We start from the raw sequence: 115343 nt of genomic DNA, 5'->3' as shown, positions 1-115343 counted from the left end.
GCTTTCAGACAATCTGGAACAACTTTCGGAAGTAGTTGTCATTGGATACGGTACTCAGAAACGTGGGGATGTGACCAGTGCAGTAGCCACGGTTAAAGCTAAAGACTTTCAGCCGGGTAAAATACAGGATGCAGCTGAACTGGTTAAGGGTAAAGTTGCCGGTCTTGTCGTTACTAAGAGTTCCGGAGACCCGAATGCTTCCTCGACAATGATGCTTCGTGGTGTGACAACATTAAACGGTAGCATACGTCCATTAATACTTATCGATGGGGTACCGGGAGATCTAACCATGGTTGCACCGGAAAATATCGAATCCATCGATGTCTTAAAAGATGCCTCTGCTGCTGCGATCTATGGTACTAGAGGCGCCAATGGAGTTGTGATCATCACCACCAAATCAGGAAGAAGAGAACAATCAACAACGGTAAGCTATAGCGGATATGTAGCCGCTTCTGATTTTTACAAAGAGGCAGATTTCATGGATTCCTCTGATATTCGTCGCGGACTCACTTCTTTTGGTGACGATGGATGGGATACAGACTGGTTAAAAGCTGTTACAAGAACAGGGTTTACCCAGAATCATGCTTTGACCATCAGTGGTGGTAATAAGAAAACCACGTATTCAGGCGCACTTTCCTACCGATATGAAGAAGGAACCATTAAAAAATCGGACAACGATCAGTTACGTGCTCAGATTAATCTCGAGCATTATTTCCTAAACGATCTTTTTAAAGTAAATCTGAATATACTGAAGGAGCAACGTCAAAGTACTGCTAACAATGCCAGTGATGGCGGACTTACTAATATTTACCGTCAGGCTGTGATACATAACCCAACTTCTCCTATCTATGAAGAAGAAACCGGTGAATATTATGAAGAATTCAGCCGATATCAGTATTATAATCCGGTTGCAATGCTTAATGAACTCATCGGTAAGAATGAAACCGACCGTACGTATATGATCGGAAACCTTACTTTTGAACCGATCAAAAACTGGAAGACTAACCTGCTGATCTCAAGAAATACGATCAACAGTACATACTCCGGGTATACAACTTCTAAACATTATTCGGCAACCACTACAGGATTCTCCGGTGCTGCTTCCAAAAGTTATGGGAAATCGGAGAATGACCTTCTGGAACTCACGTCAAGCTATAATTTCTCCATAGCAGAAAAACATAATTTCAGCGTACTCACAGGATACAGTTATGCTTATTTTCTGGATGAAGGCTTCAGTGCCGGAAACCGCGACTTCCCAACCGATGCCTATACCTATAACAATCTCAATGTGGGTACCTTATTAAAAGAAGGACAAGCATCTATGGGTAGTTATAAATACGATTCCACACTGATCGGGTTTTTTGAAAGAATGAGCTATAGTTTCGATAATCGTTTCAACCTGTTAGCAAGTATCAGACGAGAAGGTTCTTCTCAATTTGGAGATAATTACAAATGGGGACTTTTCCCGGCGATCTCTGCAGGATGGACTATCAGCAATGAAAACTTCATGAGTAGTGCAACATGGATCGATAATCTTAAACTGAGAGTTGGTTATGGTGAAACCGGACAACGTCCGAATGCCAATTATTTGTCACTCACCACCTATAATTACGACAGTAGCTACGGAAACTTTCTCAATGAAGATGGAGAATGGGTAGCAGGATTAATGGTTACACAAAATCCGAATCCAGATCTGAAATGGGAAAGAACTTCAGAATACAATATCGGGGTTGATTTTTCCTTCTTCAAAAACCGTATAAGCGGATCAGTCGATCTATATGACAAGCAAACCGACGATCTACTTTATAGCTATAACGTACCCGTACCACCGAACCTCTATGGATCTACACTTGCAAACGTAGGTTCGATCTCCAACAGAGGTATTGAGATCATGGTGAATGCGACGCCTATTAGTTCGGAGGCTTTTCAATGGAATACCACTGTTACGGCTTCCCGTAACAAGAACAAATTGTTAAGTCTGTCAAACGACCTCTATGAAACTGAGAATTATCTGAATGTTGCCTATGCCGGAGATCCGATCTCAGTTCCTACACACCGCGTTGAAGTGGGAAGATCAATCGGAAATTACTGGGGATTGAAAGCGATAGGCATAACGGAAAATGGAATCTGGTTGATCGAAGACCCGACGACCGGAGAAGCCGTTGAATATTCTACCAGTCTCAACACCGATGCATACAGACAGTATCTGGGTAACGGATTCCCTAAATGGTATCTTGGCTGGAACAACACCTTCACCTATAAGAATTTCGATCTTACGACGCAGATCAGTGGCCAGTTCGGATTTAAGATACTGAACGAGCAACGTATGTATTACGAGAATAACTCGATCCAGTATAACCGACTTAAATCTGCTGCGGAGCCAATTTGGGGTATTTCCACACTATCAAATTCTCAGGCTCAGTCGTTCAACAGTTACTATCTTGAAGATGGAGATTTCGTAAAACTGGACAACGTAACCCTGGGTTATAACTTCCTTCCGGAAGCATGGTCTAATAACGTCTCGAACATCAGACTTTACTGCTCTGCACAAAACTTCCTAACCATCACTGGTTATAAAGGACTTGACCCAGAACTTTCCAATAGCGATTTCTTTGCAGCGGGTAATGATTTCAGAGATAAATATCCAACGATACGTTCACTGACATTGGGTCTAAACATAACTTTCAAATAAAAGCATCATGAAATTAGGTAAAAGAATCTCAATTATATGGATCGCGGCATCTCTCTTTACCCTGAGTGCCTGTACCGATCTTTCAGAAAATCTATATAGTACGCTGAGTGAAGATAATATCGATTTCACCAGTGAACAGGACATCTCCCGTTTAACCGGGTACGTTTACAACGAACTCCGGTATGTATACTGGGGTTGGAATGGTTATTTCGATATTATGGAGGAATCATCAGACCTTTTAATGACTCCGCTTCGTGTGGGAGTTGGATGGGGTGATCTTTATATCTCGATGCACAAACATGATTTCAACCCGTACATCGATCATTTCTGGACCATCTGGAACTACTCCTATGCTGGTATCGGTTACGCAAACAAATTGCTGGATATCGAACAAATTCAGGAAAACCCTTTCCAGAGTGCAAAGATAAGAACAATGAGAGCCCTTTATTACTATATTTTGTTCGATTGTTTCCGTAATATTCCTTTGGAAAAAACTCAGGAAGTCGAAGCGGGATATCTCCCATCTCAGGCTGATCCTCAGGAAGTATTTGACTTCATCGTAAGTGAATTACAAGCCGTTAAAGAAGATCTTGGAGAAGACAAGGTTTATGGGCATCCTAATAAGTTTGTAGCCGAAATGATTCTTGCTAAAATGTATCTCAATCATAATGCATGGTTTCCGGATAGTAGCAGTAATGAATATTATGAACTAGCCCTGACCGAGGTTAGTGATATTATAGACAATGGTGGTTATTCCCTAGCTGCCAATTATAAGGACAACTTTTTGGCAGACCTGAGTACAAATCCGGAGATCATTTATGGTATACCACTGGATTATACGTATGCTTCCCACAACTATCTGGTTAATAAAGCCCTTATCGGTGAAGGAGCGAAAGCTTTTGGCTATTCAGGTACACCCTGGAACGGAAGCGCTGCCATTCCTCAATTCATAGACACTTATCATCAAAACGACCTTCGTCTCGATGATACCTGGGCCAATGGTCAACAATACCATTACAGCACCGGAGAAAAACTCACTACCAATGCGGATGATCAGGGTAATGTTGACCTTGTTTATACGAAACGAGTTCACTCTATCGACAATCCCGGTGCCTATATGCTGGAGGGATATCGATTCATCAAAAATGAGATCGTGGAAGGCGTTGACGGAACCTATGGAGATGATGTACCTTTCTTTCGTCTGGCAGATGCTATGTTTATCAAAGCAGAATGTCTGCTACGTCTCGGCAGAAATCAGGCGGAAGCAGCCGACCTAATCTCTCAGGTAAGAATGCGTTCATTTGAAAGCAGTTCAGATGCTACCCGTAGTGTTGCAGACCTTACAGGAGGAAGTGTTTATGACTATGGTCATCGTGAATACACGAATGAAGGTGCTACCAATTATGACCCTGCAGCTCTTGTGGCTACCTATGAGGGAGGAAATGATATTGCATTCGGAGGTTTACTCGATGATCTTGCATGGGAATTCGTTGGAGAACATCATCGCAGACAAGATCTCATCCGTTTTAAAACCGGATCCGGATTGAATGTTTACAACGGTAAATCATGGTTCTGTAAAGATGCTATTTCAGATCCTCAACTGGCAGAAGAGCACAATATCTTCCCGATCTACCAGGATTTCATCGATTCTAATATCAATATGGAACAAAATCCAGGATATTAATACATAACACAATAAGAAAAGCGATATGAGACCCCCGGTAACTGATATTTATGAGGGAACTAAATTGATGTTGGGGGTTCCATATAACTGTTCATTAACAATAAATATATATCTATGAAAAATATATTTCAATCACTTGTGATTACTGCTGTTATCCTGATCGGTTTCGCCTCTTGTGACGGAGATGATATCGCCAGCACCAAACACGAATATACACAGGAAGAACTTGATTTTATCGATTCACTTCAACGGGCCAGAAGCGGAGTTGATGCAGACGAGATATTCGAATTTAATATTACCATTCCGGTAGACACGGTAAATTATCGTGGTGTGACAGTGGAAACCGATATCGATGCCTTCATGGAAGAATTCGGATACAGTAGCCTTGAAGAACTTACCACTGCCCTTGGAACTGTTGAAAGTGGCAGTCAGACCGGTAATGAGATCACCTTTTTCGCAATCAATGTCTCAACGGGATATGACTATACCAGCAGCTTTACGGCAAATGGTTTAGGTCATTGGTTCGATGCCAATGGTGATGTGACCTCCTGGGGAGATACAGATGCTGTATTTTCGGAGTTCGATCCGGAAACTTTCACTTTCTTTATCGGACAACATCCAAAGAGATTGAATACCGGAGATCAATTCAGGATCATACAGGTATTTGAAAAAGATGATTACAGAGTTGCCTGTGTTTTCAATCTAACCGGTGGAGAATACTATGTTGAAGAACAAGCAGATTTAGAAATCGTTAACACCTATTCCCTTTCGGTTGAAGCTACTCCTGATTCCGAGTACATTACGACTCCTCTGGAATATGATTTTGAAGCTGTGGCTGCAGACCTGGGAGTCTCTGTGGAAGACCTTAGTAGTGCCAAAATATTCTACGGAATCAACTCAGATGGCACCACCAGCAGTGAATATACCGCTGATGCAGGATATTGGTTCAATACCTCTGGTGATATATGTGGCTGGGGTGATGACGGAGTAATCCTCTTTGTAAACTATGAAGATGGAGTTTTTCAGATCGGACAGTTTCCGGAAGCCGCAGTCGTTGGTGAATCCTATACCGTATCGGTAGGGATTGCCATCGATGATAAGATGGTAACCTACGATATATCCCTCACCATTACTGAATAACATCTATTATGATTTTTTCGAAATTAAATTTTAATAATAAATACAGTTTGAAATATCAGGCTCTGCCCTTCCTCCTCCTATTAATGGTCTTCCTCACCTTCGGATGTAAAAGTGACAATTTTGTGCCGGTTACAGAAGCTACAAATAATGGAAACGACGAGGAACAATCGGAAGAAGTAGCAGACACCGTTACTATATTGGATCCGGAAACGATTGATGCCAGTAAGATCTATGTACCGGAGGAATTCGGCACCATGGATCTTTATAAGAGTTCAAGTCAATGGTACTATGGCCGTAGTAAACAATCAGAACATTTCATAGTTTTCTGGGATACGGAATACGGAGAAATGGAACCGGGTGAAGCAGATGTTCCCGAAGCATACCGCGTGGATATCGATGATCTTCTGGAAAAAGCAGAAGCGTTCTATACCATGAATATAGAAGTGCTGAAATTCGCCGAAACGGGAGTAGGTAAATCGAAGCTTGATGATTATAAGATGATGATCTTTATATACTATCAGGATGAATGGCTTGCCACAGGCAGCGGGTACGACAATATGATCGGTGCCCTTTGGGTAAGTCCGAATACTTGCCAACCGGTAGGTTCAACAATAGCGCATGAAATCGGACATAGTTTCCAATACCAGGTCTATGCGGACCTTGGAGGAACTACAGGATATCGCTATGGTTTTGGTGGAAATGGAGGGAATGCATTTTGGGAGCAAACAGCCCAATGGCAGTCTTTTCAAAGTTATCCTGAGCAGATTTTCACCAGTTATGATTTTCCCGTTTACATTGAAAACTATCAACGTCATATCCATCATGAGATGTATCGATATGCCAGCTATTTCATTCATTACTACTGGGCAGACAAACATGGAATAGATATCATTGGAAAACTATGGAGAAATGCTGAAGAACCGGAAGATCCGATACAGACCTATATGCGTCTTACCGGTATCTCAATAGCCGAATTCAACGACGAGATCTATGATGCAGCAAGTAAGTTCGTAACGTGGGACCTTGATGCATTACGAACCTATGGAGCAGATTATGTGGGAGATCAGATCTTTAAAAATACAACACTTGAAGACGGGAGTTATATGGTTAGTTATGAAAGTTGCCCGGGGACTACCGGATATAATGTAATTCCGTTGAATGTGCCTGAAGCAGAAACTGTTATAAGTACTGAGTTTACAGGAGTGCCCAATGCCGAAGGATTTAACACTGTTGCGAATCCGGGTAGAGCCGGATGGAGATATGGTTATGTAGCGCTTAAAACAGACGGTACCCGTGTGTACGGGGATATGCATGAAGGACTCAACGAAACGGTTGAATTTAAGGTACCGGAAGGTTGTGATAAACTCTGGTTTGTAGTCACCGGTGCTCCAAATACGTATAAGTCGCATCCATGGGATGATGATGAATCAAATGATGATCAATGGCCGTATAAGGTGAAATTTGAAAACACCGATCTATTGGGAAATCTGAATTTTGATGAAAATGCCACTCCTGAGGATACTTCCATTACCTTCGATATTAGCTTTCCTTTCAGCGAGGAAAGTTATAACGGTACTACCGTAACTCTGTCAGGTAATACCTTAAGCCAACTCGCGCAGGCATTCGTAATACAACCCAGTGAGATCACTGCCGCAATGGATGACACCATTACATTCTATGCCGTTGAAAGTGACGGAAATCTTAATGAAGAGACCACAGCAAATGGTTATGGTCATTGGTTCGATGCCAATGGAGATGTAACTTCCTGGGGATCGGATGCAGTCTTGTTTTCGGAATTCTCAGCGTCATCATTTTCATTTACCATCGGACAATATCCGGGGCAGACTGAAAAAGATACTACCTACACGTTTAAACAAGCTTTGGTCTACGAGTATGAAAGCGGAAATACTGTAACCGCAACCTTTGTATTCAATGTAACCATAGAATGACCAAGCATATCTGGTATTTCGTACTATCAGATAACAAAAAATAGAATTGATTTCATTTATACTTACATGTTCTATTTTTGAGTTAGCCAAAAAGCGGAAAATATAATTTTCCGCTTTTTTTATTTGTCATTTCCTTCATTTCCTTAAACACTACCGAAATAAACAACATATGTACAAAACAATTGGACGTATTCGGTTTAATTTTATACCAGGAATATATAAATACAAAGATTATGGATCTGAAATTAAAACATAAGACAGCATTTATAAGTGGTTCAACAGCCGGAATCGGACTGGCAACTGCCAAGATCCTGGCTTCCGAAGGAGCTGATGTTATAGTAAATGGTCGCACAAAAAAAGCGGTAGACGAGGTGATCGCCGATCTCTCAGCGGAATTCCCCGATACCGGTATTTCAGGCTTCGCCTGTGACTTTTCGAAACCCGATGAGATAACAAATCTTCTGAAGGAATTACCCGAAATAGATATCCTTATCAATAATGTCGGGATTTTTGAGCCCAAAGCCTTTGAAGATATAGCCGATGAGGATTGGCATCGATTCTTCGATATAAATGTAATGAGCGGTGTTCGTCTTTCCAGGCATTTCTTACCCAAAATGCTTAAAAAGAATTGGGGTCGTATTATATTTATTTCCAGTGAATCTGCCATTTTTATCCCAGACGAAATGATTCATTATGGAATGACGAAAACAGCCCAGCTTGCTATCAGCCGCGGTCTGGCTGAATTAACAAAAGGAACAGATGTTACTGTTAATTCTGTGTTACCCGGCCCTACCCGATCCAGAGGCGTTGGGGATTTTGTAAAGGATATTGCAAACCAGGAAAACATCAGTTTTGAGCAAATGGAAGAACAATTTTTTCAACATATGAGACCCACTTCGTTGATTCAGCGCTTTGCAGAGCCTGAAGAAGTGGCTACTACCATCGCCTATTTGGTTAGTCCGCTCGCTTCAGCCACCAATGGTGCGGCGATACATGCAGAAGGAGGTTTGCTGAGAACCATTTTTTAATCGCCCGGATTCCTCTGGATCTTCATCTCACAAGATGAATGTAATTAAAGAAAAAGGTCATGTTTTCAGCTGGATTGTTTTCCTTAATTTTTCTATATAAATTAGATCAGTAAAAATATTAATCGTAATATTGCAATATACTTATATGCATATGGGAGTTACAAAATCAGATCTTTTTACAGATATCCAGAACGAAATTGCAGCCGCTGCCAAAGCTTTGGCTCACCCTGCACGAGTAGCGATCATTCAATACCTGTTAAAAACCAATGCCTGTATCAATGGAGACCTTGTACAGGAACTCGGATTAGCACAGGCAACGATCAGTCAGCATTTGCGTGAACTGAAAGAGATCGGTATAATTCAAGGTACCATTGATGGTGCCCGGGTCAACTACTGCATAAATCCTGGCCGATGGAAAGAAATACAGCAACAAATCGGAGGTCTGTTCGATCAATATCAAAAGAATGACCCGAATAGCTGTTGTTCATAGTTAAACAAATTACACTAAAATAAAATGAAAAGCGAAGCAGAAATAAAAAAAGAGGTTCAGGAGCGATACAGTAGTATTGCTACCCAGGATAAAGCCGTCAATGCAGCTTCTTGCTGTGGAGCAACTACCCCATCCAATAAGATCTATAATATCATGATGGATGATTATACTCAGACCGAAGGTTATGTGGAAGATGCGGATCTCGGACTCGGTTGTGGATTACCTGTGCAATTCGCACATATCAAGGAAGGAGATACCGTGATCGATCTTGGATCAGGAGCAGGAAATGATTGCTTTGTTGCCAGACATGAAACCGGGATCACCGGTAAAGTTATCGGAATTGACTTCACCCCTGCAATGATACAAAAGGCGCGTGCCAATGCAGAACAACTGGGATATAATAACGTGGAATTTCGAGAAGGAGATATCGATGATATGCCAGTGAATGACAATACTGCAGATGTTATCGTTAGTAACTGTGTATTGAATCTGGTACCCGATAAGCAAAAGGTAATCGGCGAGATATTCCGGGTACTTAAGCCCGGAGGGCACTTCAGTATCTCAGATATCGTACTGGTGGGCGAATTACCGGAATCATTGAAAGCGGATGCAGAAATGTACGCCGGGTGCGTAGCCGGTGCCATTCAAAAAGAGGATTATCTGGGTTATATTCGTGAAGCAGGATTTAAAGAAGTCACCCTCCAAAAGGAAAAACCGATTACGATACCTGAAGATATCCTCTCAAAATATTTAGTTCAGGATGAGATCGAAGCATTTAACAACGGAGGAACAGGAATATTCAGTGTTACCGTATTTGCCGCTAAACCGGGAGCCAAAACGGTGAAACCAAAGATCAAATTATCAGATCTGCAATCTGACTGCTGTTCTCCGGAATCCGGTTGTTGCTGATCGAAACCATATGACAACTTTTAAGATCCTTTTCACTACTTCTGAAGTATTGAAAAGGATTTTTTCTTTACTATACTATTGTCCAAATTCCTGAATCCCATGCTGCCTTCATAAAAAGTGAATCTCATGGAACTCCTTTATAACAAATATCGTTTAACTCTGTTTTTCAATGTTTTACATTCTATTTTTTAATATCTTTAATTCAGATTTTTCCTTTAAACAAATCGCCGCAAAGCTTTATATACACTCTTGAATATACCGATACCTAACTCATTGTGTTTTGGCCAGCTATTATTAAATCATATATAAATTGAAAAATATGTTTTTAAAACAATTCATCTTAGCACTTTTTCTTGTTTTCACATTAGGTTGTAAAGAGTCGGTGAAAACTGATACCATAGCACAGGAAACCCAGGGTCAGGAAATGGTTGATCCGCTACCCTCCTGGAATGAGGGAGCTGCAAAATCTGCCATTATTGATTTTGTGACAAAAACCACAACTAATGGAAGTTCCGATTTCGTACCTGAAAAGGATAGAATTGCCTGCTTTGACAATGACGGAACACTTTGGACGGAGCAACCCTTGTATTTTCAATTCATCTTTGCAATCGATCGTATAAAGGCAATGGCTCCTGATCACCCGGAATGGAAATCAGAACAACCTTTTAAAGCCATTATGGAAGGAGATATGGAAACGGTTTTAGCAGGAGGAATGAAAAGTGTCTTAAGTATACTGGGTACCACACATGCCGGAATGACCACTGACGAATTCAATAAAACAGTTGCCGACTGGATAGCTACGGCTACCCATCCCAAGACAGGAAAACATTATGATGAAATGATCTTTAAACCGATGCTGGAACTTCTGGATTATCTTCGGGATCACGGATATAAGACCTTTATAGTTTCCGGAGGAGGAATTGATTTTATTCGTGTTTGGGCAGAGGAAGCCTATGGTATTCCACCGGACCAGGTAGTAGGTAGTTCAGGGAAAGTAACTTATGAAGTAAAAGAGGATGGTACCCCGGTATTGATAAAACAACCCGAATTAAACTTTATTGACGACAAAGAAGGTAAACCGGTTGGCATCCATCAGTATATCGGGAAAAGACCCATATTTACTGCCGGAAATTCGGATGGTGACTACCAAATGTTACAATATACCTCAACGGCTACCGGTTATCCCAGATTCGGACTCATCGTTCATCATACCGACGGAGAACGGGAATATGCATATGACCGGGAATCACATATTGGCGAATTGGACCAAGCCCTGGATGACGCAGAAAAATACGGTTGGATAATCATCGATATGAAAAGTGATTGGAATACTATTTATCCATAATATTCCCTACTATAAAAACCGGGTGGATTTCACCCGGTTTTCCCATTAACCAATTACTAAGCAACTTTCAAAATGAAATGTGAAGTTGAAACAAATTTGTGTTTCGAAGCTTAACCTTTGAAGATCTCGTCTATGACATCAAAGACCTTTTTGCCGTCAGCAGATTTAGAATTGTATAGGATCTTACCTTCCGGGTCGATCAGAAATTTTGTCGGGAAGGCGTTAACATTGTAGGGAATCAACAGGTCATGCTCCGGTGTACTCCTGATATGTGTCCAGTTCAGCTGCCTGGACTCGATCATACTTCTCCAGTTTTCTTCCGTATCTCCTGAGTCTACACCGAGTACGACAAAATTCTTATCGGCATATTTTTCTACATATTCTTTTATTTTAGGCATCTCTCCCATACAAGGACCACACCATGTCCCCCAATAATCGATCAATACATAATTTCCTTTTAAACTTTCCAGATCGAACCCCTCTCCTTCCAATACATTTTTAGTCATCAAAGAAGGCGCTTTACTCCCCACTGCAGTAGATTCAATAGCATCAAGTCTGCCTCCCAATTCCTTATAGAAACTCAGATCCTTCAATTCTTCTTCGTTCATAGAAGTATAGTAATCCTTTGTGGTCTCCAGATCAAACTCCTTTCTGTTAAAGGCAGTCAGAAGCGTGTAAACCGCTGCCGGGGTATTCAGATTATCAGAGATAAACGCCTTCTTTATTTCAAAAACTTTAGAATTCAGTGCTTCCGATCTTCTATCCACTGAGTCATACGAAATTTCAATATCAGGATTTGCTCTGCTGTACTTAAAATGTTCCATGCGCATTGTTACATCTTCATTCAACAACGGGTAGATCTTTCGATTCAGATCAGCGTAGGTATCATTTATTCCTCCATCCGAGGGATAAGCATTGACAAAATCAGATATTTCACCCCTGACTGTGATCTCTGCACCGGGATATCCGAGGAATCTGATCTGGTTGACGATAGTAGGCAGACTTGCTCTTTCATCTATATATTTTGTAGCTTGCTTAACAAAGATCCGGTAATCCTTTACGCCATCAAGTGAATCCCTAAACTCAAATTTTCCATCAATAACTTTCAGGGTATCCATTCTGTACCCACCCGGATATAAATCATTCTTTTCGTAATAGACCAAATATGGCTCATTTAGGTTTTTGATTTCAGCACGCAAAACAAAAGTGTTTTCCGGTGTCTTTTCCCTGGGTCCGGCACATCCGGTCATCATTCCGCAAACAGCGGCAATAAATAAGTTCTTAAATCCGTTTTTCATGAGGTTGATTGTTTCAAATTACCCGGACCATAAGTTCAGTCCGGGTAATATTCCTATTTGAATAATTTATAACTGTAATAAAGGTTTGAGATGGCCTGGGTAACAGGAGATCTTTTTGCCTTCCTTAGGTAAACGAATAAAAATCACTTTACCCTTAAAACGATCCGGTAACTTCGTTCGAATTTTTTAAAAGATGATCCTGAAAATAAAGTTTGTTACGGAATAATTAACGCTAGATACGGTAATCAACAGTGGGGAAAATAATTATTCCATGAAAAAAGATTTCAAGCCGGAAAGAATACTCTGCACAGCATAGGCTGCCAGGATTAAACCCATAATCTTACTGATCACGGTGATCCCATAATTTCCGATGCGCTTTTGTACATGAGACGCTGCTTTAAGAAGTAACATCGTTAAAAATATTACCAGCATTACCAATATTGTAGTAATGATCTGTTGTTGGATCGTATACACATTATTATCAGTCAGAAGTACAACCGCCATGATCGCCCCCGGAGAGGCTATGGATGGTGTTGCAATAGGAAAGATTGTTACATGTTTATAATCATCGATGAGGTGCTTTTCAGATTCGGGTTTACCATCTCCGAAGATCATGGTCAGTGCAAACAAGAAAAGAATAACACCTCCGGAGATCTGAAACGCATTTAGGGAAACGGACATCCATTCAAGAATGATCTGACCGATTCCTATGAAAAACAGCAATATCAGGAAGGCTACAATAGATGCCTGAAAAGCGATCTTCTTCCGCACCTTATCATTGAACCGTTTAGTGGCTTCCAAAAAAACAGGAACTGATCCCAATGGATCGATTACCGCTATAAGAAAAAAGATTTTTGTGATCAATTCAGTCATTAGCGAACTCTTTTTCCTTGTGTCGTAAATGATAAACCTTGTTGTCCGTACGTAGAGAGCATTACGCATTCAAATAAAGGTTCAGAAGCTGTTTTGTCAGTTTTCCAGTCGAAAAGGAAATTTCCACCGGTTCCTCCCGCTCCTTCTTCTTCCGCAATTACGATCTCCAGTGTTTCCATAGGCCGGATAAATACAGGTTCATCAAAATAATTATGAATAAGTTTTCCTTCGGTATTGAAATATACGGCTTTGGTAAGGTAAATGGAATCCTTTGGATCTGTATTACGTAAACTGATCGTTGCAGTTAATTTATGTAGTCGATGTTCGGTTTCACTATAAATTTCTGCATATACCGAAAGATATGAGGTTCCGGAAACTAATGAATCACTCAATTTATACGGCAATGTACGTCCCTCCCAGTTTACTTTCCCATAAACATGCATGGGTTCTTCCTTTTTACATCCGGCTATTAAAAGAAACAGTATGGAAAGTGTCAGAAATCGCTTCATATGCAGCTAATTATTCTACACAAATCTAAGGAATTTCTTTGAAGGGGATAGTGATTACAGCACTTATAAAATGAATTATCTATTCTTTCTACCCCACCAGATAAGAAATCCGGATACCGGTAAACCCGCTATAAATAAACTGATAAAAAAAGCAACTATCTTTCCCGGAAGTCCGAAATATTGCCCGGTATGCAAACCATAATTCATTTCCTGGAGTTGTAAACCATTACTCTTGGAGTCATAGAGCTGTGTATGTAAGAGCGCACCGGTTCTCTGATCGAAATAAAAATTAGATTGATGATGAAATTCCAGAGGAAACGGATAGGCTCCTGTAAGCAACGGCAATGTTTCCCCTTGACGGAAAATGAAACTCATCCCACTCTCAGGCAACATTTCCAGAGTTCTTTTCCATGCGATATCAAGAGCAATATCTTCAGGCTTTGCTTTAGATACAACCGGAGAAAAGAAATCATTGGCTTCCCGCTGCCCTAAATTGCCAGCCGAATAAAATGCTTCATGCATCCATTCATAACTAAAGCTCAACCCCGTCAACGCCACAATCAGTGCCAGTAAACAGACATATATACCCGTGATGCGATGCCAGTCAAAGTTTATCCGTCTCCATCTCGCATTCCAGCGAATACGGAAGTAATCCCTTAAATGCTTCTTATTTCTGGGAAACCAAAGAAAAATTCCGGAGATCAGCATGAATAAAAATACGATGGTAGCGATCCCCACTACCTGCTTTCCTACAGCTTCCGGCAAATACAAAAATCGATGAATCTTTTCGATGATCAGAAAAAAATCGGTGTCCAAATTTCGTATAAATAATTCTTGGCCCGTATACGGATTATAATATATTTCGTGAGGTACCCCTTTTAGGGTCCCGTAAACATTGGCAGGTCTGTCTTCCGATTGATAAACCACCATGTCAAAGATCGCATCCTCATGATCCTGAACTGCTGCTCTAAGAAGTATTGACGGAGAAACAAAAGATTGTTCCCGGGGTGGAACTTTTCTATAAGAATAGATAAGATCGGCAATTTCATCATGAAAAGCGAAAATGCTTCCCGTGATCGCAACGATAAATACGATGCACCCGGAAGTTAAACCCAACCAACGGTGTACGATCCGAAACCACTTCCTGCTATCCCCTTTATTTTTTCCTTTTCTCACCTTCTTTCATAAACTCACAACACATCTTAACCACACCGGTTGTGATTCCGCCATTTTTCGCGCGCAAATATACATATATCTTTTGGGTGGCTTACCTGTATTCAGGATTTCATGTTTTTACCCCAGAAAACCCAGGAAATAATGAAAAAGCCAATACCGGTAAGTATAGGTGGTAACATAGCGTTTTGCACCCCAAGGTATAACATTGCAATACCTATTAAGATCAACAAAATGGAAGCTACTCTCTTCATGTCAGCAAGTTACGTTTTAATTGTAATATTTCCCCTTGATTTCCTTTGGTAAATTAAGAGGAATGCTTCCCTTTGTAATAAATAATGCTATACTCCTATGTTTTCCGGTAAAAATAAGGATACACTACTCTGGATCGGACTGATAATTACAGTTATCGGTATCGTAACCGGTAAATACCTCTTCTTTTTTCTGATCCTGCCTTTAGGATGGTTCGGTAAAAAAAAGAATAATAAAGGATTATGAATTATGGATTAAGAATTGAGAATGGAGAATTGAGAATGGAGAATGGAGAATTGAGGATTCTACAGAATACAGTTTACTGTGTTACTGCTTCACTACTTCACAAGGTAACATGTAACAGCGTAACTTAAACTAATTGAGAATTCTTAATCCCTATCCCTCTTCTTCCGCCACCAGAAGTAAAAGATCATAAACAGGATCGGAAGTAAGATATATAAAATTACTTCCGACCATGATGTAAGGTCTAATGGCGTATTATCTTCCGGAGATGGAAGATTTCCGGGTTGCTGAACCAGCAGTACAAAGACTTCATAAATCACGATCATCAATTTCATATGATGTAAGATACGAAATCTTACCTAGCTCCGGAAATCAATAAAGATCTACCTGGAACTTCTCATTTATTTTTTCGGAACCATCGCCTGCTTTTACTATCGGCTGCATAAGCATACACATACTTATTGTCATAATGGAAGTTTTCAGATTTCACATCATTAACCATCAGACAGAGGCCATTTAACTTATTCTCCTCATAGATCTCTTCCACATTCTGAAGCAGTTCCTTATCGGTATATTCAGCACGGGTAACATAAAGCGTACGATCACTGAACTTACCGATGAGCAATGTATCTGTGACCAGCATCGTTGGAGCTGTATCCACAATAATCACATCGTACATAGCTCTAACAGCTTCAAAGAGTTCATCCATACGTTTACTCATGAGCAATTCTGATGGATTTGGAGGAATGTTTCCTGACTGGATCACATCAAAGGTATCGAATGACAATACCGGTTTTATGACCTCATGCAGCGTTGTATGACCCGACAGAAAATCGGATAGCCCGCGCTTTTCTTTGCTTTTGATATACCCGTTTAAATTAGGTTTTCGGATATCAGCACCGATCAGCAATACTTTTTTATTGGCATAGGCATAAGTAGCTGCCAGGTTATAAGCGATAAATGATTTCCCTTCCCCATTGATGGTCGAGGTAATATAGACCACTTTACCGACATGAGAAGGAACGCCATTTAGAAAATCGATATTGGTGCGCAGGCTCCTGAACGATTCGGCCATTACAGTACGATCATTAAGATTGAGTTTACCCGATTCCTTTTTACCCATATCCGGTAATTGCCCGATGATAGGGATTCCTCTGATCAGCGCTTTGAGATCTTTCTTAGAATGAATCTTGGTATCGAAAAGATCTTTTATATAGATGTACAGGAACGGAATGGCCAGACCAAATATAAATGCCGACAACAAAATCGCCATCGTCTTTGGTGAGTCCGGGCGCTTAACATCGGTATAGGCATAATTAATAACCTCAGCATTCGGCGAAGTCGTTGCCATTGCTATAGCCGCTTCTTCCCGCTTTTGTAATAGATAAAGATAGATGGCCTCCTTAATATTTTGTTGCCGTTGAATATCTCTGTTTTGTCTTTCCTGACCGGGGACATTGGAGATTCTTGCATCCAGAATTTCTTCTTGAGATTTTAAATTATTATACTGAATATTCAGGGTGTTCTTTAAATTTCTCAAACTGCTTAACAAGGATTCCTTCAATCCATTCAACCGCGAATCCAATTGAACTACGATCGGGTTTTTCTCTCCTGAACTCCTCAATAAACGGCTTCGTTCCAAAATTAATTCATTGTACTTCGTTGAAATATTGGAAATATTAGGGTCTGATAGTCCGATATTAGCCGGTATTGAAGAAAATTCCTGTTGAGATTCCAGGTAATTGATCATATAGTTCACCGTATTTAACTGAGCACCCAAGGATAATAATTGTTCTTCATTTTTGGCATCAGCTTCGACAAAGAGCCCTGCTTCTGAGGTAACATTAGTCAATTTGTTACCAACCTTGAAGCGCTCGATGGTTTTATCAACCTCATCAAGTTCTGAAGATATCAGTTCAAGACGATCATTGATAAATTTATAGGTGACCTGAGATATATCACTTTTCCGTTGTACGGAATTCTGATTATATACCTCAATGAGACGATTCAGGTAACGCTCTGCCTTTTGTGGAACCTCATCGGTGATTTTGATCTTGATAAGATTCGAACGATTCACGCGGTCGTTTTCATTAGATACGAGTAATTTTCGCTTATAGCTTTCTGCGACTTGCCAGACAGGTTTCAATTTAAACAGGATGGTTCCTGAATTGATATACTTATCCAGGTAATCCGGAACCGGAGTAATTATGATATCTCCGATATAGGTTTTTATGGCCGTACCAAAACGTTGGCGGCTTTCAAGACCATATTCATCCACGTATACAAATGTTTCATCCGTGATCTGTTTAAGCGTAAATTCCAATGAAGAGTTATCCAATATTGAATCGTTCACTAAAAAATTCACCTTTATCGGATAATAAGGGTATAAAGGAATATTTTTAATTTTTCCCTGTGAATAAATAGAGATATTATAGTCGAGCTCCTTTACGACTTCTTTTTGTAATTCTCGGGATTTTATAATTTCTATTTCGTCTACGATCAGTTTATCCATCCCGGAAACCATACCTGAGGTACCCAGAAGCGCAGCTTCTGGTGTAGAACTTTTTTCCTGTAATAATCTGATACTCGCTTCCGATGAAAATACAGGAGTTGCATATCGTGTATATAATTTGGCCAGTACAACAAAAATTATGACACTGGCCAAAAATAATTTCCAATATTTAAGATATTTGAAAATGGTTCTTTTCAGATCCGATTTTTCAGAAAATCCAAATTTTGCCTTTGATTGTGAATTATCGTTTGAGTTTTCCATATCATCTGGTTAAAATAAGAACAGTTGAGGTTACAATGAGGGACAATAATGAAACATATACAGTAGTACGGGTATCGATAGTTGAAGTCTTTATTGCTGAATTATTCGGTTCAACATAAACAACATCATTTTGGGTGAGGTAATAAACAGGTGAATTGATGAATTCCTTAGACGTGAGATCAACACGGGTAAAGGTTTTCACTCCATTAAAATCCCTGATCACAAGAACATTATTTCGTTTTGCCTTGATATCTAAATCGCCGGCAAGACCTAATGCCTCTAGTAGTGTTACCCTTTCTGTAGGTACACTATATACGCCGGGGCGTTGTACCTGACCCAGTACAGTAACCCGGAAATTCTTAATTCTTATATTAACCACAGGATCTTTAAGGTATCCTACCAGTTCATTTTTGATCAACTCACGGGCTTCATCAGTGGTGAGCCCGCTCATTTTCAATTCTCCGATAACCGGGAATTCAATAGTTCCATTTTTACCAACTACATAATCTACTTCCTGATAATTCACCCCCTGCCCTTTGGTTAGGTTAAAAGGTGTACTTGCTTCTAAATCTGAAGTTGAAATATAGATACTTAACAAGTCATCTACTTTCAAACGTGGTTCAAAGGAATGCGTTTCAACAATGGTCTCGAATTCACGAGCATTTTGAAAATAAACTACCTCTTCCCTGGAAGCGCATGAAGTAATAAAAAGTCCTAATATTACTAAGAGGCAAAGATTTGTGACAGACGAAATTTTAATGAACATTATATTAGTTTAGGTTTAGCATATGTTATAATTCTACAGCAGGTTTCTACTGTTGAGGTTATCGAAATTAAGTGATTGTAAGATGTTGTAATTTGGCGTTTTAATGGTAACCCTTGAATCCAGTTTTTCAAAGGTTGAATTTTTAGATATGTATTCCGGAACGATCTCTTTTAATTTACTTACCAGAATATCCTTATCGTTAAAAAGATTGATAATACACAAGGCTTCAATTTTGGCTTTCAGGCTTTCATATTGCAATTCTTTAACCTTACTAATCATGATTTTTTCATGATATGTAGGCAATGTATTCTCGCCATTAGCCAATAGTTCTTCATATAATTTTTCTCCGGGTCTCAGACCGGTGATCTCAATATTGATATCTTCAGGATATCTCAAACCGGACAATTTTATCATATTCTTAGCCAGGTCGAAGATCTTCACAGATTCTCCCATGTCGAATATAAAGATCTCTCCACCCTGCCCCATGGTTCCGGCTTCCAATACGAGTTCGGAAGCTTCAGGAATAGTCATAAAGTATCGGGTAACATCCTGATGAGTAACAGTTAACGGTCCGCCTTTTTCAAGTTGTTTGCGGAATAATGGTATTACTGAACCATTAGAGCCAAGTACATTACCAAATCGTGTTGTGATGAACTTGGTGGTTCTGTTTTCTTTTTGAAGACTTCCGATATAGATCTCTGCAGCTCTTTTGGTAGCCCCCATCACATTTGTAGGATTAACCGCCTTATCCGTTGAGATGAATACGAACTTGCCAACCTTATTTCGAATTGCCGCATTAGCAAGATTTCTTGTCCCCATTATATTGATCTTAACGGCTTCATAAGGGTTATCTTCCATAAGCGGAACATGCTTATAGGCCGCAGCGTGAAATATGATATCCGGTTTATGTTGTTCGATAATATTATTGATGCTGAATTGATCACGGATATCAGATACTATAGCTTCAAAATTATTAATCCCAATTTGTTTCAACTCTTGCTGAAGATCATACAATGGAGATTCGGCAAGATCTATAAGTATCAGTCGCTTAAGTTTGAACTTGGATAATTGCCTGGTGATCTCACTACCGATAGATCCGGCAGCACCTGTAACCATGATCGTCTTCATATCGAATTCTCTCATCAGTTCCTTGTTGTTGATATTGATAGGTGTACGCTCCAGTAGATCTTCAAGCTGAACCTGTTTAATCTGATTGAGTTTGATCTCACCATTAATCCATTGATCAACCGGAGGAACGATATTCACTTTAGAGACGATATCCATCAATCGATCGATATTGGTTCTCAATTTTCCTGTACTGATATTCTGAATTGCGATGATGACCTCATTCACTTTATATTTTTCAACGAAACTCTCGTTGATGGACGATTGAGAAATAATAGGTGTTCCATTGATACTATTGCCAATTTTGACCTTATCATCATCGATAAAAGCGATCACTTTCACATTCTGCTTCATGGAATTGATAAGTGCGTTATGGGTCATGATCCCGGAATCACCGGCACCGTATATCAAAACCCTGCGACATTCACGAATGTCACTCGTAATATACTTATACATGGTTTTAAACAGAAGTCTTGTTCCCGCAAGGAAGACAAAGTTCATGAACGCATGCATAATCACGATAAATTTTGGAATGGTCAGACCCGGAAAGAATTCAAAATTCTTATTGAAGATCACTAAGGTTGACGTAATCACACTGATCAGTGCAACCGCAAGTGAAATGTTGACAAGATCCTTAAATCCGGTATAACGGATGATACCCTTGTGACTCCCCACTAGCAAAAAGCTAATGAGTCCGATACCACCGATAACAGGCAGTTCCAAAAGGAAAATATTGAAATTGAAATTTAGTGTAAAATCAAATCTTATGAAATAGACAAGGAAGAAGGTGAACATTACCGTCAGCACGTCTATTAGTAAAATCAGCCATTTAGAGGCGTATTTTAATTGAATTCCGGGGAGGTAATTATTTATCATCTAATGATTGATTTTCTGATTAAACCTGAAGTGATTATTAAGTCTTCATCAGTGAGATTCGAGCCACTTGGCAAACATAGTCCCCTGTTAAAAAGATCTTCCGATACCCCGTTCACATAACTGGGATAGCATTGAAATACCGGTTGTAAATGCATCGGTTTCCATATGGGTCTTGATTCGATATTATGAGCTTCAAGTTCAAGTCTTATCTTCTCTCTGGTCTCATAAGAATCTAGAAGTATACAGGTAAGCCACCTGTTTGATTTCACACCTTTCGGCTCATCCAGGAAAGAGATTCCTGGCAATCCGGAAAGTCGGGATTTGTAATATTCATAATTTCTGCGGCGGGCTTCTACCCTGTCATCAAGCACTTCCATTTGTCCGCGCCCGATACCGGCGACCACATTACTCATCCGATAATTATACCCGATTTGCGAATGTTGGTAGTGCGGAGCTTCATCCCTTGCCTGAGTTGCCAGAAAAACAGCCTTCTTTTTGGCTTCCTGGTCACGACAAACCAAAGCGCCACCTCCTGAAGTGGTTATGATCTTGTTTCCGTTAAATGAAAGAATGGAGAAGTCACCTAGGCTTCCACAACGCATTCCAAGGTATTCACTCCCAAGTGCTTCGGCACTGTCTTCTATGATCGGAATTTTATATTTACTGGAGATCCTGTTCAATGCGAGTACATCGCAGGGCATACCATAAAGATGAACCGCTATGATCGCCTTAGGCTTTTTACCCTGACTCAGACGATCTATAATAGCGTTTTCCAGAAGTTCCGGACTTATATTCCAGCTGGATTCTTCACTATCTACAAATATAGGCTGTGCGCCGAGATAGGAAATCGGATTAGCGGAGGCTGAAAAAGTCAGGCTTTGACATAAAACCTCATCTCCTCTTCCTACACCTAATAATATCAGCGCCAAATGTATTGCCGAAGTTCCGGAAGCCAAAGCCGCTACGTGACTTTCATTGGCCAGGTAATTCTCGAGATCACTTTCAAAACCCTGAACATTCGGCCCCAGTGGAGCGATCCAGTTAGTTTGAAAAGCGCTGTTAATATAATGCTGCTCACGACCTCCCATGTGAGGTGAAGACAGCCAAATACGTTCTTTAGTCATTATCATTGCGTACCTTATTTAAATAAGGGTAAAGCACAACCAAGATTGGGGATCTTATATAATGATTTTATAAAACCAAAGAACCGGATACTTTATAAAGAAATTGGGCATTAAGTATTCCTTTTAACTTCAGTATGAACAAATCAATTTTCTGCTATTAATCGACTTATCTCTGTGAGGTATCCGATGTAAAATTATTAAAGTAAAACCTATGAATTAATCTAATTCGGTGAAATTGGGTTTAAATTCGGTTAATGACTAAACCAAAAAATCAACGGTTAAAAAAAATCGACGAACTCCTTCTGCATCCTTGTAAATCAAAGGTTTAGAGGTTGTGGCGCATTTTGTTAGTTTACAGAGATTTTTGATACGCTCATCTATTTTAGTCATTTTAGGACCATAAAATTACCAGAAGGTTCTATATTTACGACACCAAAAAAATAGTATGAAAAAAATCACAAATATCTGTTGTATAGGTGCCGGATATGTAGGAGGCCCTACGATGTCAGTAATAGCAAATAAATGCCCCGAAATCAAGGTTACCGTTGTCGACATTAACCAAAAAAGAATCGATGCTTGGAATGATCAGGATCTCGATAAACTTCCGGTTTACGAACCCGGTTTAAAGGAGATCGTTGGTGAATCCCGAGGTAAGAATCTATTCTTTTCTACGGATGTTGATAATGCTATCGTCGAGGCGGATATGATTTTTATCTCAGTAAATACACCTACCAAAACCTATGGTAAGGGTAAAGGACAAGCTGCAGACCTTAAATATATAGAACTGTGTGCCCGAAATATCGCCAAGGTTGCCACTACCGATAAGATCGTTGTAGAAAAATCAACCTTACCGGTACGAACTGCTCAGGCTATTAAAAATATTCTTGACAATACCGGAAACGGGGTCAAATTCGAAATACTTTCTAATCCTGAGTTCCTGGCCGAAGGTACCGCTATCGAAGATCTGTTACAGGCAGATCGGGTACTTATCGGTGGTGAGAACACGCCAAGCGGACAAGAAGCTAAGGATGCCTTAAGTGCGGTTTACGAACATTGGTTGCCTAAGGCGAATGTCATCCAAACGAATCTCTGGTCTTCAGAACTTTCAAAATTGGTTGCGAACGCCTTCCTCGCTCAGCGAATCTCTTCGATAAACTCCATTTCTGCATTATGTGAAAAGACGGATGCCAACGTTGCCGAAGTAGCGAATGCCATCGGTCGTGATTCACGTATCGGACCAAAATTCCTGAACGCTTCCGTTGGTTTCGGAGGAAGTTGTTTCCAGAAAGACATCCTTAACCTGGTATATATCTGTAAGACATACGGACTCGACGAGGTTTCCAACTACTGGGAACAGGTGGTTTTGATGAACGATTACCAGAAAAGACGTTTTGCCGATAATATCATTTCAACACTTTATAATACCGTTTCCGGGAAAAAGATCGTATTCTACGGTTGGGCTTTCAAAAAGGACACCAATGATACCCGTGAATCCTCTGCGATCTATGTTGCCGATGCATTGTTGGATGAACAGGCTGAACTGGTTATCTACGATCCAAAAGTGACCGCTGAACAGGTTTATGCAGATCTGGATTATCTCAACACTCGTACAGAAGCTGAGAACAGAAAACTGGTAACGGTTGTCAATGACCCGATCGCTGCCACTGAAAATGCACATGCCATCGCCATTCTGACTGAATGGGATGAATTTAAAACCTATGACTGGGAAAAGATCTTCGATCTGATGCTCAAGCCTGCATGCGTTTTCGATGGTAGAAGAATTATGGAAAGTTCAAAACTGAAAAATATCGGTTTCCATTGCTATCGCATCGGAGAATCTTGTTAATCACAATGTGAGTTTTCTTAACGATTTAAATAGAAAGAGCCAGGCACTTAGTCTGGCTCTTTCTATTTAAACAGGTTTGAATTCAGCGTTGCTTTAAAATATATGAAGTCTGCTAGTCACTGAAAACTAGTTGACATCTCACCCATCACTTGGGTTACAATGTTACCCAAGTGATAGGTGATTGGTATGTTGATTCTGAACTTCTATATTTGCCCGATGGACTCTCCATATTCTAAAAACCTGGGTGAAGTTTTCTGCATTTTATAAAATGAATTTAGCAAGCGAGTAAAAATGAAGTCTGTTTCCTACAATATATAGCCGATACCGAAAGGTATTTAATCGGTTTTATGAGACTAATTACTATAGGTTAAAAACTATTTTCTACAGACTTCCTGAAAGTTGTTAATTTCTGTTAAAAAACGTTCGTTAATCGTCTAAAGCGTGCATTTCACCGTATATCCAATAGCGCCAAATCGAAGTATCAGAAGCTTATCTATGTCTTCACTACACAAAAAATGTGCAATTCATCGATTTTCCGAAGGTATTTAGTACAAGCGCATTGAAAATAAGTATTTTAGAGTACCCAAATTCTTAAAAACCCAAATTACCATGAACAGACTGATTAATGTCCGTACTATGTCTTTTTTTGTGCTTTTTTTACAACTTTTTATTTCCTGTGCACATGAGGAGGCAGACATTGTTGCCGCTATTGAGGGTGATCAAGTTGAAGTATTTATCCCAGCCACAATCTATTACGAGATCGGTGATACCAAAACTGCCATTGTTTACACCGAGGAAGGATACAAGAAAACATTTAAGAATGGAGCAAAAATAGACCAGGTTAAAGGAACCGCTCCTGACCCGCTGGTTCTTCCTGATGGAATTGATCCTGATTATCACGAATTACATGAGAATAATGCCTGGACAGACGCTGTTGCTATCGAATTGACTACTGTCGATGCAGAAGGTAACGAGCACCCTATTGCCGGAGCTTACTATGTTACCACAAGTGGAAATAGCAGTAATGATGGAAAGTCTGAGACTAAATCCTGGCCACTTGATTATGCATTGAAAACTGCAAAAGCCGGCGATGTAGTATACATCAAGTCCGGAAACTACGGTGCGGTTCAGGTAAAGGCAACCCAAAGTGGAACCATTAATGACCCGATCCGTTTTATCGGCTATAAATCGACCCCCGGTGATGTAGCTAGTTCCGAAGGCTCTACTTTCCAATACAATGAAACTGTATCTGCCAGTAAAATGCCTTTGATCAGTATGGGTTCAGATGATGGAATTCCTATGGAAATTGTCGGTGACTATGTAACCGTTGAAAACATTCAAATATACCGAGGAAAGATCGGATTCCTGGTAAATGGAACCAATGCTACCCTTAAGAATGTTATTTGTATAGACCAGGGAAGCCAAACCAATTCAAGTGCATACAGTGGATTCGGTATCAGAGTAGTTGGTGATAATGCCACATTGCTGAACTGTTTCGTAGAAGATGCTAACGCTGAAGCTGTAAATATTAAAGGCTCTGATAATACCCTGATCAGCTATTGTAAGGTTCATGCCAAAAATTCTGTAAACCCGATCGACTACTTCTTCCTTTTAGGTACCGGAACGTATAATACGATTATCGAGCACAGTGAAGCCAAAAGAGAATTGGGACTATCGCATGGCGGACATGGATTTATGATCAAAGATCTGGCTGAGAATAATATCATCAGAAATTGTGTCGCTTTTGATACCAGTTTTGAGATTGGTTTCTCCGGTGTGAAGAATAACCTGTTTACCGATTGTAAGATTATCGGGAGTGGTACAGATGGTGAATTCTGGCCTGCAGTTATCAAAATTAAAAACGGAGCAAACAACAATACCTTTAAGAATTTCTATATAGAAAACGTTTGGACCGCTATTGCCTTTTCAGATGATGATGATGGATTTGTAGGGCCTGGTGGAGATCGTGACCTTGAAAACTGTGGATTCGACAATACCTTCGTAAATATAGTGATCAATACAGCCTATCGTTTGGTAACTTTCGGAAGTGGTGCAAAAACCAGTCCTGTTCACGGAAACAAATTTTATAACTGTACTTTCTATAACTACCAGAATGCTGCAACATTCTATAATGAGAACTACGGAAACGGATTCTACAATAGTACATTCGAAAAAGGAACTTCAATCTATAATTTTAATGCGGCAAACAGCATGTCAATTAATATGACGGTAGATCATTGTAATTTCTATGATATGAAGGGTTCTGTTCCATCCGGAACCAGTGTTACTCAGGTAAGTAGTGGCTTCAAAAATGCAAGTGGTGGTGATTTCTCCTTGAATTCTTCAAGCAACCTAATTGATAAAGGTACTTCCAATGAATTCAAAACAGATTTCAATAATAAATCCCGCCCAAAAGGGGGAGCCTTTGACATCGGAGCTTACGAATATTAAAAGCTAAATACACCTAATAATATAATTATTCACAGGCTGCCGGGCTTAATCGGCAGCCTGTATTTTTTTGTCTTGATTACCTTTTGAAACCGAAGCCTTTTTTAGCAAAACTTCTTCTAAAATAAAATTTAATCACTTCTGTCAAACGTCCTTAAAAGTCTATCAAATCCTTATTAACCAGCCTTTTCTTATAAAATCATTCATCCAATACCTCTTATAACACACTTATAATCAGCAAAAAACACTTATTATCATAAACTTTTGTTAATGAAAGTTTAAAGGCATCTAAAAAAACGCTCTCACCGTATATCTATGTAATAGAATCACATAGGAGAGCTTCCCAGATCATCTCTTTGTGAACATCCTACCTAGTGCGCCAAATATTTTTACCCCGGGTAAAGACAACTGATGACGCAATATTCACATTTATATATCACCAATCACTTAAAACTTCATTATTATGAACAGATTCTTATTTATAGGGGTATGCATGATATTCCTTTTCCTGAATTCATGTCAGGATGAAATCCTGGATGATCTACAAGCTGACGCAGTCAATGCAGAATCCATCTATTACGAAGTCGGACGCGATAAATACGCTGAAGTCTTAACACAGGATGGCTATAGGCGTTCGTTTAAAAATGGTACCTTGATGGAGGTTCATTTCGACGAAAACATCAAAACCCTTAACCTGCCGGAAGATACTGAAGTAGATTATTACGAAAAGTTTTCAAATACAATACTGGAAGACTCTACAGCTATTGAGCTCACAACGCTTTCCAAAAATGAGATCAGTAACAGAGTAACAACCATTTATTATGTAAGCACCGATGGTAAAGCTTCGAACAGCGGTACTTCACTGAGCAGTCCATGGAATTTGGAGCAGGCCTTAAAGATGGCAAAAGCAGGAGCTTTGGTAAATGTAAAAGCCGGAGACTATGGCAATCCAAGTTTAATACAATGGCCAGATGGTGTTGCCGGAAGTCCTATCCACTTCCGCGGGTATAAATCAGTACCGGGAGATATTCAGACGTCTCAAAGTTCTACTTTTGATTATGATGATACCGTTAGTGCAAGTAACATGCCTTTAATACGAGGACGAAGTGATCGAAGTTACTCCATTCGCATTATGGGAGACTATGTGACTTTTGAAAACATTCAATTCTATGGCGGCAGAACTGCTATCGTTGCTTTAGGAAGAGGCGCACATCTAAAAAATATTATCTGTGTAGATCAGGGAGACCAGTCATCTTCTAAAAGCTATCCCGGACGTGCCCTTAAAATTTTCGCCCGCGACTGTCTTGTTGAAAATAGTTTCGTGGAAGATGCAACCGCAGAAGGGATCAACTTACAAAACGCTCATAATACAATCGTACGATACACCAAGATCTATGGTAAAAATAATAACAACCCTATAAATTACTACCTGGTAATGACCAGTACCAATAACGCCATAGTTGAACACTGTGAGGCCTACAGAAGTCCATATCTCGATCATGGAGGACATGGATTCACGATGAAAGACCTTGCTGAGAACAACGTTGTGCGTTATTGTAAATCCTACAATACCAATTTCGAAGTTGGCTTTTCCGGTGTGAAAAACAATCTTTTTACAGATAACGAAATCATCGGAAACGGAACCAGTGGTACGAACTGGCCTTCGAATATCAGAATAAAGAATGGAGCCAATAATAATACTTTCAGGAACTTCTATATCCGCGATGTCTGGTGTGCTATTTCGTTTTCTGATGACAACGATGGTTATGTTGGTCCGGGCGGTGACAGAGATCTGGAAAACTGTGGGTTCTCCAATAATTTTGTAAACATAATCGTCGAAAATGCCTATCGAATAGTGACCTTTGGTAGCGGTAAGAATACAAGTCCGGTAAATAATAATAAATTTTACAATTGTACTTTCTATAACTACCAGAATGCAGCGACGATCTACAATGACAATACGGGTAATGCATTTTATAATTGTGCATTTGAAAAATTAACGACACGTCATAATTTTAATACCTCGAACCGCAAACCGATGAATATCACTTTTGATCATTGTAATTTTTACGATCAACAAGGCTCCATTCCCAGCGGTAATTCAATCACGCGATATAATAGTGGATTTGTCAATGCAAGCGGTGGAGACTTTTATCTGACCCGCAGTAGCCGACTGATCAATTTAGGTGCCCCCACCTCCTATCGCATGGACTATAAAAACAAGAACAGACCCAGAGGTGTTGGATTTGATGTCGGTGCTTATGAATATCAATTCGATAATTAAAAATAAAAACATAATCAATATGTATAAACCATTCCCTACAAGGAATGGTTTATATTTTCAGTAATATGCGGAAAGTACCGGAAACAGTTTAATCGATAGAACATCGCATATCAACTTAATATTTATTCAATTAATTATTATTAGCTGATCTTTGATAGGAACAAATGAACTTATTTGCACTTCAATGCGAAAGTGCTGTTTATAAAGTACCTTAATCCATGAACCTAGGCAATAAGATTTTTTCCGGAGTTATTTGGAATGGCCTCGATAAAATCTCAATTCAAATTGTCCAATTTGTTGTAGGAGTGGTTCTTGCAAGACTACTCACTCCAAATGATTATGGTATTGTAAGCATACTACTGGTCTTTATTGCATTTTCCCAGATTTTTATAGAGAGTGGATTCCCAAAGGCGTTGATCCATAAACAGGAACGCACCAATCTTGATCTTTCCTCGGTATTTTACTTTAATATGCTGATCAGTCTCGTTTGCTATGTCACCATTTGGATTCTGGCACCTTTCATTGCTTCCTACTATGAGAATCAGGAGATTCAACCCTTGATGCGGGTATTAGGCCTTACCATAGTAATAAATGCCGTAAACGCCGTGCCCCTTACCCTCATTTATATTCAACTTGATTTTAGAAAACTTTTCAAGGTAAATCTTGCGCTTGCGCTTTTGAGTGGTGCAGTCGGTATTTATTTTGCCTATAAAGGATATGGAGCCTGGGCGTTGATTTATCAAAGTCTTTCCCGATCAGTACTATCCCTGTTTATTCTTCGATTAATCATAAAGTGGTTACCCGAATGGTCATTTTCAATGGCATCAATAAGAAAACTCTATAAATATGGAATGCATATTATGTTTTCTTCACTGTTGAATAATATGGTCAATAAATTTTATCACCTGTTTATTCCGAAAATACTAAACGCTGCTCAATTAGGTATTTATACCCGGGGAGGACAATTTGCAGATGTGCTTTATAACAGTATTAGTTCAGTAAGTGATAGTGTCCTCTTCCCTACTTTATCAACTATTCAGGACGATAAGGAAAAACTGATCGTATACACCAGGAAGATCATCAGAATGATGTCTATTCTCGTTTTCCCTATATTCATGGGTCTTGCCCTTTTAGCGGAACCATTGATTCGTATTTTGCTTACGGATAAATGGATAGAGGCAGTTCCCATCCTTCAAATCATATGTGCAGGTCGTATTATTACTATCATTGCCGGTGTAAGTGTAAATCTACTATATGTAATAGGCAGACCGGATCTGGCGCTCAGACAACAATACTGGAAACTGGGAATCAGAATTATACTGATTTATGCAGCTCTTAAATATGGTATTATATGGATTGCGATCGCTGAATTGATCTCAACGATAATTCATTTTTTCATCAATACCTACTATCCTGGAAAATATATGAAATATGGGGCATTCAAGCAGCTTAAAGACATCTTTCCCATTTTAATTCTGTCATCGGTCATGATTGCCTTGCTATGGGTAATCAAACAGTTCATTCCGGGAGATCTCCTTCAGTTGATCATTATTCCGGTTATCGGAGCCGCCATGTATCTGGGAGCCATATATCTGTTAAAATTCCCGGAAATACAGTTTTTTAAAGAGAAAATCGAACATTTAAAAAATAAAAAAGCTTCCGCATCCAATGGGCGTAAATGAAATCCATAAGATCTCTCTTTTCGAATGTATTGGCAGAGACGTAACATTATCAGAAATCAAAGTCGTTCAACAAATATTTAATTTAAAAGTCGGGAAATTATTTTATATTCAGATTTACAGTGGTTTACTCGACAAACCTAACCTTAAACCAGAAACCGATGCCTGAAAAACTATGCTGTATCTTTAATGTTGCTCCACATTATCGGGAAGCTGTTTATTTGAAAATGGATAACGATCCGGATATTCAATGTGATTTTTATCTGGGTGACAGAACAGACCAGCCTCTGGAATTAATGGATTACCAAAAATTAAAGGGATACCGGAAAACGCTTTCCAATCATTTTTTCCAAAACCGGGGAATGATGTGGCAAAAAGGAGCTGTTTCACTGATCTTCAGGAACTATAAGTATTATCTCATCACAGGTTCTCCGGCTTGCCTTTCCAATTGGGCACTACTCTTCCTGGCGAAAATATCAGGTAAGAAAGTATTCGCCTGGACACACGGCTTAAAATCTTACAGTAGTCAAAAAGATAAATGGTTTCAGCAAAGTTTTTACAGACTATGTGACAAAATTCTTCTATACGGTGAGTTTTCAAGAGATAAAATGATCACCATGGGTTTTAAACCGGAAAAATTGATTCCGATTTATAATTCACTCGACTATGATAAACAAAAAGCGATTCGAGAATCAATAACCAAAACAGATGTGGTCAGTTCGCATTTTAAAAATGACTATCCTACGATCATCTATGTCGGGAGAATTCAACAAGCAAAAAAAATAGATCTTTTGATCAAAGTATATAATAACCTCCGTGAAAAAGGTGTATTATGCAATTTACTCATCGTTGGTAAAAGTATTCCCGGTGATCAATCTTTGACGGAAATCAGAAATTCCCCCTTTGTACAGGACATATGGGAATACGGTGAATGTTACGATGAGACGAAACTGGCTGCGCTTATCTATCATAGTACCCTGATGGTTTGTCCGGGCTTTATAGGACTTAGCGCTATACATGCATTGACCTATGGTCTTCCCGTGTTGACCAATGATCGGTTTGAATATCAAAATCCCGAATTTGAGGCCATTATTCCTGGTCTTACCGGTGATTTTTTCCAGTATGATAATATGGATGATCTTAGCGACAAAACAGCTGCATGGCTCGTCAAATCGGGAGAAAACCGCAATGAAATCCGAAGAAATGCATACAGGGTTATCGAAGACCGGTACAATGCAACCTCCCAATGGAAGATCATCAAAAAATTATTACAAAATAAAAATGACCTCGAATTTAAGCAGGTATGAATATGAAAGTACTATGGATTACTAATACTATATTTCCGGATTTCGCGGAAGCACTGCATATCCATAAACCTGTAGTTGGCGGGTGGATGTACGGACTAGCCGATGCTCTTGCTTCCTGTAAAAATCTTAAATTACATGTTGCCACTATTGATACACAATTACCACCATGCAGTAAGTCGATACGTAACATTGATTTTCACTTACTAAAAACCTCCTCAAGATTTCATTATGATCAGCAACTTGAGTCTCAATGGAAAAAACTGGTCGATGATATTCAGCCTGACCTCATTCATATACATGGTACAGAATATCCTCACGGACTTGCATGTATGCAGGCAAATAATAATCAAAAATATGTGATCTCCATTCAGGGTCTGATCAGTGTCTATTCCAGATATTATCTGGGAGGATTATCTTCAGGAGAGATTTTAAGAAGCATGACACTTCGCGATGTCCTAAAACAGGATGGAATTTTCAGATCCGCTGCCAAATTCAAAGACAGAGGTAAACATGAAATTGAATATATACGTAAAACCAGGCATGTGATCGGGCGTACAACCTGGGATAAATCGCATTCCTATGCAATAAATCCAGAAGTGAATTATCATTTTTGTAATGAAGCTTTACGTAATAAATTTTATGAAGCTCCGTCATGGAAACTGGAAAGTGCCGAACCGCATACGATTTTTGTGAGCCAGTCTGCGAGTCCCTTGAAAGGTTTGCAACAGGTTATTAAAGCACTTCCGATCATAAAACACGCTTTTCCGAACGTCAAAATAAAAATTGCCGGGCCTGACAAATTCAGACAACCCGGATTTAAAGAACAGTTGAAAAAAGATGGATATGGCAATTACCTTCAAAAATTAGCGCGCGACCTTTCTGTTATGGACAGCATCGAATTTTTAGGAATGCTGTCGGAAGAGGAAATGATCTCTCAATTCCAAAGATCCCATGTATTTGTATGTCCGTCCAGTATTGAGAACAGCCCAAATTCACTAGGAGAAGCCCAATTGATAGGTACACCGGTAATAGCCAGCTATACCGGAGGAATACCGGATATGGTGGAGCATGAGCAGTCGGGTCTCCTGTATCGATTCGAGGAGTATGAAATGCTGGCCTATTTTATAAAAATGGTTTTTTCCAATGATGAGCTGGCCCATAAACTCTCTGATTGTGGTATATCAGCTGCGCATAAGAGACACGATAGAACGGTAATCCGTGAATCTACCATTCAGATCTATAAGGAAATTGTTACTTCAAATTAACGGTATGATTAAAAAAATAGTTACCTCTTTATATTTAGGATTTAACCGCATTATTAACCGGACCTATAATGGTATTATCCTGGGAATGAAAAATGTTCAATTCGATGAATTTCCAATCATCAATGGTCGAATAATCATATTTGGAACCGGTAAGCTGCAATTGAGCGGGCTGGTTAAAATCAATTCTAGTCTAAATGCAAATCCAATCGGAGGTGATCAAAGAACGATCTTTAGAATATTACCGGGTGCTGAACTTTCCATCGGAGATCAGACTGGCATATCAAATTCAACGTTTGTTTGTCAGGATAAAATCACCATCGGTAAAAATGTAAGAATCGGTGGCGGAACTAAAATCTATGATACGGATTTCCACTCCCTGGATGCATCTCTAAGAAGCAATCCTAAAACGGATATTCCAAAAACCAGACCGGTTCTCATTCAGGATGGCGCTTTTATAGGTGGTCACAGCATTATACTCAAAGGAAGTAATATTGGAAAAAACGCCATTATCGGTGCAGGTTCCGTGGTGACCGGAACGATTCCTGATAATGAAATTTGGGGGGGGAATCCGGTAAAATTTATTCGTAAAGCTGATCCCGAAAAATCATGAGTACTATCGAAAAAATATATTTCTGGGGACTGGCTCTTCTATTTTTACTATGCCTTCTGGATCCTTTAGGTAAAGGATTTGCTTTCGGATATCTTTTGGCTATTGGTATACTCGTCAATCCCAGTACTTATTTCCGCTACATCGACAAATCTGCTTTGTTACTCGGAGCTGCCACCATTGCATACGCCTTGTTCTATTCACTCACACCTCAAAAAGGAACTCAATTCATTCTGATTTACGCTTTATTTCCGGTATCCTTTTATTTATATGCTCGATATCTGGCTACCAAAAAATATAAAGAATGGTTACTGTATGCATTCTTTTTTACGTTTTTCATCTTTTCACTGATACCCTTGGTAACCGTATTAGAAAATATCAGAACCGGAGGGTACTTGCAATTAGAAAGAAACCTTCCACTTTTAGGAACCGGAATAATCGTTTCCGCTACAAAAATGGGATCGTTCTTCACCATGCATATGTGTATTCCTGCGGTAATTCTTATCTATAGGTTTCATATTAAAAAATGGATGCTTTTTTTGCTCATCGGTCTTTATGTTCTTTCTCTATTGTGCATACTACGAATAGGCAGCAGAACACAGTTACTGATTACAGCCATCACGATTTTCATTGCATTGGGCTATATATTTCCTAAGATCAAAAGCTCACAACGAATTGGAATAATCGGCTTTCTGGGAGTCATCATTGCAGTAATTATAACCCAGATTAACTTCAGTATGGATGCCACATGGATGACAGCATTCAGCGACCGAATGGAAGGAAGCACAAATGATATGTATACGGCAGGAAGCCGAACCGAACGGTGGTCAAGATCATTTGAATACCTCTTCTCCCACCCTTTTGGATGGAGTGTTGATGAATTTGGGTTCTCCCATAATCTATGGCTTGATGTACTGCGAGAAGGAGGTGTGATCTGTTTTTTCCTTTTGGTTATTTATTCACTGGCATCCCTAAAGAACATCTATAATTTTTTGATCAAAAAAAATATAGACTTCCGGTTCAGAGCACTGTTAGCCATTTATTTAAGTGGATTCTACCTTGTCTTTATGGTGGAACCAATTTTTGAGGGGATGTTCACATTTTTTTCTTTATCCTGCTTTGTTCAGGGTATTGTGAACACATATCAGAAAAACGAAGAGTTTAATCGAAATTAGTAATGTTGGAATTAATATATACGTAGTTTTATAATGAAATTATAATTACCTCCTGTAATGCAAAATATTGCAGTATTATTAACTTGCTTCAATAGAAAGGATAAAACCTTAAAATGTCTTAATTCACTTTATAAGGCCTTAGAAGAATCACAAAACTATTCTCCTGAAATTTCCATATATCTCACAGACGATGGAAGTTCTGATGGCACAGGTGATGCTGTAAGAAAAAACTATCCGGATGTACAGGTTCTTGAAGGCACAGGTTCGCTGTTTTGGGCTGGTGGGATGAGATTTGCATGGAAGGAAGCGATCAAGCATAACTATGATGGATATTTACTGATTAATGATGACACCATATTAGAGGAATTTCTATTCGACCGACTTTATGATACGCATTGTTACAGTATTCAAAATTTTAAAAAGCCGGGTATTTATATCGGATCTACCTACAATTCAGAAACAGGTGTGTTAACCTATGGCGGTTGGGAAATAAAAAATGGCTTTATGGGGTTAAGCGAGCGTATTCAACCCGCTGATGCTCCTCAACTCTGTGATCTGGGTAATGCGAACATCATGATGGTACCCTCTGAAGTGGTCGATTCAATCGGAATTATTTCTGAAGGATACCGTCACGGAATAGCTGATTTCGATCTTACTCTAAAAGCCAAAAAGAAAGGCTTTCCCAACTTGTTGGTTCCCGGGTTCGTGGGTAAATGCGTATTTGACCATAGTTCCCCTTATCCCAAATTCAAAGAAATGAAATTCAAAGAGCGCATCAAGACATTGTATAGTCCGATCGGACTCGATTTTAGTTCACATCTGACCTTTATGAGAAGACATTTTCCACTCCGATTGCCCTTCGTATATTTTTCTGGATGGCTTAAAGTATTGTTTCCGGGAATCTATATTTCTATTTCAAAATTAAGAGGTTAACAGAAATCAAATTAAAAAAAAGTAAATAACCCTTACCTATCCTGATTCATATATACCGGTATAAAAATTCTCAATAGAGAATTGAACGCTAAAATGAATTGTTAATCGAGAAAAATTCCAATCGTTCTTTTTTGATATTAATTTAACGTCATTATTAAGGATTTACCTTTCAGAAATATGCGCTACGCACAGTCTGACCTAAAAAAATGAATGCTCAAAAATTCATAAAAACCTTACCCTTGCGAATTGACAAACAGATCAACCTGGCGATTATTTATCACTATTTTGCACATTACAGACTCCCTGTTCTTGAGGAGTTATCACATGCTGAAATGCTAAATATCACGTTATTAGGAGATCAGAAATCGGATACCGATATACCCACGATCGACCCGGATGGCGAACTATCACATTTACATTGGTATTCATTAAAAAACCACTGGCTTCTCGGAGGTAAGTTACTTTGGCAGGGTAATTTGCTTCGCTATTGTATTTCGAGTAAGGATGACATATTCATATTTTTAGGAAGTGCCTATTACATCACCACATGGTTAGCTATGTTCATCCTCAAAATAAGGAGAAAACCGGTTTTATTGTGGACACATGGAGTAACCAATGATCAAGACGGCTTTAACTGGAAACTTCGATCCTTCTTTTATGGTATTTCCAACGGTGTTCTTTTATATGGTAATAAGGCAAAGGAGGTCATGGCCGGCAAAGGTTATCCTACCTCTGAACTGCATGTTATTTATAATTCCGTAGACCATAAAAAACAAGTTGAATACAGAAATCGATATAATCCTTCTGTCACTAAAGCAATAAGAGCAGAATTTTTCGAAAACCCTGGAGATCCATTGTTGATTTTCATCGGAAGACTTACACCTCAAAAAAAGTTACAGATGCTCCCTGAAGTTATCAGGAAACTTAAAGATCAGGGAGAATCCTTCAATCTTCTGTTGGTAGGTGACGGACCTGAACGATCGAATCTGACTGAACAAGTCGATGCTTTAGATCTTAGTGCTCAAATCAAATTTTATGGTGCTTGCTATGATGAAATTCGTGTAAGCGAATTGGTACAAGCAGCAGATATGTGTATATCACCGGGTGAAGTGGGACTTACCGCTATTACCGCTCTTGGATATGGTACACCGGTAATTACACATGATGATTTTAATCATCAGATGCCGGAATATGAAGCGATTGTATCCGGTTATAATGGTATGTTTTTCGAAAGAGATAATATGACAGCATTGGCTGATCAACTTATAACCTGGAAGGATATAACCAAAGATATGTCAAAGGATGAGATCAGAACGCGATGCTTCAACCGTATCGACAAATATTATAATCCGTCTTATCAGGCAACGACAATTACCGAAATAATACAGAGCCAACTTAAAAACAACGCATGAATACATTGAGTCCCCGTTTTATTTACAGAAAATTAAAAATGCGGTATTACCGGTTCAAATACGGACTGAAAAATGTAGACAAAACCTTTTTCATGGCCGGCCCCGGCACCATAAGTGAAGATCTGATTGCCGACAAATACGCATATCTGGGAGCTGGTTGTACGGTGCCTCCAAAGGTTAAAATCGGGAAATATACAATGCTCGCGCCTTATGTAAGTATCCATGGTGGGGATCACATATATGATAATCCGGAAAGGCCAATAATTTTTTCAGGCCGCCCGGAGACCCCAGCAACCACCATTGGAGCCGATGTCTGGATCGGAGCTGGTTCGGTGATCATTGCAGGAATTACGATCGGTGACGGAGCAATCGTAGCCGCCGGAGCCGTGGTGACCAAAGATGTAGAACCCTATGCGATTGTCGGCGGAAATCCTGCACGCTTTATAAAAATGCGTTTTAACGAAAAAGAACGTAAGGTGCACCAACAAATGCTTAATTTAAAGACTGTTACCATAAATTACACCCACAAAAAAAAATAATCATGTTTGAAGGTAAAACACTTTTGATTACCGGTGGAACCGGCTCTTTCGGAAATGCCGTACTCAACCGTTTTCTTGATACTGATATTAAAGAGATCCGAATCTTTAGCCGTGACGAGAAAAAACAGGATGATATGAGAAATCGTCTTAAGAATCCTAAAGTCAAATTCTATATCGGTGATGTTCGCGACTTTAACAGTATCGACCGGGCTATGAACGGTGTTGATTATATATTTCACGCTGCGGCGCTTAAGCAGGTACCTTCGTGTGAATTTTTCCCGATCGAGGCCGCTAAGACCAATGTTTTCGGAACACAGAACACCATAGACGCAGCTATAAAAAATAAAGTAGAAAAGATCATCTGTTTAAGTACTGATAAGGCCGCATATCCCATCAATGCGATGGGGATCAGTAAGGCACTTATGGAAAAAGTAGCTATTGCAGCATCGAGAAACATCCCGGATAATACCACTACCGTATGTCTTACCCGATATGGAAATGTAATGGCATCAAGGGGTTCGGTGATCCCTCTATTTGTTGATCAAATCAAATCTGGGAAACCGATTACGGTGACCGACCCTCATATGACACGTTTCCTCATGTCACTTGAAGACGCAGTGGATCTGGTAATATTTGCATTTAAGAACGGTCACCAGGGAGATCTCTTTGTTAATAAAGCTCCGGCAAGTACGATCGGTAATCTGGCTGAAGCTATAAAGACCATATTCAATTCCGATAGTGAGGTGAAAATCATCGGGACACGTCATGGCGAAAAACTCTATGAAACGCTTTGCACCAGGGAAGAGATGTTGAAAGCAGAAGATCTCGGTGAATTCTACCGAATTCCAGCAGATAACCGTGATCTGAATTACAGCCGATATTTTACAGAGGGAATGGAAGATATCAGTATGATCGAAGATTACCATTCTCATAATACAAAACGACTAAGCAATTCTCATCTTGTGGAACTTTTAATGTCACTCAAATTTATTAAAGAACAACTTGGGGTTACTGCAGTAAATGAATAGTATAAAAGGTAAAATACATACGGATGATCGAGGCACACTTCGATTCTTCAATGATTTTCCGTTAGACCATATCGTACGAATGTATGAGATCGAACCGGCTAATACAGAAGATTTCAGAGGATGGCAAGGACATTTGAAAGAACAAAAATGGATGTATTGTACTTCCGGAAAATTCACCATAAAAGTAGTGGGCATAACCGGAAATGATCTTAAAGATTATACGATACCAGAAACGTTCGAACTACAGGCGACAACTCCGGTAGTATTACATATCCCTGGTGGAAATGCAACAGCGATCAGGGCTGAAAGCCCGGGTTCCCGATTATTAATATTTTCCGATTTTTCATTAGAAGAATCCAAAGAAGATGATTATCGGTACGACATTAACAACTGGAAAACAACATAAAATATGAGTAAGATCGGTATTACCGGACAAAACGGGTTTATCGGATACCATTTGTATCATTTTTTAAAATATGGGTCTGACCATGAATTGGTGGAATTCGAGCGATCGACCTTCGAAGATCCCGCAGCACTTCAGGAATTTGTAAATTCCTGTGACATTATTGTCCACCTTGCTGCGATGAACCGTCATCCCGACCCTCAAATTATCTATGATACAAATGTTGCATTGGTGGATCAGCTTTGTCAGGCTCTCGAAAATGCACCATCCTCCAAAAAGGTGATCTTCTCTTCTTCCGCACAGGAAGAACAGGACAATCTGTACGGTAAATCAAAAAGGGATGCACGTGAACGATTTAAAAACCTTGCAGACTCCTCCGCGCATCAATGTATTTCTCTAACCATACCAAATGTTTTCGGACCTTTTTGTAAGCCGAATTATAACTCATTCATCGCCACATTTTGTCATAAACTTACACATGATGAAAAACCCGTGGTCATGAAAGATAACGAGGTAGAACTAATCTATGTTCAGGAATTAGTTGAGGATATTATCAATAGTATTGAAGATGATACTACTGCTGCTTTTATTCATAAAAAAGTAGCGGCTACGGCAAAACGATACGTAACGGAGGTCTTACAACTTCTGGAATATTATACAGACACCTATTTCGTAGCAGGTAAAATGCCGGATCTGGAAAAAGATTTTGAAAAGAATCTGTTCAATACTTTCAGAACCTATATACCATCAGACCATTATCCGGTTTCCTATACATGCCATAGTGATCCAAGGGGAACCTTTGTAGAAATAATGAGAGCTGATGGAAGCGGACAATTCTCTTTTTCAACCACCGTCCCCGGAATCACGAGAGGGAATCATTTCCATACCAGAAAAGCTGAACGATTCGCAGTGATCAAAGGCAAAGCCAGAATTCAATTACGCAAGATCGGTACTGATGAAGTGATCGATTATGATCTGGATGGAGAAACTCCCGCCTTTGTCGATATGCCGGTCTGGTATACGCATAATATCACAAATACCGGTTCGGAAGAATTACTGACATTATTCTGGATCAACGAACCCTATAACCCTGAAAATGCAGACACCTATTTCGAAGAAGTAGCTCCTGCCACTACCCTAAACCATTAAACTTTACTATGAAGAAATTGAAAGTCGTAACCGTAGTGGGAACCCGTCCTGAGATCATCAGACTCAGTTGTGTACTGAATGCTCTTGATGCCCACGAGGCAATCGAACATACTTTGATCCATACCGGACAGAATTATGATTATGAGTTAAACGAAATCTTCTTTGAGGATCTCGGGATACGAAAACCCGATCATTTTCTGAATGCTGCCGGTAAAAATGCAACGGAAACTGTAGGACATATTCTGATAAAAATCGATCCTTTACTGGAGCGTATCGCACCGGATGCCTTTATGGTTTTGGGTGATACCAATTCCTGTCTATGTGCCATTCCTGCAAAAAAGAGGAAGATTCCGATCTTTCATATGGAAGCAGGAAATCGATGTTTTGATCAACGCGTACCTGAAGAAACCAACAGAAAGATCGTGGATCATATTTCGGATATAAACCTGACTTATAGCGCTATCGCCAGAGAATATTTGTTACGGGAAGGCCTGTCACCCGATAGAGTGATCAAAACGGGAAGTCCGATGTATGAAGTACTTCACACCTTTATGGACAAGATCGATGCTTCAGAAGTATTGAGTGATCTGGAGTTGACCCAGGGAGCCTATTTCGTCGTTTCCTCTCATCGCGAAGAGAATATCAATAACCCAAATAATTTTAAAGGCCTTATCGACAGTCTCAATCTCATCGCTGAGACTTATAAGTTTCCTATAATTGTATCCACACATCCAAGAACAAGGATAAAACTCGAAAAGGAGAAAGTGGAAACTCATGAACTGATTCGGTTTATGAAACCATTAGGGTTCTCAGATTATAATGCGCTCCAAAAAAATGCATTTGCAGTATTATCCGATAGCGGCACGATCTCGGAAGAATCAAGTATTCTGAATTTCAGGGCACTTAATATTCGTGAGGCGCATGAAAGGCCTGAAGCCATGGAAGAGGCCTCGGTGATGATGACCGGTCTGAAGCCGGAACGCATCCTTCAGGGACTAAAAATATTAGAATCACAAAAGACCGGTAACGATCGTAATTTCAGGGAGGTCTATGATTATTCCATGCCTAATGTAAGTGAAAAAGTGGTGAGAATCATACTTTCCTACACCGATTATATCAACAGAGTGGTTTGGTCTAAATCATCTGAAACCAATACACAATAAAGGAGCGCTTATGAAAAAGGTATTATTCATAGTACTCGGATTTGAACACACGGAAGATGGAGGACTCTATTCAGACCTTATTAAAGAATTCAGAGATCATGGGCATCAGGTAACTGTTCTTGCACCGTCAATAGATGATGAACAAAATGTTGTTGAGCAGAACAATATCAAAGTAATTCGTACCAAAACACCCAAATTGTTCAACATTGGGAAATTCGCAAAAGGTATTTCCAATATACTACTGCCACACTTATACAAAAGAGCTTTAAAATTATCCGGTGTTCCGTTGGATTTCGATCTTATTCTCATGCCAACACCCACCATTACTCAGGAACCATTGGTAAGATGGATTAAAAACAAGTCCGGCGCTAAATTCTGTTTGATACTGCGTGATATCTTTCCTCAAAACGCCATCGACCTCGGGATGATGAAGGAAGGTAGTTTAACACATCGGTATTTCAGAAATCTCGAACATAAACTTTATGCTATTTCAGATCATATTGGGTGTATGTCTCAAGCGAACATTGATTATGTAATAAAACATAATCCAGAGGTAGCGACCGAAAAATTATTCCTACTCCCCAACTGGATGCGTAAGGTTAAAAATGAAGCACCGGTTGATCTAAAAGAAATCCGAAAAAAATACGCACTCGAGGATAAATTTGTTTTGATATTCGGAGGTAATCTTGGAGAACCACAAAAAGTGGATTACCTCGTCGAGGCTGCCGCTTCTATGCAGGAATTCAGGGATATCGTATTTCTGGTTATCGGTACCGGTACAGAAAAAGAAAGGATCAGTAAAATGTCGGAGGAAATGAAATTGGAGAATTTCATAATGATGGATAAATTACCAAGACCCGACTATCTGGCCTTACTCGAAACTGCAGATATCGGACTCATTTCATTAAATAAGTGTTTCACGATACCTAATTTTCCATCCAGACTCTGTGCCTATTTCGCAACCGGAATACCGGTGATCGCAACTACCGACATAAACACCGATATTGGAGTATTTGTTGAGGACGTTGAAGCAGGAGCCTGGTCAGAAGGGGGTGATACGGAAGCTTTAAAAACCAACATTCTAAAATATTACAATCATCCGGACCTATTACGAAAGCACGGTGCTAACGGATATGACTACTATATGAACAATCTGTTACCCGGCCACACCTATGAACGAATAATGAATCGTGTAAACGATAAACCTCTACAAAAGAATCATGTATCGAAAGTTCATTAAACGAATTATAGACCTTACTGCATCAGGATTTGGATTATTGATCCTTTCGCCATTGATCGTCACTATAGCGGTTCTATTATATTTCTTTAATGATGGTAAACCATTTTTCACTCAGATTCGTCCTGGTAAGGATGGAAAATTGTTCAGGATCATAAAGTTTCGTTCTATGAATGAAAAGAAAGATAAACATGGAGAACTACTTCCGGATGCTGACAGACTGACCGCTGTTGGTAAGTTTATACGGAAGACCTCTCTTGATGAAATACCACAGCTGATCAATGTTTTTATCGGAGATATGAGCCTGATCGGCCCAAGACCCTTGCTTACCTCCTACCTCGATCTGTACAGTGAATATCAAATGCGAAGGCATGAAGTACGTCCGGGAATTACAGGATGGGCACAGGTAAATGGAAGAAATGCAATAAGCTGGAAAGAAAAGTTCGATTTAGATATATACTATGTTGATCATTGTTCCGCCAGCCTTGATCTGAAGATCATATGGTTAACATTCAAAAAAGTACTAAAACAAGAAGATATCTCTTCGGCAACACATGCAACGATGGAATTCTTTAACGGAAATAATTAAAGTATTATATGTCAAGCGTGTATTGAAGGCTTTTTTAGAAATACGTTGCTATAACCGGTAACCTAAAAAGAAGTAACAGTGTAACATTAAAATGAAGCGTTATGTTAGTAAGTATCGTTATTCCGCTTTACAATATGGAGAAGTATGTTGGGGAATGTTTGCAGAGTTTACTGGATCAGCCTTCTCTAAAAGGAGATTACGAGATTATCGTTGTCAATGATGGTTCTCAGGATAACAGTTTGAAAATAGTTGAAGAATACCAAAGTATAAATCCTGTTATCAAAATTATTAATAAAGAGAATGCCGGAGTCGGTGCTGCGAGAAATGACGGAATGATGGCTGCAAAAGGAACGTTTATTCAGTTCGTTGATCCCGATGATCGTATGAGAACTGATTCACTGTTTGAAGTATATAAAATAGCAAGTGCCAATAAATTGGAGATTCTCACTTACGTTTCTCATGATTTTAAAAACGGAGAACCTTTACAGACACCTTCTGTGCCTGCAAATGAATTTTTAAATCCTGAGGTCCTTCCAGGAAATCGATACATTTCAAAATATCGCTACAAAAATGAAATATGGTGGTATCTGATCGAACGAAAATTCCTGATCGAATCCAATGTTAAATTCATAGAAGGCAAATGGATGGAAGATGCCATCTTCACCCCACAGTTATTTTTAAAATCCGAGCGGATGGCACATATCGACTATGATATTTATGAACACAGAGTGATTCCTACATCGGCCATGCAAAACCGTTCTACTGAGCACTACAACAAAGTGATCTATGATAATCAAAATGCCACTTATGTTTTTAAAGAGATCATCGCTTCTCTGGAGGGTACTGATAAATTCGATCAGGAGTGTTGTGAACGACTTAAAATCAGACAAGAATCATTCATATTCTTTCTAACCATGCGACTCATTCAATCGAATCTCCCCCTGGAAGAACTCCGAAAAATGTTTGACGGATTCCGGGAGATCAAAGTATATCCTTTGCGTCATTTTCCCGGAAAAGATTACAAAGGTTTCTCATACAAAGTATTAACACCCCTGGTAAACAACCCAAAACTATTGATCCCCGTTGCCAAAATGTTTAGAAAAGTAACCGTTTCCTAAACACTCCCAGTATGTAAATTGCTATATATTATAATTTTACGTACATTTCACTGTTTCTTTTTCCCTAAGCAAAGAAATATTTTTAAATACATTACCGTCATAACTTTCCTGCAATCTGTGAAAAAATGTATTTATGAGACTAAGTATTATCATACCGGTCAAAAATGTCGCTTCCTATATCGACAATTGCATTCGAAGTATTTACGCTCAGAAAATAGCACCAGAAAACTTTGAAGTGATACTTATTGATGATGGATCTGTGGATCAAACCTTAAACCTGTGCAAAAGCTACGCTAAAATCCATTCCAATATCATGGTTATAACCCAGTCGGAATCGGGTGTCGGATTAGCTAGAAATAAAGGACTAGACCATGCCAGTGGAAGGTATATATATTTTATGGACGGCGATGACTACCTTGCGAGAAACACCTTAGGAGCGGTGTTAAAAGCGGCAGAGGAGAGTCATGCGGATATCGCTGGTTTTAGAACAATTCAGACCTCCAAAGCTAATCTATTCGAAGAAAACAGCACAAAGATAAAAGGAGAGAAATTTTCGGGTAATGGTATTTACCATTTAGCTGAAAACCCCAATTACAGAGTAGAAATCTGGTGGTATATTATTCGGAAGGAATTTCTTATAAATACAGGGTTACGGTTTGAAGAGCGAAGGTTTGTTAATGATTCCTATTTTACACCCAAACTATTCCTCCAGGCAGAAAATATGATCTTTTTAAACAAAGATGTACATCGTTATCTGATACGAGGAGGTTCTACGACTAAATCTAACCGGGAAAGCCATTTAAAGCGACACATCAACGATTCGCTTTATGCAATTGAGCAGATGAACAGACTTATGGCAGAATTGGAAAAAGAAGAAGATGCTGAAGTACGTCTCGTAGCACTGGAACGTATCAATTCCAAGCGAATGAGTTATGCATTCTTCACATTGATAAGATTTTGTAAATCCAATGGTTCAATCCTGCATCTGAACCGATTACTCGTACAATTAAAGCAGTTAGAGGCATACCCTATTACTGGTATGGATTCATCCGAACATCAAGGAATTAAATACAAAGTGCTCACCAATATAATGAATAACAAATTCCTGTTAAATGGATTCATCAAGGGCCTTCGACCCGCGCTTAGAATCATCAACAGGAATTGATAGATTAAAAAAAACCGGAGATTACAATCATCACCACGTTTCTTTTATTTTAGATTACTTTCGAAAAATACTCGATTGTTTTTGTAAGTCCTTCTTTCAATTGAATATTAGGTTCCCATCCTCCCAATTTCTCTTTAGCCAGAGAAATATCCGGACGACGCTGCTTCGGATCATCCTTGGGCAATGGCAGATGAATTATTTTCGATTTTGTCCCGGTCAATTCGATAATGTTCTCTGCTAGTTCAAGCATCGTAAACTCATTTGGATTTCCAAGATTCACCGGTCCGATGAAATTGTCAGTATTCATCATACGTATCGTTCCTTCCACCAAATCATCCACATATTGAAAAGAACGGGTTTGCGTACCATCACCATAGATAGTAATATCTTCACCTTTTAGCGCTTGTACTATGAAATTTGAGACTACTCTTCCATCATCCGGGTTCATATTAGGTCCGTAGGTATTGAATATTCTGATAATACGAATATCGACTTTATTGGAAGTATGATAATCCATAAATAAGGTTTCTGCACAACGCTTGCCTTCATCATAACAGGAACGTAGTCCGATCGGATTCACATTTCCCCAATAACTTTCCGGCTGCGGATGTACATGTGGATCTCCATAAACTTCGGAGGTACTTGCCTGCAATACACGGGCTTTTACACGCTTTGCTAACCCCAGCATATTGATAGCCCCCATCACTGAAGTTTTTACCGTTTTGATAGGGTTATACTGATAATGTACCGGAGATGCAGGGCAAGCCATATTATAGATCTGATCTACTTCTGCAAAATACGGGTGTGTAACATCATGACGTACCAATTCAAAATACGGATTATCAAGGAGATCCACGATATTGGATTTACTTCCAGTGAAGTAATTATCCATACATATCACTTCATTCCCTTCATTTAATAAGCGTTTACAAAGATGACTTCCGATGAATCCGGCTCCACCGGTAACGAGAATACGTTTTTTCATTATAAGTTGGATTGGTATTTATGATGAAACTTTTGAATGCTATTCAGTGATAAAGATAGTAGTATAATTGATTTTAGAAAGTGTAAATATTTAAAAAAGAAGAAAAATAAGTTATTAGAATTTAACAATTGGTTAAATAAAATATGTTCGATTCTGTAATAACTCAATTAAAACTTCCTCTTCAATTGTTTCCCATAATTCAAAATTTGAGTCAAAAAACTTATTTTTAATTCTTCAGCTTCATCAGAGGAATTCTTTTTAAAAGAAATAGCCGTATTTAAAAATGGAAATTCAACTTCTGGAATATCTTTATCCAAAAATTCACATAGCTTCTGCCAATTATTACCTTCATTTAAGGAAATAACTAATAATTTATTTGGATCAACGGAGTTAAAAAATTCAATAACATTCTTATTATGTTGGTTATAAAAATCTAAATGCTGTTTCATATATTCCTGTGGCATTTCATGACCATAAATTAATTTTCTGAATTTTGTCGGTCCTGTACGAATAGCATGCTTACATAAACTATTATACCATTCTTCCGGCGAAGATCTTATTGTCAAAATAAACTTTGCATCATCAAATTCTTTATAAAGCTCTTTATAAATTAATGGCCATGGCCAATCTTCAAAATTGTTATGTTTATGAGCTACCTCTAATATTGGAAGCAAATTACCCTCTGACCAATTTTCTGTTAATTCTAAATTACAGCTGATATGTTTCGAATACCCTAAGATTTCCAAAGCTTTTCCCAAAGATGTTGTGCCGGTTTTGTTTAACCCTATTCCAAATACTTTCATTTATTTTAATTTACTAATTAGTATTTATAATCAAAATTCCAGTTAATTTTGAATTAGAAAAATTAGTTCAACTCATTTAAATTTACCATTATTCAATTTATTAACCTTAAATAAACTTCAATAATGCCATTTAAAATATGAAAAAATTTTTAATAAAAAACTTAACTTTCGTTTCCATATTTATTATAATTTTTTACTTGAAACCATGTTACTTATTATTTTCAAATAATTTTAAAAATACGGTTGCTGGTAATGAAGTTTATATTTCTTTGGACAAAAGCAAAGATTCATCAAATTGTAAGATCCTAATTCTAGGAGATAGTGTAGGTAATCAAATATTTAGTAATACTTGTGAAAATGACACCATAAATTCACTCGCTTGCAATCAGGCAATTGGTATCGTAGGACATTACTTATTATTAAATAATTATATAAACACTGGTAATACTCCGGAATCTGTATTCTTAGTATATACTCCTTTTAGTTTTTTAAATAATCTTAATCAAAAATATACATTTCACTATTTTCTAAAACCATTCAATACCAACGAATATAGTGATCTTTTTACGCAAACAGTTCACGATCAAATTACAAAGATTCCTTATTTTTGGTTAAGTCAAGAACCATATATTTTAACATCGAATTGGTCTCCGAATTATGAGTCCGATAAGGAAATAAACTATACATTTCTATCTCCTATTTCTAAAGAATACATAACTAAAATGAAGCAACTTTGCTTAGAAAATAAAATTGATTTTCATATTATCCCTACTCCTACAAGGATTTCTAATAAAAAAAGGGTGTTGAATTTAGACAAGGATGAATTTCAAGGCCTAAATATTGAATATGAATTAAATCAATATTTAAATAGTATAGTGTATAAAGATGATAGCCTTTATATCGATGATGTTCATTTAAAGTATCCACAGAAATTTAAATCTCCTCTACTCAATTTAATGAATCAATTTTCCTCATTCGATAATTCCATTCAATAATTTCTTAGACGTTAGCTAATTTAGATAATTTACTTTTCACAAAACTCTTATAATAATTTTTTCTATTCAAAAATTTAAGTTTCATCAAATCAAAATTAAACGAATCTGTTGCTTTAATCTTATTGGATAATTCAGCCTTCATTAAATTGTATAATTCAATATCACCCTTATTCATATCTCTTATAACCTCTAAAGTCTGAGTGTCTAACATTTCTATTTTCGGACGATGCTTGGTTTCATTCAAAATTTTATAAGTGGGTGTATTCCAACCATACATATTTTGTAGCAATATTAAAGATTCATCGAATTTCTCCACTATTCCAACAAATGAAAAGTTACTATAAATATTCTCGAGTGCCCTTTCAAGCATTATATTCGGACTATCAACAATTCCACTTATAAATCGAATTTGACCATTATGTATATCCCCTTCGGTGCTGTTAATAACAAAATCATATAAGGAGGTTTCTTTTGAGAAAAGTTTATTTTGATATAATCTGTGTTCAGGTGTTCTCTTTACATAATAATAAAAAGATACTATTCTTTCTACAGGATCCCTCAGAAAGGTAATATAATCATAGCTATTTGTAAAATACTTATGAATACCGAAATGAATATGCCCCGTTAAGAGATTTAACTCATCCCTTTGACTTTGATTTAGCCCAGTAAAATCATCTATATTAAGTCTAACATTCTCAATTACCTTCACATTAAAGGTATTTTCCTTTTGATAAAACCTATTTAGAATAGTGCTCATAGTTGAACCACCACATTTCGGTAAATGCATAAAAATTATCCTATTATTCATCATATAGGTTTTATGACTTTGAGAAAAAAATTTTTATGTAAAAATAATCTAAGAAATTAACTATTATGAAGCATTACGATTGAACAAACTTGGAGTAAAAATCTGCCACTCTTCTAATTTGTAGATACTCTTCAGGCGCTTACGCATCGCCATACGCTTCTTCAGCCCTCCAAACCCATAGATCATTTGATAGTTGATCAAAGCAATAGTTAGTATACAACACAAAAACACTACGAATAATACGGAAAGTGATTCAATTACGGTACTTAAATAATAGATAGTTCCTGTAAAAATAATAGTGATCATACTCAGTACTGCGCTTGCTCTTCGATGTGAAAAATGCAACATATCCACCAGAATATGATGTACATGAGAACGATCTGCCTTGAACGGAGAAACTCCCTTTTTAAGTCGAATAAAGAATACACGTGCGGTATCGTATAGGGGTATGAACAGAACACTCATGGCAATGATCGAGGTATATTCAGGATCAAAAGGAAGTAAGGTAATATTCGTACTCTCAATCGCCAGTAAACGTATTGTGAAGATTCCAATGATAAAACCAAGAATCATAGATCCGGTATCTCCCATAAAAATCTTTTGTGTCTTGGACAGATTAAAACAAAGAAATGCTGCGAGACAACCTATCATGGCTAATCCCAGATAAAAATAGAACATCTGATCTGCCATAAAGAAAAGACCGGAAAAAATTCCCAGAATTACAATTCCCTGCATACCCGCAAGTCCGTCGATACCATCGATGAGATTCACAGCATTGATAATTACGATCATCGTGGATACAGAAAGGGCTAACTGTAAAAAATACGGAATTTCATAGATTCCCATAAACCCATACAGGGAATGAATTGTAAAAGCCGGATTCAGCAGCAAAAATGCCATTGCTCCCAACTGGCCCAGTAACTTGACCCGAGGTCCCAATACCACAAGATCATCTTTAAGTCCCATGATAAATAACAGGGTAAGCGCAGGAATAAAATTAAATGCCTCATTGTAATGATCTTCCGAACGTAAAAAGAACAACGCTCCGATCAATGTGATAAAGAAAGTAATTCCACCTAAAGTCGGGGTAACAAAACTGTGTGAACTACGGACTCCCGGTACATCGGTGAAATTTTTAAATTTCACCACCTGGAGTATTTTTGGCATGAGGTAATATGTAATCAGGAATCCTCCCGCCAACATTCCGAAAGTGTAAATTAATACCATATAATGCTAATTAATACGTTGTTACTAAACAATTCATACAAATCACACAGGTAATAGTCAGGTCGTAAGTTTATTATAATCAATTACTTAACGGGTCAAATGTAGATATAAAAAAATTACATCACAAGAATTTATAAGCATGTTAATACACAATTATGAATTCTAAATTATTCTTTAATATTTTCTATGGTTTTGACAAAATCTTTTGGAGTTCCTTAACAAAATCACCAATTCATCATTCCAAAATATCTTACAAAGATATCATTTATCATGTTAAACGAAAATAAGGCAATTCTTATTATCTAATGGTTTTCTTAATATCAAGTAATTGAAAAATCTCATTTTTTCTCATGGTACAGCGTTACCTGTGACTTATTAAATTGTAACTCAGCAACATTTAAAAATTCTCAATTCTCAATTCTGAATCTAGTCCAATTCTTTACCCCAACACTAAAGGGTGGAATTGGAAGTAAACTCCTTTGAAAATAATGCTTGCTGATCCCTCAATTCTCAATTCTCAATTCTCAATTCTCAATTCTTAATTCTAAACTCTTATCTCCTTAATGGTTTCACTTAAAAAACTGTGTTATTTTTGAAAAGTTCTTATGAAAAAGAACACGCCATGGATTTTTTATACCATTGGTTCGCATCGCTTTCAGGTCTTCCTTAGATTTCTGAAGTATATTCTTCAAAGATCTGTTCGATGCGCCTCCGACTCTCATTTTCGTAATAACTTCGGGTATATACCTGAACTGCAGCTTAGGATCAGTAAAAATCCTTAAAACAAATTCATAATCGGCAGCAATGGAATAATCGGTATTAAACATACCATGTTTCTCATAGACACCCTTTCTCAGGAAAAGTGTAGGATGGGGTGGCATCCAGCCTTTTTTAATCAGATCAACGGTAAAAGGACTACTCTTCCAATTGCGGATGATCTTTTCAGGGTTTGTTTTATCCACATAATGCAGATCTCCGTAAACACCGTCTATATTCGGGTCTTCCAGTTCCTTTTCGATTCGATTGAATATAGCGTTCGAGGCAGGCAGATCATCAGAATGCATAAATCCGATCACTTCTCCGGTAGCAATTGCTAAACCTTTGTTCAACGCATCATAGATACCATCATCTTTTTCCGATATCGTCGAGGTAATGATATCCCGGTTATGTGCGATGATTTCCAGCGTACCATCCGTAGATCCTCCATCGATCACGATATATTCCAGATCTTCAAACTGCAATTTTCTAATTGCCTCAATGCAAATTTGCAAGGTAGCCTCGCTATTAAAAGTAGCGGTAATTAGTGATATCTTCATATTTAAGACTCGAACTTCCGTTCTTTAATGAATGTAGCAGGATTACCGCGGTAGATGCCAAATGGAAACAGGTCATGGCTCGCAACAGAACCTACCGTTAATACTGAATTCGTACCGGTCTTTACTCCTGGGCAAACAATAGATCTCGCTCCTATCCAGCTTCCGTCTTCCAATACAATAGGTTTAGTGATAAGATCAAAAGCTTCCTTTTTAAAGTCATGATTTCCGCAAAGCAGGTAGGCATCCTGGGAGACACAAACATTAGCACCTATGGTAACATCGTCAAGATTATCAATCCAGACCCCTTCCCCTATCCAGGAATGATCTCCGATAAACAATCGCCATGGATATTTAATATTTATGCGAGGTTTGAGGACCACTTCCTTACCGATCTCTCCTCCAAACCAACGTAAAATCATACATTTAAGAGCGGATGGAAATGGAATTGGAGTTCTGAAAACACAATGATTTACGAAATACCATATTCCTCTTTTTATAAATCCACCTCCTGGAATATACCAGGAATTATCAAATTTGGATAATTCTACTTTCATAATTTATCCTTGAACAAATTTTTATACTTGGATTTAATAGTATTCTTATCAGAAAGGGAAATACTATAATTATAGCTGGAATGGGACCATTCATTAAATTCTTGTTGCTTCATTCCAGCAAAGTTTATGATCGCTTTTATAAACTTTCTGCCCTTGATTAACGGTAATTCATAACCAAGTTTATGCTCGTGTAAATTCTTCCAGGGAGTCTGATCAGAAATTATTACCGGACAACCATTTTGCCAGGACTCTACTATTACATGACCGTAATTTTCACTCCTTGTTGGTAATAATAATACATGCTGTTCATGAAGTAAACTAGCTATACGATCATTGGCTACTGGGCCAATAAAATTACATCTAATATGTGCAGGCAATTGTTCTATTTGAGTTTTACAGGATTTCCAATATTCGGATTCCTCGATCGGACCTATAATTGTAAATTTTACCGAATATGATTCCGGTATGTACTTAAGATATCCTATGGCATCCAGTAAATTCTTTTTAAAACTGATTCTGGAAAGAAAAAACAAATTCAGATCATTCTTAACTTTTATTTTGGATAAATAATCTTGTGAAGCAGCAGAAACATTAGAGATTATATGTGTATGAACTTTTCCAAAAATCTTTTGAATTTCATGGTATTCCGTATCTGCAGTCGCATGCCAGACCAATTTTTTATGCCAGCCTAAAGCTTTAAAAGCGGAAAGATATACCATTTTTTTGAACGATTTAATTTCCAGAGCTCCCGCTCCTAACATACCTCTGGGTGCCAGAATTACCGATTTATTCGTACTTATAGCAGCGTATAGAGGTTTGATCGAAAATCCTGGAGAGAACATAGAGTTTATATAAATATTTTCAAAATCATGCTCTGATATCAGCTTTTTAAAATAAGATACATGCTGCATCGAATCGTCGAGATATTGTATCCAATATCCTTCCTTTTCATACCAAATACCGGGAATTATTCCCTCATAGGCCAAAGTTTCTCCTTCATCCTTATTTGAGGTCACCAAATAAAAATTATAGTCCTTCTTTAAAAGATCAATAAGATTTTTAACGGATTGAATTGGCCCCCCTGCTTTATACCCGGGTAAGAACCAATCGATAAAAACTAATATTTCAGCCTTGTTCTCCACCTAATGAATAATATATTTTTAGATATTCGTCCGCTATATTTTCGATTTGAAATCTCTTTACATTGTTCATTCCTTCCCGAACCAATTCATTTCTGTAAACGCTGTCATTGATCAATCTAAGGTATCCGCTTCTCATATCAGCCACATTATGTGGATCTACGAAACAAGCACCGCTACCAGCGACTTCGGGTATAGAAGCCATAGGAGAAGTAATCACGGGCCTTCCGACCTGTTGTGCTTCAATAACTGGCATCCCAAATCCTTCATAAAAAGAAATAAAAGAGACCAAATCACATTGCTCATAGAGCCCTTTAACCTTATCAAAAGGTAAATTTTGATAATTTTGATAATCTATTTGGTGCTGTTGCAACAGCACACGCTGTTCATCACTTAATTTACCAATAATTAAAAGTTTACACGCAATTCCATCCAGTGCTCTTATCGTATTTTCTAGATTCTTATTCGATTTTGTACCTACATGAAGAATACTTGGCCTTTCGGCATTAAACTCTGAAATTTTAAATTTTAGATCAGGATTCACCGGATTATAAATAACCTGTAATTTTGATGAGACCCAAGGGTATTTGAGAAGTAATTCTTTCTTAGAAAAATCTGAAATTACAGTGACCACTTTTGCTTTTCGAAGTGGAACTATTAAAAATAAAAATTCAAGAACAGATTGTTTAACTATGTTACCTTTAAAAAGAGATCCTATATCATGTATGGTAAGAATGGAGTTCTTACCACAAAAAGGAATTAGATAATTTACATGTCCGGTTATATGATTGATCGCTTTTTTATTCCTATTGATAAACTTTATATTCCTAATAAAAGTTACTAAACCAACCCCTTCCTCTGGCACCTCAAGCTTTTCCACTTCCATCTTATTCCTGATGTAAGGCAAAAGACTTTCAAATAATACTTCAATGCTATGAAAGGTCGGGCTCTTTTTCCTAAAAATTAATGCCAGCATTTAACTCAATTTAGATTTCCCATTTCAGCGCCTTGGTTGCAAACCAATAGAACATCAAAAGAACTATACAAGATTTTATAAGGTGATTTAACACTGTTGCAAACTCAGTTTCTGCCTTAACTACCTGTAAAAATAACATAGGTAAAAAGAATAAGATCAGTGGATGTTTAATAAACATTTTTATTAAAAACTTCCAGATTACCAATAAGAATAGGCCCCAGAATCCCATAAAGATGATACCTCCAATTACACCATAATTAGCATAGGCTTCACCGATGATACTAATGCCCATCGAGGTCCCTTTATCAATTGGCAAACCAGTAAATCTTTCAAAATTCTCCTGCCCCCCTGCTTCTTTCTTATTTGGAAACAAAAATCTCGGAAGTAAACTTGCACTTATAGCAGTGGTTATCGTTTCACCATTTGCATAGGGTTCATATTCTGGAGTATAATCCATTATTGCCGATATGATCCAGCCCTGATTAAGTCTAACATTCACCATTTGTTCCTCTTCTTCCTTTTCAATATCATCATAGGAACTTTTACTCCATTCATCTGATAATAAACTAAACATCAAGGCAATTTTATTGCTATTCTCATTATCTTTAATAGCATCCCTATATGCAGATTTAACGGATTGCAGACCAATTAACCCAATAATTCCAATTCCAATAGTTAAAAAAATGGTCCGATTACTTGGTTTATTTCTTAATGCCCAAATAAGATACATAAATGCCGACCATAAAATGAGTTCATGAAATAATGCCTGATTTAATGATCTAAACACAAGATATCCTATACCACCAATAAAATAATACCGGTCGATCTTATTCGTTGAAAATAATAGAATACCAGCGCCAACAAACTTAAACTGACTTACGATGAAGAAAAAGAAAAGTAGAGATGGAGGCGCAAAAATCGATGCAATATCCGATAAAATACCTACAAGAAGTATATATTTACCCTTATCCGAAAATAATGTGAAAACTTTATCATTAACCGTTATATTAGGCTTCTTATATAATAAAGCTAAACAAAAAATAGATAGGCCAGGTACCACAAAGCTCATATATTCCTCTTCTGGCACATACATATAATATCTATAGTGCTGATAATCAGAACTATAGCTTATAACAGGACCAATAATCCATTGTAAACTGGCTATAAGGGCCATCATTTCCAATAAAGGTAATTCCTTTCCTAATCTGGAAAAAAATTGAATAAACAGTATAATTACCAATATTACACCAATTATCGACCAGACATTCATTTATCCCTATACTTTAACAGCGTTTATCAATTCTTTCAATGCAGTTTCAGCACTATATTTACTATTTAATATCATATTCTTCCTATCCTGAACGAAGATAAGTTCTTTTAGGTGAGGTAAATTATTAAAATTTAAATATTCCAGGTTTAATTCCTCTTCCGAAATTATATTTTTTAACCCTATCATATCTTCCGAACACCATACTTTTAATCCACAACGATAATATTCAAATAATTTATTAGGGGCATTAAACTTAAAGTTTAGATCGTCAGCTTTATATAAAATCAAGCCGACAGAATATTTCGGTAGAATTTTCGGTAGATCGTCATAAGCTATTCCTTTATAATAAAATTTTATATAATCCTTCTTTAAATTAGTTAAGTAACTGTAAGTTTCCTTATCGTAATTATTGGAATATATATCTAATGTCATCAGAGATTCACTTTTATCAACCCACTCACAAACTTCCTTAATATATGTATTCCTTAAAGATATAGCACCTACATAAACCAGCTTTAATATATTATCATTATTAGATACTTTAACAACCATATCCTTCCAGATAAGTGGTGGATAATTAGGAACAACATGTAACTTACTTTTATCAACTAAGGGATTTTGCTCTAAAAAAAGCCTTACTCTTTCTTCATTTGTTTGTGATATCCAATCAACTTTTCTATAGATATAAGATTTCTCCCAATTATGAAAAAGTCTGACCATTAACATCGCCTTTTTATACCATTCCGATGTAAATAACTCATGGTAATGCCCCAATACTATTGAATTTGGGTTAAAGTATTTACTATAAAGATAAATCGGCCCGATGGAGAATGGATCATAATAAAGTATCAGGTCAGGTCGGTAAGCGATCAAACCGCGCAATGTTTTCCATATAAAATTAATATAATAAAGAGATCTTACTATCCTATTTGACTTCAGAGTAGGTAATTTTGATCTTTGAATTTCCACATTTTTAAGAGTTGGACTCTCAACTTTTTTAAATTTTTGAGTAGAATAAGCCTTTGTGATAATTTCCGGATCATCATCCAGTATAGCTAATAAATTTAAAATTGGAGGATAGTCTTCCAGAGGTAGAAAGTGAATGACCGCTAATTTTTTCAATATCCAATTTTTTTCAAAATCTCCTTCATAACCGATTCATAATCCCGCTGATCCTTCACTACCCTTTCCGCACCTTTTTTAGTCAATTCGATTAATCGAGGAGGGGCACTTAGATAATAACTTAATTGCTCCAATAAATCCTTGGCTTCTGAATAGAACAAAACTTCATCACTTTCAAAATATTTTTCAGTTTGTTCTGTACTTTCAGTTATTAAAGCAGTGCCACAGGCAGGAATTTCAAAGGTTCTTGTCGTATGTAATTCAGGAAATTTTTTAGAAAGCAAGCCAAGTCCGAATTTACACTCTGATATTAATTTAGCGTAATTTTCTCCAAAAAGTCCTTTCCCTTTATAATGAACTCTCGGGTTATTTGCATTACGACTCATAAATTCAGTCCAACCATTCCCCGCGAATGCAATAGAATAACCATTATCGATCAATACCTGAAGAATTTCCGCTCTATGCTTTTCATAAAGCCCAACAAAACCTATATCATATTTTTTCTCCTCAAAACTATTATAAGGATGATGTATTGATCTGCTATAACCTTGAGTACTCAAAACAATTTTTTCATCAGAAATATATTCTTTATAAAAATTCACTTCTGGTTCTTTTGTGGTAATCACATAATCATATAAATGTAACGATCTATAGAACTTTTTTGATCGGTTATCGAAAAAAGCCATGTCTGGAGTAAAGTGAATAATTTTATCACTTTTCCCCTTTAAAAGTTTAATTATTTCCGGTTTGATAAAAATTCCCTTATCGACCCAAACAAGATCTAAACGCCCATCAATTCTACTAACCTCATCGACTATAAAATTATTGATCTTGGAAATTAAAGGTCCTTTTTTAAATCGAAACCCGATACTCCTTAAAAAAGGATGTAACATGAAATAAGGAACTCTAGTATCTGTAACGATAAAGTCTTTCGGATTTAGAATATCCTTGAGAACCTCCCCTCGCATTCTGCTGGTGGTACCATACCCGTATTGTCCTATATATAATATCTTCATTTATTCGGAGATCGCATCGGTAATGGCGGTCACGATTGCTCCGAAATTCCAATTCTCTATTCTATTTCTTGCAATTTGCCCCATTTCGAATAATTGTTGTTTGCTTAAATTCGTAACAATAGTCTCCAATGCTTTAATATTACCTGCTGGAAAAATCCAACCTGTTTCGCCGGATACAACAAGGTCAGGAGCGCATCCAACTTTATCAGTAACAATAACAGGACGACTACTTGCCATTGACTCATTTACCGCCAGGCCCCAAGTCTCTCCGGGACCTTTAGATGGTAAGATAGTTATATTACCTAAACGGTAGACCAATGGCATTTTCGACTGATTTTGAAAAGATACAAAAATGATCCTGTTATCCGCGATTGATCGTTGCTTTAACTTATCTTCCATAGGACCGTTTCCTACCAATACCAAACGTATTTTTGGATTTTGCAATCGTTCCATCAATTCCACTAGTATTTCCGGGTCTTTTTTTGACTCCAATTTTCCAGCAAAGAGTAAAACCAATTCATCATCCTCAATACCCAATTCATGTCTCCAAATTAACGACTGCTCTTCAAAATCTAAAACTTCATTCCCTGAAAACCTAAAATTATCGATAGCGTGTGGGGCAACACGTAATTTACTTAAGGGAACGCCATGTTTAATATAATAATCTTTATTATTCTGACCTACATAAAAAGCAATATCAAAATGCTTATACAACCAGGTTAGCCAAATTCTTCTAAGTATTTGTTTCAAACCTGCCTTTTCATCCAACAAAGTGGAATCACCTCTGGTAACAAGTTTTACTTTGCCTTTAAAATGACGTATCACTTTTAAATGGCTTTTGAAATTCCAACCCATAACCAGAATCACATCTGGATTCCAACATTCCAGATCATGGATCAATGTCGGATTATATATTCCTTTAAAATGATGTGAACCTGGTTCAGATGATTGATTTTTAACGAACTCGTAATCATAACCCTCTAATAAAGGTATATCCCAGGTGATAACCTTTCCGAATTTATGATCTACCACTTGTTTTTTAGACTGCGACCAAGTATAAAAAACCTTTAATGCTACATTTTCCTGATCAGATAACTTCGAGAACCAGGGCGCGTAATATTGAATGGGATGTGTTGTGACAATTGCAAGTTTCGTCATAATTTAATCATAGGTTCTAATTCTTGTGAGTAAACATTGAAATCCATTGCCTTAAAGATCTTCAATCCACTTTCTTGTTCATTTATAGGAACGTCTTTTTGCCATTTTGCTAATTGTGTATAGACATTTTTACTGGTGTGACCAGCTTTGGAACTAAAACTGGCTTTTCTCATCTGATTTTGAAACTCCGTATTCAATTTCAAGTTTAAGCACGACTGTATTTTATTTGCTACAGCTAGGGGATTAATCAGACATTCTTCATAGAAAACAACAACAGAATTTTCAGGTAACCTATTTTCTAATACAAATTTATATTGCAAAACTATCTGATATACCAATAAGGTAAAAGGGGAATTGATAAGTTCAATATGGTCATTATAACTCTCTAGAGATTTGTCATCAAAAGGAGAATTAACTTTAAATTTCCAAGTAGAAAAATTTGATTTATGCCAATCAAAGTTTTTTCCAAAATTCAAGGATGACGCAGCAATTGCAAACGGATGCCTCAATAATATAATTGATTTTTGTTGAAATTTTTTTTGAAGATATGCATAAGCAAAATTGGCAAAGCAAAATTTAATCACTGTAAATTTTGCTTTTGAAAAATCATTGCCCTTTGAATAACGGAAGAACCTAATATTTCTAACCTTAAGATTGAATAAATCTTTAAAAAAAGAATAGACTTCTCTATTCTTCAAATTTTCCGGCAGATATGGTGTCCAACCTAGATTTAAATCAGAATATTTCTGAACCGAATATGGATTGATCCAATTGAAAGATACCTTCTTATACCTAAAAAGTGGCTCCCAAATCAATCGGGCATTTAAACCCTTTTCAATAGCTTGAGCCAACATCGTTGTTCCTCCTCTGGAAATCCCATAAATTAAAATATTTTCATTCTGCTTAATTTTTGCAAAACGAACATATCTATAAAAAATTATACATTCCTTAATCTTATCAATGGTTAATTTAATCTCCATTTTAAATTAATTATAATATAGAATGAATTGCAATTGAAAGTTTTTTAGCTGATTCATAGGAGGTAAATTCTTCCAATGGCAATAAATTATAAGCCACCTCATCGATATGTTGAAGATCAGATAATTTATCTTCAATCATCATATTCAAGCCTTCTGTATTTAAATTTTCAGTATAGTTCACTAAATAATTATTGGCTTGACATTTCTTCAAGATACCGGTAGCTGAACTTAATTCATGAAGTATCGCTAAAATTGGTCTTTTACTTAAAATACATTGAAATGTCTTAGAGGCCGTATAGTGTTTCTCCGTACTACCAATCAACATGACTTTGTCAGCTTTACTCAGATAATTCAGTATATGTAGAAAAGGATGACGCTCTCTATCTTCTATAACAATATCCTCAATTCCATGATCGGCCGCATATGCCGTGATTCTTTTTGCAGGATAAGGTCCTGTTCCTATAAAAAACAGTCGTATAGCCGGATCCCATAGGTCTCTCTTTTTTAATGATGCTATCGATTGAAAAAGACTATCCACAAATAGATGAGAATTAGGCAAAAAAGCACCGGCATATATCCAGGGTTTACATTCCGGAATTTCACTCCACGGCAACTTTAAACCTTCTATTTCAACAGCATGATCATTCGGGTCAAACCCATATGGCATAGCAACCTGTACCAGGTTTTCATTTGTATTTGGATTCCGAAATAACGTTTTTAACCTTCCATTCTTTTCATAAATATCAGGGAAATTTCTTTCCAATGCGGGAGTATAGTAAGGGGCAGATACACCACTGATCAAGGACGCTTTTTTAATTGAAATAGGTTCAAGAAATCGTGCAAACCACTGACTAACCTTAGCTCGTAAATTATTTTGATTGCTAATATCTCTAACCCAAGGATCTATATAATCTACTCCATAAGGTACCCTAGTCTTTTCATAGAGTAACCTACCGAGTAAGGCATTATAAAATGAAGGGATCGGTAACCACATAAAATCGATGGATTCTGATTTTAAAACCTTGAGTCCTTCCTTATATAACTGATAAAATGCCCTTAATCCAATATCACCGATAACTCTGGGGTTAGTCACAGGAAATGCATCTACTCGGGTGGTGTCAAAATGAGAAGCAAATAATTTTTCAAAATCCGGATCTGGTTTCTCTTCAAAATATGTTTCTTTTACCGTTAAAACCCTGACATTCCATCCCAGTTCTGGTAAATAATTACCGATCAGCCGTGGTCTTTGGACACCGGCAAGATTAGCTGGAAACCAATGTGGGTAAATAATCAATAAGGTTTTATTTTGTTCCATCTAAAATTTCTTTCCATAATGCAATGATCTTAACAGACTCGTTATCCCAACTAAACTGACTTCCAATACGAAATCTTTCCGATCTATTTGCTCTAATACTTTCTATTTCTTCTATGATCTTTAAAATCGTATTCTTCAGATCACTGATATTCTGGCCTGTTAAACAACCTAAATCATTAAATTCTTTAATAAATGATTTTTGAGCAGGTGTATCCGTTGCGAGAATATAAATCCCGGATTGTGCATATGCCAAAATTTTATTGGTAATACATAGTTGTCTGTTAAGATCGGTCGTGTTAAATTCCAGTGCCAAACCAATATCAAATTCTCTAAGCATACGATGCAAAACAGCCTGAGCCATCGGCTCAAGACATTTTATATCTATAGAACTATTCGCAATAGTTTCGACAAAAGGCTGTAAGACTTCCTGATTAAATCCTGTTTCTAATTCTCCTATCAGATAAATTTCACAAGCAGCTTCCGAAAAGTCCGCGACCTGTTTGAAGGCTTCAAATAATTCCTCAAGCCCGCGTCCCCGTCCTATTTTTTGAGAAAACCAGATAAACCTTGGAAGGTTCTGTCTATTTTCGAATGGTGACTCAAATTCATATTCATTGAAACCATTTAATACAACCGTTGATTTTGATATTTTCCCTGTCAATTCAAGAGTAGTGCTTTCAATGAGTGGACTTGCATGGGTTACTGCGGTAGCTTCTGGTATCAAATCACGCATTAATCTCTCTCGCCGTAAACGTTCATTACTACGGTCAAAGGAAATGTCTTCACCTGGATGGTAATCTTCAACATCAAAGGTGAAAGGAATTTGATGCTTTTTTGAAAATTGAAATGCAGGATATAAGGCGGCCAGGTTATGCGCGATGATTAAATTTGGTATATGCTTTAATTCTCGCATTTTCCGATACAACTGAACAGACCTTCTCGAAGATGCAAGTGCAGTAATCAAAGTGCTTTTTTTAAATAACCTGTAAGTCTTCCTGCATAACTTTTCAAGACTTCCCCATAATAAATAATCCAGTTTATTTTCTGCTGTTGCTTTTAAAGTAATAAAATCAATGCTTTGTGGAAAATCTACTAATAATTTTCCCTTTATAATTTCCGTATTTTCATCGCTCCAATTTCCAAGTTTAAATTGTATTAAAGTGACATTATAACCAGCAATCAATGCGGATGTAATTTCTTTGTATAGCCTTGGATTCGAGGCAAGATTCGCCGAAGTAATAAATAAGAAGGACTCCAAGTGAACTTAATTTATCTATTTAAAATATTATGAAGGTGATAACGCGCTGATCGTGCAACTTTCCATCCAAAAAGACTATTTAAAGTCTCGATGAATCTTCCTCCCAATAAAGGTATATATGAACTACCTCCCAAAGCCTTAGCCTTTTGGATAGATCGATTACTTAGTTCCTTAAATTGTGGATACGTATTGACGGCTAAGCGTTTATATTGAAGCGCCATTGCTTTTCGGTATTTCTCCTGATGCGAGGTATGCTGCAAAATGTTTTCCTTTGACTGTATTGCATCAAATTCACTTTGATAAAATGACATTAATTTTGCTGATGTAATATTTGACCCCAATCTGTATTTTCGATAGTAATTTACGGGACCTTCAACATATTGTACCCCCTTAGCCTTTGACAATACCCTGCAAAAGAATTCCCCATCCTGATCTCTCAATAGATTTTCATCCCAAGGACCTGCTTTCTCTATCAATGCTCGAGGAGTTAACCAGGCCGAAGTTTGAATCATATGTGGATTTCCTTCCGCTCCATAAAGATTCAATAAAAATTCATCAACATCATTCGTTGTATATAAATATGATGTATCGGTGATCTTACCAGATTCGGGATCATCGAAAAAGACAGCTGTATTACAAACGGCAATATGTTCCGGATTTTCTCGTAAGATAGCTACCTGTTTTTGTAACTTGTCATTACTAAGGAGATCATCGGCGTCCAAATATTGAATATAATCCCCCGTTGAGAGACTAAAACCATAATTTCTGGCAGCGCACGCACCACTTTTTAAATTTTTAAATATCCTAACCTGCTCTGATCTGAATTCTTGAATAATCTCAAATGAATTATCTGTTGAATTATCATCGATCATAATAATTTCAAAATTCTGTAATTCCTGGCTGAATACGGAATTTAGAGTTTGAATTATATAATTCTCAGAATTAAAAATTGGTATTATGATTGAAACTTTAGACACAATGATAAAAAAACTGTTTGAAATTTACCCGATTTTCTTTAATACCCTACTAACAAACAACTTAAGCGCATTGCTTTTGAAAAAGGTATAGTTAAAGTTTTTGATATCTTCCCTATAGATTTTACTGATCAGAAAAATATTTCTAATGTCCAAAAAATAAAAAACATAAGGTATAGCTTTTCCTTGATTACTATTGGTTAAGCTAACTTCTTCCATTTTATGTTGTGTCATAATAAAGTTTATATCCTTTTCTAAACTTTCATATTTCCCTATGAAGTCAACTCCTTTAACTCCTTCAGAATCATAAATATACCAGGATTGGGGTACGTAATGACAATTTGTATAATTTATGGTTCGATTCTTTTCATATTGCTGGGTTATATTCAAAGCTTCCTTTAGATATGCTCTGAATTTAAAATTTTTATTTCTTACAGATCTATGCCATTTAAAATCTGAAACAGCTCTATCCCAAGGATTTCTTACAAAACAAAAAGAATAAAATTTCTTTAACTTATCACCCTGAAGTATACCCAATTTTTCTAATTGAAAAATGCTTATATGCTGTAAAGCATAAGTTTCATTTTCATGGCTATATTGACCAAATGCATTCTCGAAACTACTATTAAAGTGATCTCCATACATATTGAATGCTTTTTCTATACTGGTACCGGCAACTTTAGGTATATGAACAAATATTAACTGCTTTTCTCTATCTATTGGCATAAGTAGATTTAATCTTATGTTTAATTTTTCTAATTACTTTGGTATATAGGGATACATTCAATCCTTTGTTATGTAAAATCTTTATATTTTGGAATTCACCGGCTTCTTTCATCGGTTTCCAGCACCATGGCCTAGCATTGTATATTTTGTTTGGAAGAATTACATATTTTATACCTAAACTTTCCAATAAATTCTCTTTGAATATAAGGTTATTGAGTGGAATTTGGTCGCCGGTTGGAGATCCTGGTCGAATCTCATCATCCTTATTTCTATTCATGATTTTCGACCATTGAGAAAGAAATTCTGTGGTCTCTTTGGTTTTATTAAATAATAAAAAACCCCCGTTATAACACTCTTTATCTATATAATCGATGAAAATTATTTTTTTTGGATTATCAAAATTACAATAAACCCTATTCGTTAACCCCATATCATAGATCAAAAGAAAATCGAATAATTCTGCGATACTTGCAGTGATTTCTGTATCGGAATCTATATATAAAGTATGATCATATGGTGAATTAACCATATTTTCAATTTTATATTTTTGTGGATGCTTGTTATTAGGCTGAACAATAACATTGTCAAAGTATTTACTCTTCACATCCTGATCACAAGTAAATAATGTAACCTTTAAATCCTTATTATATTTCTTTATGGATTTAGCGGAATGAATAGCTTCTTTAACATATTTTTTACCGCTGGCTGTATAAATTACGCCTTTATTCTGCATATTTTATATGGTCTTTATTGGCTTCGCCGGAACACCTCCGACAATCGTTTCTTTTATAACATCTTTTGTTACTACACTTCCGGCAGCTACTACACATCTCTCTCCAATACATACTCCGGGTAAAATAGTTACATTACTGCCTATCCATGCACCATCCGCTATTTTCACGGGCTTTGTAATAACGCCTCCCTGCCAGGCCGGCAGCTTCTTATTCGTATAATCATGGTCATGAGAATAAATGGTACAATTAGGCCCGATTGCAACATTGTCTCCAATGGTAATATTATCACAAACATCAATAATTGTATAGTCACCAATATGGGTACCCTGACCGATGGTTAATTTACCAAAATAACCACTTTCCCTTGAAAAGATATCACAATGGGTTTCAATATGTACATTATTCTGAATTTCCCAGTCCTGCTGTACAAATAACCTCGTACTTTTTCCTAATTTAAAAGCATCACCTGCCAAAAGATTACAATCCTTGGAAATACGAATTATAGACTCTTTTTGAATTTCTCCATTGGACACAATATGAAGTTTTGCACCCTCACCCACTCCTAATTCAACATTACGACCAATTTTAGTGTTGGCACCTAACCTAATTCTTCCCTTTCCTTCAACGATAATTGGAAATGCAATCGATACTGTGCTAGCGATATCTGCATTTAAAAGACGAAAGATCCAATAAATATTTCTTAAAACACGATCCATAAAGAAACGTATTAAATTTATTAGTACTCTCATAAAGATCAGTTTAAAAATTTATTGACAATTAATTGAGTATAATTTAATTTAGCGAGTTTACGGATTTCATTTCCTGTTTTAATTCCCCATTTTCTGTAACCAAAAATAACTGCTGATGCAATAAGTTTTTCATACTGCTTCTTTACCTGTATTCTTTCCTCCCCTTTCAGAGGAAAATCCTCTTTCAATACGTAATTCTCAGCAGCCTGAAAAGTCATTACCGGAAGTAAAGGTTTCGCCCTTCTTTTGGCTGCTTCCTGATTTGCACTAACACGATACCAAACAATACCATGTGGCATTAAGACAAGTGGATACCTCATGGATAATTTATGCCACATCTCAAAATCACCAAAATGTCTTACCTCTGAAAATCCTCCAACCTGATCAAACGCATCCTTTCTAATAATACTCGACAATGGCGCTTTATGGAAAATAGATTTACCTTCAATATAATTTCTTCTGAAAGTCTCTTCCGAATTTAAACAAAAAGGATAAATCCGGTTTGAATCCTGCTCTAGCGAGCACAACCCATAGCCAGCTTCCGGAAATTGATCCATGTAAAATACCAGTTGCTCAAGACCATATGGGTATATTAAATCATCGGCATCCACATATTTCAAATATTTACCCTTGGCATAGGAAGCTGCTTTATTCCTGTTGGGATAATCCCCTAAATTTACTTCGTTCATGTAAACATGAATCCGGGAATCCGTTTTTGCATATTTATTAGCAATTTCCAAAGAGCTATCGGTACTACCATCATCAACTATAATCAATTCCCAACTATTAAAGGTTGAATTTAAAACACTTTCAATAGCCTGAGCAATATACTCCTCACGGTTATATACCGTCATTAAAACAGAAACTAAAGGGCTCATTACTTTAATCTTTTATAAATCGACAAAATGTATTTAAACTTTATTGTAAGCTTAAAGTTTTCAATTTTTCTTCTTAACTCGCCAAAACTAAACCTGGAATAGTATTCTTTTTGATAAAACTCTATAACATCCCTGCGATTCAATTGTTCCATAAATCTAAAGCCACCCGCCCAATGAATTAATTTCGGATATCCCTCTTTCCTTTGAATAATCTTTAGATCGATAGTATTAACTTCAGGACTATTCCCCCAAATCTTAAATGAAGACTTTGCAATTTTCAAATTACCCTGCTGTTCAAGGTAAGGAAGATAATAATTAAGAATTCCCTGATCTGCACAAGCAAAAATTTCAGGCTGTTTCACTTTTGGAGGTGTCGACCATTCAATTGCAAAATCAAAATCGGAACGACTTAATAGATTTGTATCAACTACCAATTGACCAGTGTTAAAGGTAAAACCAGGATATTTAAAATCCGGATCTATTTTGCTATTAATTTGATGTAGATCATAATAAGTTCGCTTAAACCAAGCCGAGGTTTCATCCTTAATTCCATCCGATGACACGACGATTGTTTCCTCGTATATGTTTAAATAATCGATCACTTTTCCAAGAAAAACAATATCGGAGTCCAATATTAAGCATCTCACCTTTTCTTCGATAAAATAGGGTTCTAATTTTGAAACACCCCAGCCAAATTTATCTATTGGGAACTTTGCTATATCAACATTAAACTTATACTCCAAGAATGAGGTATCGAATTGCCCACTGCTCAGATCCTTTATCAAAAAAATTGGAATTTGCGGATACCAATACCGAATAGAGGCCACACAAATCTTAGTTTGCCAAAAATCACCTTTGTGACAAGATATATAAATTCTTTCAATACTTTTATCCACAGAAAAATACAGTTTTATTCTTCAAAATGAAGAATTAAGATCTTTTATAATTTACTATTCAATTTTAGACGCCTGATTACTTTTACAAAAAAATTAGGCATGAAAGGTTTATTCAAAAATCCTCCTTCATTGATCTTATTATAGACCTTTATTTTTTTACCACTTGTACCTAAAATAGTTTTCTCATATTTTTTAGCATTTTCGAAAGGCTCAAACATATCGTTCATTTTTGAACTGGTACGAACAGAAATGTCTTCTCTGATATTCTGATTTAAAAGTAAACTCTCTGCATAAGCAGAAAATTCATCTATTGCTCCAATATTAACAATGTATCCGGTAACACCATGGTCTATAAGATCATGTACCCCACTGGGTAAGTCATGACTAATCGGTACACATCCTGCCTTCATAGCTTCAACGAGTACATTTGGCAGTCCTTCCGATAAGGACGGAAACAAAAGTACTTTTGACATTTTCATTATTTCAATGACTTTATCATTCGATAACAATCCATGGAATACAACGCTCTTTTCATTTCTGAAAGCATCAAAAAGTTCCTTTTCAAGTTCTCCACCTCCAACAAGATGTAGATTAAAATGAACATTTTCAGACCGTAACTTTTGATATATCTGAAGGAGATACTGAACGCCTTTCCTTTTAACAAAGGTACCCACAAACAGTAAATCAATTGATCTTTCAAAATCTTTTTTAATTTCGATTTCTGGTACTGGATAATAATTCAATTCAACCTCAATGGAGAAGTTCAGATCTGCAACCAGTTTATTTACCTTTACCTCTATCTCACTGCTGTAGGCAATAATTTTGTCAATGATTCCTCCATACTTCCTGATTAAACCATAATAATATTCAAAGTCTCCATGAATAATATAAACAACTCGATTTTTTATCCCCAACGCATTGATCATGCGTAATTCAAGACCATCATTTGCCACAATAATATCCTCTGGTGATTGGATTTCCCTTTTTAATCGATTAAAAACTGCATATAAGTTCTCATATTTACTATAGGTTAACACGTGCTGTTCATCAGCATCTAATTTATAGTCTACATGATTTGAGTTTCTCTCTATTTCTCTGGTTAATATCACTTTGTAGTTTATTCCTGCAGTTTTATCTCGAAACTTTAATAGGTTTCTTACAATAGAGGTAACACCTGCATCTACATCCGGTAATATATATATTACTTTTGTCATGCCCACTTAGAGGGATATTTTATTATTTTAGTGAGATTTATATTGAACTTAGTATTTTTTATTATACCTGTTCTCAAGAATAGAGAAAGATCTAGTAAAGAATACGTTGTATAAAGTAAAATAAGATCTTCCGGGTTGGTCAATTTAATATTTTCAGAATAATGCAACTTGCTCTTAGAGAAGGAAAGTTTTTTCTTAAACGGTAACTTATGAAATTCTATCATTAAAGATTCATCAGCAAAGTCACGATCATCCATCTTAAATATAAATTTTTTAGAATCGGCAGGCATTCTGGATATTCGCCTCTTCCATTTTTGTATCGCTTCATTCTCATTATTATAATGCAAAAAATGTATCTCTATCTCTTCATTCAATAATCCAACGGGATAGGTTATATTCTTTATATCGTATTTCGAATATTTGATAAACCTCAATTCACAATTCAAATAAAAATCCAGATTTTTAATTAATTTCAAATAGCAAGGGGCATTTATAAATAATCCTATAAACGGAGTATTATATTCCCTTTTAAAAGCCTCATATACATCTCCTCCCCAACAATTATTCGATATAATACAGAATTCAGGGTTCTTGCTTCTTTTAACCAGAATATTATTTAGCAAAGTCCTTTTTAGATTGGCTGAAGAACTCTTTAAATTCAGATACATCCTTTTTGCAAGACCCTTAGAAATTCTTTTCATGAAAGTTATATCAAAACTTCTATGGGTAAAAAACAACATTTCAAATTCTTTGATCATGCCAAAATCCAGGAAGTTATGCTTAGTTCTTACCAAAATCCATTTCTTTAAAGCATCAACCTTTAATATTTTCTTTTCTTCATCACTTATATTCTCAACCGCAATCGGTAATTTATTTTGGTTTTTATCATGCCAAGCTTTTGATTGAAGAAGCCAATTTTTATCAAATTTTCCTTCTGACAAATGTTGTACAATAATCTTATTGGCAACTATTGTTTTTAACCCTATTTCAGCTACTTTCAAAGATAGCTCCATATCATATAAATGAAATCCGGATAAGTCCTTATCAATGTTTAAATCACTCCAAGTCTCCTTCCGAATTCCCATAAACATTCCATCAATACAAGCAACCACGGAATATTCGTCTTTGTAATTTTCTTTATTTAATGTGCTTGCATCCTTAAAAAAGGCACTACTCCTGTAATAGATTGGATCAACAGATACCCATGAAGTTGAAAATTCAGATTTATAAGTTGCTCCGGAAACCCCAACAAGCCCGATCTCAGCTTTGCTCAATAAATTAACAACTTCCTTCCCCCAATCCTCGCAATGAAATATGATATCGTCGTGACAAAATACTATATTATCATATATCGCTGATTTTATGGTAGCATCAAAAATCTGTATGATACCCAATCCATCAGAAATATTATTATAATGAATTAACTGGAATGGAACACCAATAGTCTTTTCAATACTTTCCTTAGTCCTATGCAAATTATCTGGAATTCTGGATGGAATTATAATCGATATCATAAGGAAATAATTTCTTTTGCAATTTTACCTACCTGTTCGTCTACTAAAAATTCCTTAATCACGCCCTGCTTACCTTTCCTCCCATATTCTTTAAGTAAATCTCCATCTCCATACAAATTGAGAATAAATTTTTCGAATGCTTCAAAATCATTCATTTCAATCACAGACCCACATTTAAATTTATTAATAAATAGAGGAAGATCTCCATCTATATTAAAACTTATCAAGGGGACACCTGCATATGCATTTTCCAGAGCAACCAAACCAAATGCTTCTTCTCTTGAGGAAAGAAAGAATGTACTTAGTAAAGTGAAATGTTCTTCAGGATTAGTAACTTTTCCCGTGAAAAAAATTCGATCTGTCAGTCCTTCAGCTTTCAACTTATTTTTTAAAATTTCATATAAAGAGGAACTGTTATTGCCGATCCAAATAAAATCGATAGGTAAATTAGTATGCAACTTTAAAAATCGAATTGCAAAATCTATAAAAATATCGGTTCCTTTACGTTTTTCAACCGGTCCTGAACCACCAATGACAAATCTGGCCTTTTCCTTTCCCTTTTCAAAACCATCAATTTTTAGTTGCATTATAGGATTTAGGAAAACATTATTCTCTATGAGCTTTTTAGGATCAATCTCATAAGTGGTTAAAAGCATCTTTGAAATACATCGCTGACTGGATATAATTCTATCACTTTCCCTCAGCATAGTCTCTATTGAAGCCTGATCGAAACCTTTTATCACCATTTCCAATTCATGCACATGAACTATTTTCTTAGATTCTAATTTCTTTAAAAGATTGAAAGTGCGAAAAGAAGCAAGAGAGTTGAAATATATGATATCAAAATTTTGATTATCAATGTTTTTAACCAAATTCTTCTGATACAGTTTTAATGTTCTATTTCTGCCCAAAATCTTTAGAAGGGTTCTAATAACAATACTTTTTGATCTTAAGAAATCTGGAATATACTTATATATAGAAGCGTACTTTGAAAAATCCTCTTCAAGCTCCCCATTACTTTGAATCAATACTGATATTTCAAATTTATCAAATTTCACGAACTCAGAAATAAGTCCATACAGGTACAAGGGAGCACCAGATCGTTTGGCTTCGTGTGTAACAAATAGAATCTTTTTCATAGAAAATCCTACCAATAACAGTTATCTAAAATGGGTCTTTGTTCTGTACAATACATGCCCTATAAAAAATCTTATAAATTCCTTATAAGTACGAGGAGATATCTTTCCCAGATGATGAAAAATTGATAACTTCTCAGGATAAGTAAACTTTTTATTATAAAAAATATCATGTTTATAAACCGTATAATAAAAAGCTACGATCTCTTGCCGCTCCTTCCATGAGACATTAAAAGTATTAAATACCGAAGTATATAATCTACTCAACTCCTCAAAGGAAACCCTCGTGTTAGTCGCTGAAAGTTTATCATCATGATATCTCGTATAGTTGAGGCTTTTGTGAAGAAATGCAACATCAAAATTATTGAACATCCTAAAATATAGTTCAAAATCTCCTATTCTTGAGTAATCAATATTCAAACCTCCTGAATCCAGGTAACATTGCTTCCGAAAAAGTACGCCACTAATATTGGGTATCAAACATCGCTTAATCAGCAAATGCCTGATAAAATATTCCCCCTTAAATATTTTCACTTCATCCTTAACAGGATAAATATCATTTGCATAGGGTTTTACTACAGGATGAATTTCACTGATAATTCGATCATCCTGATCAATGGCCTGAGAAATACAGGAAACCAATCCAATATCACTGTCATTCTCGAGCACAGAAGTCATTTCTTCCAGGAAATTATTATCTGCAAGATCATCACTTTCGGCTATCCATATAAACTCTCCCACTGCCAGTTCAATTCCTTTATTCCATTGATGAAAAGGGGAACCTGAATTATTGGAATTAGGAAAATATTTAATCAACTCAGGATTCTTATTTACATATTTTTCAATGATTTGCGAACTATTGTCAGTTGACTGATCATCTAATATTATCAATTCATAATCTTTGTAAGTCTGGCCTAAAACGGAGTCAATTCTCCTTTCTAAAAACTTTTCATGATTATAATTTGGAATAACAACAGATACCTTAGGCATAACGATTATTTAAAAAAAATCTAGAAATCAATCTTACGAACTTCGTATGTCTGTATTTGAAAAAGACTCTGATCCAATAAGGCATTCTTTTTCTCAACTGCTGTCTCCTATGAACGATATCATCTTCCGTATTTGAACTTGTTCCTGTTTCATTGAACTCTGAGATCACAATTGGAATATATTTTTTTCGTATAGTAGGATCTAAAAAGCATTTCAAATTAAATTCCCAATCTGCGTTAACACGCAAATCAATATCAAAAGTATTTCCTTTAGCAAATAATCTATTATGATAAAAAATCGCCTGGTGACAAATGTTCTTAAAATTCAATTTAAATAAATTGAATCGTCCATCATATATTTTAGTAGAACCTTGTAACACTACATCCCCATAGACAAAGTCAAAATTGTTAGACTTTATCATTCTATAAACCGTTTCCAAAGTATGCTTTGAATAAAGTTTATCATCAGCTCCAAGAAACAAAATCCAATCTCCTTCTGCCATTGAAACCCCTTTATTCATCGCATCATATATCCCTGAATCCGGTTCTGACAAAACCCTCACGAAAGAATATTTATTTGCATATTCATTTAAAACTTCAACCGTTCCATCAACAGATGCACCATCAACACAAACTATTTCATAATTTGAAAAAGTTTGAAGTACAACAGAATTTATTGCATCAGAAATTACTTTTTTGCAATTATAAGTTGGTATAATTATGGTAAAGGAGAGGCTATTTTCATTCATATAATAGGCTCAAATTCAGTGGTACAAAAGAACTTTTTTCTATAATTAGTACGTGTTTTTCCCCAAACTAGTTTATGTGTTAATCTGTAACTCAATTTCTTTAGAATGCTATAATTAGAATAGATCTGAATGATTGTGTTTAATTTAAGCCAAAGACAAAAAGGTTTCGTTAACAATTGATTTTCTCCCATAAAATCAACAATTTTAAAGGTTTCTTTGTTCTCCTTTAAAAGAATCATGTTATCAAAGTAGGGTCTGCAAAATTTTATTAATGAGATCTTCTCCCGGCGACCAAATCTTTTTAATTCTTTTAAATATGTAATTAAATTAACGATGAACTTATTATTACTTTCAAAAAAATTGAGTTTTGTAAGACTCAACCCCATCTTATCTTCATTTTCTACACGCCAAAAGCAATCTGGTAAGGACTTATCAAAAATTTTAAATTTTAAATTCTTAGAAATACAATTCATATGAAAATCAATATCCTGATAGCCTTTCAGGTCTTCATCCCATTTTATATGATTTATCCGTAGCGATTCTATTCTGTAAATTGGATTCAGCGTTATCCAGGGAATATCTAAATTAATAAATGATAAAATCGGGTCGATGTCTTTACTTTCAAATGAAGATATCAATACATTTTTATCTCCCATATGCTGAGCAAACAACATTCCCCTAAAAACTCCAAAATCCATTTCTTTAGAACAATCCATTAATTTGATTCGAGTGGGTAAACAATCGCTTGCCAGTAAATCATCACTATCTAAAAATATCACATATTTACCATTAGCCATATCCAACCCTATATTCCTGCATGTTGGAGCTCCTTTAGGCAATTGCTTTCGATGAACTAATTGAAAACGCGAATCCTCCTTACAGAACGATTCAATAATCTTAATTGAATTATCTGTCGATCCATCATCAACCACAATACATTCCCAATAATCATAATTCTGATCAAGAACTGAGCGTAGTGTATATTCAATATATTTTTCTCGATTAAATACCGGAATTATAATGGAAATCATGTAGCAATATTATGCAAATGCATCTAAAATTAATTTTTATCTATAATAAATCCTGGATAACTTTAATGTGTCTTTCAATGGTATAATTCTCCAAAATATTAGTTCGGGCATTACTACCCATCTTTTTTGACATCTCAATATCATCAAGAAGTTGATTCATATATTTTGCCATACTTTCAATATCATGCTCACTGACTAAAAAGCCATGTTTTCCATGCTCTATGACATCAGGAATTCCTGCATGGTAGGTAGCTATTACCGGTAACCCTGCAGCAGATGCTTCTAAAATAGCAACCGGCGTACCTTCCATATCTCCATCCTCAGCAATTATTGAATGTTGGACAAATGCTATTGAGTCGGTTAACAGATCGATAAAATTCTCTCTAAGTAAGACCCCCGGAAGAAGTACAGAGGATTCCATATCTAAAAATCTAACTAAGTTTCTGCATGAATTAAGCAATGGCCCATCTCCTCCAATAGTCAATTTGGCTTCGGGATGCTCTTTAAGAACTTCTCTAAATGCCAATATCGTATAATAAGGAGCTTTTTTGTCAACAAATCTTCCTAATCCTATAAAATGTTTTTGTACGTTCGTCCTTTCTATTGAAAAGAATTCATTTCTGGGTCCATAGGTATTTTTAATAATTTTTTTGGGTGGACAACCTAATCCCTTTATTTGCTCAAACATTTTATCAGAAACCACTATTATTGTTTTAGCGGTGTTAAACATTATTCTGTACGCATTTTCATTTGCTTCTAATACCTCATATTTCGATGCATCATATCCATGAAAATGCACAATTAAATCAATGTTTAGTTCTTCACACACAGCTGCTATCTTGGCACCGGTTGTCCCATATTCAGCTAATACCGATTTGATCCTTTCGTTCTTTAGATAGAAACGCAAATAATCTATCTCTTTTTTTGGCTTGATTATACGATTATAAATAAAAACAGGCAGTAATTTAGCGATCTTTTCTTTAGAGTTGTTTCTGAAGTAATATTGCTTTAATGAGCCTTTCAAATCAGAAAAACCGGGAATCAAATCACCATATAAATAATGCTTCTCACCGATTAAAAAATTCTTATGAGCCTCTATAAATGATTCTGAATAAATATTCTTGTTGGGAGAAACAATCGCAATCTTTTTTTTCATCATTTCAATTTTCTTTGAGAAGAATACTGGTACAAAGTATCCAATAGAACATAATTATATTTTGAAAAGAACATATTCCAAAATAGAGGTTTCGTAAGAAATACTTTGTAACCACACAATTCGAAATAGCTTAGAAGATTTCTTTTGACCTCAGCAATAAATGCATCATTTTTGGGATTATATAATTTTACAATCAATAGGCTTACTAGTAATCCTTCTTCGAGCCTACGAATTCTTTTCTTGATCGTATTATGAACTCTGGTTGAAGTTTGCGTTTCTCTGAAAAAATTAAGAGGTTCAGCTATAAATGCAAGATTTGTATTCCCAAGGATTGAAACCCAAAAATACCAATCACCTGTCATTTTCATTTCGACCGGTAATGGACTATTGATAATAGCTTTTTTTCTAAAAATAACCGCGCTGGCATTTGGGATTGTATTCTTAAAGCACAGATAATTCAGACATTCATCCTTTCCGGAGTTTTTAAAATCTTCCTTCCAATGTATCTCAGATAAATCGTTTGTCCATTCGATCTTATTGTAAAGAATCTCAGAATTCTCATCAATAACTAGACTTTGAGAATAAACTAAGCCTAAACTATTATCACGGTCCAAAACCGGAACCAGTTTTTCAAGAAAATGAGGGGAAGCTTCATCGTCACTTTCAGCTATCCATATAAATTTACCCTGAGCTAAATCAATTCCTTTTTTCCATTGGATAAAAGTACTACCACTATTTTTCTCATTTAAAACAATATGGGTGACTTTTGGGTGGTTTGAATATTTCTTTAAAATTTGTACGCTATCATCTTTGCTACAATCATCCAGAACAATTAATTCAAAGTCCTGATATGTCTGATTTAAAATAGTATGAATGCGACGCTCAAGAAATTTTTCATGGTTATAATTGGGAAGAATAACGGAGACGTTAACCATTTAATATTTTCTTTATTCTGGAAAAGGGATTAAGAATTGCATTTCCGAGTTTATACGAATTCGAACTTTTCACTTTCTCCGCTCTTTCCAATGCATTTAAATATTGATTATATAGTTGTACTGACTCTTTATTAGAGGTAAGTCTTTTAATAATATCAAGTGTTTTAAACCCATTTTTTTCATCTGGTTCCAGGTGACATCCTTCAGCCCATTCATTCCATGCATTGACAAATAAAAATTGTTCATTTTTATTTAATTTCAAGGTATTTTGGATAGTACATTTAAGAAAATATTCAAAGATATCATTATTTGCACCAAGAAAAATAGTTGCATTCTCCCCTCTTCGTGCAGTGTTATCCCATCCGGGAAAGACGGATCGATAGACCTTATAATCATATTTTTTCAATAGCATATTGAATACTGTAAGAGCATAATCTCTCGATTTTAAATTTTGATGCTCAGTGCTTGGTTGCACACTATTCCAGTCAGGTGCAAATTCCATTGCAGCATCAAATTCTATAGAAGAAGGATCGGTCCTTGAAATACTTTCTACTCTGACCAAATACAGATCTTTGAACCCATGCTCTTTTGCAGTCTTTCTCCAAACATCAACCGTTTTTTTTATGTCTGGAAACAATTCAGTCTTGTAAATTATAAATACCGGTTTATCATCCACACAAATATATCTCTCATCGTTGAACACATTATTACATAAAAATTCCATATGTTCTTTATCATCCTCCAGTGAGTAATCCTGCTTCATAATCACTTCTTCATCCTTACCATCCCATCGTTTGGTCCAATTTTCATTTGCCCATATCAAACAAAATGGAAAATCAGGCTTTTTTTGTGATAACATATTATCTATAGGAAGATTCAACAATCTTTTACCATTGAACCAATAATGATAATAAGCAAAACCATATATGCCATATTCTCTAGCTAATTTAGCTTGTTCAACAAGGGTATTTGGATCCTCTAAATCATAATAGCCAATAGAACTATGAGGTACATGAGGTTGATAATGACCATCAAATAATGGTTTAGATTTCTTTACATTCGTCCATTCTGTAAAACCTTCACCCCATGCTTTATCATTTTCTGGTATTGGATGAAATTGAGGAAGATATATTGATAATAACTTAAGGTTATCCATTGAATCTATTTATTACTTTATGAATTTCAGTTGCAATAATGCTAATATCGTGGTCATTTTTTATAACCTCTATAGCATTTTCTTTATATCGATTATAAGTCATGTCATCAATTAAAAGTGACCTGATGCCATCGGCAAATTTCTTTAAGTTCCCATAAGGAACTGTGATTCCAATTCCCTTATCCACTAACTCCCGAGTGCCTCCATTCTTATCAAACGTGATAATAGGTACTCCTTGAGCTGCAGCTTCTAAATTTACCAGTGGAAATGGATCTTCCCTCGATAACATTGCAAAAATTTTAAAATCACCAAAATAGGTACTGGCTTCAGGCAAATGTTTTATAAAATGTACTCTATCTTTCAATCCGCTCATCCTTAAATCAAAATTTAAACTCTCATTTAAGGATCCACCGATCCATACAAAATGGACCCTGTGGTCGTTCACATCACTCAACAAATCTATTGCAACCGGAATAAACCAATCTTTACCTTTTCTCCATATCTCCGCTCCACAAGCTCCAATAATAATGGTATCATTCGGTAGTTTAAGCAAGGATTTAAGGGAATTAATTCCTTTATTTTTTTGAATTTGTTCAAAGTTTACAAAACCGTAAATGACTTCAACAGATTCAGGATTTACATCATATTCATTTACTAAGCAATTTTTAACTGCATTGGAAACCGCTATAAATAAATTTGTATTTTCTTTGATGAAGGTTAAATTTTTTTTACCACTTTTCTCAATCCAATGCTGCATCTCATGAACATGTGTAAGCACTGGTTTTTTTAAAAAGCTCAATTCATTTATCAATGCACCATTAGTTATGGTATTATTATATATAAGAGAAAAGTCTGCACCCGCGAGATAAGCCTTCAATTCCTCCCTCGCTCTCGCTCTTTTTCTGCTGTCAATTTTTGACCTAAGAAATGATGATCTGTTAGATACATGTTTTATATTCCAATAATGACAATCAGCTAGAGATCTATATTCATCAAGAAGATCTCCATCTGCATTTCTTAATAGTATTTCAAATTTCAAATTAAACTGAAACTTTAAATATTGCATTAATTGCAGAATAAAAATTTGAGCTCCAGAACGGTTTGCATCATGTAATACAAATAATACCTTACTCATTCTTATAAATTAGTTTTCAGGATTATAATTGGCCAATTCATTCAAACTTTTATAGATATGAGCAATTTTCCTGGAAATTGTCCTTGTTGAGGATTTAGTTCTACTTATATGTTTTTCCGCAAAATCGGCATTTACATTTACCAGAATTAATTCTTCAATATTTTGAATAGTCTCCCTTTCAAATGTTTGATTATAATGAATAAACATCCATCTACTTTTATCATTAGATTGATTGTATGTTTTAAGCAGAAATTCATACATACATTTCCATGTATTTAAAGCAGAGTCATAGGTCATTTTAAGTTTTTCCTGTATCGCTGGATTCTCATTACATTCCCTAACAATACTTTCTGCTGTTTTCCAAGGTTCTCTGTATATCACTAAATAAACGGTATCCTCATTCAGAAACTTATCCCAAACTGGCAATGTATAAGAAAATCTAGGGTCCTTATAACAGAAAGGTTTATTATTTACAACATCCTTTATTCTGGCATCCAGTGCATTGTTAGATTTAAATTTTATAAATGACGGAATTTGAGCTAACCAGCGTGCCCGATAAAATGTAAAGGATCTAAAAAATCTCATCCTAATATTTTCAGGAATATTAATGATGTTTAAAGCAATGAGATCTTCATTTATAGTATTGACTTCATAATCTTCAAAAAAACCTTTAGGGTTAGCTTTATTGATTCCTAAATAATCACTTCTATCCCCTAAATGATATCCTGAGTCTGCCAAAATACCCGTCAACATACTTGTTCCACTCCTTCCGGAACCTAAAATTAAAACATTCTTCATTTTACTCTAAAACTTGACTGGAGCCCAAGTAGCATTAATTCCACGAATATTTAAATTGATATAATTTTTTTCAAATCGATATACCTTACCTCGAACGTTCTCTAATTGTTCAAAAATTTCAAAATTCAAAGAATAATTATTATTTGCCAGTAGCAAATTTCCGATTTCAAGCCTGAGTCTATTTTCCTTCCCAGGATAAACAGTGATATCTTCAACGGATGATTCTGCACAAGCCTTTTGTTCGATGTCAAAAAATACTACTCTAAGGGACACAAGTACCTCTTTGTTTAATTTAGAATATAGATTAGCTTCAAAAACAAAGTTATCCCTATAATTCATTTGAATATTATCCCCTACCTCAACGATATTACCATTAATACTAATAGAATTATAATCAAAATCCTCATCAATGGAAGATTCATTTACCCCACTTTCAAACTTCTGGTAATATTTATTCACAAGTTCCGGAACATTATCACCTATATAATCGATCTTTCCCGAACTTAATAAAATGCCATGTGTAGAAATTCGAGCAATTTGTGGCATCGAATGACTCACAAATATAATTGCAGTCTTCTTTATCAATTGGGAAATTCTATTCAAACATTTAATTCTGAAACCCAAATCACCAACAGCCAAGACTTCATCTATTATTAGAATGTCCGTTTCTAATTGGGCTGCTACAGCAAAACCTAATCTGACTTTCATACCGGAACTATAATTTTGAACCGGTGAATCTATGAATTCACCTATTTCTGAGAAATTTACTATATCATCATATTTTTCATCGATTTCCTTTCTGCTGAAACCAAGCACCATCCCATTGTTGTAAATATTTTCCCTCCCTGTCAATATTGGGTTAAATCCAGCACCCAACTCAATTAGGGCTCCAATTTTACCCACCATTGTAATAGTACCTTCATCTGGGCGTATTAACCCGTTTATCATTTTTAATAAGGTCGATTTACCAGCTCCATTATGACCAATCAATCCCAAACATTCCCCTCGTTTCAATTCAAAAGAAACATTTCTAACCGCCCAAAACTCTCCATCTCGTAATTTCAATTCATTATTCCTATTAGACAGTAAGGCTGAAGACATATCTTTTACTCCATACCATAAAGATTTTTTTAAATCCCTACAGAACTTTTTAGAAACATTGTCAACTTTAATTAAAACTTCAGACATAATTATTTTTTAAAATATTGAAAACACCAAGTATATAAATCTAAACCTAAGAACCAACTCTTTCAATAATCACAGGCATAATAAATCTAAAAATTATTACACCTATTATTAAAATTATAAATGAAATAATCAAAACAATTCCGGTCTGTAATAAGTAATCTACGGTTTGTCCGGTTAAGATATTCCTACTTGTTTCTATAAGAAATCTAAATGGATTTATTTTATTAAAAATTGCAAAGACTCCCTCATCAGGAATTGGATAAATTACTGGTGATATATACATAAAGAATTGCATCATAAAAGGAATAAACCTTGCAATATCACCATACATCATTCCAATTGGAAGAGATATAAGACCTATTGAAAACCCAGTTACCATCAATCCAAAAAACAATGGAATAAATCCAAGAACCTGCCAACCCGGATTAATTTGAAAAACAATTAATACAGCTATTATTATTAATACTCTTAAACTAGAGTTGAACAATAATGAATATAAACCATGAACTAACAATGACTCCCTGGGGAAATTAAGTTTTGCTAAAATACTCTTACCTGACTTAACACTTTTAAGAGGTTGTCCTACAGATTCTGCAAGAATTTGCCAAAGCAATGTACCCGTTAACACAAAGACCGGATAAGGTATTGGTGTTTCTTGTATTTTAATTGTGTTAGAACTGTTAAGGAATATCCAGATTAAAGACGTAACAATCGGAGGAATAAACGCCCATACAACACCTAGTACGGATTGTCTATAGGCAGCCTTTACATCACGCTTAGCTAATTGAAAACCCAATTCATTAGCTGGCTTTAAATCCTTAATAATTTCATTAAATAATTTAATAAATGAAAGATTCGGTTGTGGTTGATAAATGGTAATTTTTTTAGTGGATTTAAAATCTTGTGACATATGAAACTAATTAAATCAGTGATCTATTTTTATATTTCTTAATTTTAAATATTTCTATTCTGGATTATTATAACTTACTCTTAATTCATCCTTAACTGATAATTCTAGATTAACGCCTCCTAATAATCTTTCCTTGTCAGTAATTTCATGAATAATCTTACTCTTACGATTAATTGACTCAGCCATCATTTTTAATTCTTTTACATCAAGATCAAGCTCAAGAAAATCAAATATCATTTTTAGCTGAAATTCAGGATTATCTATAAAGGATTTATAAGATAATCTATGCAAATTAGCAGGGTTACTAGACTCAAAAAACATTTCAGAACGCTCCAGAGAAAATCTCCATTCAAGTAGTCCTTTTTCGAAATTATCTAATTTAAAATCTTGAAATTCTTCATTATTCTTGATTAAATCATTCAATAACTTCCATTTTGAAGAATTTTCACCATACCAATTTCCTGCATTAGCTAACTTCTCAATTGAAGTTGCCACTTCTAATCCATTTCTATGTAAATAAATGTATTTTGCATCAGGAAAAGCCTCATTTAAAAACTCAAGCCTGAAGTTATTTATTGGCAGTTTTTCCAATAATACTTTACATCGATCCTTCACTTGTTCTTTATGAAACAGGAACTGAAGTAAATCAGTTTTTGCATTTATATGATCCTTTTTCTCTGCAATTAGCTTTGGATTTTCAACATTATCGGACCATATATCGAACTCAGGATAAGCCTGATGCCAAAGATCCCGTCTTTCATTTAAATAAGAAATGTCAGAATGTTTCCCTAAAGTTTCACCAAGAATAGTTGTTCCAGATCTACCACATCCAATTAAGAATACAGGATAAAATTCATATTTAGATCTATTTAATTTATAATCTAATTGCGATTTTAAATCCTTAACCATCTTTATAAAAGATTTATTCATACTTTCTAAAACATTCAATTCCCATTAAATTATTATTTTAATGAGTTTATATTTAGCGATAGACTATTTATCCAATCAGAAATTTTTAAATCATAATCCGAGGTTAAACCTACACAAGACATTACACTGTATTTAGGCCGTTTTGCCTTTGTGGGAAACTTATCAGAAGTTACAGGAGATAGATTTACTTCAATTGCTGCTAATTCAAAGATCTTTGCAGCAAATCCATACCAGGTACAGGTTCCTGTATTTGAAAAATGATATGTCCGACTCCCTGAATGTGATAATTTAGGTAGAATTTCCATGATGGCATTTGCAAGATCTGCAGCATTCGTCGGACTCCCAAGCTGATCGTCAACGACCTTCAGGTCCTTACCTTCTTTACCTAAGCGAATCATGGTCTTTACAAAATTATTTCCATAAACCGAATATAACCAGGAGGTTCGTATGATCACTGAATTATCCGGTGCCAACTTCTTTATTTCTTCCTCCCCGGCAAGCTTCGTCTTTCCATAAACTCCCTGCGGACTTGTAGGATCATTCGGTTTATAAGGTTCTGTAGCCATTCCATCAAAAACGTAATCAGTGGATATGTGAACCAATTTTGAACCATTTTCTTTGGCGGCTTCTGCCAAATAGGAAACTGCCAGGTGATTTACTTTATCGGCATTCTCCTCATCCTCTTCTGCCTTATCCACAGCTGTATAAGCAGCAGCATTGATTATTGCGTAAGGTTTGAGCCCTGTCACAAAATTCAGAACAAGATCACGATTGGTGATATCCAACTCTTCCCGATCGGTAAATTTGAATGTGTAATCGTAATTATCGGCTATGGCCTGGAGTTCCATACCTAACTGGCCGTTGGAACCGGTTACTAATATTATTTTATCTTTCGCTTTATACCCCATTTAATAAAATTTGAACTTAAAATATTATTTATGTTCATTTTGTCTTGACACAAAACGAACCAAAAAGTCAAGTCTTAATCATTCGGCGATCCAATAATTTCTCAAAAACTAAATAAAATTAACTCACTTTACCCTTCGGGATAAAGTTCAAACAGAATTTTATTTAACGCTTTTTCGAAATGTGGATTCCTCGCCTGCCATGATATAGGACAAAAAAATTTTAAGAAATAGATCTCTCAAGTAAAATAATCTGCTTCTTTGAAGGAAGGCGCTATTTGATCTTTTGGGGATACCTGGATGTCTTTTGTTTCGATCTTCCAGTCGATATTGAGCTCCGAATCATTATAAATGATACCTCTTTCGCTTTCTGGGCTGTAATAATTATCAACCTTATACGAAAAGATAGCCGCTTCACTTAGAACCACAAAACCATGTGCAAATCCTCTGGGAACAAGCAATTGTCTTTTATCAGTTTCAGAAAGTTCCACACTAACGTGTTTTCCAAAAGTCGGAGATCCTTTGCGAATATCCACTGCTACATCCAGCACTTTCCCTTTGATCACCCTAACGAGTTTTGTTTGTGCAAAGGGAGGCAACTGATAGTGCAACCCTCTTAAGACTCCAAAGCTCGATTTACTTTCATTATCCTGACAAAAGTTATAGGTATTGCCAGTGAATGCTTCTAATTGATCCAAACGAAAGGTCTCTGCAAAGTAGCCTCGTTCATCTTCAAAAACCATAGGTTCCGCTATGATCACATCTGGAATTTCCGTTCTGGTAAATTTCATTTAATACTTATAAATTTATGTAATTGAGAATTGATAATTGAGAATTGATTGGAATAATTCATAATCCATAATTCTTAATTCTTCATTCTTCATTCTTAATTCTTCATTCTAAATTCTTAATTCCTACTGGCCCGTTTGATCAGGTACTGACCGTAATTATTCTTTTTCAGCGGTTCAGCTAACGCTAAAAGATTTTCTTTGCTTATATATCCCATTTCATAAGCGATCTCTTCTATACAGGCAATCTTCAAGCCCTGACGTTTTTCGATGGTATAGATGTAATTGGAAGCATCGAGCAGACTTTCATGAGTCCCGGTATCTAACCATGCATATCCTCTTCCCATTAATTCCACCATGAGTGAACCTTTTTCCAGGTATTCCTGATTTACGGAAGTGATCTCCAGTTCGCCACGAGCACTTGGTTTTACATTTTTAGCAATTTCGATAACCGAATTTGGATAAAAGTAAAGTCCGGTCACTGCATAATTACTTTTAGGTTCCAATGGTTTTTCCTCGATACTTATCGCATTGCGATCTTTATCAAACTCCACTACTCCATATCGATTCGGATCATTCACATAATATCCAAATACAGTAGCCTTACTTTCCTCTGCTACACGCTTTACCGCATTACGAAGCATATTCGGAAGGCCATGTCCATAAAAAATATTATCTCCCAAAACCATACAAACATCCTGATCTCCGATAAAATCCTCACCCAAAATAAACGCCTGAGCAAGTCCGTCTGGTGAAGGTTGCACTTTGTATTGCAGGTTTAAACCTAACGTACTACCATTACCTAGTAAGCTTTCAAATCTGGGCAGATCTTCCGGAGTGGATATAATCAGGATCTCACGTATACCTGACAACATCAAAACCGATAATGGATAATAGATCATAGGTTTATCATAGATCGGAAGTAATTGCTTAGAGGTACTTTGCGTTATGGGATAAAGTCTGGTACCGGAGCCACCGGCGAGGATAATGCCGCGCATATTTGAATTAAGGATTAAGGATTAAGGATTAAGAATTATGGATTATGAGTTAAGAAATAAACCACTTACTCTAATTCAGAATTATATTGTTTGTCGTAATATTCACGGTAGGATCCTGATGTTACATGTTCTAACCAGGATTTGTTATTCAAGAACCAATCTACCGTTGCATCCAGGCCTTCCTCGAACGTTACACTGGGCTCCCAGCCAAGTTCTTTGTTAATCTTCGTCGCATCAATCGCGTAACGAAGGTCATGTCCGGGTCTGTCTTTAACATAGGTAATCAGTTGTTCTGAACTTCCTGCTTCACGATCCAGTTTTTTATCCATGATCGCGCACAATAGTTTTACCAGATCTATATTCTTCCATTCATTAAAACCACCAATATTATATGTTTCAGCATTCACTCCATTATGAAAGACAAGATCGATAGCCCGTGCATGATCGATGACATAAAGCCAATCTCTGGTATAATTTCCATCCCCATAGACCGGTAATGGTTTATGGTTAATGATATTATTTATAAATAAAGGAATCAGCTTTTCTGGAAAATGATTCGGACCATAATTATTGGAACAGTTCGTCAACACATATGGGAGGCCGTAGGTCTCGCCATAAGCCCTAACAAAATGATCGGAACTGGCTTTGGATGCAGAATAGGGTGAATTAGGATCATAGGCAGTCGTTTCTGTAAAGAGGCCGTCTTCACCAAGACTTCCATAAACCTCATCAGTACTTACATGATAGAAACGTTTCCCTTCCCAATTCCCTTCCCAGGAATTTTTAAAAGCATTTAAAAGGATCATGGTACCCAGAATGTTCGTCTTAGCAAAAGCAAGCGGATCTGTAATCGAGCGATCCACATGCGATTCCGCAGCCAGATGTACTACGCCCTCAAAACGGTACTTCGTGAACAATTCATCAATAAATATCGCATCGGTAATATCCCCTTTCACAAAGGTATAATTGGGAGCTCCCTCAATATCTCTTAGATTCTCCAAATTACCGGCATAGGTTAATGCATCCAGATTAAAAATTTGATAATCCGGATATTCCTTAACGAACCTTCTTACCACGTGACTTCCGATGAACCCAGCTCCTCCGGTAACTAATACTGACTTTATAAATTGACCTTTAACTTCCATAAAGAAATTGATTTTTCTATAAAAATTGTTTTTTGAATTATGGATTAAGAATTAAGGATTAATTGGTTTTTGATTCTTAATGATCGGCAATTATCCTCTTTGAAATAACATCCTTAAAGCTTTTTGAATTAAGAATTATGGATTAAGGATTAATTGGTTTTTTGATTCTTAATGATCGGTATTTTCCCTTTTTGATTCAACAAACTTAAAGCTTTTTGAATTATGCATTATGGATTAAGGATTAATTGTTTTTTATTTTGTAGAAAATTTTCTATATTCATAGTTTCCAATAACCTATATCATTATGAATGCTATTAGAGAACAAAGTTTTGATTTTGCTGTTAAGATTTATCATTGCTGTAAAAAATTACAAAAGGAGAATAAAGAGTTTATAATCAGTAATCAACTTTTACGATCAGGTACCGCCGTTGCTGCCTTATATGCTGAGGCTACTTATGCCCAATCAACAAAAGATTTCATACATAAACTATCGATAGCATTAAAAGAATGTAATGAATCCATATATTGGCTTAAGCTCTTAAAAACCACAGGCGAATTAACTCCGTCACATCTAACTCCACTAGAGAAACAATCAAAAAGATTAAAAAAAATTCTAATATCAATCATATTAACCACAAAAAACAACAACAGAGATATACATAATCCATAATCCTTAATTCTTAATCCATAATTCTTAATTCTAAATTCTTAATCCATAATCCATAACCCATAATCCTTAATCCTTAATTCTTAATTCATAACTCTTAATCCATAATCCGCCCCACGGCTTCGCCGTATCCGGTCACATTTTATGCCGGATAGATGGGTTGGGATTTATAACAAAGAGAACAAAAAATTCCCGTTTTAACTAACTCTTAACCTTAAAAATAGGACAACTTTTCCACAATTAAATGTTAGCTAATTATTCATTCAATTAAACGACAATATCATAAATTATTGCTGTGAAATCCGAATAATTATTAGAATTAAAAAGAGTGATTTTAATTGTGATTTTTACAGATAATCAATATATTAACGCGAAATACCTACGTCCTGTAGTCGGAGACGAACTACGCAATTAAGCTGAGGCAAAGCAAGCTTAACCCGATTACCTCCAGCTTCTACCACAATGGCAGATTGCCCTTTAAAAACACCACCGGAAACTTCCAGTGATACTCCAGGTTCAAGATTGGAATATTGCACTTCAGAATAGATCTTATCGTCAAGCCAAGCTCGTAGAAGTTGAATTTCTTTATCCCGGACCATCGCAGGTTTGCCCTGCCAGAAAAGATAACGCTGCACCCCTGGAATATCAAAAATTAAATTTCTATTCTTATCTGCAATTCGTATAAAAATATATGAGGGAATTAAAGGGGATTTGACTTTTTTTTTACGATCGCTCCATTGCCGGATTTCCGTTATCATAGGACAATAGACTTCGATACCAAGATCAGATAATCCTTTTGCTACTTTCTTCTCCCATCTTGACTTTGTACAGACAACTTGCCAATTACCTTCGCCCATATTCTATCTTAAATCAAAAATGCAAACACCTACTTTTATTTGGTTAATCTCAAATTTTAATTTTTTATTATTTGAAATTTAAAAGGCGCTTTCCATTTACATTAACTTTTCTGAAACATATTTTTTATTCGTGCTCTCAATCCATGTTTTTCCCCGCCATAGGTATAGCCATACTTATTGCCATACCCAAAATTATTCATGGAAACATCATTTAAAACAATGGATACATTCTTTAATTTTTTATTACGCATGGCATCATCCAGAAAATCTGTAAAATGTAATTCACTGTACTCCGATCGCATCACATAAAGCGTTACATCCGCAAAGGGTTCTACAATAAAGGTATCAGCTACCAAAAGTAGAGGTGCGGTATCAATTATTATATAATCGAATTTCTTACGCAACAAATCAAATAATTCGCCTAATCTTCTGCTTAACAATAATTCTGCCGGATTTGGAGGAATTACACCTGATGTAATCAAATACAAATAATCATTGATACCAGACTCTTTCAAAATATCGTCCATTGATATATTGGTATCATATAATAAATTGGAAAGACCATTATCTTCTTTATGAAGTTTAAAGTATTTGGACAATTGAGGATTCCTCATATCAGCCCCCAACAATACCGTTCTTTTTCTGGTATTAGCTAAGGTTAAAGCAAGATTTGCTGATGTAAAAGATTTTCCTTCACCTTTGGTCGTTGAAGTCACCAATATCACTTTACCTTGCTCCCGGTCTTCCATACGCACAAACATATATTGTAAATTGGTACGCATAATCCGGAAAGCTTCCGCTAAAATTGACCGGTCATCAGCACTGACATACTCTTCCACCTTACCGGTCATTCTTGGAACTTCTCCTAATATACTTATATTTCGAAGTCGACTTTCTATATCTCTTCGATCCACAATTTTACTATTCAACAAGTCACGTAAATAGACTATTAATATCGGTAAAAGCAATCCCAATAAAACCGCTCCCCCCAATATCTTTTCTCTTTGAGGTGTTACTGGCGTATAGGAACTTTTTGCATAATCAACAATCTTAGCCTTAGGAGCCGTTATAGCCATGGAAATCGAAGCTTCCTCTCTTTTTTGCAATAGAAATAAATAAAGTGCTTCCTTAATTCCCTGCTGCCGCTCAATACCTCTGAATTCCTTTTCCTTTAATGGCACCTGGGAAAGCTCTGAATTCATAACATCTTCTCTAGCCCTTAAATCAGACAAAACAATTTCTATGGAAGACATCTCAGCTTTTAGGCTTTCCATTATAATCCCTCGCAACTCATCGATTTGAGCATCTAAATTTCTAACTATTGGGTTCTTTTCTGTAGTTGACTCTCTTAGCTCCTTTCTCTCTACCACTAACTTATTATACTCTCCAATTTGACCTATTGAACTTCCTTCAATAGCCCCCAAATTGGTCGGCAACATTTTAGAATTATCTTGTTGATCCAGATAATCCATTATGCTTTTTATAATCTCTATTCTCGTGAGATAATTAAGTTGAGATTGACTATATTGATTTGCCGTTGAAACATAATACCCTGCTTTGGCACCGATGTCTGTTATTTTGTTAGAAGACTTAAATTCAACTTTATTTGTTTCAACAGAATCTAATTCAGTAGAAATAATGCGCAAACGGTCATCGATAAAATCAGCAGTATTTTTGGCGATTAAATTATTATCGGTGATAGCATCACGGTTATATTGATCCACCAACTCGTTTAATAAATCCTCAGCTTTACTCCTTACTGGGTATAATAAGGAAATATTAATTACAGAACTACCTCGATTTGATGGATTTACATTAATTCCTCTTGCTAATCCGGAAGCAATACTTTCAGGCTTTGAAATCTTTACATGATATGCGAGCTTACGTCCTAACAACCTAACTTTCCGTTCATTAGAATTAGGCAGCACCATAATGGTTCCAAAAGGCAATACTATGGAAGTCCCCATTTCATACACCTTTCCATTGAGTTCATCTCCAATACGAATTTCTTCGCTATTGATCATATTGAAATCCAGAAAATCTCCCGGTGGATTCACGTCCTCATCAAAACTGATAACCCGAATAACAAATGGAGTATTGCCATAAACTTCCCTAAGATTAAATCCATCGTCGATATAGTATTGAATATTCAAAGAAAGATTTTCCACCACCGGCAACATCAATCGTTCTGATCGCAACACCTCGATCTCATTCTCCAGGCTATTAGAAGTCAAACTACTTAATACACCAAGCTTTTGCAGCGCTGTAATTTCTGATGCTTCACCCCCGCTATTGCCTCCACGTATTATAATACGTGAACTCGTTTGATATATTGGAGTTTCGTATCGAAGATAGAACATTGCTACCGCTAAACTAATGACCGTCGATGCCAAGATCCATGGCCAGTATCTTAAATATCGGATGATAATTTCTTTAATATGCGGATCCTTATCTTTTCCGTTTCCCTTATTATCCTGAATGACTGCTTCTTGCATAAACTCCTATCTTGTTAATAAAGCAATTAAACCTATGACAAATGAGGTAACTGCCGTAAAAAAGCCAAAACTACCACGAAATGGTGTCTGAATTTTAAAGTTATTTGGTTCAACATATACTATGTCATTTCGTTTAAGATAATAACCGGGTGAATTCATAAACTCAGCTTTAGTGACATCAACTCTGAAATACTTTTTGACTCCATCTTCTTCTCTAATCACAAGGATATTCTGCCGCTTGGAATTAATGGTTAAATCCCCTGCTTTCCCTAAAGCCTGAACTATAGTCAATCTTTCCGCATCGATACTAACCGGTCCGGGGTGTGCTACTTCCCCTAATATCATAACCTCATGGTTTTGAACCAGAACCACTACAACCGGATCGACTACATATTCACTGATTTTTTCTTTAAGAACAGCGGTTAACTCTTTTCGTGTCATCCCAGAAACCTTTAAAGCTCCCAAATAAGGATAATCGATATAACCGTCTTCATCAACCAAAAATGTATTGGCCTGACGTGAACCACCTCCATTATTTCCACCTCCGGAACTACCATTATTGCCCGTGCCCATATTGAAAGGTTGAACTGCTTCATTATCCAATGCAGAAACTCGAATCTGAAGCATATCACTCGGTTGAATCTTTGATGTATAGGATTCGGTGATTACCTCTTCAGGCAAATCCTCAATCCCTTGAAAATAAAGCACCTTCTTTTTAGAAACACAGGAAGACAAACATGAAATAATGATTAAGGCCATCATCATCAGCCTGATGCGGGAGGTTATATTCATAGATTGGTAATGTTATTTTGAGTCAAATATAAATAATTATAGTTGTAAGTTATTAGTGGTAAGTTATAAGTATTTTTTTTAAACATATTTTAAATCAGTCTCTAGTGTAATTTGTAAATGTTAAATTATAATTTTACATATTCATTTCCATCAATACTCAATATTCATAACTATGGTATTCTCTATTAATTATATTTTCATATGTTAAAATATCGGTTTTGATATCCATAATATCTAAGTAAAACTATCCCAGACTTTTTTAAAATTCATTAGAATTAACTTGTTACCTGCAATTTTATTTGAGTTCCACCTGACAGTTATATCTGAAACTAATTCTAAGCCTTATTTTTCTTGAATGTTATAAAAGACCTAAGTTTCGAATTTGCAATTGAAATTCTTCATTATTATCAAATCCTACAAAAGAAACATCATGAATTTCTTTTAAGTAAACAAATTTTTCGTTCAGGAACAGCAATAGGTACTCTTTACAGAGAAGCCGAATATGCTGAATCCAAAGCTGATTTTATTCATAAATCAGCTATTGCCAAAAGGAATGCAATGAAACCATATATTGGCTTGCGATTTTGGAAAAAACATCCTTTGTTGATCACATAAAAATTAAAGAGCTTAATGAAAAATGTATGAGTATCATGAAAATATTAACCAAAATAATAATCTCAACAAAAGAAAATTCAAAACACTAAAATTTATAATCTATAATTTCAAAGTCCTGCATCAGCCTTTTCTCCGAGTACACCTTTTACATCATAAACCAAACAATTTTCCTTCTTTAGTACTTCCAGATTCAAATCCATAAATTCTTTATGAGCAACGGTTAGGACTATTGCATCATATTTTTTCTCCGGCAGTGATGTCACGATTTCTATACCATATTCCTCTTTGACTTCTCTTGGATTTGCCCAGGTATCCCAAACGGTGATATTCGGTTGATAATCCGAAAGGTTCTGAATAACATCGATCACCCTGGTATTTCTTACATCCGGACAATTTTCCTTAAAAGTCATTCCTAAAACAAGAATTTCCGCTTCTTTCACCCGAATATCCCTTAAGACCATATGACGAATCACTTCCTTAGCTACATAAGATCCCATACCGTCATTTAATCGTCTTCCTGTTAAGATGATCTCCGGATAATACCCAACTTCCTGAGCTTTTTGCGCCAGATAATATGGATCTACCCCAATGCAATGTCCTCCCACCAATCCCGGAGTAAACCTGAGAAAATTCCATTTTGTTCCTGCGGCTTCCAGAACATCCTTGGTTTTTATTCCCAAAAGATTAAATATCTTAGATAACTCATTCATAAAAGCAATATTGATATCTCTTTGCGAGTTCTCAATAACTTTAGCAGCCTCTGCTACTTTTATGGATGGAGCTTTATGAGTCCCTGCCTTTATAATAGAAGCATACAATGCATCCACCTTATCCGCAATTTCCGGAGTTGAACCTGATGTAATCTTTAAAATTTTTTCAATTGTTCTTTCTTTATCGCCTGGATTGATCCGTTCAGGAGAATATCCTGCAAAAAAATCCTGATTAAATTTGAGTCCGCTCACCCTCTCCAAAACCGGCACACATACATCTTCAGTAACACCGGGATTGACCGTTGATTCATAGATCACAATATCACCTTGCTTCAATACACTTCCTACAGTTTCACTACTTTTAACCAAGGGGGTTAATACAGGTTGGTTATTCTTATCAACCGGAGTAGGAACCGTCACGATAAATATATTGCAACTCTTCAGGTCGGAAAGATCAGAAGAACAGAATAATCCATGGATATCTGAGTCAGGTACTTTCTTTAACAGAACTTCCTTTAAAAGATCTTCTTCAACTTCCAACGTATGATCCTTGCCATTATTTATTTCGGAAACCCTCGATTCATTAATATCGAAACCGATAACAGGATATTTCGTGGCAAAGAGTCTGGCAAGCGGTAATCCCACATAGCCGAGCCCGATAACTGCAATTTTATCTGGCATAATCTAATTTCATGTTTTTATGCGAATATAGGGAAACACCTTATCAATCCGGAACTAAGAATTAAGAATTATTGATATATGTTAAGAGAGAATTGAAAATTGAGAATTGAGAATTGATTATAGTTAGACTAACTATAACTTTCTCTACCCTTAAGCCTTTAAATTAACGAACTCAGAAATTGATCCAATGCTTTTTTGTTTTCCTCCTTCAGGGTTTCATCGGTGATAATCCCTTTCTTCTCCGAGAAATTCTTACTGTAATTTGGTAAAGAAAAGGTTGAAACAATCTCTGCACCAAATCGCGGCAAGGTCTCCGAAGCGATTTTCAAGGACCGTGAGCCACCAAAATCACCATCCGATGTACTGGTCAGCATAACTGGTTTTTTATCCAAAAATTTCCTGTCTAATCGGGATAACCAATCGATCAGATTTTTAAAATATGCCGATAGATTTCTGTTATGCTCGTTTACCCCAATGATAATTCCATCTGCTTCGATAATATCTTCCCGGAGCTCGATCAAAGAATTTTTAAACCCTTCTGCCTTTTCCATATCTGCACTATACAGCGGAAAGGGCATTTTAGACATATTCAGTAACTGTATCTCGTAATCATCGATCAAGGATACGGTATATGATACTAACTCATAGTTGATAGAGGTGGAAGAATTACTTCCTGCGAAAGCCAAAATTCGTTTCACTATGCTAAAGTTTTGGTAATGGTTAAATTTTATTGTCTTTTAGTAATTTAAGTAGTAGTTACTATCGAATATAGGTGGTTTATTTTGAATAATAATCAACCTATTTCACTGAAAGACAATTTTTAAGAAATCCTTAATTTATACAAACAAATACTGATAAAAATTTAGGGACACTGGTGATGCTAGGGACAATAGTGACACTGGTGATACTAGGGACAATAGCGACAATATTGACACTGGTGAAATTGCCTTTTTGGTGTTTTAAGGAAAATATTTATTAGGGATTATAATTTGAAATTTTTAAATTATATAGGTTATTTTCTATAAGTTTAAAATCAAATAAACAAAATATGGGCGCCATTTCAGATATAAGTTTTCAATTCGCTAAGGACATAATAGAAATTTGTAAATCACTTAACAAAAATGACCGTGATCAAATTATTGGTTAACAACTTTTACGTTCGGGAGTAGCTGTAGGTGCTTTGTACCGGAAAGCGGAATATGCTGAATCCAGAAAGGACTTCATTCATAAAATGGCCATTGCACAAAAAGAATGTAACGAATCCATCTACTGGATAGCACTCCTCTGCTCAACAAAGCAAATATCGAAAAAAGACTTTGACCCTCTCTACTATCAGTCTAAACAGCTAATGAAGCTCTTATCAAAGGCAATCTATACAGCAAAGGTAAATATGCAAGATAAAGATTCGGAATAACCAATATCACCAGTGTCACTTCATAATATTTATAAATGAAAAAAGCGCCGATAATATGGCGCTTTTTTCATTTATAAATATTGTTACACGTGCAGCGCTCGGTCATCCGTAGCGGCCAATGCGGCTTCCTTAACCGCTTCCGCATAGGTAGGATGGGCATGACTCATTCTTGAGATATCTTCGGCACTGGCACGGAATTCCATTGCGGTTACCGCTTCTGCGATCAGGTCAGCTACCCTGGCTCCGATCATATGAACTCCAAGTACTTCATCGGTTTCTGCATCCGCAAGAATCTTTACAAAACCATCGATATCCATACTGGCTCTTGCTCTACCTAAAGCTCTCATCGGGAATTGACCGGTCTTATAGTTAACACCAGCTTCCTTTAATTGCTCCTCCGTTTTACCAACTGCAGCAACTTCAGGCCAGGTATAGACCACCCCCGGGATTAAATTATAATCGATATGTGGCTTTTGTCCTGCCATAAATTCTGCAACCAACGTACCTTCTTCCTCGGCTTTATGCGCTAGCATTGCTCCTTTAATCACATCGCCGATGGCATAAATATTTTCTGATGAGGTTTGCAGATGATCATTTACCTCGATCTGACCTCTTTCATTTAATTTTACTCCGGCATTCTCTGGCTTTAATCCGTCAGTGTAAGGACGACGCCCTACACAAACCAGACAATAATCTCCTTTGAACTCCACTTCATTGCCTTTCTTATCATCCGCTTTCACAATCACTTCATCACCGGTTCGGGTAACTTCTTTCACCTTGTGAGAGGTATAGAACTTAAATCCGGATTTTTTTAGCGTTCGTGTCAATTCTTTCGACAAACCGCCATCCATAGTTGGTATGATACGATCCATATATTCCACTACGGAAACTTCAGCTCCCAAGCGGCGATATACCTGTCCGAGTTCTAATCCGATAACTCCTCCACCGATAATTACCAGATGCTTTGGGATCTCCTTGAGCTTTAAAGCTTCAGTAGAGGTAATCACGCGCTCCTTATCTATGTTGATAAATGGTAATGTCGAAGGCTTAGAACCTGTTGCAATGATCGATTTTACAGCTTCAATCGTTTCAATACTTCCGTCTTCCTTGGTAATATCGATTTTGGTTTTATCTTTGAAACTACCGATCCCCTGATAAACATCGATCTTATTCTTGCTCATCAGAAACTCAATTCCCTTCGTGGTCTGATCAACAACGCCTTGCTTTCTGGAGATCATCTGCTCAAGATTCACCTTCACTTCTCCGGGAATCTCAATTCCATGTTCCTCAAAATGTTTGATCGCATCTTCATAATGGTGTGATGAGTCTAATAATGCTTTTGATGGAATACATCCCACATTTAAACAGGTTCCACCTAAGGTGCTATATTTTTCAATGATTGCAGTTTTCATACCCAGTTGGGCACAACGGATCGCTGCAACATACCCACCGGGTCCGGAGCCGATAACGGCTACATCGTATGAATTCATATGTAGACTTTAATTCAATTTTTTATACGAATAACAAAAATACAAATGTTCTTTTATATAGGACACAGATTGTCTGGATTGTTTTGGATTTCACGGATTAATGATGACTTGTAACTTTTAAGAGTTTATGATTTACAAAAATTTACCTGACTAATATTAAATATTAGAGAATTTTAATGCTTTTTCTTTAATCGATTATATTTCCCTCAAATAATCTTTTAGATTTGTTTCTGAATTTATTAGCTCAACCAAAAATGTTATTCAATTCCCTGGATTTTGCCATATTCCTGCCGATTGTATTTATTATCTATTGGTTTGTATTCCCCAACAACCTGAAATTGCAGAACCTTATAATCGTTTTTGCCAGTTATATCTTTTATGGCTGGTGGGACTGGCGCTTTCTGTCTCTCATCTTATTTAGTACAGTCATTGATTATTTGATAGGTCGCACCTTAGATCAGACGGATCATACCGGTAAAAGAAAGTTCCTGTTATGGTGTAGTATTCTGATCAATTTAGGATTTCTGGGGTTCTTTAAATATTACAATTTCTTCCTGGATAATTTCATTACCGCATTTTCCTTTTTAGGCATGCCGATCAATGCGAATTCTTTAAATATTATCCTTCCAGTGGGAATTAGCTTCTATACCTTTCAAACCCTTAGCTATACCATCGATGTATACAAAAAGAAACTTGAACCCACCAAAGACTTTATCGCCTTCACTGCCTTTGTGAGCTTCTTTCCGCAATTAGTAGCCGGACCTATTGAAAGGGCCGTACATCTGTTACCCCAATTCTATAAAAAACGTCGATTTGAATATGCCCTGGCCGTAGATGGTATGCGACAGATACTATGGGGGTTGTTTAAAAAAGTGGTCATTGCCGACAATTGTGCCGAAATCGCCAATCAGATCTTCAATAATAGTGATCAATACTCAGGAAGTACGCTGGCATTAGGGGCCATATTCTTTACTTTTCAGATCTACGGTGACTTTTCCGGATATTCCGACATTGCCATTGGAGTTTCCCGTTTATTTGGCTTTGATCTGATGAAGAATTTTGCCTTCCCCTATTTTTCCAGAGATATCGCTGAATTCTGGAGACGCTGGCATATCTCACTTAGTACTTGGTTCAGAGATTACTTATACATTCCATTGGGAGGAAGTCGCGGAAGTAACAGTATGAAGATTAGAAACACCTTTATAATTTTTATTGTTAGCGGCTTCTGGCATGGTGCTAACTGGACCTTTATTGTTTGGGGTGCACTAAATGCTATTTATTTTCTTCCACTGTTAATAACCAAAAATAACAGGAACCATATAGATATTGTTGCACACAGTAAACCATTACCTTCCTTAAAAGAGTTATCAATGATGCTGATAACATTTGGACTAACCGTAATTGCCTGGATATTTTTCAGAGCCGAAAATGTATCCCATGCCATTCAATATATCTTTGATATGTTTCACCACCCTGGTTCCTATATTTTGTTAAGTTCCTATTGGAAATACAAAACAATTCTAGCTTTATTAACCATTTTCATCTTTATTGAATGGAAAGGCAGAACAGGAGAATATGCCTTGGAAAAATTTGGTTTAGAATGGAAACGCCCCATAAAATGGGCATTTTATTACTTAATTCTTTTTGCAATTTTCTATGGCTCCGGTAAGCAACAGGAATTTATTTATTTCCAATTTTGACATGAAAAAGTTCATTAAAAAATTATCACTATTTTTTATTCCAATTTTAATATACTTTGGGACGAATATTATTTTAAATTACCATGCTTACAACGACGTAGACCTTAATTTAAAAAAGTTTGATATTTTAATTGATGGAGATTCACACACTCACAGAGGAATAAATCCAGACAAGTTCAATAATGCTTTAAACATTTCTCAAAATGGCGAACCCTACGTCATTAGTTTTTGGAAAATCAAAAAAGTTTTCAAAAAAAATATTCCAGACACGTTAATATTAGGTTTTGCACCACATAACATTTCGGCATTTAATGACTTAAAATTCTCAAACGAGAAATGGGCTTACGAAATGTTTAAAAGGAGTTATCCGATACAGGATTATTACAACCTCAATAAAAAAATAAAATTAAATTATTATATCCTTTTCAAAACATGGATGAAATTTAATGCATTGAAAATTTGGGAAGATCATATTCAATACATTGGTCACTATGAAAATTCAAATCTTAATGATCCAAGTGATTGGGAATCCTCCATTAAGAGACATTATTATGAAGATGATAATTTAGTAGGAAATTCAGAAACCGCTATTTCCTATTTAGATTCGATAGTTAATTTATGTATTTCAAAAAATGTAAAGCTCATATTGGTTAGCCATCCAGTTCATAAAACCTATCAAACGCATATTCCCGAAATTAATTTAAATAGATTTAATAAATTAAAGCGAAAATTAGAAAAAAACAATACCATAATAGATCTCACCTTCAAAAAATATCCGGACAGTTTATTTTACAACTCGGATCATTTAAACACTGATGGAGCAGAAAGATATACAAATGAATTGATAGGCATTTTGAAAGGGATGCAGGATACTTTATTTGTAGCTAATTTTAGGTAAAAATTAGAATCAATATACTTATTTAAATGAATTTCATTACTCCTTAATCCCCCCAATCATAAAAACAGAATGGGTATTTCCAATATGCGGTAATCCGGTGAGCTTTTCTACCATGAACTGGCGATAGGCCGGCATGTCCGCTACAAAGATCTTTAACATGTAATCGTAATCACCACTTACATGATAACATTCAGCTACTTCCGTCAACCTAACTACTGCCCTTTCAAACTCCTTTACATTATCTGCGGTATGACGTGCTAAACGGACATGACAGAAGGCTACAAATGATTTCCCTAATTTTTCCCGGTCTAATAAAGCGGTATACCCGGTAATCACGCCTTCTCTTTCCAATTTTCGAACCCGTTCATACACTGCTGTATTTGATAATTCAAGCTGTAATGCCAATTGTTTTGTAGTCTGTTTGGCGTCTTTCTGAACTAATGAGATCAGTTTCAGGTCAGTATTATCCAGTTGCATCATGAATATTTTTCAGGGTAAATCTACTTTCTATTCAAAAATATGAAAATTAATCTAAATTTATTTCCATAAATAGAATTATAATCTATAAAATAATTTATTTATTGATTTTTAAACTGCTACTATAGAAATTTGTATAAAATCTTAATCCAAAACATCATGAAATTCAATCCGGCTGACAAAATACAGGACCTGCAATATTTTGGCGAATTCGGGGGTGTCAATCCTTCGATCTCCGATTCATCCACGTATACTTTTTTATCTGCAAAAACGATGTTCGATACCTTCGAAGGAAATACGGAAGGCTGTTACCTCTATTCACGCCATTCATCTCCATCCAATCTTTACCTGGGTGAAGCCTTGGCTGCCATGGAAGGAACTGAATCAGCCAATGTGACTGCCAGCGGTATGGGCGCGATCACCGCGGTACTTCTACAACTTTGTGGCACCGGCGATCATATTGTTTCCAGCAGAACGATCTATGGAGGTACCTATGCCTTCATGAAAAATTTCCTTCCCCGTTTTGAGATAGGTACATCATTCGTCGATATTACCGATCCTGAAAAAGTCGAAGCTGCCATCACCCCTGAAACCAAGGTGATATTTTGTGAAGCTGTGAGCAATCCGCTTCTTGAAGTTGCCGATATAAAAGAACTTTCCCGCATCTGCCGTAAACATGGAATCAAACTGGTAGTTGATAACACCTTTTCACCTCTCAATATTGCACCAGCCAAAATGGGAGCTGATGTGGTGATCCATAGTCTGACCAAATTCATCAATGGAGCATCCGACTGTGTCGGTGGTGTTGTCTGTGGTTCCACAGAATTCTGTCTCGCCCTAAAGGATGTCAATGATGGTGCTGGAATGCTTTTAGGAAGTACAATGGACAGTCTACGTGCTGCTTCGATTTTGAAAAACCTGAGAACGCTGCATATCCGCATGAAAAAACACAGTGAAAATGCACTATACCTGGCCCAACAATTTGAAAAAGACGGATTTAAAGTGGTTTATCCCGGTTTACCTTCTCATAAAGGTCATTTATTGTTTAAGAATCAAATGAATTCCGAATATGGTTATGGTGGTATGCTTACAATTGACGTTGGCTCACTGGAACGCGCTAATGAACTTATGGAAATGATGCAGGAAAGAAATCTCGGTTATCTTGCCGTATCACTAGGGTTCTATAAAACACTATTCAGCGCTCCCGGGACGTCCACTTCCTCTGAAATACCATTAGAGGAGCAAGAAGAAATGGGATTAAGTGACGGATTAATTCGTTTTTCAATCGGACTCGACAATGATATCGAGCGAACCTATTCAGAAATGAAAAAATGCTTTCAAACTGCACATGTTGCTTCAAACTAAATATAACTTTATTACAATCGCAGCGGAGATTACTATCTCCGTTTTGCGATGTAATGATCACCAAGTTCAAGGACACCGGTTTCTTTTGGTTAACGGAGAAACAGGAAATTAAAATATTCAGCTAATTGATCGTAACAAAAACCTCGCTGCTTACAATAGCGAGCACAATATCTCTTTAGCTTGCCTGATTTTTAGCAGAACTTTCCGTAATATCCTCATCAAATAATTTTTCGATAAAATCTGAAACCTCCGGAGGTAATTTAAAACTATTTCGAAGTCTGTTCGAATGAGGAAGTTCTACCGGCACTACCGATCTCAGATTTAAAAATGACTTCAATCCTTTTAAATATTTCTCCTGCTTCATTTTATCGGTTATATCGATTTCATATAATCGATCTTTACCATTTTCCTCAAAGAACTCACGTATGGATCGTTCATAATTACTTTTGTGCTCGACATATTTCTGAATATGTAAGAGTGTCTTCCCCCTCCAGTTTTCCTGACTTATTTTTGCGATATCATCAGGTTCCGGACAAGTCTCTTCATTCCAACCCGCATGCCTCAATTTAGACATTAACCATTTACGGGTATCCCGTGTCTGAAGAATAAACAACGCATCGGGGTATTCATAGAAGAGCCACTTATAATCGATTTCATTCATCCCATCAAAATGACTTCCACCATCGGAGAAAAAATCATACTTACTGATCTTAGACGGATTATCGATCCAATCAACAGAATGAGTTACTTTCAAACCAAAACACTCCACAAAATGAGCGAGTGTCGACGTACCGGTTTTATGAAGTCCGATACAAAAAATCTTTCCACCTTCATAAGAACCATTATACAACCGATTCACAATTTTTAAGGTATTCCTTTTCCCCCGGCTCTGAATCGCATTATAAATTCGGGTCACATCCATGCTATCACAATTTGCATTCAAAGTCAAAAGTTATGTCAAATAAATGAATTAGAAAAACACGTAAATAGCTTATTATCAATAATATATAGCGATTTTTCTTTCTTTTTGACACCAGAGTTTAAACAGAGAAGGCTCTAACGCACTTTACTGATTATCAGTGTATTCGATGAAACCACCAAAATAATCGATTGCTTTCTTACAACAGAAAGCATTAAAATTTAACGGATAATATGGACCTGTAGTTCTATACTTATAAGAGTATAATTATAATCCGTAAAAGACTAAATTGTATTATGTAATCTGGTCCCCGTTTTTTAACTTTTGTTAATTTATCGAATAGTTCAGCATAAATCTTCTTTCAAAGTTTGTACAGGATTTTAGGAATATTTAAAATTAGTTTTCAGAGATCAGGGAGTCGCAAATCATAGATCTGATTACGCTTACTTCACACTGGATGATCTTATGGGTTTGGTATCCTGTTGCACTTTGAAGTAATTTCAAATAGATCTCTAACTCATTCAACAGGGACACTGTAATTTTTAAATAGGTTTGATAACTTTCCGGATTTTGCAAACTCGCACCATAAATCAATACCGATGGTATCCTGATAGCAAGTCTGCGGATGTTCGCTGTTATCTTAAATTGATCGGGATAATTTAAATTTCTGGTGATCTTATGTAATAAAACACTTAGATGCAGACATCGTTTCCATATAGTCAATCCGGGATCATTCATAATCTTTTTCTTACAAATATAGTAAATTTTCTATATAGATTTAATTTGATGTTTTCAAAAGCAAAAACGGCAGTCAATGCGCCAGCGAAAAAACAATGCGCCAGTAAAATAAGGCGATGCGACAGCGAGAGAAAACAATGCGCCAGTAAAATAAAGCGATGCGACAGCGAGAGAAAACAATGCGACAGCGAGAGAAAACAATGCGCCAGTAAAATAAAACAATGCGCCAGCGAGAAAACAATGCGACAGCGAGAGAAAACAATGCGACAGCGAGAGAAAACAATGCGCCAGCGAGAAAACAATGCGCCAGCGAGAAAACAATGCGACAGTAAAATAGAGCGATGCGACAGCGAGCAGTAAAGACACTCAAGGGAGTTTTGCGCCAGCAAAACAACCCGCGACACTAGAGAATTGATTGCGTCAGCAATCAAGATCGACACTAAGCACCGTCAGGTGCACGTCACTGGGTTAGTGCAAATCTTCATCCAATGGTACCTACCACTGGATAAAGGTTTGGAAAATGTCACAGTAAATCGTAACATTACAACTAATTTTTAAAAAACTCCCTAAAAGCCCACTTCATGGAAGACGAAAAGATCATCGAAAACAAAGAATTGAGTATTTGGGAAGCGTTGCTTCCTATTGTTATTTTAGTGGGCCTGCTGGCTTTTAATGTTTTTGTTTATGGTGATGATGCACTCAGTGGAAGTAATCAGTTCATTCTGCTTATTGGAGGTGCGGTTGCGGCATTGGTAGGTTTATGGAACAAAGTGAGTTTTGATACCATGATGGAAGAGGTCGCTCATAATATTAAATCGACCTCCGGTGCCATCCTCATTCTGCTTTTTGTAGGTGCTTTAGCGGGAACATGGTTAATCAGTGGCGTAATCCCTGCCATGATCTATTACGGCTTACAAATTTTGAATCCAACCTTCTTTTTGGCTGCCAGTGTAGTGATCTGTGCTATTATTTCTATCGCTACCGGAAGTAGCTGGACCACTTCTGCTACCGTTGGTATTGCACTGGTGGGAATTGGTAATGCATTGGGAATCCCTTCAGGAATGACGGCTGGTGCTGTTATATCCGGAGCTTATTTCGGAGATAAAATGTCCCCGATGAGTGATACCACCAACCTTGCCCCTGCAATGGCGGGTACTGACCTGTTCACCCATATTCGTTATATGGCGATTACCACGGTACCTACGATTATTATTACACTTATTATTTTCACAATTATAGGATTAACTTTAGATACATCTGCAGCCCCTGATACTTCGGGAATGCTTGCATCGATCGATGAAGCTTTTAATATTACGCCTTGGTTGTTTCTGGTACCTGTTGCCGTGATCAGTCTGATCGTTATGAAAACGCCTCCACTTCCTGCCCTGCTGGTAGGTACGCTTTTAGGAGGAATCTTTGCGTTGATCTTTCAACCGGATATCGTTCTGGCAGTATCCGGGGCAGACAATCTGAATTTTATCTCTGGTTATAAAGGACTAATGAATGCGATCACCGTGGATACTGCGGTTGAAACTACTAACGCTACTCTTAATGATCTTTTCACTTCCGGAGGAATGCAGGGAATGCTCGGGACTATCTGGCTTATACTTTGTGCCATGGTCTTTGGTGGTATCATGGATGGTATTGGTGCCTTATCCAGAATCAGTGGTGCCTTACTAAAAGCATTTCATACGGTATTCGGATTATTCGCCAGTACTGTAGGAAGTTGCGTGATTCTGAATGCTACTGCATCAGACCAGTATCTCGCTATCGTAGTACCTGGCAAAATGTATGCAAAGGCCTTTAGGGATAAAGGTCTCGCGCCGGAAAATCTAAGTCGTACTCTGGAGGATTCAGGTACAGTTACTTCGGTTCTTGTTCCCTGGAATACCTGTGGTGCCTATCAAAGTGGCGTACTTGGGGTAGATACGGTTTCTTATATGGGGTATGCGTTTTTCAATTATTTGAGTCCGTTTATGACCTTATTGTTTGCGGCGTTGAATATTAAGATCAGGAGGTTGGTTAAGAAATAATAATTTGTACTAACCCAGTGACGTGCACCTGACGGTGCTTAGTGTCGATCTTGATTGCTGACGCAATCAATTCTCTAGTGTCGCGGGTTGTTTTGCTGGCGCAAAACTCCCTTGAGTGTCCTTACGGCTCGCTTCGCATTGCCTTATTTTATTGTCGCATTGCCTTTTGGGGCTCGCTCCGCATTGCTTTCATCGCGGGCTCAGGTTTTCTTCTTCGCAGGCTCATTTTTCTTCCTTTTTGTCCGACTTATTGGACTTGGCGGTTATGATGGATCTTTTTATAAGTTGCATCAGGTTCATGGATTGGGTGGTAAGAGTTTCATAATCTTTCTGGTCGATAAGTTCTGCCAAGCGCAAGAGTTCGATCCAGTATATAGATTCACTGCATTCCTTCTGAGCAATGGAAAGTTTATGGATAAAATCCAATCTCGTTTCCGCATATTCTGCTTCGCGATACAATGCACCGATCGCTGTTCCTGAGCGAAGAAGTTGCTTACTCATAACAAACTCCTTCTTTTCTAAATTTAATTGTTTAAAAACATCAACCACATTCAAGGCAAATTGAAAACTCTTATCTGATATTACTCCCATAATAATTTAGTTTAGAAATCTATATTATAGAATTTTTTCTACACATAAAAGATTGAAATATGGAAAATCCTTTAAATGACATTTATGTCAAGTACATGATCAATAAATACGATCCGGTACAAAAAGCAATGCGAAGCGAGCCCAAAAAAGCAATGCGAAGCGAGCCCCAAAAAAGCAATGCGAAGCGAGCCCAAAAAAGCAATGCGAAGCGAGCCCAAAAAAGCAATGCGAAGCGAGCCCAAAAAGGCGATGCGCAGCGAACCCAAAAAGGCAATGCGAAGCGAGCCGTAAGGACACTCAAGGGAGTTTTGCGCCAGCAAAACAACCCGCGACACTAGAGAATTGATTGCGTCAGCAATCAAGATCGACACTAAGCACCGTCAGGTGCACGTCACTGGGTTAGTACAAATTCATATTTAAAAACCCCAAAACATTCTAACGTTTTCGTTACGAAGTACACAATTTCCTCCCCCAAAAATTAAGGATTAATCATAATTCGCCCCTCTTTTTTACGCCCATTAGAGAAGCCTATTTTATCATAAGTTAATATAATCTAAAAGGCAGTTACACCCTGAGCTGAAGTCGTATTTTTGCGGTAAAGTTTAACACATTAATACAAAAATTTAAATGGCTTTAGTAGGTAAAAAATTTCCAAATATTGCAGTTGATGCAATGAATGAAATGGGAGACACTTTTAAGATCAATGTTCTTGAAGAGGCGATCAAGAATAAAAAGAAAGTAATCCTGTTCTGGTATCCAAAGGATTTCACCTTTGTTTGTCCTACAGAGTTACATGCTTTCCAGGCAGCTCTTCCTGAATTTGAAAAAAGAAATACCCTAGTGATCGGTGCTTCATGCGATACTGCTGAAGTTCACTTCGCTTGGTTGAATACTGCAAAAGATAATGGTGGAATCGAAGGAGTAACTTATCCACTGATAGCAGATAGCAACAGAAACCTTGCTAATATGCTTCGTATCCTTGATCTTTCTTCTGAAACCTATAACGAAGAAACTGATTCCTATGTTTACGAAGGTGATAACGTTACGTATCGTGCAACCTACCTGATCGATGAAGACGGTTTAGTATTTCATGAAGGTGTTAACCATATGCCAGTGGGAAGAAACGTAAACGAATTCCTTCGTTTGATCGATGCTTATGCACACGTTCAGAAGAATGGTGAAGTTTGTCCTGCAAACTGGGAAGAAGGAAAACAGGCAATGTCTGCAAACAGAACCGGAGTTGCTGAATATTTAAGCGTAAACTAAGCATATAATGTTAGTAGAATTAGCACAAGATAATTTAACTGAACTGGTAAAGGAGAACGAAACTGTATTTGTACAGTATTCAGCCGGATGGTGTGGTAATTGCCGCATCATGAAGCCTAAGTTCAAGAAGTTCTCTCAGGAGCACGAGAATGCAACTTTTGCGATCGTGGATGCTGAGAAATATCCTGAATCAAGGAAACTGGCTAACGTTGATAACCTTCCTACGTTCGCCGTTTTTAAGAACGGAACTGTAGCGAACCAGGTTCAGACCAATAAAACTGATGTCCTAAAATCTTTTATAGATGAAGCTGCCGGTAATTAAACAACTATCGAAGTTCATCGCTGAGAACGACCAGGATTATGTTATTGAAACCATTGAAACACTGGAAGCAATAACGGAAGTACCTTCATTAAAAGATGAAGAATTGGATGTGATAGGAGAATTGCTTTCCAATATGTATGGAGCCCTGGAGGTCAATAAAATGATTCGCGAGGACGGATTAGACGAAAAAAAGGCACTCAATGCCTTTATGCAAAGGGTTCTTGGTTCTATCGATAAATAGTTCCTCCCCTCCCGATGGGAAAAATTGAAAAAGAAAAAGAAAAAAAGGCTGCCTTTCAGGTAGCCTTTTTTTTATATCGTTGGGTTAAAAGCTTTTCGTCTGCTGGCGCACTGTAAAGTGTCGTCGCTATTTGTGGGCCTTTAGCCCAAAATACCAGAGTGACCTGAGTTACTTGCTACATGTTACTTTGTGAAACAGTGAAGCAGTAACGCAGTTAATAATCCATAATTCTTAATTCTTAATTCTTAATTCTTAACTCTTACTGTCTTGTAAGCGTAAAGTGGATCTCTGGAAGTTCACGTTGTTCCCAGGTGATACTCGGTTCGTAAACATCACAGACACGTAACTTATAAAGCGTATGTGGTTTCAGATTTTCAGGTTGATAAAGCAACGGATCATTTGACTGTTCTCTGCTAAAAATCTTCATTTCAGGATTCGTCGCAGAAGAATGCAACAAGGCCAAATAGTATGCTCCATAATCTACTGACCATAAGGGAAACTCATCATAGGCAGAGCCTTCCTCACTATATAAAAAATATGGAAAGATGGAACTACCGTTATTCGTGTAAGCGCGTAATTCCTTCTTATGTGTAAATATAGCGGCATATTCGCTGTATACATCCAGTTCTACTGTATTATTGCTTGCCAGATCTACAGCGGTGTCTCCTCCGGTTAAAGGAAGATTTAAAGTCGTCATCTCAGGAATCATCGAATTCCCGGACTTTTCCGAAAACTGACTTTCAATCCGGATATCATAAACCCCTCCTCTTATTTCGACGGTATGATCGCCTGCGGTGAGATCCGTGAGACTTTTAACCAAGGTTTCATCTTCGTAGAAGTTAACGGTAAAAGTATCCGGAAGAAGTTTCAATAATTTCTGAATTTCTGGTAGATCGCAATCTGGTGTATAATCACATACTTCTATTGAGACTCCATTTGGTGATGCCGTGGCAAGGTCACTCAAAACAGTACCATATTCCGTTTCATATTTTAAATACATTGCATTAGAAACTTCAGGCACCGTAAACCAATGACGATTAAATCCTTCTAGTTGGTCTACCGTGTAGATAACACCGAGATCCGGTGATACCACCTCAATATTTGATATCTGCCCCGTAACATAGCTCGGTACTCCAAAAGTTATATATAAACGATGACCGATGATTTCATCGTTATCGGTAAGGGCGTTCACATAATAGAGACCGGATTCATTATTACTGTAATACTCTTCCGTAAATGAGAATTCGCCACATTCGAAGTACATCTCAACATCTCCGGTTTGCGTACGCGCAGAAGATTTTAATAAATTGGTGGAGGATGTGAGTTCATCAACATCCGGAATGTGAAGCGTAAAAGTTTTAACAGTATCCGTGTCATTGTCCGGATCCAACACATCGATAACATCATGGGAGCAGGCTGTCAATAATAAGCCCATCACTCCTGTACACAAGATCCCTCTCATAGTCATAAATTTTACAGGTTAAAGCTTTGGACATAAGTAAAGAAAGTCACAGACATGATTCAGGGCAAACCGGGTCAAAACTTATATAAGTCCTTCACCACCTATACTACAACAAGTACAGAAAGGGCATTCACTATTTTGTAAACACAGGGTGAAAGTACCATGTATTCAACTCACCTTCAAGTGAAAGGGTCAAACAGCATGATTTTTCGGTTATTCGTAATTATTAACATTTAAACATAGAAAATAAGCAATAATTAGTGACAATAGTGGCATTGGTGGCAATTGTGTAGTGAGCTGTAGGCTTTTTACCTTATCCTCAATTTTCAATTCTAAATTCTCAATTCGATTTAGTTACGATGTTACATGTTACCTTGTGAAGCGGTGAAACAGAAACGCAGTAAATAATTCATAATCCATAATTCTTAACTCTTAATGCTTAATTCATAACTCATAATTTGTAATTTTACGATATAACTTAAATATACATAATGGCAACAGTAACATTAAAAGGTAATGAAATTCATACTTCCGGTACACTTCCGGAAACAGGTAGTAAAGCTCCGGACTTCACGCTTTGTGCTACGGATCTTTCCGGAAAAACTTTAAATGACTTTGAGGGTTCCCGAGTGATCCTGAATATATTCCCAAGTGTTGATACCGGTACCTGTGCTGCTTCGGTACGCGAATTCAATAAGAGTGCGTCGTCTTTGGAAAATACCAAGGTGCTGTGTATCTCCAAAGACCTTCCATTCGCTCAGGCAAGGTTTTGCGGCGCTGAAGGATTGGAGAATGTCGTCAATCTATCGGATTTCCGCGATGGTAAGTTTGGAGAAGATTACGGTCTTGTTTTTACAGACGGGCCTTTACAAGGGTTATTAAGTCGCGTTGTGATCGTACTGGATGAATCTGGAAAAGTGCTTTATTCAGAGCAAGTTCCTGAAATTGTGGATGAGCCGGATTACAAGGCAGCACTTGCCGTATTATAAAACGATGAATTCCTTTATAAAAAACAGACTTAAAAGTATCGGGTACGCTTCGAAAGGAGCGTACCTTTTAATTACAACCGAACCCAGCATTCAGGTTCAAACAACCATTGCCATTCTGGTATGTATTGCCGGATTCATCTTTGATATTTCCGCTACGGAATGGTGTATACAACTCATAACCATAGCGGTTATTCTGGGAGCAGAAGGTTTAAATACCGCCATCGAAAAGCTCTCCGATTTTGTGCATCCCGATTATCATAAGGTTATCGGCAGCGTCAAGGATCTGGCCGCTGGAGCTGTTTTCCTGACTGCGATTATCGCCATTATCATCGGATTGATCATTTACATTCCCAAAATATTTTAAAAATATAAATGCAAACTGTACGTTTGTAATTAGTACTTTTGTTTTAAACCTATAGTTGCTAATGGCCAGGAAAAAGACCAAAAAAAATAATTCATCCTCAACTAAAAAACTACCAAAATTTCAACTTTCTCATCAACAAAAGATCATTCTTGGTAGTTTACTGATGCTGTTTAGCATCGGATGCTTTATTGCCTTTATTTCCTTCTTCTCCACCTGGCAGGAAGATCAGAGTTTACTAAAAGAATTCGGAGATCGTCAAGTAGAAGCTGAGAATTGGCTCAATAAATTTGGAGCAGGAATTTCCCACTTTTTTATCTATAAAGGTTTCGGGATCGCTTCCTTTATATTTCTGATCCTTCTATTTCAAACCGGATTATTCCTTTTCCTGAATATCGACACTAAAAAACTAACCAATCGATGGTTTTGGGGTGTCATTATCATTATTTGGTTATCGATATTTTTAGGTTTTTTCGCTTCCCGTGCTCCGCTTCTCGGCGGAACTATAGGATTTGAAATGAACGATTTCATGCGGGCCTATATCGGGAATATCGGCATCGCCCTGCTCCTGTTCTTTATGCTGATCACCTATTCCGTCTTACGCCTGAAACTTACCCCTCAAAAGATCGGGGATGCTTTCCGGGTTACAAGAAGTGAGATCGAAGCGACTTTCGCAACAAAACCGGAAAAATCGATCAATACAGAGAACGTTACGCAAAGCGATATAGAAGAGCATACGCCACAGGTTATCAACAGTGATCAATTCACGGATCCGGATAAAACTTCCGATGTTGATATCGAAAATTCTTTTGAGGTCAGAGTCGCTGATGATGAGGAAGATGTACCCGAACCCGTTCTGAAGCATAGTATTAATGATATGTATTCTAAACCATCGGTTGCGAAGAATACCGCCGACAGTGATACAGAACTTCAAATGGAAGTTGAAGTTCATGAGGAAAAAGAGGAATCTGAAGTTCGCGCTGAAAAACTGGTCAGTGATTTCGGCGAATTTGACCCGAAACTGGAACTAAGCAATTATAAATTCCCTCCATTAGACCTGTTGAATGATTACGGTGCCGGTAGCATAACTATCGACCAGGAGGAACTGGAAGAAAATAAGAACCGTATTGTAGATACGCTTAAAAACTATAAGATCGATATCAGTCAGATCAAAGCTACTATCGGTCCTACCGTAACTTTATATGAGATCGTCCCAGCTGCCGGAGTTCGTATATCCAAAATCAAGAACCTTGAAGATGATATAGCACTTTCCCTTTCAGCTCTGGGTATCCGTATTATTGCTCCGATACCAGGGAAAGGTACCATCGGTATCGAAGTACCGAACAAAAAGGCTTCCACCGTATCGATGCGCTCTGTAATCGCTTCCAAGAAATTCCACAATGCGGAAATGGAACTACCGATCGCTTTCGGGAAGACCATCAGTAATGAAACCTTCGTCGTCGATCTGGCTAAAATGCCTCACCTGTTAATGGCAGGAGCTACCGGTCAGGGTAAGTCGGTCGGACTCAATGCTATGCTCACCTCACTTTTATACAAGAAACACCCTGCAGAGGTTAAATTCGTGCTGGTGGATCCTAAAAAGGTGGAACTAACGCTTTTCAATAAGATCGAAAGGCATTTCCTTGCAAAGCTACCGGATAGTGAAGATGCGATCATTACCGATAATACCAAGGTGATCAATACCCTAAACTCCCTGTGTATCGAAATGGACAATCGCTATGAGCTTTTGAAAAATGCGATGGTTCGAAATATCAAGGAATACAACACAAAATTCAAGGCTCGTAAACTGAACCCAAATGACGGACACCAGTTTCTTCCTTATATCGTTCTTGTGATAGATGAGTTTGCAGATCTCATCATGACTGCAGGAAAAGAAGTTGAGACACCTATCGCTCGTCTGGCACAGTTGGCAAGGGCGATCGGAATTCACCTCATCATAGCAACACAACGTCCTTCGGTGAACGTGATCACCGGTATTATAAAAGCAAACTTCCCTGCGCGGGTTGCTTTCCGGGTAACCTCCAAGATCGACTCAAGAACGATTCTGGATTCACCCGGAGCAGATCAACTTATCGGCCGTGGAGATATGTTATATACCCAGGGTAATGACCTGACACGATTACAGTGTGCCTTCGTTGATACGCCTGAAGTATCCAAGATCACTGACTATATTGGCGGACAACGCGCTTATCCTGATGCACACCTCCTTCCGGAATATGTCGGTGAGGATTCTGGCACGGCACTTGATATAGATGTATCAGACAGAGATGCATTATTCCGTGAAGCGGCTGAAGTGATCGTTATCGCTCAGCAAGGATCGGCATCCCTGTTACAAAGAAAATTAAAACTGGGGTATAACCGTGCCGGCCGATTGATCGATCAGCTCGAAGCTGCCGGAATCGTCGGTCCGTTCGAAGGAAGCAAGGCACGTCAGGTACTCATACCGGATATGGTTGCCCTGGATCAATTATTAAACAACGAAAATTAAGCTTAAAATGAAGAGATTTGCCTTTTTACTCCTGATGATCTGTACGTTCGTAAACGCACAAAGTGATCCTAAAGCGAAGGCCCTGCTTGATGAAGTATATGGAAAAGCTACAAGCTACGATAACATTTATATCGAATTCAAATATGCACTGGATAACAACCAGGAGAATATCCATCAGGAAACCCGTGGTGACGTAACTCTCCAGGGAGATAAGTACCTGTTTAATTATCTCGGAGCCACTAAAATATTCGATGGTGAGAAGACATATACCATCATTCCTGAGAATGAAGAAGTAGTGATCGATGGGAAAGGCGCAGAAGATGAAGAGGGTACCATAACCCCCTCTGAAATGCTGACCTTCTATAAAAAAGGGTATAATTATAAAATGGATATCCTACAGAACGTTAAAGGCCGACAGATCCAATACGTAGCACTCGTACCTATCGATAGCAAATCGGAGATCAAACAGATTCTATTGGGGATTGACAAACAGACCAAGCACATTTATAACCTGATCGAAACCGGTAAAAACGGGACCAAAACAACGATCACAGTTAATTCTTTTAAAACAGACCAGCCTATTTCAAAATCCTTGTTTACTTTTGACGAGGAAAAATATTCCGACCAGGGTTACTATATCATAAGAAATTAGGCAGTGAAATTAATAGACCGGTACATTCTATCCAGATTTTTGTACAATTTTATCAGCTCTTTCGTCATATTGATGCTGATTTTTGTATTCCAATCTATATGGTTCTTTATCGATGAATGGGCAGGAAAAGGAATCGATATGCTGATCGTCGGCAGGTTCCTATTCTATTATTCACCGAACCTGATCCCAATGGTGCTGCCCCTTACCGTACTCCTGGCTTCCATCATGACTTTTGGAAGTTTTGCGGAGAACTATGAGTTTGCAGCGATGAAATCTTCGGGTATATCCCTATTCAGAGCGATGAGAGGGGTCATTGTTTTCATAACTATCCTCAGTATCGGAACTTTCCTGTTTGCAAACTACGTAATGCCAGCTGCGGAATTCGAATCCTATAATCTGCGCAGGAACATTGCAAACCTGAAACCAGCCATGGTTATCAGTGAAGGAATCTTCAACAATATACCTGAAACCGAACTCAATATAAAGGTTGAAAAAAAGACCGGGGATAACGATCAGATCCTGAACAATGTTGTAATTCACAAACTGGCCAATAATAGTAAGAATAATCAGGTGATCAAATCAGTAAGCGGTGAATTGGTAAACTCCAAAGGATCTAATTACATGCAACTGGTACTGAAGGATGGTCATTACTATGAGGATATCCTCACTAAAACCATCAAACAAAGACAAAAATATCCATTTGCCAAAGGGTTATTCGAGACTTATACGATGAACATCGACCTTAGCCAACTCAACAACCAGGATTTGGATGAAAAAGACATCAGTAACACGCATAAGATGCTGAATGCAAAAGAACTGCTACGGGCTATCGACACCAATTTCCTGGATAACCGAAAGTACTTCAGCAATTTCGGAGAGAATCTCTATCGTCGCAGTGGAGCACTGGAACTGAAGATGAATATCCGAAAGAACGAAGTACTCGAATCAGCAGACCTCAGCACCCTGACGACAGATGATATTCTCGGATATTTTGAAACCTGGAGACGTTCACAATTACTTGATATGGCAAAGAACGATATTGCCAACAGCTTAAAGACCATTCAGGATAACCGAAGAAAAGGAAGTAATATTCAGATACGTATCAAAAGAATTAATGTCCATTACCTGGCACTGCATAACAAGTTCGCCCTACCAGTAGCTTGTTTCATTCTGTTCTTCGTAGGGGCTCCCTTGGGCGCCATCATTCGAAAAGGAGGACTTGGTCTGCCTATGGTATTGGCGATCAGCCTGTTTTTGGTATATCTTTTCGTTGGAATGTTCGCTACCAATTTTGCAGAAGACGGTAGTATGGAACCGGCACTGGCTGCATGGATCTCTACCCTGGTAATGCTTCCATTGGGAATATTTCTTACCAAAAGAGCAACTGCAGACAAGGCCATTTTTGATTCAGGTGCAGTAATCGAACGGTTCATGAAACTCTTTAGTTTTCTCAAGAAAAAGGACGAGACTGAGTCAAAATAAGTATCTTTGACGAAAATATAGCAATGATCACGACTGCGGAAATGTCTGAGAAAAAAATTCAGCTCAACACTATAGAAGAAGCCATTTCAGATATAAGAAATGGGAAGGTTATTATCGTCGTTGATGATGAAAACCGTGAAAATGAAGGTGATTTTGTAGCAGCCTCTGAACGTGTAACCCCTGAAATGATCAATTTCATGGCATCGCACGGGAAAGGACTTATATGTGCACCCCTCACTGAAAAACGTTGTAAAGAACTCGAACTGCATCCAATGGTTGGGAATAATACCGATCCTATGGAAACTGCCTTCACCGTATCCATCGACCTTCGGGGGAATGGAGTTACCACGGGTATATCAGCCAGTGACAGGGCTAAAACCGTACTTGCCTTAACCGATAAGAACACGAGACCTTTCGATCTGGCCAGACCAGGACATATTTTTCCATTGGCAGCTAAGGAAGGTGGCGTACTCAGAAGAACCGGGCATACTGAAGCAGCTATAGACTTTGCAAGACTTGCCGGATTATATCCAGCAGGGGTTATTGTAGAGATCATGAATGAAGACGGAAGTATGGCGCGTTTACCCCAACTTATGAAGGTAGCCAAAAAATTCGACCTCAAGATCGTTTCCATCGAAGATCTGGTTGCCTACAGAATGCAGCACGACAGCCTTATCGAAAAGAAAGAGGATTTCGATATTCAGACCCGTTTTGGAGAATTCAGATTACGGGCCTATAAACAAACCACAAACGAACAGATCCATATTGCCCTAACCAAAGGCAGCTGGAAAAAAGATGAACCCGTGCTTACCCGGATCAACTCAACGCTGGTTAATAATGACATCCTGGGTACTTTAACCAACGATGCCGATAAAAAGCTCGATTATATGTTCAGAGCGATCAATGAGGAAGGTAAAGGTGCTATCGTTTTCATCAATCAGGAATCTTCTTCACTAAACCTTTTAAACCGTCTCAGCGAGCTTAAAAAGTTACAACAGGAAGGTGAGATCAAAGCTCCTAAGATCGTGATGGATTCAAAAGATTTTGGAATTGGGGCTCAGATCCTCCATGATCTCGATATTTCGAAGATCAAACTTCTATCCAATTCCTCCCAGACAAAAAGGGTTGGAATTATCGGATACGGACTTGAAATCATAGAATACGTACAATATTAGTGATACTGGTGACACTGGTGACACTGGTGATATTAGGGAGATTGATGGTAAATTTTTAAGAAGTTTACTTCTGTTACCTGTTATTTGCCCTATTGTTACACAAGCTATAACTCATAACTCAACATTAGTTACATTATTAAAGTGGGGTTGTAAACAGTAATGCAGAAAACAGTAATGCAGTAATGAAGTAAACTGTTTTCCGTTTTCTTTTACAAGGTTACTGAGTTACTGGGTTACCTGTTACGGAGTCACATCGTAACACAGTGAAGCAGTAAACTGTTTTCCGTTTT

104 protein-coding genes and 2 pseudogenes (1 of these 106 running past the window's edge) are annotated in these 115343 nt (G+C 36.9%); 46 read left to right on the top strand and 60 right to left on the bottom strand.

Annotated elements, in window-relative coordinates; translation table 11 throughout:
* The 8 genes from DMZ48_RS04550 to DMZ48_RS04515 all read left to right on the top strand — a co-directional run.
* Positions 1-2692: the 3' portion of a SusC/RagA family TonB-linked outer membrane protein gene (locus tag DMZ48_RS04550; RefSeq protein WP_143953938.1), read on the top strand. The gene continues 320 nt to the left of window position 1, outside the view; 2692 of the gene's 3012 nt are visible here — the last part of the coding sequence; its start codon lies off the left edge, out of view; the stop codon is at positions 2690-2692.
* 7 nt (positions 2693-2699) lie between these two features.
* Complete coding sequence (locus DMZ48_RS04545; RefSeq protein ID WP_143953937.1) at positions 2700-4376, top strand: RagB/SusD family nutrient uptake outer membrane protein; 1677 nt, start codon at positions 2700-2702, stop codon at positions 4374-4376.
* A gap of 114 nt (positions 4377-4490) precedes the next feature.
* A complete protein-coding gene (locus DMZ48_RS04540) occupies positions 4491-5516 on the top strand; it encodes a DUF4859 domain-containing protein (RefSeq protein ID WP_143953936.1) in 1026 nt (341 codons plus the stop codon).
* A 47-nt stretch (positions 5517-5563) separates the two neighbouring features.
* The gene (locus tag DMZ48_RS04535) at positions 5564-7465 is read left to right on the top strand and encodes a DUF4859 domain-containing protein (RefSeq protein WP_242009120.1); all 1902 of its coding nucleotides are present in this window, start codon (positions 5564-5566) and stop codon (positions 7463-7465) included.
* Positions 7466-7698: 233 nt separating this feature from the next.
* The gene (locus DMZ48_RS04530; protein ID WP_143953935.1) at positions 7699-8493 is read left to right on the top strand and encodes an SDR family NAD(P)-dependent oxidoreductase; all 795 of its coding nucleotides are present in this window, start codon (positions 7699-7701) and stop codon (positions 8491-8493) included.
* Positions 8494-8644: 151 nt separating this feature from the next.
* Entirely contained in the window at positions 8645-8983 is a 339-nt protein-coding gene (locus DMZ48_RS04525) for an ArsR/SmtB family transcription factor (RefSeq protein WP_143953934.1), read from the top strand.
* A 24-nt stretch (positions 8984-9007) separates the two neighbouring features.
* Positions 9008-9892, top strand: a complete 885-nt coding sequence (locus DMZ48_RS04520; protein WP_143953933.1) for an arsenite methyltransferase — start codon at positions 9008-9010, stop codon at positions 9890-9892.
* Positions 9893-10211: 319 nt separating this feature from the next.
* Positions 10212-11237 (top strand): HAD family hydrolase, encoded by a 1026-nt coding sequence (locus tag DMZ48_RS04515; RefSeq protein WP_143953932.1) that lies wholly within the window; start codon positions 10212-10214, stop codon positions 11235-11237.
* Positions 11238-11347: 110 nt separating this feature from the next.
* Here DMZ48_RS04515 and DMZ48_RS04510 read toward each other — a convergent pair whose 3' ends face one another.
* The 4 genes from DMZ48_RS04510 to DMZ48_RS04495 form a co-directional block, all read right to left on the bottom strand.
* Entirely contained in the window at positions 11348-12535 is a 1188-nt protein-coding gene (locus tag DMZ48_RS04510) for a TlpA disulfide reductase family protein (RefSeq protein WP_143953931.1), read from the bottom strand.
* A gap of 264 nt (positions 12536-12799) precedes the next feature.
* The gene (locus DMZ48_RS04505; RefSeq protein WP_143953930.1) at positions 12800-13408 is read right to left on the bottom strand and encodes a MarC family protein; all 609 of its coding nucleotides are present in this window, start codon (positions 13406-13408) and stop codon (positions 12800-12802) included.
* Entirely contained in the window at positions 13408-13917 is a 510-nt protein-coding gene (locus DMZ48_RS04500) for a DUF3124 domain-containing protein (protein WP_143953929.1), read from the bottom strand. Before DMZ48_RS04500 ends, DMZ48_RS04505 begins: the two co-directional genes overlap by 1 nt.
* 75 nt (positions 13918-13992) lie before the next feature.
* Positions 13993-15093, bottom strand: a complete 1101-nt coding sequence (locus DMZ48_RS04495) for a PepSY-associated TM helix domain-containing protein (RefSeq protein WP_242009118.1) — start codon at positions 15091-15093, stop codon at positions 13993-13995.
* 348 nt (positions 15094-15441) lie between these two features.
* Here DMZ48_RS04495 and DMZ48_RS18660 point away from each other — a divergent pair, with 348 nt between their 5' ends.
* Positions 15442-15588, top strand: a complete 147-nt coding sequence (locus DMZ48_RS18660; RefSeq protein ID WP_199287936.1) for a hypothetical protein — start codon at positions 15442-15444, stop codon at positions 15586-15588.
* A 143-nt stretch (positions 15589-15731) separates the two neighbouring features.
* Here DMZ48_RS18660 and DMZ48_RS04490 read toward each other — a convergent pair whose 3' ends face one another.
* The 5 genes from DMZ48_RS04490 to DMZ48_RS04470 form a co-directional block, all read right to left on the bottom strand.
* Entirely contained in the window at positions 15732-15920 is a 189-nt protein-coding gene (locus tag DMZ48_RS04490) for an adenylosuccinate synthetase (protein WP_242009117.1), read from the bottom strand.
* Between the two features lie 62 nt (positions 15921-15982).
* Entirely contained in the window at positions 15983-18358 is a 2376-nt protein-coding gene (locus DMZ48_RS04485) for a GumC family protein (protein WP_143953928.1), read from the bottom strand.
* A 1-nt stretch (position 18359) separates the two neighbouring features.
* Entirely contained in the window at positions 18360-19124 is a 765-nt protein-coding gene (locus DMZ48_RS04480) for a polysaccharide biosynthesis/export family protein (protein WP_143953927.1), read from the bottom strand.
* A 33-nt stretch (positions 19125-19157) separates the two neighbouring features.
* Positions 19158-21125, bottom strand: coding sequence for a polysaccharide biosynthesis protein (locus DMZ48_RS04475; RefSeq protein ID WP_143953926.1), 1968 nt, complete (start codon positions 21123-21125; stop codon positions 19158-19160).
* Positions 21122-22249 carry a DegT/DnrJ/EryC1/StrS family aminotransferase gene (locus DMZ48_RS04470; protein WP_143954322.1) on the bottom strand — a complete coding sequence of 376 codons (1128 nt, stop codon included), beginning with the start codon at positions 22247-22249 and terminating at the stop codon, positions 21122-21124. The genes DMZ48_RS04475 and DMZ48_RS04470 overlap by 4 nt, the downstream gene beginning before the upstream one ends.
* Positions 22250-22694: 445 nt before the next feature.
* Between DMZ48_RS04470 and DMZ48_RS04465 the strand changes: the two genes are divergently transcribed.
* From DMZ48_RS04465 to DMZ48_RS04375, 19 genes are all read left to right on the top strand, one after another.
* Positions 22695-24095, top strand: a complete 1401-nt coding sequence (locus tag DMZ48_RS04465) for a UDP-glucose 6-dehydrogenase (protein ID WP_143953925.1) — start codon at positions 22695-22697, stop codon at positions 24093-24095.
* A gap of 609 nt (positions 24096-24704) precedes the next feature.
* Complete coding sequence (locus DMZ48_RS04460) at positions 24705-26546, top strand: choice-of-anchor Q domain-containing protein (RefSeq protein WP_143953924.1); 1842 nt, start codon at positions 24705-24707, stop codon at positions 26544-26546.
* Positions 26547-27006: 460 nt separating this feature from the next.
* Positions 27007-28827, top strand: coding sequence for a right-handed parallel beta-helix repeat-containing protein (locus DMZ48_RS04455; RefSeq protein ID WP_143953923.1), 1821 nt, complete (start codon positions 27007-27009; stop codon positions 28825-28827).
* A 218-nt stretch (positions 28828-29045) separates the two neighbouring features.
* Positions 29046-30509 carry a lipopolysaccharide biosynthesis protein gene (locus DMZ48_RS04450; RefSeq protein WP_143953922.1) on the top strand — a complete coding sequence of 488 codons (1464 nt, stop codon included), beginning with the start codon at positions 29046-29048 and terminating at the stop codon, positions 30507-30509.
* A 158-nt stretch (positions 30510-30667) separates the two neighbouring features.
* A complete protein-coding gene (locus tag DMZ48_RS04445; protein WP_143953921.1) occupies positions 30668-31813 on the top strand; it encodes a glycosyltransferase family 4 protein in 1146 nt (381 codons plus the stop codon).
* A gap of 2 nt (positions 31814-31815) precedes the next feature.
* A complete protein-coding gene (locus tag DMZ48_RS04440; protein ID WP_162558663.1) occupies positions 31816-33078 on the top strand; it encodes a glycosyltransferase family 4 protein in 1263 nt (420 codons plus the stop codon).
* A 4-nt stretch (positions 33079-33082) separates the two neighbouring features.
* Positions 33083-33688: an acyltransferase gene (locus DMZ48_RS04435; protein WP_143953919.1), complete on the top strand. Its 606-nt coding sequence runs from the start codon at positions 33083-33085 to the stop codon at positions 33686-33688.
* On the top strand, positions 33685-34860 hold the full coding sequence (locus tag DMZ48_RS04430; protein ID WP_143953918.1) for an O-antigen ligase family protein: 1176 nt from the start codon (positions 33685-33687) through the stop codon (positions 34858-34860). Before DMZ48_RS04435 ends, DMZ48_RS04430 begins: the two co-directional genes overlap by 4 nt.
* Before the next feature lie 57 nt (positions 34861-34917).
* On the top strand, positions 34918-35793 hold the full coding sequence (locus DMZ48_RS04425) for a glycosyltransferase family 2 protein (protein WP_143953917.1): 876 nt from the start codon (positions 34918-34920) through the stop codon (positions 35791-35793).
* Between the two features lie 206 nt (positions 35794-35999).
* The gene (locus tag DMZ48_RS04420) at positions 36000-37205 is read left to right on the top strand and encodes a glycosyltransferase family 4 protein (protein ID WP_143953916.1); all 1206 of its coding nucleotides are present in this window, start codon (positions 36000-36002) and stop codon (positions 37203-37205) included.
* Complete coding sequence (locus DMZ48_RS04415; protein ID WP_242009116.1) at positions 37202-37744, top strand: CatB-related O-acetyltransferase; 543 nt, start codon at positions 37202-37204, stop codon at positions 37742-37744. Before DMZ48_RS04420 ends, DMZ48_RS04415 begins: the two co-directional genes overlap by 4 nt.
* A 2-nt stretch (positions 37745-37746) precedes the next feature.
* A complete protein-coding gene (locus tag DMZ48_RS04410; protein ID WP_143953915.1) occupies positions 37747-38772 on the top strand; it encodes a polysaccharide biosynthesis protein in 1026 nt (341 codons plus the stop codon).
* Positions 38765-39178 (top strand): WxcM-like domain-containing protein, encoded by a 414-nt coding sequence (locus tag DMZ48_RS04405; protein WP_143953914.1) that lies wholly within the window; start codon positions 38765-38767, stop codon positions 39176-39178. Before DMZ48_RS04410 ends, DMZ48_RS04405 begins: the two co-directional genes overlap by 8 nt.
* Before the next feature lie 3 nt (positions 39179-39181).
* Positions 39182-40324, top strand: coding sequence for a polysaccharide biosynthesis C-terminal domain-containing protein (locus tag DMZ48_RS04400; RefSeq protein ID WP_143953913.1), 1143 nt, complete (start codon positions 39182-39184; stop codon positions 40322-40324).
* Positions 40325-40332: 8 nt separating this feature from the next.
* Positions 40333-41487: a non-hydrolyzing UDP-N-acetylglucosamine 2-epimerase gene (wecB, locus tag DMZ48_RS04395; RefSeq protein ID WP_143953912.1), complete on the top strand. Its 1155-nt coding sequence runs from the start codon at positions 40333-40335 to the stop codon at positions 41485-41487.
* Positions 41488-41497: 10 nt separating this feature from the next.
* A complete protein-coding gene (locus DMZ48_RS04390; protein ID WP_143953911.1) occupies positions 41498-42727 on the top strand; it encodes a glycosyltransferase family 4 protein in 1230 nt (409 codons plus the stop codon).
* Positions 42708-43313 carry a sugar transferase gene (locus DMZ48_RS04385; protein ID WP_143953910.1) on the top strand — a complete coding sequence of 202 codons (606 nt, stop codon included), beginning with the start codon at positions 42708-42710 and terminating at the stop codon, positions 43311-43313. The genes DMZ48_RS04390 and DMZ48_RS04385 overlap by 20 nt, the downstream gene beginning before the upstream one ends.
* A gap of 101 nt (positions 43314-43414) precedes the next feature.
* Positions 43415-44431: a glycosyltransferase gene (locus tag DMZ48_RS04380; RefSeq protein ID WP_143953909.1), complete on the top strand. Its 1017-nt coding sequence runs from the start codon at positions 43415-43417 to the stop codon at positions 44429-44431.
* Between the two features lie 133 nt (positions 44432-44564).
* The gene (locus DMZ48_RS04375; RefSeq protein WP_143953908.1) at positions 44565-45596 is read left to right on the top strand and encodes a glycosyltransferase family 2 protein; all 1032 of its coding nucleotides are present in this window, start codon (positions 44565-44567) and stop codon (positions 45594-45596) included.
* 49 nt (positions 45597-45645) lie between these two features.
* Here DMZ48_RS04375 and DMZ48_RS04370 read toward each other — a convergent pair whose 3' ends face one another.
* Positions 45646-46581 carry a UDP-glucuronic acid decarboxylase family protein gene (locus DMZ48_RS04370; protein ID WP_199287935.1) on the bottom strand — a complete coding sequence of 312 codons (936 nt, stop codon included), beginning with the start codon at positions 46579-46581 and terminating at the stop codon, positions 45646-45648.
* Between the two features lie 167 nt (positions 46582-46748).
* Positions 46749-47384 (bottom strand): sulfotransferase family protein, encoded by a 636-nt coding sequence (locus DMZ48_RS04365; protein ID WP_143953906.1) that lies wholly within the window; start codon positions 47382-47384, stop codon positions 46749-46751.
* Positions 47385-47521: 137 nt separating this feature from the next.
* On the opposite strand from DMZ48_RS04365, the gene DMZ48_RS04360 reads away from it, so the two are divergent.
* Positions 47522-48379 carry a hypothetical protein gene (locus tag DMZ48_RS04360; RefSeq protein WP_143953905.1) on the top strand — a complete coding sequence of 286 codons (858 nt, stop codon included), beginning with the start codon at positions 47522-47524 and terminating at the stop codon, positions 48377-48379.
* Positions 48380-48383: 4 nt separating this feature from the next.
* Here DMZ48_RS04360 and DMZ48_RS04355 read toward each other — a convergent pair whose 3' ends face one another.
* From DMZ48_RS04355 to rfbB, 37 genes are all read right to left on the bottom strand, one after another.
* Positions 48384-49187 (bottom strand): sulfotransferase family 2 domain-containing protein, encoded by an 804-nt coding sequence (locus DMZ48_RS04355; protein WP_162558662.1) that lies wholly within the window; start codon positions 49185-49187, stop codon positions 48384-48386.
* 63 nt (positions 49188-49250) lie between these two features.
* Positions 49251-50414, bottom strand: coding sequence for an MraY family glycosyltransferase (locus DMZ48_RS04350; RefSeq protein ID WP_143953903.1), 1164 nt, complete (start codon positions 50412-50414; stop codon positions 49251-49253).
* A gap of 569 nt (positions 50415-50983) precedes the next feature.
* Positions 50984-51730, bottom strand: a complete 747-nt coding sequence (locus DMZ48_RS04345; RefSeq protein WP_143953902.1) for a glycosyltransferase family 2 protein — start codon at positions 51728-51730, stop codon at positions 50984-50986.
* Positions 51731-51732: 2 nt separating this feature from the next.
* Positions 51733-52284: a WcaF family extracellular polysaccharide biosynthesis acetyltransferase gene (locus DMZ48_RS04340; protein ID WP_143953901.1), complete on the bottom strand. Its 552-nt coding sequence runs from the start codon at positions 52282-52284 to the stop codon at positions 51733-51735.
* On the bottom strand, positions 52281-53426 hold the full coding sequence (locus DMZ48_RS04335) for a glycosyltransferase (protein ID WP_143953900.1): 1146 nt from the start codon (positions 53424-53426) through the stop codon (positions 52281-52283). The genes DMZ48_RS04340 and DMZ48_RS04335 overlap by 4 nt, the downstream gene beginning before the upstream one ends.
* Positions 53410-54399 carry a glycosyltransferase family 4 protein gene (locus DMZ48_RS04330; RefSeq protein WP_143953899.1) on the bottom strand — a complete coding sequence of 330 codons (990 nt, stop codon included), beginning with the start codon at positions 54397-54399 and terminating at the stop codon, positions 53410-53412. The genes DMZ48_RS04335 and DMZ48_RS04330 overlap by 17 nt, the downstream gene beginning before the upstream one ends.
* A 10-nt stretch (positions 54400-54409) precedes the next feature.
* Positions 54410-55669 carry an O-antigen polysaccharide polymerase Wzy gene (gene wzy, locus DMZ48_RS04325; RefSeq protein WP_143953898.1) on the bottom strand — a complete coding sequence of 420 codons (1260 nt, stop codon included), beginning with the start codon at positions 55667-55669 and terminating at the stop codon, positions 54410-54412.
* A gap of 6 nt (positions 55670-55675) precedes the next feature.
* Positions 55676-56791, bottom strand: a complete 1116-nt coding sequence (locus DMZ48_RS04320; protein ID WP_143953897.1) for a glycosyltransferase family protein — start codon at positions 56789-56791, stop codon at positions 55676-55678.
* On the bottom strand, positions 56788-57807 hold the full coding sequence (locus DMZ48_RS04315) for a CgeB family protein (RefSeq protein ID WP_143953896.1): 1020 nt from the start codon (positions 57805-57807) through the stop codon (positions 56788-56790). Before DMZ48_RS04315 ends, DMZ48_RS04320 begins: the two co-directional genes overlap by 4 nt.
* Positions 57808-58965, bottom strand: coding sequence for a glycosyltransferase family 4 protein (locus tag DMZ48_RS04310; RefSeq protein WP_143953895.1), 1158 nt, complete (start codon positions 58963-58965; stop codon positions 57808-57810).
* A complete protein-coding gene (locus tag DMZ48_RS04305; RefSeq protein WP_143953894.1) occupies positions 58962-59945 on the bottom strand; it encodes a sulfotransferase domain-containing protein in 984 nt (327 codons plus the stop codon). Before DMZ48_RS04305 ends, DMZ48_RS04310 begins: the two co-directional genes overlap by 4 nt.
* A 10-nt stretch (positions 59946-59955) precedes the next feature.
* Entirely contained in the window at positions 59956-61260 is a 1305-nt protein-coding gene (locus DMZ48_RS04300) for a glycosyltransferase family protein (RefSeq protein WP_143953893.1), read from the bottom strand.
* The gene (locus DMZ48_RS04295; RefSeq protein ID WP_143953892.1) at positions 61247-62518 is read right to left on the bottom strand and encodes a glycosyltransferase family protein; all 1272 of its coding nucleotides are present in this window, start codon (positions 62516-62518) and stop codon (positions 61247-61249) included. The genes DMZ48_RS04300 and DMZ48_RS04295 overlap by 14 nt, the downstream gene beginning before the upstream one ends.
* Positions 62519-62529: 11 nt before the next feature.
* A complete protein-coding gene (locus DMZ48_RS04290; protein WP_162558661.1) occupies positions 62530-63495 on the bottom strand; it encodes a glycosyltransferase family 2 protein in 966 nt (321 codons plus the stop codon).
* Positions 63496-63519: 24 nt separating this feature from the next.
* Positions 63520-64218: a sulfotransferase family 2 domain-containing protein gene (locus DMZ48_RS04285; RefSeq protein ID WP_143953890.1), complete on the bottom strand. Its 699-nt coding sequence runs from the start codon at positions 64216-64218 to the stop codon at positions 63520-63522.
* A complete protein-coding gene (locus DMZ48_RS04280; protein WP_143953889.1) occupies positions 64205-64951 on the bottom strand; it encodes a glycosyltransferase family protein in 747 nt (248 codons plus the stop codon). The genes DMZ48_RS04285 and DMZ48_RS04280 overlap by 14 nt, the downstream gene beginning before the upstream one ends.
* 3 nt (positions 64952-64954) lie before the next feature.
* Positions 64955-65701 carry an acyltransferase gene (locus DMZ48_RS18740; RefSeq protein ID WP_143953888.1) on the bottom strand — a complete coding sequence of 249 codons (747 nt, stop codon included), beginning with the start codon at positions 65699-65701 and terminating at the stop codon, positions 64955-64957.
* A 5-nt stretch (positions 65702-65706) separates the two neighbouring features.
* Positions 65707-66579: a glycosyltransferase family 2 protein gene (locus tag DMZ48_RS04270; protein WP_143953887.1), complete on the bottom strand. Its 873-nt coding sequence runs from the start codon at positions 66577-66579 to the stop codon at positions 65707-65709.
* Positions 66579-67475, bottom strand: coding sequence for a glycosyltransferase (locus tag DMZ48_RS04265; protein WP_162558660.1), 897 nt, complete (start codon positions 67473-67475; stop codon positions 66579-66581). Before DMZ48_RS04265 ends, DMZ48_RS04270 begins: the two co-directional genes overlap by 1 nt.
* Before the next feature lie 44 nt (positions 67476-67519).
* Positions 67520-68689 (bottom strand): glycosyltransferase, encoded by a 1170-nt coding sequence (locus DMZ48_RS04260; protein ID WP_143953885.1) that lies wholly within the window; start codon positions 68687-68689, stop codon positions 67520-67522.
* Entirely contained in the window at positions 68686-70203 is a 1518-nt protein-coding gene (locus DMZ48_RS04255) for a DUF1919 domain-containing protein (RefSeq protein WP_143953884.1), read from the bottom strand. The genes DMZ48_RS04260 and DMZ48_RS04255 overlap by 4 nt, the downstream gene beginning before the upstream one ends.
* Entirely contained in the window at positions 70200-71342 is a 1143-nt protein-coding gene (locus DMZ48_RS04250; protein ID WP_143953883.1) for a glycosyltransferase family 4 protein, read from the bottom strand. The genes DMZ48_RS04255 and DMZ48_RS04250 overlap by 4 nt, the downstream gene beginning before the upstream one ends.
* A gap of 21 nt (positions 71343-71363) precedes the next feature.
* The gene (locus tag DMZ48_RS04245; protein WP_143953882.1) at positions 71364-72329 is read right to left on the bottom strand and encodes a glycosyltransferase family 2 protein; all 966 of its coding nucleotides are present in this window, start codon (positions 72327-72329) and stop codon (positions 71364-71366) included.
* Entirely contained in the window at positions 72322-73077 is a 756-nt protein-coding gene (locus tag DMZ48_RS04240) for a glycosyltransferase family 2 protein (protein ID WP_143953881.1), read from the bottom strand. Before DMZ48_RS04240 ends, DMZ48_RS04245 begins: the two co-directional genes overlap by 8 nt.
* Positions 73074-74108, bottom strand: coding sequence for a glycosyltransferase family 2 protein (locus tag DMZ48_RS04235; RefSeq protein WP_143953880.1), 1035 nt, complete (start codon positions 74106-74108; stop codon positions 73074-73076). The genes DMZ48_RS04240 and DMZ48_RS04235 overlap by 4 nt, the downstream gene beginning before the upstream one ends.
* Before the next feature lie 40 nt (positions 74109-74148).
* On the bottom strand, positions 74149-75267 hold the full coding sequence (locus tag DMZ48_RS04230; RefSeq protein ID WP_143953879.1) for a glycosyltransferase: 1119 nt from the start codon (positions 75265-75267) through the stop codon (positions 74149-74151).
* A complete protein-coding gene (locus DMZ48_RS04225) occupies positions 75264-76199 on the bottom strand; it encodes a glycosyltransferase (protein ID WP_143953878.1) in 936 nt (311 codons plus the stop codon). The genes DMZ48_RS04230 and DMZ48_RS04225 overlap by 4 nt, the downstream gene beginning before the upstream one ends.
* Positions 76192-77355, bottom strand: coding sequence for a glycoside hydrolase family 99-like domain-containing protein (locus tag DMZ48_RS04220; RefSeq protein ID WP_143953877.1), 1164 nt, complete (start codon positions 77353-77355; stop codon positions 76192-76194). Before DMZ48_RS04220 ends, DMZ48_RS04225 begins: the two co-directional genes overlap by 8 nt.
* Positions 77348-78490, bottom strand: a complete 1143-nt coding sequence (locus DMZ48_RS04215) for a glycosyltransferase family 4 protein (protein WP_143953876.1) — start codon at positions 78488-78490, stop codon at positions 77348-77350. Before DMZ48_RS04215 ends, DMZ48_RS04220 begins: the two co-directional genes overlap by 8 nt.
* A gap of 9 nt (positions 78491-78499) precedes the next feature.
* Entirely contained in the window at positions 78500-79288 is a 789-nt protein-coding gene (locus DMZ48_RS04210; RefSeq protein ID WP_143953875.1) for a hypothetical protein, read from the bottom strand.
* 6 nt (positions 79289-79294) lie between these two features.
* Positions 79295-80476 carry an ABC transporter ATP-binding protein gene (locus DMZ48_RS04205; protein ID WP_199287934.1) on the bottom strand — a complete coding sequence of 394 codons (1182 nt, stop codon included), beginning with the start codon at positions 80474-80476 and terminating at the stop codon, positions 79295-79297.
* A 46-nt stretch (positions 80477-80522) separates the two neighbouring features.
* Positions 80523-81386 carry an ABC transporter permease gene (locus tag DMZ48_RS04200; RefSeq protein WP_143953873.1) on the bottom strand — a complete coding sequence of 288 codons (864 nt, stop codon included), beginning with the start codon at positions 81384-81386 and terminating at the stop codon, positions 80523-80525.
* Positions 81387-81440: 54 nt separating this feature from the next.
* The gene (locus tag DMZ48_RS04195) at positions 81441-82295 is read right to left on the bottom strand and encodes a sulfotransferase family protein (RefSeq protein WP_162558659.1); all 855 of its coding nucleotides are present in this window, start codon (positions 82293-82295) and stop codon (positions 81441-81443) included.
* Between the two features lie 53 nt (positions 82296-82348).
* A complete protein-coding gene (gene rfbD, locus DMZ48_RS04190) occupies positions 82349-83224 on the bottom strand; it encodes a dTDP-4-dehydrorhamnose reductase (RefSeq protein WP_143953871.1) in 876 nt (291 codons plus the stop codon).
* A gap of 236 nt (positions 83225-83460) precedes the next feature.
* A complete protein-coding gene (gene rfbC / locus DMZ48_RS04185) occupies positions 83461-84012 on the bottom strand; it encodes a dTDP-4-dehydrorhamnose 3,5-epimerase (RefSeq protein WP_143953870.1) in 552 nt (183 codons plus the stop codon).
* A gap of 116 nt (positions 84013-84128) precedes the next feature.
* The gene (gene rfbA / locus DMZ48_RS04180; protein ID WP_143953869.1) at positions 84129-85007 is read right to left on the bottom strand and encodes a glucose-1-phosphate thymidylyltransferase RfbA; all 879 of its coding nucleotides are present in this window, start codon (positions 85005-85007) and stop codon (positions 84129-84131) included.
* Positions 85008-85072: 65 nt separating this feature from the next.
* Positions 85073-86131, bottom strand: a complete 1059-nt coding sequence (gene rfbB, locus DMZ48_RS04175; protein ID WP_143954320.1) for a dTDP-glucose 4,6-dehydratase — start codon at positions 86129-86131, stop codon at positions 85073-85075.
* Positions 86132-86456: 325 nt separating this feature from the next.
* Here rfbB and DMZ48_RS04170 point away from each other — a divergent pair, with 325 nt between their 5' ends.
* A complete protein-coding gene (locus DMZ48_RS04170) occupies positions 86457-86822 on the top strand; it encodes a four helix bundle protein (protein ID WP_143953868.1) in 366 nt (121 codons plus the stop codon).
* A gap of 362 nt (positions 86823-87184) precedes the next feature.
* On the opposite strand, the gene DMZ48_RS04165 is transcribed toward DMZ48_RS04170, so the two are convergent.
* From DMZ48_RS04165 to DMZ48_RS04155, 3 genes are all read right to left on the bottom strand, one after another.
* Entirely contained in the window at positions 87185-87676 is a 492-nt protein-coding gene (locus DMZ48_RS04165) for a UpxY family transcription antiterminator (RefSeq protein ID WP_143953867.1), read from the bottom strand.
* 101 nt (positions 87677-87777) lie between these two features.
* On the bottom strand, positions 87778-90171 hold the full coding sequence (locus tag DMZ48_RS04160; protein WP_143953866.1) for a GumC family protein: 2394 nt from the start codon (positions 90169-90171) through the stop codon (positions 87778-87780).
* 6 nt (positions 90172-90177) lie between these two features.
* Positions 90178-90963 (bottom strand): polysaccharide biosynthesis/export family protein, encoded by a 786-nt coding sequence (locus tag DMZ48_RS04155; RefSeq protein WP_143953865.1) that lies wholly within the window; start codon positions 90961-90963, stop codon positions 90178-90180.
* Positions 90964-91314: 351 nt separating this feature from the next.
* On the opposite strand from DMZ48_RS04155, the pseudogene DMZ48_RS04150 reads away from it, so the two are divergent.
* Positions 91315-91667 (top strand): annotated as a pseudogene (locus tag DMZ48_RS04150) (four helix bundle protein).
* Between the two features lie 18 nt (positions 91668-91685).
* Here DMZ48_RS04150 and DMZ48_RS04145 read toward each other — a convergent pair.
* Both DMZ48_RS04145 and DMZ48_RS04140 read right to left on the bottom strand, forming a co-directional pair.
* Positions 91686-92969 (bottom strand): nucleotide sugar dehydrogenase, encoded by a 1284-nt coding sequence (locus tag DMZ48_RS04145; protein ID WP_143953864.1) that lies wholly within the window; start codon positions 92967-92969, stop codon positions 91686-91688.
* A 158-nt stretch (positions 92970-93127) separates the two neighbouring features.
* Positions 93128-93667: an NADPH-dependent FMN reductase gene (locus DMZ48_RS04140; protein WP_143953863.1), complete on the bottom strand. Its 540-nt coding sequence runs from the start codon at positions 93665-93667 to the stop codon at positions 93128-93130.
* Between the two features lie 461 nt (positions 93668-94128).
* On the opposite strand from DMZ48_RS04140, the pseudogene DMZ48_RS18885 reads away from it, so the two are divergent.
* A pseudogene (locus tag DMZ48_RS18885) lies at positions 94129-94383 on the top strand (four helix bundle protein); the annotation flags it as partial.
* An 83-nt stretch (positions 94384-94466) separates the two neighbouring features.
* Here the strand turns inward: DMZ48_RS18885 and lpdA are convergent.
* Positions 94467-95873 (bottom strand): dihydrolipoyl dehydrogenase, encoded by a 1407-nt coding sequence (lpdA, locus tag DMZ48_RS04130; protein WP_143953862.1) that lies wholly within the window; start codon positions 95871-95873, stop codon positions 94467-94469.
* A gap of 254 nt (positions 95874-96127) precedes the next feature.
* Between lpdA and DMZ48_RS04125 the strand changes: the two genes are divergently transcribed.
* Both DMZ48_RS04125 and DMZ48_RS04120 read left to right on the top strand, forming a co-directional pair.
* Positions 96128-97573, top strand: a complete 1446-nt coding sequence (locus DMZ48_RS04125; protein WP_143953861.1) for an MBOAT family O-acyltransferase — start codon at positions 96128-96130, stop codon at positions 97571-97573.
* Position 97574: 1 nt separating this feature from the next.
* A complete protein-coding gene (locus DMZ48_RS04120) occupies positions 97575-98471 on the top strand; it encodes a hypothetical protein (protein ID WP_143953860.1) in 897 nt (298 codons plus the stop codon).
* Between the two features lie 36 nt (positions 98472-98507).
* Here DMZ48_RS04120 and DMZ48_RS04115 read toward each other — a convergent pair whose 3' ends face one another.
* A complete protein-coding gene (locus DMZ48_RS04115) occupies positions 98508-98951 on the bottom strand; it encodes an Lrp/AsnC family transcriptional regulator (protein WP_338420293.1) in 444 nt (147 codons plus the stop codon).
* 156 nt (positions 98952-99107) lie between these two features.
* On the opposite strand from DMZ48_RS04115, the gene DMZ48_RS04110 reads away from it, so the two are divergent.
* The gene (locus tag DMZ48_RS04110; protein WP_143953859.1) at positions 99108-100313 is read left to right on the top strand and encodes an aminotransferase class I/II-fold pyridoxal phosphate-dependent enzyme; all 1206 of its coding nucleotides are present in this window, start codon (positions 99108-99110) and stop codon (positions 100311-100313) included.
* 175 nt (positions 100314-100488) lie between these two features.
* On the opposite strand, the gene DMZ48_RS04105 is transcribed toward DMZ48_RS04110, so the two are convergent.
* From DMZ48_RS04105 to DMZ48_RS04095, 3 genes are all read right to left on the bottom strand, one after another.
* Positions 100489-101235, bottom strand: a complete 747-nt coding sequence (locus tag DMZ48_RS04105; RefSeq protein ID WP_162558658.1) for a sulfotransferase — start codon at positions 101233-101235, stop codon at positions 100489-100491.
* A 393-nt stretch (positions 101236-101628) separates the two neighbouring features.
* Positions 101629-101970: a four helix bundle protein gene (locus DMZ48_RS04100; protein ID WP_143953857.1), complete on the bottom strand. Its 342-nt coding sequence runs from the start codon at positions 101968-101970 to the stop codon at positions 101629-101631.
* Between the two features lie 54 nt (positions 101971-102024).
* A complete protein-coding gene (locus tag DMZ48_RS04095) occupies positions 102025-102336 on the bottom strand; it encodes a hypothetical protein (protein WP_143953856.1) in 312 nt (103 codons plus the stop codon).
* A gap of 215 nt (positions 102337-102551) precedes the next feature.
* Between DMZ48_RS04095 and nhaC the strand changes: the two genes are divergently transcribed.
* Positions 102552-104003, top strand: coding sequence for a Na+/H+ antiporter NhaC (gene nhaC / locus DMZ48_RS04090; protein ID WP_143953855.1), 1452 nt, complete (start codon positions 102552-102554; stop codon positions 104001-104003).
* A 222-nt stretch (positions 104004-104225) separates the two neighbouring features.
* On the opposite strand, the gene DMZ48_RS04085 is transcribed toward nhaC, so the two are convergent.
* Complete coding sequence (locus DMZ48_RS04085) at positions 104226-104594, bottom strand: four helix bundle protein (protein ID WP_143953854.1); 369 nt, start codon at positions 104592-104594, stop codon at positions 104226-104228.
* A 59-nt stretch (positions 104595-104653) separates the two neighbouring features.
* On the opposite strand from DMZ48_RS04085, the gene DMZ48_RS04080 reads away from it, so the two are divergent.
* The 4 genes from DMZ48_RS04080 to DMZ48_RS04065 all read left to right on the top strand — a co-directional run bounded on the left by DMZ48_RS04080 (position 104654) and on the right by DMZ48_RS04065 (position 106423).
* A complete protein-coding gene (locus DMZ48_RS04080; RefSeq protein WP_143953853.1) occupies positions 104654-104932 on the top strand; it encodes a hypothetical protein in 279 nt (92 codons plus the stop codon).
* Positions 104933-105221: 289 nt separating this feature from the next.
* Positions 105222-105860 (top strand): peroxiredoxin, encoded by a 639-nt coding sequence (locus DMZ48_RS04075; RefSeq protein ID WP_143953852.1) that lies wholly within the window; start codon positions 105222-105224, stop codon positions 105858-105860.
* A 7-nt stretch (positions 105861-105867) separates the two neighbouring features.
* Positions 105868-106182: a thioredoxin family protein gene (locus tag DMZ48_RS04070; protein WP_143953851.1), complete on the top strand. Its 315-nt coding sequence runs from the start codon at positions 105868-105870 to the stop codon at positions 106180-106182.
* Positions 106163-106423 carry a DUF6952 family protein gene (locus DMZ48_RS04065; RefSeq protein WP_143953850.1) on the top strand — a complete coding sequence of 87 codons (261 nt, stop codon included), beginning with the start codon at positions 106163-106165 and terminating at the stop codon, positions 106421-106423. The genes DMZ48_RS04070 and DMZ48_RS04065 overlap by 20 nt, the downstream gene beginning before the upstream one ends.
* 259 nt (positions 106424-106682) lie before the next feature.
* Here the strand turns inward: DMZ48_RS04065 and DMZ48_RS04060 are convergent, their stop codons facing one another.
* Complete coding sequence (locus DMZ48_RS04060; RefSeq protein ID WP_143953849.1) at positions 106683-107885, bottom strand: hypothetical protein; 1203 nt, start codon at positions 107883-107885, stop codon at positions 106683-106685.
* Positions 107886-108376: 491 nt separating this feature from the next.
* On the opposite strand from DMZ48_RS04060, the gene tpx reads away from it, so the two are divergent.
* The 6 genes from tpx (at position 108377) to ribB (ending at position 115053) form a co-directional block, all read left to right on the top strand.
* Entirely contained in the window at positions 108377-108874 is a 498-nt protein-coding gene (gene tpx, locus DMZ48_RS04055) for a thiol peroxidase (RefSeq protein ID WP_143953848.1), read from the top strand.
* 4 nt (positions 108875-108878) lie between these two features.
* Positions 108879-109238 carry a diacylglycerol kinase family protein gene (locus DMZ48_RS04050; RefSeq protein ID WP_143953847.1) on the top strand — a complete coding sequence of 120 codons (360 nt, stop codon included), beginning with the start codon at positions 108879-108881 and terminating at the stop codon, positions 109236-109238.
* Between the two features lie 61 nt (positions 109239-109299).
* The gene (locus DMZ48_RS04045) at positions 109300-111744 is read left to right on the top strand and encodes an FtsK/SpoIIIE family DNA translocase (RefSeq protein WP_143953846.1); all 2445 of its coding nucleotides are present in this window, start codon (positions 109300-109302) and stop codon (positions 111742-111744) included.
* Between the two features lie 7 nt (positions 111745-111751).
* Positions 111752-112396, top strand: coding sequence for an outer membrane lipoprotein periplasmic chaperone LolA1 (gene lolA1 / locus DMZ48_RS04040; RefSeq protein WP_143953845.1), 645 nt, complete (start codon positions 111752-111754; stop codon positions 112394-112396).
* Positions 112397-112399: 3 nt separating this feature from the next.
* Positions 112400-113878 carry an LptF/LptG family permease gene (locus DMZ48_RS04035; protein WP_143953844.1) on the top strand — a complete coding sequence of 493 codons (1479 nt, stop codon included), beginning with the start codon at positions 112400-112402 and terminating at the stop codon, positions 113876-113878.
* Positions 113879-113901: 23 nt separating this feature from the next.
* Positions 113902-115053, top strand: coding sequence for a 3,4-dihydroxy-2-butanone-4-phosphate synthase (ribB, locus tag DMZ48_RS04030; RefSeq protein ID WP_242009109.1), 1152 nt, complete (start codon positions 113902-113904; stop codon positions 115051-115053).
* The last annotated feature ends 290 nt before the right edge of the window (positions 115054-115343 follow it).

Origin of the sequence: Robertkochia solimangrovi, assembly GCF_007279655.1 — a bacterium.
GTDB lineage: Bacteria > Bacteroidota > Bacteroidia > Flavobacteriales > Flavobacteriaceae > Robertkochia > Robertkochia solimangrovi.
This window is presented reverse-complemented; position numbering and strand designations above follow the sequence as displayed.

Bases quoted from the DNA above. Each gene is read 5' to 3' on its own strand.
- tpx (WP_143953848.1), top strand. From the start codon at position 108,377: ATGGCAACAGTAACATTAAAAGGTAATGAAATTCATACTTCCGGTACA.
- DMZ48_RS04530 (WP_143953935.1), top strand. From the start codon at position 7,699: ATGGATCTGAAATTAAAACATAAGACAGCATTTATAAGTGGTTCAACA.
- DMZ48_RS04245 (WP_143953882.1), bottom strand. From the start codon at position 72,329: ATGCCTAAGGTATCTGTTGTTATTCCAAATTATAATCATGAAAAGTTT.
- rfbA (WP_143953869.1), bottom strand. From the start codon at position 85,007: ATGCGCGGCATTATCCTCGCCGGTGGCTCCGGTACCAGACTTTATCCC.
- DMZ48_RS18660 (WP_199287936.1), top strand. From the start codon at position 15,442: ATGTTTTCCGGTAAAAATAAGGATACACTACTCTGGATCGGACTGATA.
- DMZ48_RS04400 (WP_143953913.1), top strand. From the start codon at position 39,182: ATGAGTAAGATCGGTATTACCGGACAAAACGGGTTTATCGGATACCAT.
- DMZ48_RS04220 (WP_143953877.1), bottom strand. From the start codon at position 77,355: ATGGATAACCTTAAGTTATTATCAATATATCTTCCTCAATTTCATCCA.
- DMZ48_RS04080 (WP_143953853.1), top strand. From the start codon at position 104,654: ATGGAAAATCCTTTAAATGACATTTATGTCAAGTACATGATCAATAAA.
- DMZ48_RS04515 (WP_143953932.1), top strand. From the start codon at position 10,212: ATGTTTTTAAAACAATTCATCTTAGCACTTTTTCTTGTTTTCACATTA.
- DMZ48_RS04205 (WP_199287934.1), bottom strand. From the start codon at position 80,476: ATGTCTGAAGTTTTAATTAAAGTTGACAATGTTTCTAAAAAGTTCTGT.
- DMZ48_RS04370 (WP_199287935.1), bottom strand. From the start codon at position 46,581: ATGAAAAAACGTATTCTCGTTACCGGTGGAGCCGGATTCATCGGAAGT.
- DMZ48_RS04500 (WP_143953929.1), bottom strand. From the start codon at position 13,917: ATGAAGCGATTTCTGACACTTTCCATACTGTTTCTTTTAATAGCCGGA.
- DMZ48_RS04435 (WP_143953919.1), top strand. From the start codon at position 33,083: ATGATTAAAAAAATAGTTACCTCTTTATATTTAGGATTTAACCGCATT.
- nhaC (WP_143953855.1), top strand. From the start codon at position 102,552: ATGGAAGACGAAAAGATCATCGAAAACAAAGAATTGAGTATTTGGGAA.
- DMZ48_RS04445 (WP_143953921.1), top strand. From the start codon at position 30,668: ATGCCTGAAAAACTATGCTGTATCTTTAATGTTGCTCCACATTATCGG.
- DMZ48_RS04200 (WP_143953873.1), bottom strand. From the start codon at position 81,386: ATGTCACAAGATTTTAAATCCACTAAAAAAATTACCATTTATCAACCA.
- DMZ48_RS04385 (WP_143953910.1), top strand. From the start codon at position 42,708: ATGTATCGAAAGTTCATTAAACGAATTATAGACCTTACTGCATCAGGA.
- DMZ48_RS04215 (WP_143953876.1), bottom strand. From the start codon at position 78,490: ATGAGTAAGGTATTATTTGTATTACATGATGCAAACCGTTCTGGAGCT.
- DMZ48_RS04285 (WP_143953890.1), bottom strand. From the start codon at position 64,218: ATGCCAATAGATAGAGAAAAGCAGTTAATATTTGTTCATATACCTAAA.
- DMZ48_RS04505 (WP_143953930.1), bottom strand. From the start codon at position 13,408: ATGACTGAATTGATCACAAAAATCTTTTTTCTTATAGCGGTAATCGAT.
- DMZ48_RS04470 (WP_143954322.1), bottom strand. From the start codon at position 22,249: ATGACTAAAGAACGTATTTGGCTGTCTTCACCTCACATGGGAGGTCGT.
- DMZ48_RS04330 (WP_143953899.1), bottom strand. From the start codon at position 54,399: ATGCTGGCATTAATTTTTAGGAAAAAGAGCCCGACCTTTCATAGCATT.
- DMZ48_RS18740 (WP_143953888.1), bottom strand. From the start codon at position 65,701: ATGAGAGTACTAATAAATTTAATACGTTTCTTTATGGATCGTGTTTTA.
- DMZ48_RS04540 (WP_143953936.1), top strand. From the start codon at position 4,491: ATGAAAAATATATTTCAATCACTTGTGATTACTGCTGTTATCCTGATC.
- DMZ48_RS04065 (WP_143953850.1), top strand. From the start codon at position 106,163: ATGAAGCTGCCGGTAATTAAACAACTATCGAAGTTCATCGCTGAGAAC.
- DMZ48_RS04270 (WP_143953887.1), bottom strand. From the start codon at position 66,579: ATGAGCCCTTTAGTTTCTGTTTTAATGACGGTATATAACCGTGAGGAG.
- DMZ48_RS04430 (WP_143953918.1), top strand. From the start codon at position 33,685: ATGAGTACTATCGAAAAAATATATTTCTGGGGACTGGCTCTTCTATTT.
- DMZ48_RS04425 (WP_143953917.1), top strand. From the start codon at position 34,918: ATGCAAAATATTGCAGTATTATTAACTTGCTTCAATAGAAAGGATAAA.
- DMZ48_RS04050 (WP_143953847.1), top strand. From the start codon at position 108,879: ATGAATTCCTTTATAAAAAACAGACTTAAAAGTATCGGGTACGCTTCG.
- DMZ48_RS04105 (WP_162558658.1), bottom strand. From the start codon at position 101,235: ATGGATGTGACCCGAATTTATAATGCGATTCAGAGCCGGGGGAAAAGG.
- DMZ48_RS04160 (WP_143953866.1), bottom strand. From the start codon at position 90,171: ATGCAAGAAGCAGTCATTCAGGATAATAAGGGAAACGGAAAAGATAAG.
- DMZ48_RS04085 (WP_143953854.1), bottom strand. From the start codon at position 104,594: ATGGGAGTAATATCAGATAAGAGTTTTCAATTTGCCTTGAATGTGGTT.
- DMZ48_RS04380 (WP_143953909.1), top strand. From the start codon at position 43,415: ATGTTAGTAAGTATCGTTATTCCGCTTTACAATATGGAGAAGTATGTT.
- lpdA (WP_143953862.1), bottom strand. From the start codon at position 95,873: ATGAATTCATACGATGTAGCCGTTATCGGCTCCGGACCCGGTGGGTAT.
- DMZ48_RS04060 (WP_143953849.1), bottom strand. From the start codon at position 107,885: ATGAGAGGGATCTTGTGTACAGGAGTGATGGGCTTATTATTGACAGCC.
- DMZ48_RS04405 (WP_143953914.1), top strand. From the start codon at position 38,765: ATGAATAGTATAAAAGGTAAAATACATACGGATGATCGAGGCACACTT.
- DMZ48_RS04490 (WP_242009117.1), bottom strand. From the start codon at position 15,920: ATGAAATTGATGATCGTGATTTATGAAGTCTTTGTACTGCTGGTTCAG.
- DMZ48_RS04240 (WP_143953881.1), bottom strand. From the start codon at position 73,077: ATGAATGAAAATAGCCTCTCCTTTACCATAATTATACCAACTTATAAT.
- DMZ48_RS04520 (WP_143953933.1), top strand. From the start codon at position 9,008: ATGAAAAGCGAAGCAGAAATAAAAAAAGAGGTTCAGGAGCGATACAGT.
- DMZ48_RS04420 (WP_143953916.1), top strand. From the start codon at position 36,000: ATGAATGCTCAAAAATTCATAAAAACCTTACCCTTGCGAATTGACAAA.
- lolA1 (WP_143953845.1), top strand. From the start codon at position 111,752: ATGAAGAGATTTGCCTTTTTACTCCTGATGATCTGTACGTTCGTAAAC.
- DMZ48_RS04415 (WP_242009116.1), top strand. From the start codon at position 37,202: ATGAATACATTGAGTCCCCGTTTTATTTACAGAAAATTAAAAATGCGG.
- DMZ48_RS04195 (WP_162558659.1), bottom strand. From the start codon at position 82,295: ATGGTTAAGGATTTAAAATCGCAATTAGATTATAAATTAAATAGATCT.
- DMZ48_RS04310 (WP_143953895.1), bottom strand. From the start codon at position 58,965: ATGACGAAACTTGCAATTGTCACAACACATCCCATTCAATATTACGCG.
- DMZ48_RS04170 (WP_143953868.1), top strand. From the start codon at position 86,457: ATGAATGCTATTAGAGAACAAAGTTTTGATTTTGCTGTTAAGATTTAT.
- DMZ48_RS04235 (WP_143953880.1), bottom strand. From the start codon at position 74,108: ATGATTTCCATTATAATTCCGGTATTTAATCGAGAAAAATATATTGAA.
- DMZ48_RS04345 (WP_143953902.1), bottom strand. From the start codon at position 51,730: ATGAAGATATCACTAATTACCGCTACTTTTAATAGCGAGGCTACCTTG.
- DMZ48_RS04070 (WP_143953851.1), top strand. From the start codon at position 105,868: ATGTTAGTAGAATTAGCACAAGATAATTTAACTGAACTGGTAAAGGAG.
- DMZ48_RS04480 (WP_143953927.1), bottom strand. From the start codon at position 19,124: ATGTTCATTAAAATTTCGTCTGTCACAAATCTTTGCCTCTTAGTAATA.
- DMZ48_RS04125 (WP_143953861.1), top strand. From the start codon at position 96,128: ATGTTATTCAATTCCCTGGATTTTGCCATATTCCTGCCGATTGTATTT.
- DMZ48_RS04355 (WP_162558662.1), bottom strand. From the start codon at position 49,187: ATGAATAATAGGATAATTTTTATGCATTTACCGAAATGTGGTGGTTCA.
- DMZ48_RS04280 (WP_143953889.1), bottom strand. From the start codon at position 64,951: ATGCAGAATAAAGGCGTAATTTATACAGCCAGCGGTAAAAAATATGTT.
- DMZ48_RS04465 (WP_143953925.1), top strand. From the start codon at position 22,695: ATGAAAAAAATCACAAATATCTGTTGTATAGGTGCCGGATATGTAGGA.
- wecB (WP_143953912.1), top strand. From the start codon at position 40,333: ATGAAGAAATTGAAAGTCGTAACCGTAGTGGGAACCCGTCCTGAGATC.
- DMZ48_RS04440 (WP_162558663.1), top strand. From the start codon at position 31,816: ATGAAAGTACTATGGATTACTAATACTATATTTCCGGATTTCGCGGAA.
- DMZ48_RS04350 (WP_143953903.1), bottom strand. From the start codon at position 50,414: ATGGTATTAATTTACACTTTCGGAATGTTGGCGGGAGGATTCCTGATT.
- DMZ48_RS04450 (WP_143953922.1), top strand. From the start codon at position 29,046: ATGAACCTAGGCAATAAGATTTTTTCCGGAGTTATTTGGAATGGCCTC.
- DMZ48_RS04255 (WP_143953884.1), bottom strand. From the start codon at position 70,203: ATGATATCGATTATAATTCCATCCAGAATTCCAGATAATTTGCATAGG.
- wzy (WP_143953898.1), bottom strand. From the start codon at position 55,669: ATGAATGTCTGGTCGATAATTGGTGTAATATTGGTAATTATACTGTTT.
- DMZ48_RS04155 (WP_143953865.1), bottom strand. From the start codon at position 90,963: ATGAATATAACCTCCCGCATCAGGCTGATGATGATGGCCTTAATCATT.
- DMZ48_RS04510 (WP_143953931.1), bottom strand. From the start codon at position 12,535: ATGAAAAACGGATTTAAGAACTTATTTATTGCCGCTGTTTGCGGAATG.
- DMZ48_RS04165 (WP_143953867.1), bottom strand. From the start codon at position 87,676: ATGGGCGAAGGTAATTGGCAAGTTGTCTGTACAAAGTCAAGATGGGAG.
- DMZ48_RS04460 (WP_143953924.1), top strand. From the start codon at position 24,705: ATGAACAGACTGATTAATGTCCGTACTATGTCTTTTTTTGTGCTTTTT.
- DMZ48_RS04305 (WP_143953894.1), bottom strand. From the start codon at position 59,945: ATGGAGATTAAATTAACCATTGATAAGATTAAGGAATGTATAATTTTT.
- DMZ48_RS04075 (WP_143953852.1), top strand. From the start codon at position 105,222: ATGGCTTTAGTAGGTAAAAAATTTCCAAATATTGCAGTTGATGCAATG.
- ribB (WP_242009109.1), top strand. From the start codon at position 113,902: ATGATCACGACTGCGGAAATGTCTGAGAAAAAAATTCAGCTCAACACT.
- DMZ48_RS04365 (WP_143953906.1), bottom strand. From the start codon at position 47,384: ATGAAAGTATTTGGAATAGGGTTAAACAAAACCGGCACAACATCTTTG.
- DMZ48_RS04360 (WP_143953905.1), top strand. From the start codon at position 47,522: ATGAAAAAATTTTTAATAAAAAACTTAACTTTCGTTTCCATATTTATT.
- DMZ48_RS04390 (WP_143953911.1), top strand. From the start codon at position 41,498: ATGAAAAAGGTATTATTCATAGTACTCGGATTTGAACACACGGAAGAT.
- DMZ48_RS04545 (WP_143953937.1), top strand. From the start codon at position 2,700: ATGAAATTAGGTAAAAGAATCTCAATTATATGGATCGCGGCATCTCTC.
- DMZ48_RS04045 (WP_143953846.1), top strand. From the start codon at position 109,300: ATGGCCAGGAAAAAGACCAAAAAAAATAATTCATCCTCAACTAAAAAA.
- DMZ48_RS04115 (WP_338420293.1), bottom strand. From the start codon at position 98,951: ATGATGCAACTGGATAATACTGACCTGAAACTGATCTCATTAGTTCAG.
- rfbD (WP_143953871.1), bottom strand. From the start codon at position 83,224: ATGGGGTATAAAGCGAAAGATAAAATAATATTAGTAACCGGTTCCAAC.
- DMZ48_RS04340 (WP_143953901.1), bottom strand. From the start codon at position 52,284: ATGAAAGTAGAATTATCCAAATTTGATAATTCCTGGTATATTCCAGGA.
- DMZ48_RS04230 (WP_143953879.1), bottom strand. From the start codon at position 75,267: ATGATGAAAAAAAAGATTGCGATTGTTTCTCCCAACAAGAATATTTAT.
- rfbC (WP_143953870.1), bottom strand. From the start codon at position 84,012: ATGAAATTTACCAGAACGGAAATTCCAGATGTGATCATAGCGGAACCT.
- DMZ48_RS04145 (WP_143953864.1), bottom strand. From the start codon at position 92,969: ATGCCAGATAAAATTGCAGTTATCGGGCTCGGCTATGTGGGATTACCG.
- DMZ48_RS04225 (WP_143953878.1), bottom strand. From the start codon at position 76,199: ATGGTTAACGTCTCCGTTATTCTTCCCAATTATAACCATGAAAAATTT.
- DMZ48_RS04375 (WP_143953908.1), top strand. From the start codon at position 44,565: ATGAGACTAAGTATTATCATACCGGTCAAAAATGTCGCTTCCTATATC.
- DMZ48_RS04315 (WP_143953896.1), bottom strand. From the start codon at position 57,807: ATGAAGATATTATATATAGGACAATACGGGTATGGTACCACCAGCAGA.
- DMZ48_RS04300 (WP_143953893.1), bottom strand. From the start codon at position 61,260: ATGGAACAAAATAAAACCTTATTGATTATTTACCCACATTGGTTTCCA.
- DMZ48_RS04525 (WP_143953934.1), top strand. From the start codon at position 8,645: ATGGGAGTTACAAAATCAGATCTTTTTACAGATATCCAGAACGAAATT.
- DMZ48_RS04475 (WP_143953926.1), bottom strand. From the start codon at position 21,125: ATGATAAATAATTACCTCCCCGGAATTCAATTAAAATACGCCTCTAAA.
- DMZ48_RS04250 (WP_143953883.1), bottom strand. From the start codon at position 71,342: ATGAAAAAGATTCTATTTGTTACACACGAAGCCAAACGATCTGGTGCT.
- DMZ48_RS04455 (WP_143953923.1), top strand. From the start codon at position 27,007: ATGAACAGATTCTTATTTATAGGGGTATGCATGATATTCCTTTTCCTG.
- DMZ48_RS04120 (WP_143953860.1), top strand. From the start codon at position 97,575: ATGAAAAAGTTCATTAAAAAATTATCACTATTTTTTATTCCAATTTTA.
- DMZ48_RS04210 (WP_143953875.1), bottom strand. From the start codon at position 79,288: ATGAAGAATGTTTTAATTTTAGGTTCCGGAAGGAGTGGAACAAGTATG.
- DMZ48_RS04485 (WP_143953928.1), bottom strand. From the start codon at position 18,358: ATGGAAAACTCAAACGATAATTCACAATCAAAGGCAAAATTTGGATTT.
- DMZ48_RS04100 (WP_143953857.1), bottom strand. From the start codon at position 101,970: ATGAATGATCCCGGATTGACTATATGGAAACGATGTCTGCATCTAAGT.
- DMZ48_RS04410 (WP_143953915.1), top strand. From the start codon at position 37,747: ATGTTTGAAGGTAAAACACTTTTGATTACCGGTGGAACCGGCTCTTTC.
- DMZ48_RS04110 (WP_143953859.1), top strand. From the start codon at position 99,108: ATGAAATTCAATCCGGCTGACAAAATACAGGACCTGCAATATTTTGGC.
- DMZ48_RS04260 (WP_143953885.1), bottom strand. From the start codon at position 68,689: ATGACAAAAGTAATATATATATTACCGGATGTAGATGCAGGTGTTACC.